At 58.1% G+C, this 87,909-nt stretch carries 83 protein-coding genes and 1 tRNA gene; 34 read left to right on the top strand and 50 right to left on the bottom strand.

All coding sequences use genetic code 11. The annotated features are described in order from the left end of the window. Positions 1–182 precede the first annotated feature (182 nt). Together ACIGG6_RS13255 and sodC are read right to left on the bottom strand one after the other, a co-directional pair. A complete protein-coding gene (locus ACIGG6_RS13255; RefSeq protein WP_253504959.1) occupies positions 183–1,652 on the bottom strand; it encodes a carbon starvation CstA family protein in 1,470 nt (489 codons plus the stop codon). Positions 1,653–1,836: 184 nt separating this feature from the next. Continuing rightward, positions 1,837–2,370, bottom strand: coding sequence for a superoxide dismutase [Cu-Zn] SodC (sodC, locus tag ACIGG6_RS13250; protein WP_399844998.1), 534 nt, complete (start codon positions 2,368–2,370; stop codon positions 1,837–1,839). Between the two features lie 234 nt (positions 2,371–2,604). Between sodC and ACIGG6_RS13245 the strand changes: the two genes are divergently transcribed. The 6 genes from ACIGG6_RS13245 to ACIGG6_RS13220 all read left to right on the top strand — a co-directional run bounded on the left by ACIGG6_RS13245 (position 2,605) and on the right by ACIGG6_RS13220 (position 7,787). Beyond that, positions 2,605–3,378 carry a pseudouridine synthase gene (locus tag ACIGG6_RS13245; protein ID WP_399844996.1) on the top strand — a complete coding sequence of 258 codons (774 nt, stop codon included), beginning with the start codon at positions 2,605–2,607 and terminating at the stop codon, positions 3,376–3,378. Between the two features lie 8 nt (positions 3,379–3,386). Then, on the top strand, positions 3,387–4,235 hold the full coding sequence (gene tcdA / locus ACIGG6_RS13240; RefSeq protein WP_399844995.1) for a tRNA cyclic N6-threonylcarbamoyladenosine(37) synthase TcdA: 849 nt from the start codon (positions 3,387–3,389) through the stop codon (positions 4,233–4,235). After that, the gene (locus ACIGG6_RS13235) at positions 4,232–4,450 is read left to right on the top strand and encodes a DUF1653 domain-containing protein (protein WP_399844994.1); all 219 of its coding nucleotides are present in this window, start codon (positions 4,232–4,234) and stop codon (positions 4,448–4,450) included. Before tcdA ends, ACIGG6_RS13235 begins: the two co-directional genes overlap by 4 nt. Before the next feature lie 167 nt (positions 4,451–4,617). Then, entirely contained in the window at positions 4,618–5,526 is a 909-nt protein-coding gene (locus tag ACIGG6_RS13230; RefSeq protein WP_399844993.1) for an MBL fold metallo-hydrolase, read from the top strand. A gap of 29 nt (positions 5,527–5,555) precedes the next feature. Continuing rightward, entirely contained in the window at positions 5,556–5,984 is a 429-nt protein-coding gene (locus ACIGG6_RS13225) for a TIGR01244 family sulfur transferase (protein ID WP_399844990.1), read from the top strand. A gap of 69 nt (positions 5,985–6,053) precedes the next feature. After that, positions 6,054–7,787, top strand: coding sequence for a SulP family inorganic anion transporter (locus tag ACIGG6_RS13220; RefSeq protein WP_399844988.1), 1,734 nt, complete (start codon positions 6,054–6,056; stop codon positions 7,785–7,787). A 10-nt stretch (positions 7,788–7,797) separates the two neighbouring features. Here ACIGG6_RS13220 and zigA read toward each other — a convergent pair whose 3' ends face one another. The 4 genes from zigA to ACIGG6_RS13200 all read right to left on the bottom strand — a co-directional run bounded on the left by zigA (position 7,798) and on the right by ACIGG6_RS13200 (position 10,680). After that, positions 7,798–9,024, bottom strand: coding sequence for a zinc metallochaperone GTPase ZigA (zigA, locus tag ACIGG6_RS13215; protein WP_399844986.1), 1,227 nt, complete (start codon positions 9,022–9,024; stop codon positions 7,798–7,800). Positions 9,025–9,124: 100 nt separating this feature from the next. After that, positions 9,125–9,400 carry a TIGR03643 family protein gene (locus ACIGG6_RS13210; protein ID WP_399844984.1) on the bottom strand — a complete coding sequence of 92 codons (276 nt, stop codon included), beginning with the start codon at positions 9,398–9,400 and terminating at the stop codon, positions 9,125–9,127. A 117-nt stretch (positions 9,401–9,517) separates the two neighbouring features. Beyond that, the gene (locus ACIGG6_RS13205) at positions 9,518–10,132 is read right to left on the bottom strand and encodes a class I SAM-dependent methyltransferase (RefSeq protein WP_399844983.1); all 615 of its coding nucleotides are present in this window, start codon (positions 10,130–10,132) and stop codon (positions 9,518–9,520) included. A 185-nt stretch (positions 10,133–10,317) separates the two neighbouring features. Continuing rightward, positions 10,318–10,680: a helix-turn-helix domain-containing protein gene (locus ACIGG6_RS13200; RefSeq protein ID WP_399844981.1), complete on the bottom strand. Its 363-nt coding sequence runs from the start codon at positions 10,678–10,680 to the stop codon at positions 10,318–10,320. A 498-nt stretch (positions 10,681–11,178) separates the two neighbouring features. Between ACIGG6_RS13200 and ACIGG6_RS13195 the strand changes: the two genes are divergently transcribed. After that, positions 11,179–13,986, top strand: coding sequence for a bifunctional diguanylate cyclase/phosphodiesterase (locus ACIGG6_RS13195; protein WP_399844979.1), 2,808 nt, complete (start codon positions 11,179–11,181; stop codon positions 13,984–13,986). Positions 13,987–14,250: 264 nt separating this feature from the next. Next, positions 14,251–16,005, top strand: coding sequence for an HD domain-containing phosphohydrolase (locus tag ACIGG6_RS13190; RefSeq protein WP_399844977.1), 1,755 nt, complete (start codon positions 14,251–14,253; stop codon positions 16,003–16,005). Positions 16,006–16,114: 109 nt separating this feature from the next. Here ACIGG6_RS13190 and ACIGG6_RS13185 read toward each other — a convergent pair whose 3' ends face one another. Next, positions 16,115–17,578, bottom strand: a complete 1,464-nt coding sequence (locus ACIGG6_RS13185; RefSeq protein WP_399844974.1) for a methyl-accepting chemotaxis protein — start codon at positions 17,576–17,578, stop codon at positions 16,115–16,117. 89 nt (positions 17,579–17,667) lie between these two features. Further along, on the bottom strand, positions 17,668–17,856 hold the full coding sequence (locus ACIGG6_RS13180; RefSeq protein WP_399844973.1) for a Tar ligand binding domain-containing protein: 189 nt from the start codon (positions 17,854–17,856) through the stop codon (positions 17,668–17,670). Between the two features lie 520 nt (positions 17,857–18,376). Between ACIGG6_RS13180 and ACIGG6_RS13175 the strand changes: the two genes are divergently transcribed. The 3 genes from ACIGG6_RS13175 (at position 18,377) to ACIGG6_RS13165 (ending at position 21,499) form a co-directional block, all read left to right on the top strand. Beyond that, positions 18,377–18,889, top strand: a complete 513-nt coding sequence (locus ACIGG6_RS13175) for a CIA30 family protein (RefSeq protein ID WP_399844971.1) — start codon at positions 18,377–18,379, stop codon at positions 18,887–18,889. A gap of 97 nt (positions 18,890–18,986) precedes the next feature. Then, positions 18,987–20,753, top strand: a complete 1,767-nt coding sequence (aceK, locus tag ACIGG6_RS13170) for a bifunctional isocitrate dehydrogenase kinase/phosphatase (RefSeq protein WP_399844970.1) — start codon at positions 18,987–18,989, stop codon at positions 20,751–20,753. Between the two features lie 32 nt (positions 20,754–20,785). Then, positions 20,786–21,499: an SIR2 family NAD-dependent protein deacylase gene (locus ACIGG6_RS13165; protein WP_159341157.1), complete on the top strand. Its 714-nt coding sequence runs from the start codon at positions 20,786–20,788 to the stop codon at positions 21,497–21,499. A 185-nt stretch (positions 21,500–21,684) separates the two neighbouring features. Here ACIGG6_RS13165 and bioA read toward each other — a convergent pair whose 3' ends face one another. Genes bioA through bioB form a run of 6 tightly spaced genes read right to left on the bottom strand, consistent with a single transcriptional unit; the run spans position 21,685 to position 27,390 of the window. Then, positions 21,685–22,953, bottom strand: coding sequence for an adenosylmethionine--8-amino-7-oxononanoate transaminase (gene bioA / locus ACIGG6_RS13160; protein WP_399844968.1), 1,269 nt, complete (start codon positions 22,951–22,953; stop codon positions 21,685–21,687). Further along, positions 22,950–23,672 carry a dethiobiotin synthase gene (gene bioD, locus ACIGG6_RS13155; RefSeq protein ID WP_399844965.1) on the bottom strand — a complete coding sequence of 241 codons (723 nt, stop codon included), beginning with the start codon at positions 23,670–23,672 and terminating at the stop codon, positions 22,950–22,952. The genes bioA and bioD overlap by 4 nt, the downstream gene beginning before the upstream one ends. After that, positions 23,669–24,454, bottom strand: coding sequence for a methyltransferase domain-containing protein (locus tag ACIGG6_RS13150; RefSeq protein ID WP_399844963.1), 786 nt, complete (start codon positions 24,452–24,454; stop codon positions 23,669–23,671). The genes bioD and ACIGG6_RS13150 overlap by 4 nt, the downstream gene beginning before the upstream one ends. After that, positions 24,451–25,173 carry an alpha/beta fold hydrolase gene (locus tag ACIGG6_RS13145; protein ID WP_399844960.1) on the bottom strand — a complete coding sequence of 241 codons (723 nt, stop codon included), beginning with the start codon at positions 25,171–25,173 and terminating at the stop codon, positions 24,451–24,453. The genes ACIGG6_RS13150 and ACIGG6_RS13145 overlap by 4 nt, the downstream gene beginning before the upstream one ends. Further along, entirely contained in the window at positions 25,170–26,315 is a 1,146-nt protein-coding gene (bioF, locus tag ACIGG6_RS13140) for an 8-amino-7-oxononanoate synthase (protein WP_399844959.1), read from the bottom strand. Before bioF ends, ACIGG6_RS13145 begins: the two co-directional genes overlap by 4 nt. Then, entirely contained in the window at positions 26,302–27,390 is a 1,089-nt protein-coding gene (gene bioB, locus ACIGG6_RS13135; RefSeq protein ID WP_399844957.1) for a biotin synthase BioB, read from the bottom strand. Before bioB ends, bioF begins: the two co-directional genes overlap by 14 nt. Positions 27,391–27,561: 171 nt before the next feature. Between bioB and ACIGG6_RS13130 the strand changes: the two genes are divergently transcribed. Continuing rightward, entirely contained in the window at positions 27,562–28,323 is a 762-nt protein-coding gene (locus tag ACIGG6_RS13130) for a tRNA-uridine aminocarboxypropyltransferase (protein WP_399844956.1), read from the top strand. Positions 28,324–28,328: 5 nt separating this feature from the next. Here the strand turns inward: ACIGG6_RS13130 and ACIGG6_RS13125 are convergent, their stop codons facing one another. The 8 genes from ACIGG6_RS13125 to def all read right to left on the bottom strand — a co-directional run bounded on the left by ACIGG6_RS13125 (position 28,329) and on the right by def (position 36,721). Then, positions 28,329–29,234, bottom strand: a complete 906-nt coding sequence (locus ACIGG6_RS13125) for a DMT family transporter (RefSeq protein WP_399844954.1) — start codon at positions 29,232–29,234, stop codon at positions 28,329–28,331. Further along, positions 29,231–30,484, bottom strand: coding sequence for a TraB/GumN family protein (locus ACIGG6_RS13120; protein WP_253502139.1), 1,254 nt, complete (start codon positions 30,482–30,484; stop codon positions 29,231–29,233). Before ACIGG6_RS13120 ends, ACIGG6_RS13125 begins: the two co-directional genes overlap by 4 nt. Positions 30,485–30,523: 39 nt before the next feature. Continuing rightward, positions 30,524–31,972 (bottom strand): TrkH family potassium uptake protein, encoded by a 1,449-nt coding sequence (locus ACIGG6_RS13115; protein WP_253502142.1) that lies wholly within the window; start codon positions 31,970–31,972, stop codon positions 30,524–30,526. Positions 31,973–32,004: 32 nt separating this feature from the next. After that, positions 32,005–33,378, bottom strand: coding sequence for a Trk system potassium transporter TrkA (gene trkA / locus ACIGG6_RS13110; RefSeq protein ID WP_399844951.1), 1,374 nt, complete (start codon positions 33,376–33,378; stop codon positions 32,005–32,007). A 112-nt stretch (positions 33,379–33,490) separates the two neighbouring features. Further along, the gene (locus ACIGG6_RS13105) at positions 33,491–33,697 is read right to left on the bottom strand and encodes a dodecin (protein ID WP_399844949.1); all 207 of its coding nucleotides are present in this window, start codon (positions 33,695–33,697) and stop codon (positions 33,491–33,493) included. Between the two features lie 49 nt (positions 33,698–33,746). Further along, positions 33,747–35,081: a 16S rRNA (cytosine(967)-C(5))-methyltransferase RsmB gene (rsmB, locus tag ACIGG6_RS13100; RefSeq protein ID WP_399844948.1), complete on the bottom strand. Its 1,335-nt coding sequence runs from the start codon at positions 35,079–35,081 to the stop codon at positions 33,747–33,749. After that, the gene (fmt, locus tag ACIGG6_RS13095) at positions 35,078–36,058 is read right to left on the bottom strand and encodes a methionyl-tRNA formyltransferase (protein WP_399844946.1); all 981 of its coding nucleotides are present in this window, start codon (positions 36,056–36,058) and stop codon (positions 35,078–35,080) included. Before fmt ends, rsmB begins: the two co-directional genes overlap by 4 nt. A gap of 150 nt (positions 36,059–36,208) precedes the next feature. Continuing rightward, a complete protein-coding gene (gene def / locus ACIGG6_RS13090; protein WP_399844945.1) occupies positions 36,209–36,721 on the bottom strand; it encodes a peptide deformylase in 513 nt (170 codons plus the stop codon). A gap of 174 nt (positions 36,722–36,895) precedes the next feature. On the opposite strand from def, the gene ACIGG6_RS13085 reads away from it, so the two are divergent. The 5 genes from ACIGG6_RS13085 to aroE all read left to right on the top strand — a co-directional run bounded on the left by ACIGG6_RS13085 (position 36,896) and on the right by aroE (position 41,567). Then, a complete protein-coding gene (locus ACIGG6_RS13085; RefSeq protein WP_399844943.1) occupies positions 36,896–37,942 on the top strand; it encodes a LysM peptidoglycan-binding domain-containing protein in 1,047 nt (348 codons plus the stop codon). A gap of 35 nt (positions 37,943–37,977) precedes the next feature. Next, positions 37,978–39,099 (top strand): DNA-processing protein DprA, encoded by a 1,122-nt coding sequence (gene dprA / locus ACIGG6_RS13080; protein ID WP_253502156.1) that lies wholly within the window; start codon positions 37,978–37,980, stop codon positions 39,097–39,099. Positions 39,100–39,147: 48 nt separating this feature from the next. After that, on the top strand, positions 39,148–39,705 hold the full coding sequence (locus ACIGG6_RS13075) for an L-threonylcarbamoyladenylate synthase (RefSeq protein WP_399844942.1): 558 nt from the start codon (positions 39,148–39,150) through the stop codon (positions 39,703–39,705). A gap of 101 nt (positions 39,706–39,806) precedes the next feature. Continuing rightward, complete coding sequence (gene hemF / locus ACIGG6_RS13070) at positions 39,807–40,739, top strand: oxygen-dependent coproporphyrinogen oxidase (protein ID WP_399844939.1); 933 nt, start codon at positions 39,807–39,809, stop codon at positions 40,737–40,739. Positions 40,740–40,748: 9 nt separating this feature from the next. Then, positions 40,749–41,567, top strand: a complete 819-nt coding sequence (gene aroE, locus ACIGG6_RS13065; protein WP_399844936.1) for a shikimate dehydrogenase — start codon at positions 40,749–40,751, stop codon at positions 41,565–41,567. 66 nt (positions 41,568–41,633) lie between these two features. Here aroE and ACIGG6_RS13060 read toward each other — a convergent pair whose 3' ends face one another. Further along, a complete protein-coding gene (locus ACIGG6_RS13060; protein WP_044628936.1) occupies positions 41,634–41,891 on the bottom strand; it encodes a hypothetical protein in 258 nt (85 codons plus the stop codon). 18 nt (positions 41,892–41,909) lie between these two features. Beyond that, positions 41,910–42,713: a M48 family metallopeptidase gene (locus tag ACIGG6_RS13055; protein WP_399844933.1), complete on the bottom strand. Its 804-nt coding sequence runs from the start codon at positions 42,711–42,713 to the stop codon at positions 41,910–41,912. Positions 42,714–42,810: 97 nt separating this feature from the next. Here ACIGG6_RS13055 and ACIGG6_RS13050 point away from each other — a divergent pair, with 97 nt between their 5' ends. After that, positions 42,811–43,683, top strand: coding sequence for an ATP-binding protein (locus tag ACIGG6_RS13050; protein ID WP_399844930.1), 873 nt, complete (start codon positions 42,811–42,813; stop codon positions 43,681–43,683). Between the two features lie 15 nt (positions 43,684–43,698). On the opposite strand, the gene ACIGG6_RS13045 is transcribed toward ACIGG6_RS13050, so the two are convergent. The 15 genes from ACIGG6_RS13045 to trmJ form a co-directional block, all read right to left on the bottom strand. Next, positions 43,699–44,313 (bottom strand): hypothetical protein, encoded by a 615-nt coding sequence (locus tag ACIGG6_RS13045; protein ID WP_253502170.1) that lies wholly within the window; start codon positions 44,311–44,313, stop codon positions 43,699–43,701. Positions 44,314–44,487: 174 nt separating this feature from the next. After that, positions 44,488–45,891: a ribosome biogenesis GTPase Der gene (gene der / locus ACIGG6_RS13040; protein ID WP_172415906.1), complete on the bottom strand. Its 1,404-nt coding sequence runs from the start codon at positions 45,889–45,891 to the stop codon at positions 44,488–44,490. Further along, positions 45,888–47,069, bottom strand: coding sequence for an outer membrane protein assembly factor BamB (gene bamB / locus ACIGG6_RS13035; protein ID WP_399844928.1), 1,182 nt, complete (start codon positions 47,067–47,069; stop codon positions 45,888–45,890). Before bamB ends, der begins: the two co-directional genes overlap by 4 nt. Then, positions 47,069–47,728: a YfgM family protein gene (locus ACIGG6_RS13030; RefSeq protein ID WP_399844926.1), complete on the bottom strand. Its 660-nt coding sequence runs from the start codon at positions 47,726–47,728 to the stop codon at positions 47,069–47,071. The genes bamB and ACIGG6_RS13030 overlap by 1 nt, the downstream gene beginning before the upstream one ends. Before the next feature lie 80 nt (positions 47,729–47,808). Then, positions 47,809–49,116 carry a histidine--tRNA ligase gene (gene hisS, locus ACIGG6_RS13025; protein ID WP_399844923.1) on the bottom strand — a complete coding sequence of 436 codons (1,308 nt, stop codon included), beginning with the start codon at positions 49,114–49,116 and terminating at the stop codon, positions 47,809–47,811. A 69-nt stretch (positions 49,117–49,185) separates the two neighbouring features. Next, positions 49,186–50,301: a flavodoxin-dependent (E)-4-hydroxy-3-methylbut-2-enyl-diphosphate synthase gene (ispG, locus tag ACIGG6_RS13020; protein WP_399844921.1), complete on the bottom strand. Its 1,116-nt coding sequence runs from the start codon at positions 50,299–50,301 to the stop codon at positions 49,186–49,188. Positions 50,302–50,309: 8 nt separating this feature from the next. Then, the gene (locus tag ACIGG6_RS13015; RefSeq protein ID WP_399844919.1) at positions 50,310–51,293 is read right to left on the bottom strand and encodes a RodZ domain-containing protein; all 984 of its coding nucleotides are present in this window, start codon (positions 51,291–51,293) and stop codon (positions 50,310–50,312) included. A gap of 40 nt (positions 51,294–51,333) precedes the next feature. After that, entirely contained in the window at positions 51,334–52,068 is a 735-nt protein-coding gene (pilW, locus tag ACIGG6_RS13010) for a type IV pilus biogenesis/stability protein PilW (protein ID WP_399844918.1), read from the bottom strand. Between the two features lie 118 nt (positions 52,069–52,186). After that, positions 52,187–53,371 (bottom strand): 23S rRNA (adenine(2503)-C(2))-methyltransferase RlmN, encoded by a 1,185-nt coding sequence (rlmN, locus tag ACIGG6_RS13005; RefSeq protein WP_083025235.1) that lies wholly within the window; start codon positions 53,369–53,371, stop codon positions 52,187–52,189. An 82-nt stretch (positions 53,372–53,453) separates the two neighbouring features. After that, a complete protein-coding gene (gene ndk, locus ACIGG6_RS13000) occupies positions 53,454–53,879 on the bottom strand; it encodes a nucleoside-diphosphate kinase (protein ID WP_399844915.1) in 426 nt (141 codons plus the stop codon). A gap of 177 nt (positions 53,880–54,056) precedes the next feature. Continuing rightward, entirely contained in the window at positions 54,057–54,383 is a 327-nt protein-coding gene (locus ACIGG6_RS12995) for a HesB/IscA family protein (RefSeq protein WP_058579867.1), read from the bottom strand. Between the two features lie 54 nt (positions 54,384–54,437). Next, complete coding sequence (locus tag ACIGG6_RS12990) at positions 54,438–55,613, bottom strand: aminotransferase class V-fold PLP-dependent enzyme (RefSeq protein ID WP_399845001.1); 1,176 nt, start codon at positions 55,611–55,613, stop codon at positions 54,438–54,440. A gap of 25 nt (positions 55,614–55,638) precedes the next feature. Next, positions 55,639–56,106, bottom strand: a complete 468-nt coding sequence (locus tag ACIGG6_RS12985; protein ID WP_253502209.1) for a Fe-S cluster assembly transcription factor — start codon at positions 56,104–56,106, stop codon at positions 55,639–55,641. Positions 56,107–56,183: 77 nt separating this feature from the next. Continuing rightward, positions 56,184–57,047, bottom strand: a complete 864-nt coding sequence (gene cysE / locus ACIGG6_RS12980) for a serine O-acetyltransferase (RefSeq protein WP_083025239.1) — start codon at positions 57,045–57,047, stop codon at positions 56,184–56,186. 164 nt (positions 57,048–57,211) lie between these two features. Then, entirely contained in the window at positions 57,212–57,991 is a 780-nt protein-coding gene (gene trmJ, locus ACIGG6_RS12975; protein WP_399844912.1) for a tRNA (cytosine(32)/uridine(32)-2'-O)-methyltransferase TrmJ, read from the bottom strand. A gap of 140 nt (positions 57,992–58,131) precedes the next feature. Here trmJ and ACIGG6_RS12970 point away from each other — a divergent pair, with 140 nt between their 5' ends. Then, complete coding sequence (locus tag ACIGG6_RS12970) at positions 58,132–58,926, top strand: inositol monophosphatase family protein (RefSeq protein WP_399844910.1); 795 nt, start codon at positions 58,132–58,134, stop codon at positions 58,924–58,926. An 83-nt stretch (positions 58,927–59,009) separates the two neighbouring features. Here the strand turns inward: ACIGG6_RS12970 and secF are convergent, their stop codons facing one another. The 5 genes from secF to queA all read right to left on the bottom strand — a co-directional run bounded on the left by secF (position 59,010) and on the right by queA (position 64,591). Continuing rightward, positions 59,010–59,936, bottom strand: coding sequence for a protein translocase subunit SecF (secF, locus tag ACIGG6_RS12965; protein WP_253502215.1), 927 nt, complete (start codon positions 59,934–59,936; stop codon positions 59,010–59,012). Between the two features lie 49 nt (positions 59,937–59,985). Beyond that, on the bottom strand, positions 59,986–61,839 hold the full coding sequence (gene secD, locus ACIGG6_RS12960; RefSeq protein WP_399844906.1) for a protein translocase subunit SecD: 1,854 nt from the start codon (positions 61,837–61,839) through the stop codon (positions 59,986–59,988). A 134-nt stretch (positions 61,840–61,973) separates the two neighbouring features. Beyond that, complete coding sequence (gene yajC / locus ACIGG6_RS12955; protein ID WP_188637668.1) at positions 61,974–62,300, bottom strand: preprotein translocase subunit YajC; 327 nt, start codon at positions 62,298–62,300, stop codon at positions 61,974–61,976. A gap of 77 nt (positions 62,301–62,377) precedes the next feature. Further along, entirely contained in the window at positions 62,378–63,505 is a 1,128-nt protein-coding gene (gene tgt, locus ACIGG6_RS12950; RefSeq protein ID WP_451923652.1) for a tRNA guanosine(34) transglycosylase Tgt, read from the bottom strand. Between the two features lie 54 nt (positions 63,506–63,559). Then, a complete protein-coding gene (queA, locus tag ACIGG6_RS12945; protein WP_399844903.1) occupies positions 63,560–64,591 on the bottom strand; it encodes a tRNA preQ1(34) S-adenosylmethionine ribosyltransferase-isomerase QueA in 1,032 nt (343 codons plus the stop codon). Positions 64,592–64,705: 114 nt separating this feature from the next. Between queA and ACIGG6_RS12940 the strand changes: the two genes are divergently transcribed. The 8 genes from ACIGG6_RS12940 (at position 64,706) to ACIGG6_RS12905 (ending at position 70,770) form a co-directional block, all read left to right on the top strand. Beyond that, positions 64,706–64,792, top strand: a tRNA-Leu gene (locus tag ACIGG6_RS12940). A 208-nt stretch (positions 64,793–65,000) separates the two neighbouring features. Then, positions 65,001–65,357: a RidA family protein gene (locus ACIGG6_RS12935; protein WP_054641705.1), complete on the top strand. Its 357-nt coding sequence runs from the start codon at positions 65,001–65,003 to the stop codon at positions 65,355–65,357. Between the two features lie 114 nt (positions 65,358–65,471). Continuing rightward, on the top strand, positions 65,472–66,239 hold the full coding sequence (locus ACIGG6_RS12930; protein ID WP_399844902.1) for an AraC family transcriptional regulator: 768 nt from the start codon (positions 65,472–65,474) through the stop codon (positions 66,237–66,239). A gap of 116 nt (positions 66,240–66,355) precedes the next feature. Continuing rightward, positions 66,356–66,712, top strand: coding sequence for a RidA family protein (locus tag ACIGG6_RS12925; RefSeq protein ID WP_399844900.1), 357 nt, complete (start codon positions 66,356–66,358; stop codon positions 66,710–66,712). 1 nt (position 66,713) lies between these two features. Next, positions 66,714–67,661: an ornithine cyclodeaminase family protein gene (locus ACIGG6_RS12920; RefSeq protein ID WP_399844898.1), complete on the top strand. Its 948-nt coding sequence runs from the start codon at positions 66,714–66,716 to the stop codon at positions 67,659–67,661. Between the two features lie 21 nt (positions 67,662–67,682). Continuing rightward, positions 67,683–68,714, top strand: a complete 1,032-nt coding sequence (locus ACIGG6_RS12915) for a histone deacetylase family protein (protein ID WP_399844897.1) — start codon at positions 67,683–67,685, stop codon at positions 68,712–68,714. After that, positions 68,711–69,817 (top strand): class II histone deacetylase, encoded by a 1,107-nt coding sequence (locus ACIGG6_RS12910; RefSeq protein WP_399844896.1) that lies wholly within the window; start codon positions 68,711–68,713, stop codon positions 69,815–69,817. The genes ACIGG6_RS12915 and ACIGG6_RS12910 overlap by 4 nt, the downstream gene beginning before the upstream one ends. After that, positions 69,814–70,770, top strand: a complete 957-nt coding sequence (locus ACIGG6_RS12905) for a branched-chain amino acid transaminase (RefSeq protein WP_399844894.1) — start codon at positions 69,814–69,816, stop codon at positions 70,768–70,770. The genes ACIGG6_RS12910 and ACIGG6_RS12905 overlap by 4 nt, the downstream gene beginning before the upstream one ends. Before the next feature lie 39 nt (positions 70,771–70,809). Here ACIGG6_RS12905 and ACIGG6_RS12900 read toward each other — a convergent pair whose 3' ends face one another. The 6 genes from ACIGG6_RS12900 to ACIGG6_RS12875 all read right to left on the bottom strand — a co-directional run bounded on the left by ACIGG6_RS12900 (position 70,810) and on the right by ACIGG6_RS12875 (position 78,495). Further along, complete coding sequence (locus tag ACIGG6_RS12900; RefSeq protein WP_399844892.1) at positions 70,810–71,934, bottom strand: pyridoxal phosphate-dependent aminotransferase; 1,125 nt, start codon at positions 71,932–71,934, stop codon at positions 70,810–70,812. Positions 71,935–71,960: 26 nt separating this feature from the next. After that, positions 71,961–73,343, bottom strand: coding sequence for an FAD-binding oxidoreductase (locus ACIGG6_RS12895; protein WP_399844890.1), 1,383 nt, complete (start codon positions 73,341–73,343; stop codon positions 71,961–71,963). A gap of 49 nt (positions 73,344–73,392) precedes the next feature. Continuing rightward, positions 73,393–75,024, bottom strand: a complete 1,632-nt coding sequence (locus ACIGG6_RS12890; RefSeq protein ID WP_399844888.1) for an ABC transporter ATP-binding protein — start codon at positions 75,022–75,024, stop codon at positions 73,393–73,395. Positions 75,025–75,051: 27 nt separating this feature from the next. Further along, a complete protein-coding gene (locus tag ACIGG6_RS12885; RefSeq protein WP_253504435.1) occupies positions 75,052–75,885 on the bottom strand; it encodes an ABC transporter permease in 834 nt (277 codons plus the stop codon). Then, positions 75,882–76,862, bottom strand: a complete 981-nt coding sequence (locus ACIGG6_RS12880) for an ABC transporter permease (protein ID WP_399844886.1) — start codon at positions 76,860–76,862, stop codon at positions 75,882–75,884. Before ACIGG6_RS12880 ends, ACIGG6_RS12885 begins: the two co-directional genes overlap by 4 nt. 76 nt (positions 76,863–76,938) lie before the next feature. Then, positions 76,939–78,495, bottom strand: coding sequence for an ABC transporter substrate-binding protein (locus ACIGG6_RS12875; protein WP_399844884.1), 1,557 nt, complete (start codon positions 78,493–78,495; stop codon positions 76,939–76,941). A gap of 214 nt (positions 78,496–78,709) precedes the next feature. Here ACIGG6_RS12875 and ACIGG6_RS12870 point away from each other — a divergent pair, with 214 nt between their 5' ends. The 7 genes from ACIGG6_RS12870 to ACIGG6_RS12840 all read left to right on the top strand — a co-directional run bounded on the left by ACIGG6_RS12870 (position 78,710) and on the right by ACIGG6_RS12840 (position 87,858). Further along, complete coding sequence (locus ACIGG6_RS12870; protein WP_399844883.1) at positions 78,710–79,420, top strand: GntR family transcriptional regulator; 711 nt, start codon at positions 78,710–78,712, stop codon at positions 79,418–79,420. Continuing rightward, on the top strand, positions 79,398–80,420 hold the full coding sequence (locus ACIGG6_RS12865) for a histone deacetylase family protein (RefSeq protein WP_399844881.1): 1,023 nt from the start codon (positions 79,398–79,400) through the stop codon (positions 80,418–80,420). Before ACIGG6_RS12870 ends, ACIGG6_RS12865 begins: the two co-directional genes overlap by 23 nt. A 104-nt stretch (positions 80,421–80,524) precedes the next feature. Then, positions 80,525–84,190 carry an ATP-binding protein gene (locus ACIGG6_RS12860; protein ID WP_399844879.1) on the top strand — a complete coding sequence of 1,222 codons (3,666 nt, stop codon included), beginning with the start codon at positions 80,525–80,527 and terminating at the stop codon, positions 84,188–84,190. Then, positions 84,187–84,822: a condensin complex protein MksE gene (locus ACIGG6_RS12855; RefSeq protein WP_290953214.1), complete on the top strand. Its 636-nt coding sequence runs from the start codon at positions 84,187–84,189 to the stop codon at positions 84,820–84,822. The genes ACIGG6_RS12860 and ACIGG6_RS12855 overlap by 4 nt, the downstream gene beginning before the upstream one ends. After that, a complete protein-coding gene (locus ACIGG6_RS12850; RefSeq protein ID WP_399844878.1) occupies positions 84,819–86,063 on the top strand; it encodes a hypothetical protein in 1,245 nt (414 codons plus the stop codon). Before ACIGG6_RS12855 ends, ACIGG6_RS12850 begins: the two co-directional genes overlap by 4 nt. Next, on the top strand, positions 86,060–86,929 hold the full coding sequence (locus tag ACIGG6_RS12845) for a DUF7281 domain-containing protein (protein WP_399844877.1): 870 nt from the start codon (positions 86,060–86,062) through the stop codon (positions 86,927–86,929). The genes ACIGG6_RS12850 and ACIGG6_RS12845 overlap by 4 nt, the downstream gene beginning before the upstream one ends. 200 nt (positions 86,930–87,129) lie before the next feature. After that, positions 87,130–87,858, top strand: a complete 729-nt coding sequence (locus tag ACIGG6_RS12840; protein WP_399844876.1) for a hypothetical protein — start codon at positions 87,130–87,132, stop codon at positions 87,856–87,858. Positions 87,859–87,909: the final 51 nt, after the last annotated feature.

The raw sequence follows: 87,909 nt of genomic DNA, 5'->3' as shown, positions 1-87,909 counted from the left end.
GTGACCATCTCCAGTTCGTGCTGTTGGGGGGAAGGGTCTTTGAGCATATCGGCCACCACTAAAAACGATACGCTTATCAAAGCAAAACCCTGGCCGAAGGGCCAGGGCTTTGTCAGCAGTCTGACGGGCAGCCCCTTGGGGCTGCCCGTTTTGCGTTTCAATGCAAAGTGTTGACCTGATATTTACCGATTGCTAGTGGCCAGCGTAGCGTCTTGATCCAGCGCACCAGGCACCGGCTCATCCACGCTAAAGGTGGCGCGGCTGAGGCGGCGTACGCGCTTCATAAATAGCGCAATACAGATCAGCGTGCCGAGTGCGGCCACGATATAGCTGGTTTGTAGCGGCAGGTTAAAGCCAATCGGCGCGTAAGCGAGGTAGGTGAAGGTTGCCATGGTCATAAACACCGCAGGAATCGAGGTGATCAGGTAGGGCTTGCGCGATAGCACCAGATACATCGTGCCGGTCCAGAGCGCAATCACGGCGGTAGTTTGGTTGGCCCAGGAGAAGTAGCGCCACAGCAGCGTGAAGTCCATATGGGTGAGCGCGTAAGACGCCACAAACAGCGGCAGCGCAATCAGGATGCGCTTAACGATAGGCTTCTGCTCTACTTTTAAATAGTCGGCAATAATCATCCGAGCGCTGCGGAAGGCGGTATCGCCGGAGGTGATGGGCAGCACAATGACACCCAGCACGGCCAGGGTGCCACCAACGGCGCCCAGCATGGTGGTAGAGACTTCGCTCACAACAGCGGCAGGGCCGCCTGCTGCCAATACATCGGAAAGCGACTGTTCACCTTGGAACAGGCTCATGGCTGCCGCTGCCCAAATCATGGCAATCACGCCTTCGGCGATCATCATGCCGTAGAAGATTTTGCGTCCGTTGGTTTCGTTTTCAGTAGTGCGCGAAATGATTGGCGTCTGTGTGGCGTGGAAGCCGGACAGCGCACCGCAGGAGATGGTCAGGAACAGCAGCGGGAAGATCGGTGCGTTATCCGGGTGCATGTTCTGGAACGAGAGCTCCGGGATAGGCGCGCCGGTTACCACCAAACCAATGCCGATGCCAGCGGCGCTGAACAGCAACAGCGCGCCGAAGTAGGGGTAAATACGCCCAATCACTTTATCAATCGGCAGCAGCGTGGCAATCAGGTAGTAGGCAAAAATCGCCAGGATGATAAGCGTCAGCGACAGCGATGTCATGTTAGCGAGCAGGGCCGCCGGAGAGGTAACGAACACGGTGCCGACCAATAGCAGCAGCAAAATCGCAAAGCCATTCACCACGTGCTTCATCGTTTTGCCCAGGAATTTGCCCGCCAACTGGGGCAGGTGAGCGCCGTGGTTACGGATGGAGATCATGCCGGTTAGGTAGTCGTGAACCGCGCCTGCAAAAATACAGCCAATCACGATCCACACAAACGCCACCGGACCATAGAGAGCACCCAGGATAGGGCCGAAAATCGGGCCTACACCGGCAATGTTAAGCAACTGGATAAGCGAGTTGCGCGTGGTGTTCATCGGCACATAGTCGATGTCGTCGCGCATACTGAACGCCGGTGTTTGACGCTTACGGTCAGCGACAAACACGCGCTCGACAAACTTGCCGTAGGTAAAGTAACCCACGACTAATAACACTATCGAGAGAATGAACGTAATCATGTAAAGCACTCAACTGGTCAGGGAGGGTGTCAAGCGGACAGCCATGCAGCAAGCCGCGCTTATTTAGCCGGGGTGAATGTACAGAGACGTACCGGTTAGTGCTTTACGACTTTAGTGGCTGATTAACAAAGAAAAACGGGCAACCGTTTGGCTGCCCGAAGTGAAAATGCCATCAAATTGAGGATTAAGAGGAGATAACGCCGCAAGCCATGCGGGCGCCGCCACCGCCCAGGTGGGGTTCATCAGCGTGGGTGTCGCCACCGGCGTGAATCATTAGGCTGCGGCCCGGCATGTTTTCCATGCTCAAGCGTGGGGCTAGTACCGGCAGGTTGGCTTCACCATCCTCATTCACGGTCAGCACCGGTAGGTCGCCCAAGTGGCCTTCACCGTAAGGCCCCTGGTGGGTGCCGGTCTCGTCAGGATCGTAGTGTCCGCCAGCGGAAAGCGCGGCGGTCATCTCGCCGCTGTCGTTCTCGGCGGGCTCACAGCTGGCGTTTTGGTGAACGTGAAAGCCATAAACGCCTGGTTCCAGGCCGGTTAACGAAGGGGTGAGCAGCACGCCATGCTCGGTATGCTCAACGGCCACCGTACCGATAGACTCCTCCACACCGTCTGCGCTGACCTTATGCATTTCAACATTAAGCGGTTCATTGGCCTGTACCGTGGTGGCCAGCAGCACACCCGCCGCGATACCGGTAAGGGGTAGTGAATAGCGCATAATAATTGCTCCTTTCCTTATCCGTGGAAGCCCTCACAAAGGGCACTCTGTAACAGTAGTTGGCCTACCGTCACTCTGCCAATGGCGAAGAAATCCCGCCTAGCGTGCTGGCAACGGATGACATCGGCGCGCCAAGCCGCGACAATAGCCCGCTATTCCACATCTCTGTTTTATGCGCCTGTTTTACGCCCCTGTTTCATGTCCAAATGCTCTGCCTATGTATCAAGGAGTTCCATGCAGCCACTTAACATCCTTTATCAGGATGAGCATCTTGTAGCGGTGCATAAGCCGTCAGGCCTGTTAGTGCACCGCTCAGCGCTGGCGCGTGGGGAAACCGAGTTCCTGCTTCAGCGCCTGCGCGACCAGCTCGGCAAACGGGTCTACCCGGTGCACCGGCTGGACCGGCCTACCTCCGGCGTGATGGTGTTTGGCCTCTCCTCCGAGGCCGCCGCCCTGCTGAGCGAAAGGTTTAGCGAACGCCAGGTAGAGAAGCGCTACCTAGCGGTGGTGCGGGGCAAAGCGCCGGAGCAGGAGCGGTTGGATTACCCGTTACGGGAGGAGGACGGCACGCGCCCCAAGGCAGAAATGCCCGCCATGCCCGCGATGACCGATATTCGCCGCTTGGATAGCGTAGAGCTGCCGGTACGGGTAGACCGCTACCCGGTGGCGCGCTACTCGCTGGTGGAAGCACGGCCGCTGACCGGGCGACGGCACCAAATTCGCCGCCACTTATCCCGCCGTGGCTACCCGATCATTGGCGACGCCAAGCACGGCAAAAGTATCCATAACCGCTTTTTTGCCGAGCAGCTGGCCGCCCCGCGGCTGCTGCTTGCCGCGACCTATTTAGCGTTTGATCACCCGCTGCTGGATAAGCGCATTCAGCTCAGCTGCGCCGTGGATGAGACGATGAAAAATCTGTTCGAGCAGTTTGGCTGGCAGGGGCATTTACCTCTAGATAGCGTGCGAACGCCGCCCATTGCCACGCCTTCTGCCCTGCAAGCACTGTGAGCCTGCCCATGTCATTGAATGAATCCACGACGTCTTCTAGCGATTATGACTTCCGCTTTGGCGGTATTCGGCGCCTTTACGGCCAGCGTGCGGCGCAGGCATTTCGCCGTGCCCATGTGGTGGTGGTCGGGGTCGGCGGCGTGGGCAGCTGGACGGTCGAAGCGCTCGCCCGCTCGGGCATCGGCAAGCTTACGCTGATTGATCTGGACGACGTGTGTGTCTCTAACGTCAACCGCCAGCTCCACGCGCTGGATGGCACGATTGGCCAGCCTAAAGTAGACGTGCTGGCCGAGCGCTGTCGCCTGATTGCCCCTGAGATCGAGATTGTCGCGGATACCGCCTTCGTCACGCCCACCAACCTGGCCGAGCGCATTCCTGAGGATGCCGACCACGTGGTGGATGCCATTGATAGCGTGATTGCCAAAGCGGCGCTAATCGCCTGGTGCAAGCGGCGCAAAATGCCGATTACCGTGACCGGCGCGGCGGGCGGGCAGACCGACCCGACGCGCATTCAAGTGGCGGATTTGACCCGCACCGAGCACGACCCGCTGCTCTCCAAAGTGCGCTCGCGGCTGCGTCGCGATTACGGCTTCTCCCGCAACCCCAAGCGGCGTTTCTCGGTGGAGTGCGTCTACTCCGACGAGCAGCTGGTCTACCCCAGTGCCGACGGCGAAGTGTGCCTGCAAAAGCCCGGCAGCAACGAGACTACACGGCTGGACTGCGCTTCCGGCTTTGGCGCGGCGACGTTTCTCACCGGCACTTTTGGCTTCGTGGCCGCCTCCAAAGTGCTGGAGCGCCTCGACAAAAAAGCGAATCAGCCCGCCGCCACTCAAGCCATTCAAGAGGAAAACGAATGACCACTCCCGTTCCCGGTATTTACCGCCACTACAAAGGCAGCCTGTACGAAGTGGTGGGCACCGCCCAGCACAGCGAAAGCGAAGAGCCGCTAGTGGTCTACCGCGCGCTCTACGGCGGCTACGGCCTCTGGGTGCGCCCGCTAGCGATGTTCATGGAGAGCGTGACGAAAGAGGGGAGCACCCAGCCGCGCTTTGCGTTGGAGAAGGCGTTTTAGCCCGTATCGATTGCGCCACTAGTGCTCTTATGGATTGCCGCCCCCTGTTTTCAGGGAGGCGGCATTTTTGTAGTTGTGATTGCTTATATTCCATAATTAGCTATCTTTATAACAATAATTGGCGCGTAGGCGTCAAGCATACATACTCACGTATCTAGGAGATAAGCATGAAGACCTTCGCCCTATCTCAAAGCACCGGTGCGGGGTCACCCGACGTGGCGGGCTTTTTTGATCCGCGCACCTTTAGCGTTCAATACATCGTCAGCGACCCCGCTACCAAACAGTGCGCGATTATTGACCCGGTGCTGGATTTCGACGAGAAATCTGGCGCAACGGCGACTTTCTGCGCTGATGCGTTGCTGACATATGTAGAGGAAGAGGGGCTAACGGTGGCGTGGATTCTGGATACGCACCCCCACGCGGACCACTTTTCAGCAGCCCAGTACTTAAAAGAAAAAACCGGCGCGCCGACGGCGATTGGCCAGTACGTCACCCAAGTGCAGGCCCTGTGGAAAGAGATTTATCACTGGCCGGAGATGCCCACCGATGGCCGCCAGTGGGTCACGCTGTTTGTCGAGGGCGACACGTTTGCCATCGGTGAACTCAGCGCTCGCGTGCTGCACTCGCCTGGTCATACGCTGGCTTCTATCACCTACGTAATCGGTGATGCCGCCTTTGTGCATGACACCCTTTTTCAGCCTGATTTTGGGACGGCGCGAGCCGATTTTCCCGGTGGGGATGCCAAATCTCTATGGAACTCCATCCAGCAGATTCTCGCGCTACCGGGCAATACACGGCTGTTCACTGGCCACGACTATATGCCCGACGACCGTGAGCCGCAGTGGGAGAGCAGCGTCAATGAGCAGCGAGCCAACAACCCGCACTTGGTAGGCAAAAGCGAGGAGGAGTACATCGCACTGCGCCACAAGCGGGATAGCGAGCTGCCCATGCCCAAGCTGATTTTGCACGCGCTGCAGGTGAATATCCGCGGTGGTCGTCTTCCAGAGCCTGAAGCCAACGGCAAGCGCTATCTGAAAATCCCCCTGGATGCCCTGGAAGGTGCGGCCTGGGATTGATGCTATCCAAACCAATAGGAGGTGTGGTCATGCAAACGAAGCCATTGGAGCCAGGCGTTGAGATCACCTCAGCGCTGACGGTGGATGAGTTGGAGGAGGTAAAAGCGCGTGGTTTTCACGCGGTGGTGTGTAACCGCATCGAAGGTGAGAGCGAGGACTTTCCAGACGAGGCGCGCTACCGCGAAAAAGCCGAGCAGCTTGGCCTTGCCTGGGTGCATATCCCCGTGAAGCCAGGCGAGTACAGCGAAGCTGATATCCGCGCCTTTGCTGAAGCGCTCCAACAGCTGCCGCGCCCTCTCTTGGCGTTTTGCCGCTCAGGTAAGCGGGCCACGCACCTGTGGGCCTACGCCAAGCGTCAGCACGAGCAGTGCGAATTGGCGGAGCTGTTTACGGCGGCCCATGCGGCAGGGGTTGACTTGGAAGACCAGCGCCAAGGTCTTGAACGGAGTGCCGAATAAAAATCGAAGATGAGTGAAACCCTACTACGAAGGCCCCGTATCAGCAGGTACCTATTATGAGACTGCATCATGATCATTGAGCGCTGGGTGCCGCTAATCGGCTGGTTGCGAACCTATCACCGGGGCTTGCTCACGCGGGATGTACTTGCCGCGGTGATCGTCACGCTGATGCTGGTGCCGCAAGCGCTGGCCTACGCCATGCTGGCAGGGTTGCCGCCGGAAATGGGGCTCTATGCCAGCATGCTGCCGCTGGTGCTGTACGCCATCTTTGGCACCAGCGCGAGTTTGGCGGTAGGGCCGGTGGCGGTGGCAGCACTCATGACGGCCTCGGCGCTGAGCAGTTTTGCCGTGCCGGGTAGCCCGGAATATATCGGTGCGGCACTGGTGCTGGCCGCCCTCTCTGGGCTGATTCTTATCGCGATGGGCGTGCTTCGGCTGGGCTTTTTAGTCAACTTTCTCAGCCATCCGGTGATCTCCGGGTTTGTGACCGCCTCGGGAATGTTGATCGCGATCAGCCAGTTGAAGCACATTTTTGGGGTCGAAGCATCCGGCCATAACGTGGTGGAACTGCTGAGAGCGCTATTGGGTCAGTGGCAGCAGGTGAATGTCATAACGCTGCTGATTGGCCTTGGCGTTTGGGCGTATCTATGGGTGTGTCGCAAGCGCCTGAATGGTTGGCTGACCAAGCTGGGAATGCCAGCTAGTTGGGCAGGGTTAATGGTCAAAGCTGCGCCTATTTCGGCCGTGGTAGTGACCACGCTGTTCGCCTGGGGCTTCCAACTAGAGCAGCGCGGGGTCGATGTGGTGGGCTTTGTGCCCAGTGGCCTGCCTGCTATTACGCTGCCGAGCTTGCATCAATCGCTGTGGCTCGGCCTGCTGCCGGCGGCGCTGCTGATCAGTTTGGTAGGGTTTGTAGAGTCGGTGTCCGTGGCGCAGACCCTGGCCGCCAAGCGCCGCCAGCGTATCGACCCCAACCAAGAGCTAATTGCGCTCGGCATGGCCAACCTTGGCGCTGGCGTTAGTAGTGGCTCGCCGGTGTCGGGCGGTTTTTCGCGCTCGGTGGTGAATTTTGAAGCCGGGGCAGCGACGCCGCTGGCGGGGGCTTTTACCGCGCTTGGGATTGTGTTGGCGACGCTGCTACTCACTGACTTACTGGTCTTTTTACCCACCGCCACGCTGGCCGCCACGATTATCGTGGCCGTGGGGACGTTGATTGATTTGCCTGCGGTAAAGCGAACCTGGCAATACTCCCGAAGCGACGGGGTGGCGATGGTCGCTACTTTGCTGCTGACGCTTCTTCATAGCGTGGAAGTGGGCATTATCAGCGGGGTGGTGCTCTCGCTTGGGTTACACCTTTACCGCACCAGCCAGCCCCATAGTGCGGTGGTAGGGCGGGTGCCGGGCACCGAGCATTTCCGTAACGTGAAGCGCCATCAGGTAGAAACCGACGAGCATGTCGCCATGCTGCGCATCGATGAAAGCCTCTATTTTGCCAACGCCCGCTATCTCGAAGATACCGTCATGGCGCTGGCCGCCCGCTCGCCGTCGATCAAGCACATTGTGCTCACCTGTCAGGCAGTGAATGTCATCGATGCTTCGGCCCTGGAGAGCCTGGAGGCGATCAACGGTCGGCTGAAAGACGCCGGTGCCATGCTCCACTTGGCCGAGGTGAAAGGGCCGGTGATGGATCGCCTAACGCACACGGCGTTTTACCACGAGCTCACCGGCCAAGTGTTCTTTACCACCTATGACGCTTGGCAAGCGTTGGCGCATCCGGCCAGTGCTGAGGTGGTGTCGGTGTGAAGTGGTGCTTTTACTCCCAGGCCGGGAACGGATCGGGCAACTGCTGCCATGTCTCCATCCCTTCTAATAGTTCGGCCTCGCTGAGTAAACAGTCGTCCAGCGCTTCACGCATTTTGGTCTCATCTAGGTTCTGGCCGATAAACACCAGTTCTTGGCGCATATCGCCAAACGGCTCTTGCCACTTCTCCATAATGAATTGGCGATACTCTGGGTCCTCAGGCCAGTCGGCTTCAGGAATGGCTTTCCAGAACACGCCCGCCGGGCCGTGATGGGCAATGCCACCTGCCTGGCTCCACTGGCCCGCATAGCGAGGGCGAGTCGCCAGCCAGAAGAAGCCTTTCGAGCGCAGCAGGCCTTTGCCAAACCATTCGGCGTTTAACAAGTCGTGAAACTTTTGAGGGTGAAAAGGGCGGCGAGCGTGGTAGGCGAAGCTGCCAATGCCGTACTCTTCGGTTTCGGGTATGTGTTCGCCACGTAGCTCTTTCAGCCAGCCTGGCGCTTGCTGAGCACGTTCAAAGTTGAATTTTCCGGTATCCAGCACTTTCTCCAACGATACGCCGCCTTGGCGAATGGGTACTAGCTCTGCCTCGGGGTTGAGCGAACGTAGAATCGCTTTGAGGGCGTCCAGCTCTTTTTCAGTGATCAAATCGGTCTTGCTAATTAGCAGGACATCACAAAACTCAATTTGGTCGACCAATAAGTCAGCAACATTGCGCTCATCCTCTTCGCTCAGGCTTTCTCTTACTTCTTCAAGGCTTTTCGCTTCCTGGTACTGTGTGAGGAAGTTAGCGCCATCCACCACCGTCACTAGGGTGTCTAGCCGAGCGACTTGGGAAAGGCTCTGACCGCTTTCATCTTCAAAGGTGAAGGTTTCGGCCACGGGAAGTGGTTCGGATACACCGGTAGACTCGATCACGAGATAATCAAACTTGCCCTCACGAGCGAGCTGGCCGACCTCAATCAGGAGATCTTCACGTAGAGTGCAGCAAATGCAGCCATTGCTCATCTCTATGAGGCGTTCCTCACTGCGGTTGAGTGCTATATCGCTGTCCAGCATCGACTCGCCAGGACCGCCTCGTACTAACGCACCGTCAATGTTCACTTCGCTCATATCGTTAACGATCACCGCCACCCGGCGGCCTTCACGGTTCGCCAGGATATGATTGAGCACGGTGGTTTTACCGGCACCTAAAAAGCCGGAAAGCACCGTCACGGGTAGGGGAGGGAACGCAGACATAATAATAGCACCTTCAGGCAAGAGTGTTATGTGATAATATAACAATAAAGGGGCGGTGAAAATATGTCTCTGCCGGGATAGAGAGTGATCAGGTGTGTGCTCAGCGTTTGTATTGGGTAGGACAGTAGCCGCGTATGATATCAGGCGAGCGAAGCGCTCTATGTTTGGTGGTGCGGCCTGTCACTCGCTGTCGCCACAAGCGAAATGACCCTGGTTTAAGCTGATAGCGCATGATGTCTATGACCTCTGGTTCACCTAGACCAAACTGCCTTTCGATGGCGTCAAAAGGCGTGCGATCTTCCCAGGCCATTTCGATGACCCGTGACTGTTCATCCTCAGGTAGACAGCGAAAGCGTTTTATAACGGCGTTGGGCATAGAGGCACCTGGACAGTTAGTGAGTATAGAGAAGTGTCGCCTATATAACTCTACCACTATCATACATGGCAGAGATAGCTGTGGAGGGTGTGTGGCACTATCTGCAATGAGACGTCGCTACTTAGCCGCCAGCAGTGCGCGAAATAGCCCATTCATGAGTACAGGTTCATCGTGGCGAATGCGGAAGCCCGCCTGTTGTAATAGTGGTGTTGCTTGGCGAGTAATATCGGTAGCGAGAAATGAGGTCAGCACATTTAAGGTTCGGCGGCTCAGGCCAGCAGCTTGAGCGTCTGGCTGAAATTTATCCATGACGCATAGCTGCCCACCGGGTTTGAGAACGCGATAGGCCTCAGCGAGCCCCAGCTCAGGGTTTGGCATCACCGCCAAAATAAAGTGCATGACGACGACATCAAAGTGTTCATCTGGATACTCTAACGTGGTGGCATCCATGACTCGGCAGGAGACATCGCGTTGATAGCGCTCGGCCCGTGCGCGGGCACGTTTGACCATGGCAGGGGTTAGATCAGTAAGATGTATCTCCAGCTCATGAGGTAGAAAGTGTAGATCTAAGCCTGTGCCAGCACCTACCAATAAAACTCGCATGCCGGGTTCCCAGTCTACTTGGCCAAGTGCCACACGGCGTGGCTTGCGCAGGGCTCGCGATACCACGACATCATACAGAGGGGCATAGACACTATAGCGAAGGCGATTCCAGGTGGTAGTGTTTAGCATAGGCCCTCACGATAGCGGGAGTGATAAAGCAATAGTGGCGTAATGGTATGTACCTATAGCATGAACCGCCAAGAACCACCAAGATACTACAAGTGGCGGCACAGCTGTGGTTAGGGTGGTGGTGATAGGGGCTTTGCTGTAGAGGAGAAACGTGCGGCAAATAGAAGAGAAAGGCACCCGACGAGCTACTCCTCTGCCGAGGAATTTTGATGGAAACGCGTCGCTAAGCTTTCAAGGATATCAAGAATTAGTTGCCGATCTTGGTACGTTAAAGGCGCTAATAGCATTTTTATTCTTTTAGTTTGATCGTCCACATGAACGCTTGCTTGACCTAATAACTCCCCTGCATCGCAATTGAATATCTCGGCTAATTCAAATAAGCGTATGGTGTTAGGGATGACCCGACCGCGTTCAATTCTTGAAACGGCTTCATTGCCAACCCCTAATCGTTCAGCGACTTCTTCCTGGTTCAATTGGCTGCGTATTCGCTGTTTGGCGATAGCCCGGCCGATGTTACTAGCTAGCCGTTCCTGTTCAATTTTATTCACACTATCCTCCATGTAGACCTGAATGGTTGGGTAACGACCTATTGACATGAAGGACTATTTAGGTTGAATATCGCCCTGAAAGGTTGAGGATGTGATCCCTGTGCTGTTTTTTTGTCCTTGGCTGGCTGGATGAACAAAAAAGCATGGCTAAATATAATTAAATCAATCATTTAAAATAAATTTGTTGGCAGTTCCGTAAAGGTTTAGATAGTGAATTTTATCTGTTGATAAAGTTATATCGCGGCGACTGTGGCTCAATAATTAACGCGTTGTGGTTAGCATCATTAATCCGGGCGCTGAAGAACGTCCGTGGGAGTGATGGCTAATGCAAAGTTATAGAAGCAAGAGCAGGGAGGGTTGATGCAAGACGTTTTGCTTTGTCGTGCTAACGACAATCGCTGCATGGCTCAAGGATGATCACATAGCGGTCAATTCGGCTTTGAAAGCGTTTGGCTTGCCAGCGTGGCTCACTCATCAAAACCGAAGGCGCTTATTATCATGTCTCCCACGATGGCACCAGAAATTTTCCGACAACTTGCAAGTGGTTTATCAAGTATCAATAAGGGTGGTTTTTTCCACCATTTAGCCCAGTCACTGGCCGCTCTACTCAAAGTTGATCATGCGCTGGTGGCAAGCATTGATGCTGATCGGCGCTTGGCAACGCCGCTTGCTATGTGGTCACAGGGTGAATTCATTGATGCGTCTCCTTATATATTGAAAAACACCCCCTGTGAGCAGGTTGAGCAATCCTCCTGTTTTCATATCCTTGAAAAAGTACGTACCCATTTTCCTGGGGATGTGCGCTTGGCAAGGTTGTCGGTTGAGGGGTATTTGGAGGTTCCTATGGCGGATGCTTTAGGCAACTGCCAAGGAATCATCGTATTAATGCACTCCCGCCCCTTAGCGCTACCAAGATATGCAAATGAAGTCATGCAAATTGTTGCTTCGCTTGCTGGCCTGGAGCTATCGCGCCAATTGATTGGAGAGCAGGCGAATGAGCGAATTGCGAATAAGCAACGCGCCTTGAGGCTACTCAGTAGAGGGAATGACGCGCGTCTTCATGCGAGTGATGAAACAGCGCTACTCCATGCTGCCTGCCGAGTGGCGGTAGAAGTAGGAGGCTATACTGCTGCGTGGGTTAGCCAAATAGAGCCTTATGTTGAAAAAGAGAGCGTTGGAGCGGTTCAGGCGTGTGTCGATGTTGAAGGTGATGCTCTCGGCTGGCTAAGCCCCAAACAACTGCTCATCGCAGGCTACAGCCGCGAGATGGTGAGTCAAGCATTAGAGCGTCAAACCCCCGTTATTTTTACTCGACAAAGCAGCACAGGGTCGCCAGGTATTGATGACACACTGTCTGCCTTAGGCGTCAATGGGCTAATTGTTCTGCCCCTTATCTATCGCGGCCAGTCGCTTGGAGTATTCAGCTTTTATCAGGCAGATGATCTAGCCATTACCTCAAGAGAGGTACGCTTGCTCAGCGAGCTAGCTGACGATATTGCTTTTGGTATTGACAGTTTACGCCATCGAAAGGCGGAGCATCGTATCCAACATGCAGTAACACAAGTGGCAACGGCGGTTTCTGCTCAGCACGGACAAGCGTTTTTAACTCAGCTAACCGATCATATGGCCAATGCTCTGGCGGCTGAAGTAGGGTTTATCTCTACTTTAGATGAGCATAATCCCAATATCGCTAACGTGCTGTCCATTTTTGTCAATGGTCAGCGTCAGCCTACCTTTAGCTATCATCTGGCAGGCGTTCCCTGCCAAGATGTACTTACAAAACGTGAATGCGTTGTACATGAAGGTGCTGGTCTTTGCTTGCCCGTAGAAAGCGATGGCGCGCTGGATTGGGTGAACACTTATGTTGGCCGTCGCTTGGACGATGCCAAGGGTAATCCTATTGGAATTATTGGCGTTATGTTTAAAACGCCTCTATTTGACACGCAAATTGTACGCACAGTCCTGCAGATTTTTGCGGCGCGTGCGGCTGGGGAACTTGGGCGCCAAAAAGATGAAGCACGCATTCGTCAGCTAGCGTTTTGTGATGCGGGCACGCAGTTGCCCAATCGCGCCGATTTTATGCAGCACTTAGAAGAGCGCGTGACAGACGTGGCTGCCATACCATTTGCATTACTGCTATTGGATCTTAATCATTTTAAAGAGATTAATGACACTGCAGGACATGATATAGGCGACCTAGTATTAAAAGAGGTGGCTAGGCGCTTCCGCGATGCACTACCCCGAAGCGACTATCTCGCACGCCTCGGTGGGGATGAGTTCGTGGTGGTATGCCAGGAAACACGCGATGAAGGCAGCGCATTACTCACGGCTGAGCGGCTATGGACGAGTTTAAATAAACCAATTGTTATAGAGCAGCACTCCGCAGAGCTGTCTGTCAGCGTTGGTGTGTCACTCTATCCAGCGCATGGACTGACAGTTCATGCGCTATTAAAACACGCCGATATTGCCATGTACCAAGCGAAACGGCATAAGTTAGTAACGCGCACTTTTGAGCCTTGGATGGGGCAGGCGGTAGCCGAGCAGCTGCATATCGCCAAGCGACTGGCGATTGCGTTAGCGAATCGATCGCTTTACCTGCACTTTCAACCCCAAGTAGATATGCGCACAGGTGAGCTGATTGGTGCCGAAGCCCTATGCCGCTGGTGGGATGAGGAGCTGGGAGAGGTGTCTCCGGGACAGTTTATCCCGCTTGCCGAAGAGCGCGGGATGATAGTGGCGTTAGGCACTTGCGTGATTGATGAGGCATGCCGGCAGCTAGGGGATTGGCAATGCCAAGGGCTTGTGCTGAAAGGGCAGCTGGCGATTAATATTGCCGCTGACCAGTTCGACGATAATGATTTAGTCTCAACGCTGCTAACTAGCTGTCGGCTAAATGGCGTGGCGCCTGAAGCTCTTAGTGTCGAAATTACCGAAAGTGGCATCATGACTCATCCAGAGGATGCCATTGCGACGACAGAGATATTGAGAAGCCACGGCATGGGGCTATCGATAGATGATTTTGGCACTGGCTACTCATCGCTTGCCTACCTGAAGCGCTTTTCGGCAGACAAAATTAAAATTGACATTTCGTTTATTCGCGACATGCTGACCAGCGACAATGATCGCACAATCGTAGCCACCATTATTGCCATGGCGAATACATTGGGCTTACAAACCATTGCCGAAGGTATCGAGTGCAAGGCGCAAAGTGAAGCATTATTAGCTATGGGCTGCACCCAAGCACAAGGCTACTATTATGACCGGCCACTTACCGCCGAGCAGTTTGCTCAGCGCTGGCTAATGTAGCAGCATTAGTTCAATTTTTGCGATTCCTTGTGTGTACTCTATTTACGCAGTCTTATATCTGTCATAAATAATTGTAACCTATTGTTATTTTTATGGCGGTTTTTAGATAATGGTTATCAATATGTTTAAAACCTTATAGCTTTTAAAATTTTCCTTGGGAAAGTTGAAGGAGAGCTAGGATTTATAGCTAGCTAAGTATTAAACTATAGAGGCAGCCTCCTCTGCGCTCTGACCTCAAAAAAATACTTAAAAAAAGGTGTTTTTATGCCTAATTCTTCTGCTCCCCTGCGCAATCCTTCGGCACAAGTTGTACAATCGTTCTTGAAAAGCCAGTATGTGCTTTGTATTTATGCAAAAGATATGCCTTATGCATTACAAGCTGAAGTAGTCGATCTTGATGTCGAGAGTGGCTTGCTGACACTAAATTTAGAGTACTATGGGCAAAGTATCGATAATTATTTAAATAATGGACTGATAAATTTTGACATTGAAGCTTTGCATCCGCTTGATGGAACAATAAAAAACTCAGCGTTAGCGCGCGATATCTACAGTATCAGCAATGTCGCTGCTAAGGTGCTTAAAGTGGATAGTGGCACTTATCGCTTAGAATGCCAGTTACCTAACTCTGTATTTTTGATGGAACAGCGAGGTGCTGTACGCATACCTTTTATATTAGGGATGCGAGCTAGAGTAAGTGTTGAAGTGTTTGCTAGTGGCTTAGTGGTTGCTGGCAATTTGAGGAATCTTTCCGTCGGTGGCTGTTTAGTAGATGTAGCTATTGAAGATGCTGTTCCGTTGATAGTAGGACAGCAAGTGCCAGGAGTGACTATTGAGTTTCCTAGCGGTGCGAGTTTTTTTACGGAAGGAATTGTGCGGCATATGCGACCCTTTGGTAATCATGGATATGCTGCATTAGGAATAGAGTTTTCTAATCTCGAACCACATCAAGCCGAAGAGCTCTACTATTTTGTTAATGAAGTAGAAAGGGAAGCCGCCTTTCGGTCGGGCGCTAATGGCCGTTTCACTGACCACTCTCCACTTTTCGTGCCTGGTGCAAGAGAGAAAAAAATGCTACAGCGGGAAGAGAAAGATCAAAAAAATCGCCAGCGGCAATCTCCTATGCAGCGCGGTATTCTAGAGTTAGCACACCAACTGCAATATGCTTTGATGTATATCAAAAGCCGGAATCACTTTCCCGAACAAGTGATATATGACTGTGCGGACTCTATCCTCTATCTCGTTCGTGAGGATCGTAAAGCGCTGCTATATGCACTTACTTTCCTTCACAATGAGCCAGAGTGGGTTAGGCATGCTGTGCGTGTTGCCGCGCAAATGGCAGATATTATGCTTATTCGCGATGCTCACTCTACCCAAGTACGAGAGGTGATGGTAGGCACGCTATTGCACACCATGGGTAAGCCTTTGTTAGTGAGCGAGGAACTGCCATCGCTTAAGTCTAATATGACACCTCGACAGAAAACGTTACTAAAGCAGCATCCAAATGTTTTATGGGATAAACTTGTATCATTGAACTGGAAACCTAGCCCAGTATGTAAAGATATACTATTAAATGCCAATGAGCGATTAGATGGCTCGGGTTACCCCTCGGGATTGAAAGGCCCTCAATTATCTGAAAACGTGATTTTACTGTCAGTAATAAAAATAATTAATAAGCTTACCTATGAACGTAATGGAATAAAGCCACGTACCCCTCTTGATGCTTATCGTTTAGTAAGTGATAGCTATCAGAGCTATGATAAGGCAACATTGGTTGAATTTATTCAGTGTTATGGACTTTATCCTATCGGGAGTCTGGCTAAGTTTTCCGGTGGTTTTTTGGCTTGGATTATTGATATTGACAGTAAAGGAATGCCAGTTAAGGTGAACGTAGTGAAGAATCTTGCCTTTATGGATACCAATATTGATAGCATTTTGGATGCAGGGGACTTTTCCCAGATAGGAAGGTTAGAAGGCGTTGTTGATCCTAATGATTATGGTGTAAAATTTCTTAAGTTATGATTTCTAAACCGCCCTGGCTATTCAGGGCGGTTTTTTAGGTAATTCATTGTAGTCTGGATAATATTGCCTCAGAGGCAATATTATTGTTTATAAGTAACCAGTTGGCTCATTAAAACTCCTCCCAGCTCGGCTCTTCGCTATGTTTTACCAGTGTGTGGCCAAGACTGTGCTTTTGGACAGGCAGTGAGTGAGCAGCCGTAAAGGGCTTGGGTGCTGTGGTGGGCTGCGCTACATTTAATTTGAACGTGGCGATTAAATCTGCGAGGCGGTTCGCTTCATCTTGCAGAGAAGCCGCTGCGGTACTGGTTTCTGAAACTAAAGAGACGTTCTGCTGAGTCGCAGAGTCCATTTGCGTAATAGCCGTCGTTACCTGGTTGATACCGCTTTCTTGCTCATTAACCGCCAAGGCGATCTCTCTCATTAGCTCGGAGACTTGTTGCACTGCCGCGACAGTGCTTTCCATACCTTCACCGCTAAGCTCTGACTGCCGAGTGCCCTCTTTAATACGTGTAGCGATGCCATCAATAATACTGCGAATTTGCCCGGATGATTCGGACGTTTTCGTGGCCAGTTTACGAACTTCTCCCGCGACGACCGCAAAACCCCGGCCATGTTCGCCAGCACGGGCAGCCTCAACGGAAGCGTTCAGAGCCAGAATATTGGTTTGAAACGCAATGCTTTCAATCACCTGGATAATATCTTGGACGCGCTGAGAGTGCTCCTCCATATCTTTCATGAGTGCGGTGGTTTGCTCTACCTCTTTGCGTGCATCACTGGCTTTTGATGAAGCAGTAGAGGTTAATCCGCTGGCAGTGCTGGCGGTTTGGTTATTATGGCTAACCGTTGAGGACATCTCCTCCATGCTAGAGGCGGTTTCTTGCAATGCGCTGGCCTGCTCTTCGGTACGAGAAGCTAGGTCTTCGCTGCCGCTAGCGATTTCACGGGCGCTGTGAGCCACCATTTGGCTCGTTTGGTTTAGCGTTACCATCATATCGGTAAGCTTAATCTGCATCGCTTGCATGGCTTGATACAGCTTACCGATTTCGTTGCGACCTTCATCTTCAATATGGCTGGTCAGGTCCCCTTGTGAAATATTCTCGCAGATGGTGACTGCACGGCTAAGCGGCGACACAATGAATCGGCGTAAACCAATCTGTAGGCCTACCATTAGGAGTAACGAAATCAGCAAAACGGCAGCAACTGTCCAAATAATACGCTGATTGGCTGCTTGAGCTTCAGCCTGCATGTCATCTGCCAGGCTTTCTGCAAAGCGAGCAAACTCACGAGCAGCGTCGGTAAGTGGGCCTGCTTCTGCATCAAGGCGCTGCTCTTGCATAGCAATTTGTGTGGGATCGCCCTCAGCCATCGCTTGCTGAAGCGCTGGCGTTACCAATTCTTCAAAGCGGGTAATGACTTCTATGTAGTACGGGTAGCGCTCCTGCCCTTCGGTGACATCGTAGGAGTGTAGCTCTTCAAAGCGCTTTATAGTCCGCTCTAAGCTACGCTGGGCTTGCACCAGGGAAGTATCTGTATCGGGGTTATTTTCGCTGCTGTAGTCAACAAATCTGGCCATGCGCAGCCGCAACTCCATGAGGTTTACTTCCATGCGGTTTGCTGCGGCCACCTGCTCGGCGCTAAGTTCAGCGAGCTCATTAATATCACTTACTCCATGAGGTTTACTTCCATGCGGTTTGCTGCGGCCACCTGCTCGGCGCTAAGTTCAGCGAGCTCATTAATATCACTTAAGCTGTTTCGTGCAGATGAAATGGCGAGAGTCCCAATGGCTAACACCATCACAATAAGCAGCACCATGGCGGCAGTTAGACTATTTTGGATGCGAATGTTTTTCATGTATTCCCCTCGTTAGCAAAGATATAAGGTTACTAGGGCAGTAACTCAACAGGTGATGGAGGCAACCTGCTAAAGCGGAGGCTGGTCATGCTATTTTTATAATTTATTGAAGCACGCCGGTCATCACGCATAGCAAGATAGCAATGATTAATAATAGTTTTTTTCATTGCTTATGATTTAGGATTGTAACGCTACCGTTGGCTAATGTCTTTCCATCATCATTCTTTTTTATGACATCAATCAGAAAAAAAATTTGATTATTCTAGTGAATAACATAGAATTTTTCGTTTTTGTTACGTGGTTTTTATTTACAAAATTTTGTTTTGCGTGATGAGCTGTTTCAAAACGTGCATTTTTAATGCTGGCTAATATTGTCGTTTAACAAAAGATATTATATTTATTTGGCTTGTATAGTATTTGTTGAGGGAAGATCGCTAAACTGCTGTTTAGTCTTCACTATTAACTATCTCTGATTTAGTGATCGGAGGGTGTCAAAGACTGGCGAAGGTAGGGAGCTTTGATGACGCTTAATTTCACCGATACAAGCATGGCCGAGGCAGAGCAGCGGCGCTGGTACGCCGTGGACGATGGTGTGATGGGCGGCGTGTCCCAAAGCGGCTTTCGCGTGGACGCTGGCGCTGGCTGCTTTTATGGCGAGGTGTCACTGGAAAACGGCGGCGGCTTTGCCTCGGTGCGCCGTGAACCCAACGGCTTTGAGCCGACCCTAGCACACAGCCAAGGAGTTACGCTTCGCGTGCGCGGCGATGGTCGCACCTATCAGCTACGGCTCAAAAGCAGCGCGCTGGACGAAGCAAGCGCCTATCGCATCGCCTTCACACCTACGGCTCATCAGTGGGAAACGCATCAATTCACCTGGGCACAGTTCGAGGCGGTGCGCCGGGGCACGCTGCTTTCCAGCGCACCGCCTCTCGACCCGGATTCTATTCACCAGCTCGGTTTCTTGATTGCCGACCGCACTGCCGGGCCGTTTCGCCTGGAGATAGCCTCCATTGCGCCGTATTCACAAGGCTGACACTGACAGGGCTGACAGTTACAGGACTAAGGTCGTCTCGTATGTAGTGTGCCGTTCACGGAATCTGAGAAGCTCTTTTTCGACGTGAGCCAGCGTGATGAAACACTCCCCCGCGTATCGCCTAGCGGCCACTGTGCTGCACGGTTTCGATGAGTACCGTGCGCGTTTCAAGCAGATCACCTCAGATGCCAGCCGCCGTTTTCGCGACGCCGCCTGGCGTGAAGCGCAGCAGGCCTCCGCCGCGCGGATCAACCTGTACGGTGAAAAAGTCGAGGAGACGCTCGACCGATTGCAGCCCGCCTTTGCCCAGGAGGTGCTGGCCCACTGTGAGACGTGGCGGGAAGCGCGGGGGCACTACGCTCAGTTGATCAGCCAGCGGCTGGATTACGAGCTGGCGGAAACCTTCTTTAATTCGCTGTTCTGCTCGGTGTTTCAGCATCGCCATATCCGCAACGACTGGATGTTTGTGTACAGCTCCCGGGAAGATGCCGCGCACCGTTCGGGCATCGAGCTGTGCCGCAGGCATTACGTCAACGGCGACTGGGCGGGGGCACTCGCTTGGGCGCTGAGTGAAGCCCCGTTTGAGTCCCCCTTTGCCAGTTTGGAACGCGATAGCCAGCTCGGCGCTAGCCTGCTGGAAGCCCAGCTTCCCGCCGCGATTTGGCAGGCGGAGGATGCCCAGGTGGAGCTGCTCAACAGTGTGTTCTACCGCAATAAAGGCGCGTACCTCGTTGGGCGTATGTTAGGCGGCGGCGAGCAGGTGCCGCTGGTGCTGCCCGTTCTGCATGGCGAAGGGTATGGCGAGCAGCAGGGCGGCGACCCCTGCCTGCATTTGGATACGGTCCTCACCGAAACCGATGAAGTGTCGATCATCTTCTCGTTCACCCGCGCCTATTTTCAGGTAGAGGTGCCGGTGCCGGGGGAGTTCGTCGCCTACCTAAAACAGCTCATGCCCCACAAGCCTGAGGGCGAGCTGTACGCCGCCATTGGCTTTTTCAAACACGGCAAAACCGAATTTTTCCGCGCGCTGAACCAGCAGGTGGCTAAACGCGAAGAGCAGTTTATGATCGCGCCGGGGGTGCGGGGCATGGTGATGGCGGTGTTTGTGCTGCCGAGCTTTCGCACCGTGTTCAAGATTATTAAGGATAAGTTCGACCCTGCCAAAGAGGTCACCCACGCCATCGTGCGGGAGAAGTACCGGCTGGTAAAACGCCACGACCGGGTGGGGCGGATGGCCGATACCCAGGAGTTCTCCAACTTTATCGTCCGCCAGGACCACTTCGAGCCGGAGTGTTTGGCCCACCTGCTAGAGGTCGCGCCCTCCACGGTGTCGCTGAAAGAGGATAAAGTGATCATTAAGCACTGTTACACCGAGCGAATGATGACGCCGCTGAATATCTATCTGGAGCAGTGCAGCGCCGATGAGCGAGTGATGGTGCTAAAAGATTACGGCAACGCCATCAAGCAGATGGCGGCGGCGAATATTTTTCCTGGCGATATGCTGCTGAAGAATTTTGGCGTCACTCGCCACGGGCGGGTGATTTTCTACGACTACGACGAGGTGAGCTATCTCACCGAGTGTCGCTTCCGCCATATTTCCAAATCCCAGGGGTACGACAGCTACATGGATGGCGGGGCTAGTTTATCTATTGGCCCCAACGATATCTTCCCCGAAGAGTTTGGCCCGTTTATGTTTGCCAACCCGGAACTGCGCGCACTGTTCACAGAGCAGCACCCGGAGCTGTTCGACCCGGACTACTGGCTAGCGCTACAGCGGGCAATTCTTGATGGGCGGGTGATTGACGTTTACCCGTATCGCAACAAGCAGCGGTTCGCGGGCACCGTGGGGCAACTGGTACATTAGGCGTTTACTGGACGACGTAAGCCGAGGATAGCATGACTTCAGCCCCGCACTTGGTGGTATTTACCGGCTCGGGAATCAGCGCGGAGAGCGGCATTCAAACCTTCCGCGCCAGCGATGGCCTCTGGGAGGATCACCCGGTGGAAGAGGTCGCCACGCCGCAAGGGTGGCGGCAAGACCCGGAGCGGGTGCTGGCGTTCTATAACCAGCGCCGGGAGCAGATTCGCCGTGCGAAGCCCAACGCCGCCCATAAAGCGCTGGCGGCGCTGGAGCAGGATGGCTTTCAGGTCAGCGTGATTACCCAGAATATCGACGACCTGCACGAGCGGGCAGGCTCGCGCCACGTGCTGCACCTGCACGGCGAGATTTTGAAGGCGCGCTCATCGGTGGATGCACGGCTGCGCTACCCGCTGTTAAAGGGGGGTATTGCCCTGGGCGATGTGTGCGATAAGGGCAGCCAGCTGCGCCCCGACGTGGTGTGGTTTGGCGAGGCGGTGCCGCTGTTCGAAGAGGCCTGCGAGCTAGTGAGCCAGGCGGATTTCCTGCTTGTGGTCGGCACCTCGCTGGCGGTGATGCCCGCCGCATCGCTGCTCACTTATATCGATTACGACACCCCTTGTGCGCTGGTGGACCCCGACGCCGATGAGCTTAGCCCCCCCGGCGTGCTGGCGATCAATACCACGGCGGGGGAAGGTGTGCCAGCGCTGGTTAACCAGTGGCGTAAGCAGGGGAATTTGATCTTACCTTGATTTAACGACTGGGGAGGTTCGCTTAACCCTAGGCGGGGGCGCTGTGAACCCCTCCATGGGCGCTACTTTCGCCATCTGACCGCCATGGATGGCGGGAATGCCGGTATTGTTGGGAACATTGGCCGGCCCTGGCGAAAGACCCCCACTACGGGTTGTTCGAACCGGCCGATAGCACACTAGAGGCGCTACTCTAAAAACCACGCTTTCATTACCCCGGTAATCTGGGTGAGCTCGGCATCTGTCGCGATATAGGCGGGCATGGTGTAAAGCCAGCGGCCAATGGGGCGCAGCCACACGCCCCGCGCTCGGGCAAACGCGGCAACGCCTTTCAGCGCCTCGCTGCTGTATGCTTCGATCACCGCCGTTGCGCCTAATACGCGCACGTCCGCTACGGCCGGATGTGCGCGCAGCGCTACGTCTTCTAATAGCTCGCGCTGTAACGTTTGGCTGAGCGCGGCAATTTTCTCCAGGTAGTGCTCCTCCTCGAACACCTTCAGGCTCTCCAGCGCCACGCGGCAGGCCAGCGGGTTGCCCATAAAGGTGGGGCCGTGCATGAAAGCGTGGTGCTCACTGTCGCCAATAAATGCCCCGTGAACCCGGTCGTTAGCCAGCGTGGCCGCATGGCCCAAGTAGCCGCCGGTCAGGCCTTTGGAGAGCACCATGATGTCTGGCGTGACGCCCGCGTGGTCGGCGGCAAACAGCTTGCCGGTGCGGCCAAAGCCGGTGGCGACTTCATCAAAAATCAGCAGCACGCCAAACTCATCGCACAGCGCCCGTGCGCCGCGCAGGTAGTGAGGCGAGGTCATGTTCAGCCCGCCCGCCGCTTGCAGCAGCGGCTCCATCAGGAGCGCAGCAATCTCATGGTGGTGGCGCGCTAGCACCTCCCGCAGCGCGGCGAGGTCCCGCTCTACCTGCTGCGGTGTCGCGTCGAAGGAGGCCGTGGGGGCTGGGGCAAAGTGGTGCTGGGGCAGCAGGCTGGCGAACAGACTGTGCATGCCCTCTTCGGGGTCGCACACCGCCATGCAGCCGGTGGTGTCGCCGTGGTACGCCTTCATGAGCGAGAGCATTTTGCGCTTACCGGGGTGGCCGCTCAGCACCTGATACTGCAGCGCCATCTTCATGGCCACTTCCATACCCACCGAGCCGCTATCGGAGAAGAACACATGGTTCAGCCCCGGCGGGGTAATGCGCACCAGCGCCCTTGCCAGCTGGTCGGCGGGGTCGTGGGTCAGGCCGCCCAGCATCACATGGCAAAGCTCCCCAGCCTGCTCGCGAATGGCGGCGACGAGGCGCGGATGGCCGTAGCCGTGAATCATGCACCACCAGGAGCAGGTGGCATCCAGCAGGCGCTCGCCGCTTTCCAGCGTAAAGTAACTGCCGCTGCCGCTGACTACCTTGGGCGCAGGCGTTTGGGTTTTGAGATGGGCGTAGGGGTGCCAAACGGGGGAGTTCATGGCGTCGCCTCCTGGGTGGCGAGGGGGAGCAGCGCATCAAGGGAGAGGTAGCGCTGCGCGGTGGCCGCATCCGCCGTGGTCAAATGAGGAATGATGCCCAAGCAAGGGGCGGGCAGGGCGCGTTTTAGCAGCGCCACATTGGCTGCAAAGCGCGGGCTGTCGTCGGCAAAGGCGGGGTCCACCACGCTGCCTACCCAGCCCGCCAGCGTGAAGCCATCGGCGGCGATGGCCTCGGCGGTGAGCCTTGCATGGTTCAGGCAACCCAGCTTCAGCCCAACCACCAGAATCACCGGCAGCCCGAGCGCGCAGGGCAGGTCGGAAAAGTCCTCCGCCTCGTTCAACGGCACTCGCCAGCCGCCTGCGCCTTCGATTAGCGTCAGATCCCGTGGCGTGCTGGTTAACGTCTCGCTGAGCGCCTGAGTAACCCTTGCCACGTTAAGCACCGCACCTGCTTCCAGAGCGGCAAGATGCGGCGCAATGGCGGGGGCAAAGGCCCAGGGGTTCACCGTTGGATACTCCACCGGCGGGAAGCTTTGCGCCTGTAGCGCCAGGGCGTCGCGGTTGCGTAGGCCGCTGGGCGTGGCCTCGCTGCCGGAGGCAATCGGTTTTAACCCCAGCGTGGTGAGCTGGCGCTGGCGGGCGGCGCCCAGCAGCGCGCTAGTGACCAGGGTTTTGCCCGCGTCGGTGTCGGTACCGGTGACGAAATAGCTGTTATTCATATTGCGCTTTCCAGTTGTAGCGTCAGGCAGTGGTAGCTCACCGGCAGCCCCTGTGGCGTGCGTAGCGACTCATAGCGGGCCTGGGCGGTGGCAAGCGCTTGGCGGTTCAGCCGAGCGTTGGGTCTGGCCACTTGGGCTCCCACGCCTTTGATGGAGGCCATCACGGCATTCAGGTCGGGGTAGAAAAAACGCCGTTGATCGCAGGCGTGCTGGGTGAGGCGCAGGCCGCTTTGTTGAATGGCCCGCTGTACGGCGCTGGCATCCGGCGTTTGCAACAGGGCCTCGGGGCGCTGCCAGGCGGTGGCGACTTCGCTCAGCGTGCCGGGCAGTAGCGTGGTGATGCGCGCCTGCCCGTCAGGGGCGAGCACCCGCGCCAACTCCTGCATCACCGCGCCGATATCCGGGCACCACTGAATCGCCAGGTTAGAGAACACGAGATCCACGCTTGCGTCGTCCAGCGGCAGCGCGGCGGCATCTCCCTGTTGCCAGCGTATGGCATCGCCATATTGCGCCTGGGCGTGGGCGAGCATACCCGGCGCCAGGTCAAGCCCGGTGATGGTGGCGTTTGGGTAGTGGGTCGTCAGCCGCTGGGTCCAGTAGCCGGTGCCGCAGCCAAGGTCGAGCACGTGCTGGGCACTCTCCGGCAGCGTTTGCCAGAGCGTTTCGCCAATGTCGCGCTGGGCGCTAGCGAGATCATCGTAGCGTGGTGCCGCCCGTGAAAAAGCCCGAGCGACACGCTCCTGCCAGCGGGGCAGTGGAAGCGAGGTGACCGGTGTGTTCATCGCGGCTCCTGTAGCGCGCGCGTGGCCTGCTCGGCCAGCCGTGCCGCCAGTGGGGCGGGTTGGGAGAGCATGGGGCAGTGCCCTGCGGCTTCCAGCCGAAGCGCTTGCTGGCGCGTGCTGCTTGGTAGCAGCGGGTCGTGAGCGCCTGCCAATCGGCGGATAGGGCAGGGAGGGCTGGCAAGCAGTGCCCGGTTATCCAGCGTTTCAAGCCACATGAGCCCTTGCGCGAGCGTGTCGGTATCGGCGTGGGGAGCCTCACCTAACTGGGCTCGTAGCTGGCGGTGGGCCTCGCGGGCATTGAGTTCGCCCTGGGCCTGCCAGCGCAGAAAGTGCCGCCACGTGGCAACAGGGTCTCGGTGGAAGGCGCGCTGAAAGCTGGCAAGCTCGTCACTCCTCACACCGCCCTCATTCTTCGCGTCACTACAAAAACGGCTGCCTGCGCCCAGCAGCAGCAGGGCCTTGGGCAGCGGCAGGTAATCAAGCAGCGCTGTGGCCAGCAGCCCACCCAGTGACCAGCCCACCCAGGCGGCATCGCTGGGTAGCTCGGGTGCCATCCGTTCGGCGAGCGCTTCAATGTGTGTGGGGGTAGGTAGCGCAGGAGATTCGCCGTAGCCGGGCCACTCCACTGCGCTGGGTTCGACATTGCCGGGCCAGTACTCCGAAAGCGTCTGCCATATACGGCGGTCGACGCCCCAGCCCGAGAGTAGGATGAGCTTCATCGCTGCTCCTCGTTCAGGCAGGCAGTGGCCACCTCCAGTAGCCGATCGATATCCCGTTGAGTATGGCGGGCGTTTAACGTGATACGCAGGCGCGCCTCGCCGTTGGGCACCGTGGGCGGTCGAATCGCCCCTACCTGGATAGCGTGCTCATCGAACGTGGCCGCCCATGCCAGGGTGCGCTGCTCGCTTCCCAGCAGCAGCGGTTGAATCGGCGTGTGGGAGTGGCCGAGGGGCAGCCCCAAGAGGGCTGCCTGCTGGCGGAAGTAGTCAATATGGCGAGCGAGCCGTTGGCGGTGCTCCGGCTCCCGCTGCACGATGGCAAGCGCTTCTAGCGTGGCGGCAGCTATCGCGGGCGGTTGGGCGGTGGTGTACACATAGCTGCGGGAAAACTGAATCAGGTGCTCGATGAGCGCAGCGTCGCCCGCCACAAACGCGCCTGAGGTGCCCAGCGCTTTGCCCAAGGTGCCGACCAAGATCGGCACGTCCTGGCTATCACATCCCTCCACGCAGCCTGCGCCGCTCTCCCCGAGCACGCCGAGCCCGTGGGCATCGTCGATCATCAGCCAGGCGCCGTGCTTCTGGCTGATGTTGGCAAGTTCGCCGACGTCAGCGATATCGCCATCCATACTAAACACGCCGTCGCTCACCACCAGCTTATGGGTGGCCGTGCTGCGCGCAAGCAAACGCTGTAAGTCGTGGACATCCCGATGGTGGTAGCGCCGGGAGCGGGCGCCGCTCAGCGCGCCACCATCAAGCAGCGAGGCATGGTTAAATCGGTCCTGAAATATCGCGGTGTTCGAATCCGCTAGCGCCTGCAGTACGCCCAGGTTTGCCATATAGCCCGTGGAGAACAGTAGCGCTCTTTCGCGTCCGGTCCACTCCGCCAGCGCTTCTTCCAAGGCATCGTGAATGCCCAGGTGCCCGCTGACTAAGTGAGACGCCCCTGCCCCTGCGCCAAAGCGTTTCGCGCCTTCGGCCTGGGCCGCCTGAACCCGTGGGTCTTGGGCAAGGCCCAGATAGTCGTTGCCTGCAAAGTCGAGTGCCCCATGGGCAGAGACGCGGCGGTTGCGCCAGCGCTGCTGGCGCTCGCGCTCATCGCGGGCTACCGCTAAGCGCTGGTGCCACACCTCAGACACTGGCATCCACCGCCAGCGCCGCAGCGAGCTCTGCCTGGGCGTTACGCTGCGCCTGTTGGGCCAGCCGCTCGGCGCGCTGTGTATCGTCTTCGCAGGTATCGCGGCGCTCGGGATGCAGGCCCAGCTTGGCAAACAGCGCACGGTCGCGCTCTGCCTGGGGGTTACTGGTGGTCAGCAGCTTGTCGCCGTAGAAAATGGAGTTGGCACCGGCCAAGAAGGCGAGCGCTTGGGTGGATTCGCTCATCTGCTCGCGGCCCGCCGAGAGGCGCACATGGCTTTGGGGCATCATGATGCGCGCCACGGCAATGGCGCGGATGAATTCCAGCGGGTCTAAATCCTCCACGTTCTCCAGTGGCGTTCCCGGCACTTTGACCAGCATGTTGATAGGCACGGATTCGGGGTGCGGAGAGAGCTTAGCCAGCTGCTGCAGCAGCGCGCTGCGATCCTGCGCGCCTTCGCCCATGCCCAAAATACCGCCAGAGCACACTTTCATACCGGCGTCGCGCACGGTGGCTAGGGTCTCTAAGCGGTCGCTGTAGGTGCGGGTGGTGATGATTTCGCCGTAGTAATCGGGGGAGGTGTCGAGGTTGTGGTTGTAGTAGTCCAGCCCGGCCGCCGCCAGCCGGGTGGCCTGCTCACCGTCGACCATACCCAGCGTCATGCAGGTCTCAAGCCCCAGCGCTTTCACTTGGCGCACCATCTCTTCCACCACCACTAAATCTTTATCCCGTGGGCTGCGCCACGCGGCCCCCATGCAGAAGCGGCTAGCGCCAGCCTCTTTGGCCGCCTGGGCCTGGGCCACTACCTTCTCGATTTCTAGCAGCTTCTCTTTTTCCAACTGGGTGTTGTAGTGGCCCGACTGCGGACAGTACTTGCAGTCTTCTGGGCAGGCCCCGGTTTTAATCGACAGCAGAGTAGACACCTGCACCGCGTTGGCATCGAAATGTGCCCGGTGCACCTGCTGGGCTTGAAACAGCAGGTCGTTAAAGGGCAGCGCAAACAGCGCGTTGATCTCGTCAAGCGTCCAGTCGTGGCGCGGCGCGGCATCCGCCGCGTGAGAAGCAGTCGAGGTAGCGGTCACGGGTAAACCTATATTCTTTTGAAAGTTGACAGGACTCTAGCGGGGCTGTGCTGAGGATGTCAACTTTTTGAAGAATGTTGGTTTACCATGGTGCTTGACTGTAGGGAGTATTCGTCAGGATGTATGGCCTGCTTTATACTCTGCGCCCTTTGACGACCCACTGGAGCGCAGATGCCTGACGCGACCTCGCTGCCCCCCGAGCACTATGCATTGACCGACCGCGACCCGGCCACCGGGCATCCGCGCCCGCCTCGGCGTGAATTCAAAGCGCGGGGCAGCTTCGTCAAACGCTGCGAAGGCTGCAACTTGCCCGAGCTGAACTGCCTCTGCCCGTATCAGGTCAAGGCGGAGAGCGACACTCAGGTATGGCTGTTGACCCACTCCATCGAGCACTACAAACCGACCAACACCGGGCGTTTGATTGGCGACGTGCTCACCAATACCCGCGTGTTTACCTGGTATCGCACCGCGCCGGACGACACGCTGGCGGCGCTGCTGGAAGACCCGCGCTACGCGCCGTTCGTGATTTTCCCGGACGACCAGCCGGATTACGCCGACCGCGTGGTGGATATTGACGCGGTGCATGCCGCCAAGCAGCAGGCGCGCATACCGGTATTCATCATTTTGGATGGCACGTGGCGTCAGGCGCGGCGCATGTTCCGCAAAAGCCCTTACCTGGATGTACTGCCGGTACTGCCGCTGCGCACCGAGCGGGAGACCCGCTACCGGCTGCGCAAGCCCGCCTCGAAAGCGCATCTGTGCACCGCCGAGGTGGCCATTGAGCTGCTGCGCCAAAGCGGTGATGAAACAGCGGCAAGCGTGCTGGATGACTACTTTGACGTGTTCAACGATAGCTATGCGGAAAGTCGCTACTATCGCAAGATTGCCGAGCCCACCCCTGCTATGCAGCGGCTGTTAGACAGGCAACAGTAGGAGCATTAAGGGGTTTGGCCTGGCAGCCAGCGTAACAGTACTTTGCGCACCCAGTACCAGCGGTTAATCAGCAGCGCGGCGAAAATCAGGCTGCAGCCCAGCAACTGAAGTAGAGTCATGGTTTCGCTAAACCACCACGCTGCCAGCAGCGCAGTCCATACTGCTTCTAACATCAAAATGACCGCTGCATGGCTTGGCGTGGTCATGCTCTGAGCTTTAATCTGCAAGAAGAAGCGCAGTGAACTCGCCAGCAGGACGCTGGCCATAAACCAGCCGAGAATCGATGTGTTCATGGTCAGCGGTTGGTGCTCCACCACCAGCGATAGCCCTGTCAGCACCACGCCAACAGAAATAAGCTGAAGCGTGGTGAGGGATAAGGCCGGAACGTTACGCACCACGCGGGTATTGACGTTGATCAGCAGTGCAAAACAGAGGGCGGCGCAGGCCATCAGCAACTGGCTGGCTTCGATATTAAAGCCTGCATTGAGCGATAGTAGGGCAAACCCGAGCAGCGCCACGGGTAGCGCGACCCAAGTGGAGCGAGGTGGGCGGTCGCCAAACAGCATTCGTGCCACTACAGGCACCAGGAGAATCCCCAGGCTGTTGATAAAGGCACTCTCGCCCAGATGGTCGGAGTAGTTAAGCCCCAGTACCCAAAAGGCGATCGCCGCGCTGAACAAAACGCCCACCAGCAGGCCGCGGCGCACCCGGCGTGCCGGCATACGCTTTAGGGTAGGCCAGGCAAACCCTAGCAGGATCAGCCCGGCTAATAAAAAGCGTGTGCCGATAAACAGCAAAGGCGGCATGCCTGCTAGTGCTTCTTTGGAAAAGATCCAACCGCCTGCGGCTAATACAGTGACTAGCAGGAGCAGCGCATCGGCTTGCCAGGGTGCCTGTCTAATCGTGTTCATACCGCATTGCCACCAAACAGAGCGCCGGCAATTCTAAAACCAGCTACCCAGGTGCCCACCGCCGAACCCAGCGTGGCGAGAATAAATACCAGCAGGGTGCGAGAGACGCGGTTTTTCCACCAGCCCTTCAGCTGCGTCACATCATGGCGCAGAGTGGAGAAGTCGCGCACCTTGGGCTTGCGCATATACAGCTCGACCCCCGCCGCTACAAAGCCTGCTCCAATGGTGGGGTTAAGTGATGTAAGCGGTGCAGCGAAGAAGGTGGCAATCACCGTGACCGGGTGAGCAAGCGCTGCAATCGTCGCACCGCCAGACAGGATGCCGTTGATCAAAAACCACTCGATGACCAACTGCCAGCCAAGGTCGGTATTGCGTGAAAAGCCCACCACAAATCCGGTAATGACCAGGGCGGTAATCAGCCAAGGGGCGGCTTTCCACAGTTTGGAGGGCGGCGGCGAGGCTTCAAGCGATTCGCGCTCGACTTTGGGGTTTTCCGGCAGCGGCGCTTCTAAGTGCTCACTGGTGCCTTTCAAGTGCCCGGCACCCAATACCAACAGTACATTTTGGTAGCGCCCTGGCGGCGCTTCTTCCGCCAAGCGTAGCGCCATGTAGCGGTCACGCTCACGAATTAAGGGCGTATAGAGCGCTTCCGATTCAGCGGCAAACTCGCTGAAGGTGGCCTCCAACATGTCGCCCTCTTTGAGCTTTTCGATGTCCTCTTTGGAGACATCCTGGCGAGAAAGCACGCTGCCAATCAGCCCTGAGAAGAGCGAGAAGCGCTGCCACCAAGGCACGTTGCGATAAATGCGTTTCAAAGTGATGCCGACATCTCGGTCTACCAGCAGTAGCGGCAGGTTGCGCGTACGGCACTCTTCAACGGCTGCACGCATCTCAGCCCCCGGCTGAATACCGGACTGCTCGGCGATCCGTTGCTGAAAGGCTCCGAGCGCCAGGCTCGCCGCCACCATGCCCGCTTTGCCTTGCTTGAACACCTGAAACAAGTCCTGCTCGCCCATGGCGTCTGGGTTGTCCATGCTGTGGTGACGGGCGTCACACAGCTCAATGGCGACGGCATCGAAGTGACCGCTGTCGATCAGTTGGCGAACGTCGTTGGCGCTCTCGGCAGAGACGTGGGCGGTGCCTAGCAGGGTGTAGTACGTGCCGCCCACCTGAATGGTTTTCAGCGGGCCGCTGGTAGCTGGGAGGGAACTGCTTTCCTGGGCCAGCGGTGTTGCATCATCTTGATTCATTAAAAAGTCTCAACAAAAAAAGTAACGAGTGATGCGCGTTTAACGGCGCCAAAAAGCCGGGGTAAACAGCACCAGTACCGTAAAAATTTCCAAGCGGCCCAGCAGCATGGCAAGCACTAAAATCCATTTGGCGAGGCTGGGCAGATCGCCATAGTGGCTGCTGGCTTCTCCTAAGGCGGGGCCAAGATTGTTCAGCGCCGAGCCTACGGAGGACCACGCCGTTACCTGATCGACTCCCGTCGCCATCACGCCCACCAGCATCAAAAAGAACAGCATCACATAGGCAGAGAAAAATCCCCACACGGCCTGGGCGATGCTATCGGGAACGCTCACTTTGCCGACTTTAACGGCAATCACGGCATTGGGGTGAATGAGCCGCATGACTTCGCGCATGCCCTGTTTCAAGATCAGGATAATACGGATGACCTTCATCCCCCCGGCGGTAGAGCCGGAGCATCCGCCGACAAAAGCGGCCACAAACAGCAGAAACGGTAGTGCGCCCGGCCACCCGGAAAAGTCCGCCACGGCGAAGCCTGCGGTGGTGGCCACTGAGACGACTTCAAACAGCGCATGGCGCAGCCCAACGATGTCATCGTAGGTATCGGTGAGCCACAGGGTAATCACGGTAATCGTGGTGAGCCCGGCTAAAAACAGCATAAGAAAGCGCGCTTCCGGGTCTTGGAAGTAGTGCAGTAAGCGCTTTTCTCGCCAGGCAATAAAGTGCAGGCTAAAGCTGAAGGCAGAGATCAGCATAAAGCTAATGCAAATAAGTTCGATGGCGGCGCTATTAAAGTAGCCAATGCTGGCATCGTGGGTTGAAAAGCCGCCGATGGCGACGGTGGAGAAGCTGTGCCCCAGCGCATCAAACCAACTCATCCCCGCCAGCATATAGGCCACCATGCAAGCAAACGTGAGCGTTGCGTAGATATACCAGAGCGCTTTAGCGGTTTCGGTAATTCGTGGGGTTAGCTTGGAGTCTTTCAATGGCCCAGGAATTTCGGTGCGGTAAAGGGCCATCCCCCCGACGCCCAGGGTGGGCAAAATGGCCACGGCCAGTACCACGATCCCCATACCGCCTAGCCACTGTAGCTGCTGGCGATAGTAGAGTACCGATTCCGGTAAAAAATCGATGCCGGTAATCACCGTGGCGCCGGTGGTCGTCAGGCCGGAAAACGACTCAAACACCGCATCGGTAATGCTCAGTGAGCCTTCGCCAAACAGCATGAGCGGCAGCGAACCAAATAGGGCCAGTACCGTCCAGAACATCGCGGCGATAATAAAGCCGTCACGGATACGCAGCTCTTTATGGGCACGGCGATTGGGTAAGTAGAGCAAGAGCCCGGTGATGACGGTAATCGCAATACCGCTCATAAAGGCGTGCCAAACGCCGTCGCGAAACCAAAGTGACATCAGCATAGGTGGCAGCATGGTGAGGCTGAAGAGCATCAGTAGCAGCCCTAAAATACGTAGAATGACCCGCAAACTCATAGTAGTGGTTGTCTCATACGCTGGCCGGCTCCTTAGAAAAACGTTAATCCGACCTGGAACAGGCGCTCAACGTCGCGAATACGCCGCTTATCGATCACAAACAGAATGATATGGTCGCCGCTGTCCACCAGCACGTCGCCATGGGCGATAATGACCTCTTTGCCCCGCACAATGGCGCCGATGGTGGTGCCGTCGGGTAGGTCGATCTCGCGGATGGTACGGCCCACCACCTTGGACGACTGCTTATCGCCATGGGCAATCGCTTCGATGGCCTCCGCCGCGCCCCGGCGCAGCGAGTGCACGTTGACGATATCGCCTCGGCGCACATGGGTCAGCAGGCTGCCGATGGTGGCCTGCTGAGGGGAAATGGCGATATCAATGTCGCCGCCCTGGACTAAATCGACGTAGGCAGCGTTGTTGATCAGCGTGAGTACTTTCTTTGCCCCCAGCCGCTTGGCCAACAGCGACGACATGATGTTCACTTCGTCGTCATTGGTCAGCGCGCAGAAGATATCGCAATCCTCGATGTTCTCCTCTTCCAGCAGCCGTTTGCTGGTGGCGCTGCCGTGGAGCACCACGGTGCGGTCCAGCCGCTCGGAGAGCGTGGTGCAGCGCTCCAGGCTGTGCTCGATAATCTTCACCTGATGGCTGTGCTCCAAGTGCTCCGCCAGCCGTTCGCCGATATTGCCGCCCCCAGCAATCACTACCCGACGGAAGTCCCGCTCCACCTTGCGGAGCTCGCTCATCACGGCGCGGATATCTCGCCGGGCCGCCAGGAAGAACACCTCGTCGTCGGCCTCAATCACCGTGTCGCCCCGGGGAATAATCGGCCGGTTGCGGCGATAAATCGCCGCCACGCGGGTTTCCACGTTAGGCATGTGCTTGCCCAAAAACGCCAAATCCTGGCCCACCAGCGGGCCGCCGTAGAAGGCCTTCACCGCCACCAGCTGCACCAAACCACCGGCAAACTCCAGCACCTGCAGCGCGCCGGGGTGTTCGATCAAGCGGCGCACGTGGTCGGTGACTACCTGTTCGGGGCTGATCAGCACGTCGATGGGGATCGCTTCGTGGGCAAACAGGCCCTTACGAGTGAGGTAGGCGGTGGAGCGCACCCGGGCAATTTTGGTAGGGGTGCGAAACAGCGTATGGGCCACCTGGCAGGCGATCATATTGATCTCGTCGGTGTTGGTCACCGCGATCAGCATGTCGGCGTCTTCGCAGCCCGCCTGGCGTAGCACAATGGGGTAGGAGCCCGCGCCGGTCACCGTGCGGATATCCAGCTTGGTGTGCAGTTCGCGCAGTTTTGCGCCGTCGGTATCGACGACGGTGATGTCGTTCTCCTCGCGGGCAAGGTGCTCCGCTAGGGTGCCGCCGACCTGGCCGGCGCCAAGAATGATGATTTTCATTGCTGAGCATCGGTTCCGTTATAAGCGCCAGCGCGTTTCCGGCTTGCGGTGTGCGCTGCAATAAAGACGGCGGCCAGTGTAAACCAGCCGCCGTCGAAAAGCAGGTAGGGAATTACTCCAGAGTGAAGCCGACTTTGACGGTCACTTGCCAGTGGGCCACGCGGCCATGTTCAATATGGCCTCGGGTGTCGGTGACTTCGAGCCAGCGCATGTTTTGAACGCTTTCGGAGGCTTTCGCCAGGGCGTTCTGCACGGCTTCCTCAATCCCTTTTTCGGATGAACCGGTTAGCTCAATGTGCTTATAGGTGTGATGACTCATGCTATCTCCTTGCTTGTCATTAAAGAATGGCTTAGAGCGATATCATCGTCTAGGCCGTCCGCTTCTCTAGTCTGGCATAAAAAAAGCCATCGTGACTGCTTTGCGCGGGAAACAGCTGGCGTCCCTGACCGCTCTGCTCTCCCCAGGCCACATCGTGGGGCGTGGTGGCGTTGGCATCCGGTGTGCGTGCCAGAAACGCATCGATTTGTGCCGCGTTCTCTTCGGGCAGCACTGAGCAAGTGGCGTAGAGCAGCGTGCCGCCAGGACGCAGTAGCGGCCAGAGGTTATCCAGCAGTTGGCGCTGCAGTTTAGCGAGCTGACGAATATCCTCTTTACGGCGTAGCGCTTTGATATCCGGGTGGCGACGAATCACGCCCGTGCCCGAGCAGGGGGCGTCCAGCAAAATGGCGTCAAACGGTGTGCCGCCCCACCAGTCGCGGGTAGTGGCGTCGGCGTGCTTTAGCTCGGCGCTCAGCCCTAAGCGGCTGAGCGTATCGTCCACCCGCGCCAGCCGCTGGTTGTCGTTATCAATAGCGGTGAGTGCAATATCAAACTGCTCTAACAGATGGGCGGTTTTGCCGCCAGGCGCGCAGCAAGCATCCAATACGTGAGCACCGGGGCGTGGGGCGAGCGCCGGGCCAAGCAGCGCTGCAGAGAGCTGCGCCGCTTCATCCTGCACGCTGACGTGGCCCTGCTCAAAACCGGGCAGTATGGCAACGTCGCAGGGCGTTGTTAGCGTAATGCCGTCTGGAGCGTGACAACAGAGATGCCCGTCTAAGCCTTGCTCGGTCAGCTGCTGGAGATACGCTTCACGGTCGTTATAGTGCTGGTTGACGCGTAGGGTCATCGGTCCTGGCTCGTTATTGGCCTGGGCAATGGCACGCCACTGTTCAGGCCAGGCGTGGCGCAGGGCGTCCAGCAGCCAGGGCGGATGCTCCAGGGCAACGTTTTCGTCACGATCAACGACTTCTTGCAGCGCGTCGGCTTCACGCTGCAGGCGTCGCAGGCAGCCGTTCAATACTCGGGTGGCCCACTCTTTGCCAAGCAGGCGTGCTGCCCCGGCGGTTTCTCCTACCGCTGCGTGGGCAGGAATGCGCATATAAAGCAGCTGATAAATACCTACCAGCAGCAGAGCGTGGATATCGGCATCGCGCTTTTTAAATGGCTGTTTGAGGAGTTGGCTAGCCAGTGCTTCTAGGCGTGGAAGGCGGCGGCAGGTGCCGTAGCAGAGCTCTTTCAGCAGGCCACGGTCTCGGGCCACTACGCTATGTTCATCCAAGCTGGCCAGCGACCCTTTATCAGTGAGAACCGGGACGAGGCTACGGGCGGCGGCTGCGCGGACATCTAGGCCGCTGCCGCCTTTGGCTGGGCGTTGCTGGCTCATTGGCTAGCTCCTTGCGGGGTTTGCCCAAGGCGAACGCCGACGGTGAGTGAGGTTTGGCGGGCGTTTAATAAGTCGCGTACCGCCATCGCTTTGCCGCCGGGTAGCTGGGCACGGCTGACACACAGCACTTCTTGCCCTTGCTCTCCGCAGGCAATACGCAGGTGATCATCGCCATGTTCCAGCAGCGTGCCGGGGGGCGATGACGGCTGCTCACCTTGCTCGACGCTGGCCATGAGTAGGCGCAGGCGGTCGTTACCCAGCGTACACCAGGCCACCGGCCACGGGTTGAAGGCGCGGATTTTGCGTGCCAGCTGTTCGGCGGGCTGAGTAAAGTCTAGCTCGGCCTCGGCTTTGCTGAGCTTGGCGGCGTAGGTCACGCCCTCTTCCAGCTGAGGCGTTGCCTCCAGGCTGTCGCTGTCCAGCTGGTCCAGCACGTTCACCAGTGCATTGGCACCTTGAATGGCCAGCCGGTCGTGGAGGTCGCCACCGGTGGTGCGGGAGGTAATTGGGGTACGCACTTCGTACAGCATGGCGCCGGTATCCAGCCCCGCATCCATTTGCATGATGGTAACGCCGGAGGCGCTGTCGCCCGCTTCGATAGCACGCTGAATCGGCGCCGCACCGCGCCAGCGGGGCAGCAGCGAGGCGTGCACGTTAATGCAGCCTAGGCGCGGCGTGTCCAGCACCGCTTGGGGCAGCAGGAGCCCATAGGCGACGACGACCATCACATCGGCGTTCAATGCCGCCAGTTCGGCTTGAGCATCGGCGTCTTTGAGACTGGCGGGTTGGTACACCGGCAGCCCGTGCTCTTGAGCCAGCTGTTTGACGGGGCTGGGAGTGAGCTTGCGACCACGCCCAGCAGGGCGGTCGGGCTGGGTGTAAACCGCCACCACTTCGTGCTCACTGTCGAGAACGGCGGCAAGGCTGGAAGCGGCGAAGTCTGGCGTGCCAGCAAAAACAACGCGTAACGGTGACATGGTGGTGAGCCCTTAAGTGACGAGAGGATGACGAAAGAAAGATGCCGTGTATGAAACGCATAAAGGCCGAGAGGCAGCGCTGTTGTTACAGGCGAGTGCCTGTTGGGGCAGCGTGTCAGCTCGGCCAGTGGCCATGTTGCAAAACGCGGGTTAGGCGTCGTTCATCAGCTTGTGGCGCTTTTGCATTTTTTTCATCACCCGGTCGCGTTTAAGCGGAGATAGGTAATCCACAAACAGTACGCCTTCCAGGTGGTCGTACTCATGTTGAATGCAATGGGCCAGCAGGCCATCCGCTTCCAGCTCGTAAGGCTCACCGTTGCGGTCCAGCGCATTTAGCTTCACTTTCAGGTAGCGCGGCACTTCAGCGTAGTACTCAGGGATCGACAAACAGCCCTCAGAGAGCGGCTCTTTGGCCTCGCCAATGGGCTCGTAGCGCGGGTTAATCAGCACCAGCGGCTGGGAGTTATCGTCGCTGACATCCATCACCACTACGCGGCGATGCACATCAATTTGCGTTGCCGCAAGGCCGATGCCGCGCGCGTCGTACATGGTCTCCAACATATCGTCGACGAGCTGGCGGACCTCGTCGTCAACGGTTTCCACCGGTACCGCCTTGGTGCGCAGGCGCTCGTCGGGGAATTCGAGAATAGGAAGTTTGGCCATGGCGTTACAATCACCGTTATGCTGAGTCTTTAAGATGAGCAGGCTGCCACCTGTGTCGGCGAGCCTAACTACTTTACTATTGACCACTATATCATGCTGATAGCGTTCCTGGGCACGCGCGACACCGTGCAGCCCCTTAAACCGCTTCACCAACGACTGCCCGGGGAGAATCGGATGGTGGCTCTAAAGCCTCTTTATTATAGCGTCTTTGGCGTGCTCTTAATGTGGGTGCTGTCGGTCAGCCAGCCAGCCTTAGCCGTGGAAGGGCTGCGCAACGATGCGCCACAGCGCTACGAAGTAGTGCCTGGCGACACGCTATGGGATATCTCCGCCCGTTATTTACGCTCGCCCTGGCAGTGGCCTTCGCTATGGCAGGCGAATCCGCAAGTTCGTAACCCGCACCTTATCTACCCTGGCGATGTGCTGGTATTGGGGACATGCCAAGGCCAACCGTGCCTTTCTGTGGAGCGGGGCCAAGGGGTCGTAAAGCTCTCGCCGCAGATGCGTACAGTGCCTAAACGAGAGGCGATTACTCCTATTCCGATGGAGGTGGTGCGCGCCTTTCTACGGGAGCATCGCGTGGTGGAGCCAGGAGAGAGCCCGCAGGAGCTTGCGTATGTGGTGGGCGGCGATAACCAGCGCTTGATTAGCGGCGCAGGCGATACCCTGTACGTGCGTGGCAACGTACCCGCCAGAACGCGCCTGGGCATCTACCGTCCAGGCGAGCCCTATGTATCAGCCAATGGCGCACTGTTGGGCGATGAGTTGATCAATATTGGCGAGGCGCGCTACCTGGGCAGCGAGGGCGATATTGCTCGCATCGAAGTGCTTAGCGCCTACCAAGAAGTGCGTAATAACGACATCCTGCTGCCTCTGGAAGATCGTGAGCTAAGCGATGCCTTTGTTCCCCGCGCACCGTTGAATAACGTGTCGGGCCAGATTGTTGCGGTACCGGGCGGAGTACGATTTATTGGGCGGCTGCAAGTGGTGGCACTGGACCTGGGAACGCAAGACGGCCTACAACCGGGCCATGTATTGCGCGTAGACCAGCAAGGGGAGTTGGTAACTGACCCACGTACCCAAGAACTGCTGCGGTTGCCCAATACCGAGGCAGGATTGGTGATGGTGTTCAGGCCCTATAACCATATGAGTTACGCCTTGGTCATGCAGGCCTCAAGGGTGCTGGCAGTGGGAGATAGTGTACGCACGCCGACGCGCTAAAGGTGTGCATCAAGATTTGATATAAGGGGAACTCTATGGACGCTAAGGAGTGGCTGGCGGTAAATGCTTTGCCCGGTATGGGCGCTGCGCGGATTGCGCAAATGGTGGCGCGCAAGCCTCAATGGCCACAAGGGTGGCTAGCGACTTTGCCCAGCAATGCCGCCAATGCCCTGCGATTGTGGCTGGCGCAGCCAGAACGCAGCCCGCTGCAACAAACGGTCAATGACACCCTCTCCTGGTTACAAGAAGGCCCCAACCGCCATCTGCTTCACCGCGACCATCCTGCATGGCCAGACCTTTTAAACCAACTTCCTGACCCGCCAGCAGTACTATGGGCCCAGGGCGATCTTCGCGCGTTAGAGGCCCCAGGCCTTGCCATGGTAGGTACTCGTCGCCCAACGTCGGAAGGGAGTGGACATGCCCAGGCGTTTGCACGGGAGCTGGCCAACCGAGGCTGGTGCATTGTCAGCGGGATGGCGCTGGGTGTGGATGGGGTGGCTCAGCGTGCGGCACTCGCCGCAGGTGGAAGCTCCATTGCCGTGCTTGGCTGTGGTATTGATGTCATCTACCCCGCCCGCCATCGGGATTTGTATGAACAGCTCAGTACGCTACCCGGCGGCTTGCTGCTCTCTGAGCATCCACCAGGCACCGTGGCCCGTCCGGCCTTTTTCCCCCGGCGCAACCGAATTGTAACGGGCCTTTCGCTAGGCACCTTAGTGGTTGAAGCAACCGAGAAGAGTGGCTCGCTCGTCAGCGCCCGCCTCGCCCTAGAGCAGGGTCGCGAGCTGTTTGCGCTGCCGGGTTCGCTGCACAATGTCCAGGCTCGTGGCTGCCTGCAGCTGTTGCGTAGCGGCGCCACCCTGGTGCGCCATGTGGACGATATTCTCGAAGAGTTACAGCATTGGGTGTCGCGCTTTATGCCTGCGCCGCTAGCAGTTGCAGCCGATGAACCGTTGGCTCATCAACCGAGTGTTGAAGTACCGTCGGCGGATAATCTGTTAAACGCCTTAGGCCCATCGCCTACCCCCATTGATGTGTTGGTGCAGAGCACCGGTATCTCGGTCAGCGAGTGCCAGCAGCGGCTATTGATGCTGGAGCTGGATGGCAAAGTGACGCAGCAGGCGGGTGGTTGGGTGCGGCTGGCAGCGCCATGGTAAGATGCAAGCTCAATTTTGTGATTGGCTGAGAGCTTATCAGGAGCGTCTATGAAACCGGCAGTTGACGTGAAGGCGGCGGTGAGCGCACTGCGCGCGGGCGGCGTCATTGCATGCCCCACGGAAGCGGTGTGGGGGCTAAGCTGCGCCCCCGACAATGACGAAGCGCTAGCGCATTTAATGCGTATCAAAGCGCGCGACCCTGCCAAGGGCGTGATTCTGGTGGCGGCGAGTATCGAGCAATTTCAGCCCTGGTTGAACCAGTTGCCGTTGGAACTCCATGCGCCGTTGGCGGCCAGTTGGCCAGGCCCGAATACTTGGCTGGTGCCGGACAATGGTCGCAGCCACGGCTTGGTGCGTGGTGCCCACCAAAGCGTCGCCCTGCGGGTGACCGACCATCCGCTGATGAAAGCACTGTGCGAAGCCTTTGGCGGGCCGCTCGTCTCCACTTCCGCTAACCGTGCAGGCGATCCGCCCGCTATGAGCGCGGAAGAAGTCGCCACGATCTTTGGCGATGACGTAGCCGCCATCGTGGCAGGTGAGTTGGGTGGCAATGCCAAGCCCAGCACCATTAGGGATTTGGTGTCCGGCAAAGTGATGCGCGCTTAGTATCCAGCGCGTTTCTAATCGTCACTGCCTAAGCACGACCTACTATTTATTACTGACTATTTACTACCGACAAATCACGACCCACCCCTTCAGGAGTTACCGTGGCCCACGAGCACCTAGACGACGTTAAAGCGTACCTTCTCGACCTTCAGGAGCGGCTCTGTGCAGGCCTTGCCGCTGCTGATGGCCGTGCCGCGTTCAAAGAGGATAGCTGGCAGCGTGAAGAGGGCGGCGGGGGGCGCTCGCGGGTGATGGAGTCGGGCGCTATTTTCGAAAAAGGCGGCGTCAATTTTTCCCATGTCCACGGTGCGCAGCTGCCGCCGTCTGCGACTGCTGCCCGGCCCGAGCTGGTCGGGCGCAGCTTCCACGCGGTGGGAGTCTCCTGGGTGATGCATCCTGAAAACCCCAATGTGCCCACAAGCCACGGCAACGTTCGCTTCTTTATTGCCGAAAAAGAGGGCGAGCCGCCGGTGTGGTGGTTTGGTGGCGGTTTTGACCTAACCCCCTACTATCCGGTGTTTGAAGATGTGGTGCACTGGCACCAAGTGGCCCGCGAGGCCTGCGCCCCCTTTGGTGAGGGTGTTTACGAGCGCTACAAAACGTGGTGCGACGACTACTTCTATCTGAAGCACCGCGAGGAGACCCGCGGCGTCGGCGGACTCTTTTTTGATGACTTGAACGAAGGCAGCTTTGAAGAGTGCTTCGCGTTTCAGCGCGCGGTGGGTGATAGCTTTCTGGATGCTTACCTCCCCATTGTCGAGCGCCGCAAGCAGGACGCCTGGGGCGAACGCGAGCGTGACTTCCAGCTTTACCGCCGCGGCCGCTACGTGGAGTTCAACCTGGTGTGGGACCGTGGCACGCTGTTTGGCCTGCAAAGCGGCGGGCGCACGGAGTCCATTCTGATGTCCATGCCGCCGCTGGCCCGCTGGGAGTACGCCTTTACTCCGGAGCCTGGCAGCCGCGAAGCAGCGCTGCACGACTACTTGGTACCACGCGATTGGCTGGCTGAGGCTGCCCAGCAGAGCAACGCCTAAGGAGCTTCGATGACTGACCGCTACTGTGTGTTTGGTAACCCAATCAAACACTCTAAATCGCCGCTGATCCACGGTGAGTTTGCCAGCCAGACTCATCAGGCCATGAGTTACACCGCCGAGCTGGCGCCGGTAGAGGGGTTTGCCGACGCATGGCGGGCGTTTATCGCCGATGGTGGCCGTGGTGCCAACGTGACCGTTCCCTTCAAAGGCGATGCCTTTGCGCTTTGCGATACCCTGAGCCACCGCGCCAAGCGCGCCCAGGCGGTGAATACGCTGATTGTGGGCGGTAACGGGCGTACCTATGGCGATACCACCGACGGTATCGGGTTAGTGCGGGATTTGGCCTATCATCGCGTCCCCCTGACGGGTAAGCGTGTGCTGGTCATCGGCGCAGGCGGCGCGGTGCGTGGCGTATTGGAACCGCTGCTGGCGGAGCAGCCCAGTGAGGTCGTTATCGTCAACCGCACGGCGGAGAAAGCCGAGCAGTTGGCCCAAGCGTTTGCCGACTTGGGCAATATCCAGGGCGGCGGTTTTGCATCCATCGACGGGCAGTTTGATCTGGTGATTAACGGCACCAGTGCCAGCCTATCAGGCGCGCTGCCGCCGCTGCCGGAGACGCTGTTTGCCGAAGGTGCCTGGGCCTACGATATGATGTACGGTTCAGAGCCGACGGTGTTTCTACAGTGGGCGGGGCCGCGAGGCGCCAAACTGCTGGATGGTTTAGGGATGCTGGTTGAGCAAGCCGCCGAGTCGTTTTTTCTATGGCGCAACGTGCGGCCTGAAACGGCCAGCGTGCGCACGCTGCTGCGGCAATCGCTCAACTATTAGCCGGTAGGGGGATAGGCGATAGTTGAAGCAATGGGGGCGAACGCCCCCATTCAGGTTGTGCTCGGGCTAACGCGGTTTGGTATAAAACCCCACCATACACATCACTAACCCCACCACCGAGAGCAGCATGCCGCCGTTTACCAGCAGCGGCGAGCGCTGCAGCCACGACACAAAAGGTTGTGGCGTATCGTAGCAAGCCCCTTCCAGATAGTTCCAGTAGCCGCCCTCAAGCTGGCAGGCGCGAACGTCCCCCAGCTCCCAAAAATAGACGCCCAGCAGTACTAAAATCGGCAGGACTAACAGCAGTAAACCCAATCGAATCATTGAAACCTCTAAGTGCTGCTATGGGCGCGGGCAGTTTGGCGTACGACCATTGCTGCGGGCTTGCTCATAGAGGGCCACGGCTTGATCCATGTTGCCTTGCAGGCCTTGAATGCGCTGGCCCTGATCAGGGTGGGTAGACATCCACTCGGGGGGCGCGCCGCCACCTGTGGCTGCCTGCATGTTCTCCCACAGGGTGACGCTTTCACGTGGGTTGAAGCCTGCTTGGGCCATGAGGTCTAGGCCAATCACATCGGCCTCGCTCTCATGGGCGCGGGAGAATGGTAGTACGATGCCGTACTGAGCGCCCATGCCGAGTACCCCCATCAGCTGCTGGCCACCGGCGGACTGCATGCCGGAGGTGCTGGAGAGTACCGATAGGCCTAATGATGTGGCGCTCTCGGTTGAGGCGCGCTCATTGGCGTGGTTGGCCAGCACGTGACCAATCTCATGACCAATCACAGAGGCTAATTGGTCCTGGGTTGTGGCAATATCCAGCATGCCCGTGTTCACACCCATGTAGCCGCCAGGAAGGGCAAAGGCGTTGGGCTGCTCGGATTCAAACACCCGGATTTGCCAGTCTAACTGCTGCTGCTCGGCAGGCAGTTCCGACACAATGGCATCCGCAATACACTGCACATAACGATGGCTTGCCTGACCCGCTGTGGGCAGTTCCTGCTGATATTGGGTAAACGCCTGACGGCCCATCTCGTTCAGCTCGCTATCAGAGAGCAGCAATAGCTGCGAACGGCCGGTGGGGGAGGTCGTACAGGCGGCGATTGAGGCGCAGAGCGCCGTAACCGCTAATGGGCGAAGCCAACGCATAGACAGTTTCCTTATAGACGAGTGGGGATCCTTGCACACAAGATAACCACTGACAGTGGTAAATCAACCCTTATCATAACGCACTCTGAGGATGACGATGGATGCTGAATTAAGCCAGCGCCTAGCGCGGTTACTCGATCATGTTGACCACTGGCTGCCGCCAGCGCCCACGCCGGTTGAGTGGGACACCCATGTAGCGGCCATCTGGCAGCGCCACCCACTGGGCGGGCGGTTAGTGCCGGTACCCCCGAGAGACACCATGACGCTGGACGACCTGCTGGGTATTGAACGCCAAAAGCTGGCGTTGGTTGATAACACCCGCGCCTTTTTGCAGGGGCTGCCAGCTAACCATGCGCTGCTCTGGGGTTCCCGTGGCAGTGGTAAGTCGTCAGTGGTACGCGCGCTGCTGAACTCGCTGGCCAGTGAAGGCCTGCGGTTGATCCAGGTCGATCGCCATGACCTGGCAAGCCTCCCGCTGCTGGTGGAACAACTGCGTCATCAGCCGCACCGCTTTGTGGTGTATTGCGACGACTTGTCGTTCGAAGGCAACGACGATGCCTATAAAGCGCTTAAGAGCGTGCTGGATGGCGCGCTGACCGGGCCGCCGGACAACGTACTGCTCTATGCCACCTCCAACCGTCGCCACCTGCTGCCGGAGTCGATGGATGACAACAGCGGTTCACGACTGGTAGGCGAAGAGCTGCATCACGGCGATGCGGTGGAAGAGAAAATCTCGCTGTCAGACCGTTTCGGCCTGTGGCTCGGCTTCCATCCGTTTAGCCAAGCGACCTATCTTGAAGTATGCGAACACTGGGTGGGGCGTATTGGCGGGAAGCAGGATTGGGATGATGCGGCTCGGGCGGAGGCGGTTCGTTTTGCCACGCTGCGCGGCGGGCGTAGCGGCCGGACGGCGTGGCAGTTTGCGGCCCAGTACGTGGGCCGCAAACGCCTTCATGAGCGCGGTGAGTAGCGCGCTTGGCAAGACTTAGCGTTGGGGGATGAGCTGCCCGTCGGCGCCCACGTTCAAGCGAATGGTCGGGGTGAGCAGGCCAGAGGGCAGTGTCATGCCCAGGCCGCGTAAATCCCCTGGGGTGATGGCCAGCTCACTGCCTGCAGGCAGCTCCCCTTGGCTGGCGAGTTGGCTCGCCAGCTCCAGCATCGGCGTCATTTTCTGGTGGTCGGCGGCCAGCACATCAAAGGCCACCGGCAGGCGGAGATTGGCGTCTTCCCCAGACGTGAGGGTAACGTTCTGCTCATAATTGCCTTGCACTGGGTCTACGCCGGGCATGTCCAGCGTCCAGCGAAAGCCAGACATCTCCACTGGAGGCATGCCAGCGGGCAGGCCAAGCCCCATCGCCAAGGTGGCTTGCACCGGCAAGCTGCCAGCACCCAGGCTAGAGGCCAGCAAGCTCGATAGATCGCTGGTGTCCAATCCAGCATTGACGCTGTAAGGGCCAATGCGTACGTCCTCAATCCCCAGCGATGTGACCGCCAGACGAAACGCAAACAACCCTGTTTGAGGCAACGCCAAGCAGCCGGTTAGCAGGCTCGCCAGCAGCAGTAAAACCAAACCGCGTCCGCGACGAAAAGCGTAGTGCATGTACGTCCCTCCTAAGAAGGGCAAGAGTGATAGAGCAAGTATCTACTGGGCAGGTGCCGAAAAGCGCCGCTATTTGAGAGCGGGCGGGAGTGTCTGTCAAGCAGATTTGCGGTTGGAGAGGGTAATAAAAACGCCCGCTGAATCGTCAGCGGGCGTTGAGCAGAGGAGCATCGCTTAGCGGCGGCTTTTGCGCGCCTCTTTGGTGCGATTAAGCTCGCGCTTCTTGGCTTTCTCTTTATCGCTGGCGCCCGCCATATGGTCGAACGGGTTATCGCCCGAGCGGAACTCGAAGCGCATCGGCGTACCGCGCACCTTCAACACTTTACGGAAGGTGTTGGTCAGGTAGCGACGATAAGCCTCAGGCAGCGATGCCGTCTGGTTGCCGTGTACCACGATAATCGGCGGGTTGCTGCCACCCTGGTGAGCCATACGCAGCTTGATGCGGCGTCCATTCACCATGGGAGGTGGATGCTGGCTGACTGCATCCTGCAGCAGCGTGGTGAGACGGTTGGTCGACCAGTGCGCGTTGGCGGCGTTAAACGCCCGCTCAATGGAGGGGTACAAGTCGCCCACTGCGGTGCCATGCAGTGCTGAAATAAAGTGCAGCTCGGCGTAGTCGGCAAAGCCCAGACGGCGCTTGATATCGGCGCGCATCTTCTCTTTGGCTTCGCTCTCCAGCCCGTCCCACTTGTTCACGGCCAGCACCAGCGCACGGCCGGTGGTGAGTACGTAGTCCAGCAGGTGCAGGTCCTGCTCAACCAAGCCGCTGCGGGCGTCCAATACCATGACCGCCACGTGGCTCTCTTTGATCGCATCCAGCGTTTTGATGATCGAGAACTTTTCGGCGATTTCACGCACGTTCTTACGCCGCCGAATGCCGGCGGTGTCGATCAGCACGTACGGCTTGCCGTTGCGCTCGAAAGGGATTTCGATAGCGTCGCGGGTGGTGCCCGCTTCATCGAACACTACCACGCGCTCTTCACCGAGCAGGCGGTTGACCAGCGTGGATTTACCCACGTTCGGGCGGCCAATCACGCCAATGCGAATGCCTTTGCTGCCTGTGTCGGCAGGAATGCTGGCATCCCGTTCGGGGAAGGGTTCAAGCACCGTATCAATCAGCAGCGATACGTTGCGGCCATGAGCGGCGGCAATCGGCCACGGGTCGCCCAGGCCCAGTTTCCAGAAATCGGCCATGGCCGAGTGCTCTTCCAGGCCGTCGGTCTTGTTGACCACCAGCCAGGTCTTCTTCTGGTTGACGCGCAGGTGGTTGGCAATCGCTTCGTCGGCGACGTTCAACCCGGCGCGGGCATCGACCAGGAACAGCACGATATCGGCTTCGTCTATGGCCGCGAGGGACTGCTCGGCCATCGCGGCATCGATGCCTTCTTCGTCACCGCTGATACCGCCGGTATCGATGACGGTGTACGCCTTTCCACCCAGCATGCCGTTACCGTATTTACGGTCACGGGTCAGGCCAGGAAAGTCTGCCACCAGCGCATCGCGCGAGCGGGTCAGACGGTTAAACAGCGTCGATTTGCCCACATTGGGGCGACCGACTAATGCAATGACGGGTGTCATGGAGTTACTTCCAGGGTTTCCAGGCGACCATTGTTGGCCTGGACATGAATGGTGCTGCCTTCAGTCACCGGGCGCACGCTAATGCCCGAATCATCGATACGGGTGCGGCCGACCAGGTTGCCTTCGCGGGCGTCGATGAGGTGGACATAACCCTCAAAATCACCCACGACGATGCGGCCATCGGCAAAGGCGGGGGCGGTGAGCCAGCGATCTTCCAGGTCATCGTTACGCCAGACCTCTTGGCCGCTGTTGGCGTCCAAGGCAACGATGTGGCTGTCGTCGCTGACCACAAATAAGAAGTCGCCAACCAGAATCGGCGTGTGGCGGCTGGAGAGGTTGGTTTCCCACAGCACACCGCCACGGGTCGCTTCCAGCGCAACCACACGGCCGTTGTAGCTAGTCACGAACAGGCGGCCATCGGGGCTAAGTACTGGCTGGCCAGACAGGTCCACTAGGCGCTCAACGTCGCTGCGTCCGCGCGGCGTGGCAATTTGCATATCCCACAGGGCCTGGCCGCTTCGGTTATCCAGTGTAGCGAGGCGGCCGTTGGCCAAGCCCACGAAGGTGACCGGGTCGATGACCATCGGCGTTCCGGTGCCGCGCAGCGTTAAAGCAGGCTGAGAGCTGGTATAGACCCAGCGCTCTTCGCCGCTGGCGCGGTCCAGAGCGGTAATTTGGCCGTCCACGCTCTGAACCAGCAGTAGCTGCTGGTTGGCTTGCGGAGCTGCCAGTACTTCGCTGGTGACCCGCGAACGCCAGGCAACGCTACCGTCGCGCTGGTCGAGGGCGATCACTTCACCGTTGCGGGTGCCCAAGTACACCTGGCCTGCAATCGCGTTCAGCGCACTAGAAATAGGGGTATCCAGCTCGACTTCCCACTCACGCTCGCCGCTGTTGGCATTGAACGCGGCCACTAGACCGTTGGTGTCTGCTGCAAAGACCGTATCGCCTTCACGGGATGGGGCGATGGGGTAGCGAGCGGGGCCAAAGCCATCGCCAACGCGGCGATCCCAAACGCTGTCCAGCGAAGAGGTTTCATCAAAGCTGCGCAGCTCTTTGGGCGTGAACGCTGGCTCACCTTTGCTGGCACAGCCAGCCAATAGCGCCAGCGCCATGGCGCCGAGCGTGGTGCGCATCAGATGTTTAGAAAAAAGCGGTTTTGACAGGCTAGTCGTCATCACTGTGTCGCCTCCTCGGCGCCGAGATCGTCAAGCTTGAACTGCACGCCGTAAAGCGGCTGGTTCTGCGTTTGGGCGATAGACTGCGCGGTTTGCCATGCATCGCGAGCCTGCTCTGGCTGGTTCTGAGCCAGGAAAGCATCGCCTCGCACGTTGGCTTGTTGAGCGGCCAGAGCATCGGAAATAGGCTGATCAAGAAGCGCTAGCGCGGCTTCCGGGTTGCCTTCAGCCACCTCAATACGCGCTAGGCGCAGCCATGCCAGGCTTTGCACATAGCGGCGTGAGGAGTTGCTGGCCACGTCCTGCAGTGCCTGCTTGGCCGCCGCAAGGTCGTCTTGCTGTACTGCGAGACGGGCCTCCAACAGCTGTGCCAGTTCGGCATACAGGGTGTTGCTGTAGTCGTCGGTAAGCTCATCAATCAGCGTTTGTGCCGCACTTAACTGATCCCCTTCCAAGGTGGTGCCAGCGGTCATGTTGATGAGCTGCTGGTAACGGGCAGAAGCTGCCTCTGACTTACCCTCTTGGTAGTTCTGCCATGCGTTCCAACCAAAGACGCCCGCCGCAGCGAGAACGGCACCGGCAATCAGCGAGGTCCCGTTCTCTTTCCACCAGCGTTTGACGACTTCTAGCTGCTCTTCTTCGCTTCTCAGCTCCGCCACGGGCGGCCTCCTGTTCCATGAGTCAGCCGCATATGCGGCTAACGAGTATTCAGCTGCCCAGGCAGAGCCGGGCAGTTACGTTAATGAGACGATACGTTTGGCAGTAACTCGCGAAGCGTCTCGGCCAGCGCTGCCTGGGCGACCTGCTGCTGCTCACGATCATCGCGGAGAAATTTCAACGTGGCGGTTTGGTTGGCAAGCTCGTCCTCACCCAGCAGAATCGCCACCGGTGCAGCGCTCTTATCCGCCTTTTTCATTCGGCTTTTAAAGCTTCCGCCGCCGCAGTGTAGCTGTAGGCGTAGAGAAGGCAGCGCACTGCGCAGTTGCTCAGCCAGGGTGAGGGCGGCCACGGTGGCACTGTCATCCATCGGCACTAGATAAGCGTCGCAGCCGCCTAGGGCCTCATCAGGTACCAAGTTGAGCGTTTCCAGCAGTAGTACCAGGCGCTCAATACCCATGGCAAAGCCCACCGCGGGCGTGGGCTTGCCACCGAGCTGCTCGACCAAACCATCGTAGCGGCCACCGGCACATACGGTGCCTTGGCTACCTAGAGCAGTGGTGGTCCACTCAAATACGGTGCGGCAGTAGTAGTCCAGGCCGCGCACCAAGCGCGGGTTGACCACGTACGGAATACCGGCGGCATCCAGCATCGCTTTGAGCTGCTCGAAATGCGCGCGGGACTCGTCGTCCAGGTGATCCATCAACTGCGGGGCCGCGTTGAGCATCTCGGCCATATCCGGATTTTTGGAATCCAGAATGCGCAGCGGATTGCTGGTTAAGCGTCGTTTGGAGTCTTCATCGAGAACATCTTGGTGCTGCTCAAAGTAGGCCACCAGTTTGTCGCGGTAGGCGGCCCGCGCTTCAGCGGAACCCAAGGAGTTCAGCTCAAGGGTCACGTGCTCCATTAAACCAAGCTCTTGCCACAGCCGTGCCGAGAGCAGAATAACCTCGGCGTCGATGTCCGGCCCATCAAAGCCGTATGTCTCTACGCCGACCTGGTGGAACTGACGATAGCGCCCTTTTTGGGGACGTTCGTGGCGGAACATCGGCCCTTGGTACCAAAGCCGCTGGGTTTGGTTATGCAGCAAGCCGTGTTCCATTGCCGCCCGCACGCAGCTGGCGGTGCCTTCAGGGCGCAGCGTCAGGCTGTCACCGTTGCGGTCGTCGAAGGTGTACATCTCTTTCTCGACGATATCGGTGACTTCGCCAATCGAGCGGGCAAACAGCGCGGTTTGCTCCACGATTGGCGTGCGAATTTCATCGAAGCCGTAGCGGTGCATCAATTGGCGTACTTTGCCCTCAAAAAATTGCCAGCGAGGGCTGTCGCTGGGCAATAGGTCGTTCATACCACGGATGGCTTGAATCTTTTTAGCGGCGGACTTGCTCAATGAAAACTCCTTTTAGGGGCGGCAGCGCAGAAGGCGAGAGGTACACCGCCTCTGCCAGCGAGGTAGGCGTTAAACGCTGCGCGCAATCGTATTCTCTTGCTGCTGCTCTTTTTGGCGCACTTTATCGCGGATCAGCTTTTCCAGATCGTCCACCAGATGATCGTTGCGCAGCTTACTCGCCGGTTTGCCATCGATGTAGACCAAGTTGGCTGGTGAGCCGCCGGTTAGGCCGATATCGGTCTCTTTAGCTTCGCCGGGGCCGTTGACCACACAGCCAATCACCGAGACATCCAGCGGCGTCATCACATCTTCCAGGCGCTCTTCAAGCTGGTTCATGGTGCTGATGACGTCAAAGTTCTGCCGCGAGCAGCTGGGGCAGGCGATAAAGTTAATGCCCTTGGCGCGCAGCTTCAGGCTCTTGAGCATATCGAACCCGACCTTGATCTCTTCCACCGGGTCGGCAGCCAGCGAGACGCGGATGGTGTCGCCGATACCGTCCATCAACAGCATGCCTAGGCCAATGGAGGACTTCACTGTGCCCGAACGCAGGCCGCCTGCTTCGGTGATACCCAGGTGCAGCGGCTGCTCGATGCGGGTGGCAAGGTCGCGATAAGCGGCCACCGCCATAAACACATCAGACGCTTTCACGCTGACTTTAAACTCCTGGAAATCGAGGCGGTCCAGGTGGTCAATATGGCGCATGGCGGACTCGACCAGTGCCGCAGGCGTGGGCTCGCCGTACTTCTTCTGCAGATCTTTTTCCAGCGATCCGGCGTTCACCCCGATACGGATTGGAATGCCGTGGTCGCGGGCGGCGCTTACCACAGCGCGTACGCGATCTTCCCGGCCAATATTGCCGGGATTGATGCGCAGACAGTCAACGCCTAGCTCAGCGACGCGCAGGGCGATTTTGTAATCGAAATGAATGTCGGCAACGAGTGGGACGGCTACGCGCTGTTTGATTTTGCCGAAGGCTTCAGCGGCGTCCATATCCGGCACGGAGACGCGGACGATATCCGCGCCCGCTTTTTCCAACTGTTGGATCTGGCCGACGGTGGCGTCCACATCCAGCGTGTTGGTGTTGGTCATGCTCTGTACGGAAATCGGCGCATCGCCGCCCACGGCCACATTGCCAACATGAATTTGGCGTGACAGACGGCGTTTAATCGGAGAAGGGGCGTGCATAAGACGGGTCACTCTCCCAGGGTAAAGCGGGCAACATTATTGGCACCGGCGCGCTCGGCAAGGTTGACGAGCTCACCTTGGTAGCGCAGTTCTACACCGGTGGCGTTGCCGACGGTTAAACGAAAAGGCGGCTCGCCCTCAACGCTCGCGGTGGTGCCGGGGGTTTGTAGGCCGACAAACACACGCTGGTTGTTGGCATCGAAAATCTCTGTCCAGGACTGCTCGTTAAACGTCAGCTCCAGCAAGTTGGGGTTAGCAGCGGGGGCGGCATCGGCCACCTCTTCAGCAGGCGCCTCAGCTACATCGGTCGCTGCGTCGGCGTCAACCGCTGGGGCCGCGGGTTCGTCGCTAGTGGCAGCGGTTGGCTCATCGTTGTCAGCAGCGGGCGCACTGCTATCGCTAATATCGCTGTCGGCGGGCTCGTCGCTGACCACATCGTTAGTCAACTCCTCCGTTGCGGCGGGCTCAGGTGTGACCACCGGAGTAGGCTCGGGAGCTGGCTCGGGTTCGCTGATGGGCGCTTCGTTCTCTTCCATAGCGGGTGAGGCGCCGATGCTCGGCGGCTCGCTGCCACCTCTGCTTTGCCACCAAGCAACCGTCACGGCAATCAGCCCGGCAATCACCAGCAGAGTGACTAACTTAAAGAGCCATGCGCCTACTTTGGATGGCGGCTTAGTCACGGTAACCGGGGCCACCTTGCGTTCGGCATCACTGGTGCCGTGGCGAACCTGGTAAGCCTCAAGCACCACACGTTCGTCCATGCCTAAATATTTGGCATAGGCGCGCAAGTAGCCGCGACGATACGCAGCGACGGGAATCTCTTCGTAATTATCGCGCTCTAGGCCATCCACCACGGCAGGGCGCAGGTTAAGTGCTCGGGCGGCATCCGTCAGCGGGACGCCCAGCGATTCGCGTTGACGAGAAAGCAACTCACCGGGGGTTGCTGTGCTGTGGGCCGTAGTAACGCTATCTTGTAACTGTGTGTCGCTCATAGCTGAGCATCCTTCAATAATGTGGTGATCAGGGCGGCAATCAGTTGTTTAGCAAGCGCTGGTAGTCGGCAGCCGCGGCGTCGTCACCGCGGGCGAGGGCGACATCAATCGCCAGTTCCAGTGCCGCTGGGTCTGGGCCGGCTAACTGCAGATAGTTCTGCAGCGGTGCCCAGGCCTGATCATAATTGCCCTGTGAAACTTCCAGTTCGGCTAACATTAAATACCCGCGTGGGTTGCGCGGGTCGATATTTTGCGCGCGTTGCAAACGTTCGCGCGCTTTATCAAATTCGTCTATTGCCAAATAGCACTGCCCCAGGTTGGTAAATAGCTGGGCACGATTGGCGTACTGGGCATCCTGAGATGCTATTTCTAACTGTTCGCAGGCCTGTGAAAACTGCGCCTGCTGATACAAAAACGCGGCGTAGTTGTTACGCGCGCGAGTAAACGAGGGCGCTGCATTCAACGCCTGCTGGAAGTAGCGGTTGGCAAGATCGCTCTCTCCCTGCTGTTGATAGACCAGCGCGAGCGCCTGAAGTGCCTCAGGGTGGCGCGGGTCCAGTTCAAGAGCACGATCAAGGGCATTCAACGCGCGGGGCAGGTTATCACGCTCTAGGTAGGCGACGCCAAGCTGGGTGTAGGCTTCTGCCGCGTCGGGGTTGGCGTCGTCACTGATCCCTTGGCCAGAGGTGGCGCAGCCCGCCAGCAGCAGGCTGCCAGCAAGCACGGACAGCATGGGCATCCTAAAAAGGGTAATGCGCCTGCGGTGACCGATCATCTACGCCCTCTTGAGTCGAAACTATTGAGCCAGTGCTGCAAGGTGGGTGCTTTGTAAGCACCCGGCAAAAGCGTGTCCATCAAAGCGCTGTGTCAGGTGGATGTCAAGACAGCAGCGATTAGTCAGCGTCAAGCTGAACGGACTGAATATAGCGTGCGCTACGCTTGGTACGGTCTTTTACGCGGCCCACTAGCTGACCACAGGCGGCATCAATATCGTCGCCACGGGTCATGCGCACGGTAGCGTTGTACTCTAAGTCGTACAGCCACTGTTGGAAGCGCATCACTTGGTTACGCGATGGCTTCTCGTAACCTGAGTTCGGGAAAGGGTTAAACGGAATCAGGTTGATTTTACACGGCAGCTCTTTGAGCAAAGCGGCCAGCTGTTCGGCGTGCTCTTGCTGATCGTTGACGTCTTTGATCAGCGTGTACTCAATCGTGACCTGACGGTTATCAGGGCACTTGGCCAGATAACGGTGGCAGGCATCCAGCAGCGCACGAATATTGTACTTACGGTTGATCGGTACTAGCTCGTTGCGCAGCTCATCGGTGGAGGCGTGCAGCGAGATAGCAAGGCTCACATCCATTTCATCGCCCAGCTTGTCAATCATCGGTACAACACCCGATGTAGAGAGCGTGACGCGGCGCTTGGAGAGCCCATAACCGTTATCGTCGAGCATCAGCTTCATGGCGGGCACGACGTTATCGAAATTGAGCAGCGGTTCGCCCATACCCATCATGACCACGTTGGTCACCGGGCGATTGGCGGTATCACGGCGCGGGCCAACACTGCGTTGGGCAACCCACACCTGGCCGATAATCTCGGCGGCGGTTAAGTTACGCTGGAAGCCCTGTTTACCGGTAGAGCAGAAGCTACAGTCCAGCGAACAACCCACTTGGGAAGAGACACACAGCGTGCGCCGCTTACCGTTTTCAGCGGGAATCAGCACCGTTTCTACGTAGCTGCCATCCTCAACCTCTAACACCCATTTACGGGTGCCGTCGCTGGAAGTACCTTCGTAGACAACGCCCGGGCCGCGAATTTCAGCGACTTGGGAGAGCTTGTCGCGCAGCGGTTTCGACAGGTTGGTCATCGCCGTGAAGTCGTCGATGCCTTCCTGGTGAATCCACTTCATCACCTGAGTGGCGCGGAATTTCTTTTCGCCAATTGACAAAAAGAAAGCTTCCATCTGCTCGCGGGAAAGCCCCAGCAGGTTCTGGCGTGCCGGTGCCGCTTGTTGGGCAGTCGCGCGGTCAGGAGTCGTGTTGGGGGCAGGCGTATGTTGAGCTACGGTGGTGGTCATGGCGGTCAGCGTTCAGAAAGAGGCGGGGGCAAAGCCCCCGCGAAAATGGCCGGCAACGAAGGTTGAAACGGCGGCGCTTGGTTTAGCGCGGGCAGATTTCGTCGTTACCGAAGAAGTAGCTAATTTCGCGCTCAGCGCTTTCCGGAGAATCAGAGCCATGGACAGCGTTGGCGTCGATTGTTTCCGCAAAGTCAGCGCGAATGGTGCCCGGAGCGGCTTCTTTCGGGTTGGTAGCACCCATCAGCTCACGGTTTTTAGCGATGGCGCCTTCGCCTTCCAGCACTTGTACAACTACCGGGCCAGAGGTCATGAAGCCAACTAGGTCTTTGAAGAAGGGACGCTCTTTGTGCTCAGCGTAGAAACCGCCCGCTTTCTCTTCAGAGAGGTGCATCATTTTAGCGGCTACGACGTTCAGGCCCGCTTTTTCAAAGCGTGCAATGATGTCGCCAATGGCATTTTTAGCAACGGCATCGGGCTTGATGATGGAAAGAGTACGTTCAGTCGCCATGCAGAAATCTCCTTAAAAGGGATAAAGCAGAAATTGCCGCCCCGGAAAGCCGGGGCGGCGCAGGAAAAAGTGGTCGGCTAGGGCCGTATGTTGCATCGGCTGCCGAGTGGCCGCGATTATAGCGCCTCCCGGGGGGTATGAATACCGGTGATATGCGCAACAGCCACGGCGGATAGCTTAGACTGTGAAGCTTTCACCGCAGCCGCACTGGTCTTTTACATTGGGGTTGTTGAAGCGGAAAAAGCGATTCAAGCCTTCGTTGACGTAATCCACTTCGCTGCCGTCTAGCATCTCGACGGCATCAGGAGCCACGTAGACGCTTGCGCCGTGATCTTCGAAACGCACATCGTCATCCTGTGCTTCATCGGCAAAATCAAGCACATAGCTGTAGCCGGAACAGCCGCTGGGTTTAACGGATACCCGCAGGCCTAGACCCTGGCCGCGCTCGTCGAGCACACGCTGAATTTGTTCAGCTGCAGCGGGCGTAATGTTTAGTGTTGCCATGGAGCGTTCTCCTTTAAGAAGTCGTTAGAAGTGCGTCAGGAGAGCGTCAGCCGCCTAACGTGCGGTCGCACGTAAGCCGCTCACCGCGTGGCGCAGTAGGGTTAATGCGTGGTCGATATCGGCCTCTTGGGTAAAGCGCCCAAAGCTAATACGCAGCGATGAGAGCGCGAGCCGACGGGGCGTACCAATGCCCAGTAGTACATAAGACGGGTCAACGCTTGCCGAGTTGCAGGCAGAGCCGGTAGACACGGCCACATCCCGAAGCGCCATCAGCAGTGCCTCGCCATCCACGCCTTCAAAAGCCAAGTTCAAGATGTTGGGAACGGCGTTCTCCAGTGGGGAGTTGGGGATGATGCCTTCCAGGTTTGATAAGCCGCTTAGAAAGCGTTCGCGTAGCGCCGCAATATGGGCCTGATCCGCGTCCTGCTGCTGTTGCATGACGTTAAACGCTTCACCCATACCGGCAATCTGATGAGTAGGCAGCGTACCTGAGCGCATGCCGCGCTCGTGGCCGCCACCATGAATGAGTGCCTCGACGCGAATATCCGGGTGGCGTTTCACATACAGAGCGCCGACCCCTTTAGGCCCGTAGGCTTTGTGGCCTGATAGCGACATCAAATCAATATGCTGAGCGACCACGTCGAGCGGAATACGCCCCACCGCCTGGGCGGCATCGGTGTGGAACGCCGCCCCGAACTCATGGGTGACTTCCGCTAGGGCGGCAATATCATGAATGCTGCCTAACTCATTATTCACCGCCATTAGCGATACCAGTGCCGTGTCGTCGCGCATGGCGGCACGCAGTTGCTCAGGGGTGATGCGTCCATCGTGCCCTGGGGTTAGCCAGGTGATCTCGAAGCCTTCGCTCTCCAGTGCCTTGGCGGTGTCTACCACCGCTTTATGCTCAATGCTGGAAGTGACAAGGTGCATGCCACGTTCGCGGTTAGCACGCATAAAGCCAATCAGCGCTAGGTTATTGGCTTCGGTGGCGCCACTGGTCCAGACGATTTCACGCGGATCAGCGCCGATCATATCGGCCACTTGGCGGCGCGCCTGTTCCACCACCTGCTCGGCCTGCCAGCCCAGCATATGGCTGCGGGAAGCGGGGTTGGCGAACAGCTGGTCTACCGTGAGGTAGCGCTGCATAACCTCAGCCACACGGCCATCGACCGGCGTCGTGGCGGCATAATCGAGATAAATGGGCAGCGAGGGAGTGGAGGTCATCGTCATAGATTCCAGCGTGCAGTAAATACCTTCAAAGGGAAGACGCGAGGATGCCAGCATCGACCCGCTGTTTTTGCCGGGTAGCGATGCGGATCACATCAGGGCGCTGTATCAACTGCGCCAGCGTAATATCGTCGAGAAAACTGCGAATTTGCCCGGATAGCTCGCACCATAAATGGTGCGTTAAACAGGTGTCGCCCTGCTGGCAGTCGGATAGCCCCTGGCAGCGGGTCGCGTCGACGGTTTCGTTGACTGCATCAATCACCAGAGAGACGCTGATCTCCTCGGGTGCTTTGGCCAGTAGGTAACCGCCACCCGGCCCGCGCACGCTGCTAACTAGCCCCGCCCGGCGCAGCCTTGCGAAGAGTTGCTCCAGGTAAGAGAGCGAGATCTCCTGTCGCTGGGAGATATCTCCCAGGCTGGTAGGGCCGCTGGGGGCGTTAAGCGCCAAATCCAGCATGGCCGTAACGGCGTAACGGCCTTTTGTCGTCAAGCGCATAGCAGGTACCTCGTCGCTGAGCTTTCAGCGCGCTGGCAGCAAATGTTGCGCCATTATGGAAATCCTGAGTGCTTTGGTCAACTATTGCGCGTGGTGCTGCTTTCCGGTGATGGGCTGCTGCGCTCCTGGGCAGTATGACCAAGGCCAGGGCAGCCGGTATCGTTTTCATCCAGAATATCGGCAAAGTCCTCATCTCGCAGAGCCGGTAACTGGCCATCGCGGTAGTTGGCATCGAGCTTGCGAAGCGTTGAGCACATGCGCTCGATACGCTCGTCCACGGCGTGCATGTGATCAAGCATGGCCTGCATCGAGCGCGCCACCGGGTCTGGCATGTCTTGGCTGACGCCATAGGCATCGAAACCAAACTTCTGGCAGATGGCTTCCCGGCGGGCCGGGTCGATATCCAGCGCCTCTTCCACATCCGGGTCGGCGCGTTTGACGATTTTGCCGGGGATGCCGACCACCGTTGCTCCCGCTGGCACCTCTTTTGTAACTACCGCGTTAGAGCCAATTTTGGCACCTGCGCCCACGGTAAACGGCCCTAGTATCTTGGCGCCGGCACCAACAATCACACCATCTTCCAGCGTAGGGTGACGTTTGCCTTTGTTCCAACTGGTGCCACCCAGCGTCACGCCTTGGTAGAGCGTGACGTTATCGCCCACCTGTGCGGTTTCACCAATCACCACGCCCATGCCATGGTCGATAAAAAAGCGCCGCCCAATGGTTGCACCTGGGTGGATTTCAATGCCGGTCAGCCAGCGGGAGAAGGTCGATAGCGTCCGTGCCAGCCACTTAAAGTTCTTTTTCCACAGCCAGTGGCCGCAGCGGTGTAGCAGCAGGGCGTGTAGGCCGGGATAGTTGGTCAGCACCTCAAGAAAATTACGTGCCGCCGGGTCGCGGTCAAATACGCTATTGATGTCTTCACGCAGGCGTTGAAACATGGGTGATCCTTGGGCGTTAAGGGAGGCAGCAGCAATACAGTATTGGAATATGGTGAGTGCAAAGCGGCAGTCAAAAAGGCGATGTTGGGGCGCGTTGTTGTAACTTCAAGTTTAGGCCATTGCCGCTTTGCTGGCGCCTCTTGTGATTAGTACGCCGTTATGTGCTATGCGGATTTGTCGGCGTTCTCTTGGTTCACACTACCGGTTCCACTCTTTTTAGCGGATTTTTCAGTCGCCGAGAGAATGCCGCGCAGAATGTTCATCTCCATCTTTTCAGGCCGTGCCCGTAAATAGAGGCGTCGCAAGCGTGCCATGAGCTGGCGCGGCTGGGCAGGGTCGTGAAACTCGATGGCGATCAGCGTGCGCTCTAGGTGCTCGAAGTAACGCTCGAGCTCTTCGTGGGTCGCCCGCTCGTCGTTGTCATCCGCCACCTGGGGGGCATCGGCCTGGCTAAGCCATGCCATGCGGCACTCATACGCCACCACTTGCACCGCGGCGGCAAGGTTGAGCGAGCTAAAATCAGCGTTGGTCGGAATATGCACATGGGCATGGCAGCGCTGCAGCTCGGCGTTGGTTAAGCCGCTGTCTTCACGGCCAAACACCAGCGCCACACGGGCATTTTCTGGCTGGCATTCGCCGGGTAGGCGCTCGGCAAGTTCCCGAGGCGATATCATCGGCCAGGGCAGCGTGCGCGAGCGGGCGCTGGCGCCAACAGCCAGCGTGCAATCGGCCACGGCTTCTTCAAGTGTGGCGTGCACTGTAGCTTGGTGAAGTAGATGGTCGGCACCTGAGGCGCGAGAAATACTGTCTTGAGTGATGACGTCGCAGCGAGGAGCGACCAGGGCTAAATCAGCTAAGCCCATGTTGTGCATGGCGCGTGCCACGCCGCCAATGTTGCCAGGGTGGCTGGTGCCAATTAAAACAATTCGGATGCGCTCAAGCATAGTAGGCCCGGTTCATGTGCGTAAAACGCGCAGTTTAGCATGAGTCGATGGCATGCCCGAGGGGCCTCTGTTAGAATTGCCCGCCAAAAGGCGTATTGCGCCTGAACCGTTCTTTAACATCACTGTGACAAGGCCCGATCATGAATCCGATGGTCCAATTTACGCTGCGCGCCGCGCGTGGCGCCGTTGAGCACTTTTTACGCGTTCGCGAACGTATCGAAAACGCCCATGAAGAATTTAACCTCGACCGCTTGCTGGAAGACACAGCGCGTAAAGCCGAGGCGACCATCATTCAACAACTGCAGCGCGGCTACCCTCTGCACGGCTTCTCTGGCCGCTATACGCCCTATAAAGCGGGTGAAGGCGAAGGTGAAGATACCGTATGGAAAATTGAACCGCTGCATGGCTACTCTAATTTAGCAGTAGCAGGTAAGGGCTTTGCACTCTCAGTGGTGTGTCTCGTTAAAGGTCGCCCCGAACACGCGGTGGTGATCTCTCCCTTTGGTGATGACGAATATATCGCCAGTCGCGGCCGCGGCGCTCAGCACAACGACAAGCGCATGCGGGTTAGCAAACCAACCGCTATTCCTGCCACACGCATGGCGATGAGCCTGCCAGAAACCTGGCTGCGCCCGAGCCATCTGCCTGCTTACTTAACCATTACCCAGCAGCTCGCGCCGCAGGTAGAAACCCTGGTAGCGACCGGCAGCGGCCTGCTGGATATGTGCGAGCTGGCCGCAGGCCGTGTAGACAGCGTCTTTGTGCTGGGCCTAGAAGAGCAGGATATGCAGGTAGGTACGCTGCTGCTAAAAGAAGCGGGCGCTCTGATGGGTACCCCGGATGGCAAGCCGACCGTGAATGCCGAAAGCCAACTGATGGCCGCTGGCCCGCGTCTTTATAAAGCGCTGATTAAGCAGCTGGCGCCGAACTTCTAAGAAGAGCGCGTTAGGCGTGAAGATATGAAAAGGCCCTGCCGGTTGATTCCGGCAGGGCCTTTTCGTTGGCTGCTATAACGCGTTTAGGGCAGCTCTTCTTCCTCTTCATCCACTTCTTTCTTGGTGGGAATCAGGTCTTCCCGAGAGAGTTTCAGCGGAATCAACAGGGCACCGGAGATATAGATAGACGAGAACGTACCCACCACGATACCCACCAGTAGGGCGATCGCGAAGTTCTCGATCATATCGCCACCGAGCAGCAGCAGCGCTAGCAGTACCAGCACGGTTGTGCCTGAGGTAGCTAATGTGCGCGACAACGTAGCGTTAATCGCCTCGTTGAAAATCTGCGGCATATCGTCGATACGCGAGGTTCGGATCGTCTCGCGAATACGGTCATAGACCACGATGGTGTCGTTCAGCGAGTAGCCGATGACCGCCAGAATGGCTGCCAGCACCGTTAGGTCGAAGTCGAGCTGGAACAGCGCGAACACGCCTACGACGATGATCACGTCGTGCAGCAGGGCAAGCAGGGCGCCAAGGGCGAACTTGTACTGGAAGCGGAAAGCTACGTAAAGCATCACCACGCCCAGCGCGACGAGCAGGCCTAAGCCGCTCTGGTCACGCAGCTGGTCGCCGACCTGGGCGCCCACGAACTCGGCGCGCACTAAGTTGACACTATCGCCATTGGCACGCAGCAGATTGACAACCTCGTTACCCACGTCGCCATCAAACGCTTGCTGCAGGCGAATCAGCACTTCCGTGGAAGCACCAAAGGTTTGTACCGAGACATCTTGGAAACCGCTGTTTTCCAGCAGCTGACGAATGGCATCCAGCGACGGCGCGGCACCGTAGCGCACCTCCACCAGGGTGCCGCCGGTAAAGTCCAGGCCCAGATTGAGCTGCTGAAATAGAACGGCGCCAATAGAGACAATCAGCATCACGGCAGAGACGACAAACGCGAGGTTACGTCGTCCCATAAAGTCGATGCGCAGTTGTGATAGGGGTTTCATTACCACCTCTTAAATTCTGTGCTGAGCGCGTGTTGAGATCCCATCGAGATTAGATCCACAGCTTTTTGACGGGCTTGCCACCATAGGTCAGGTTGACCATGGCGCGCGTCACCAGCAGCGCAGTGAACAACGATGTCAGGATGCCGATTGAAAGCGTGACGGCAAAGCCCTTCACCGGGCCGGTGCCAATCGAGAACAGAATCACCGCCACCAGCAGCGTGGTGATGTTGGCATCCACAATCGAGGTGAACGCCCGCTCATAACCCGCGTAAATGGCTTGCTGAATCGACATGCCGTTGCGCAGTTCTTCGCGTATCCGCTCAAAGATAAGCACGTTGGCGTCCACCGCCATGCCCAGCGTCAACACGATACCGGCAATACCGGGTAGCGTGAGCGTGGCGCCCAGCATCGACATCACGGCGACTAGCAGCGTGAGGTTGAGCGCCAGGGCGATGTTGGCAAAAACGCCGAACACCTTGTAGCGCACCAGCATAAACAGCACGACTAGCAGCAGGCCGATCTGCACCGATAGCAGGCCGCGCTCGATGTTTTCAGCGCCTAGGCTTGGTCCAATGGTGCGCTCTTGCACGAAGTAAATCGGCGCTGCTAGCGAACCGGAACGCAGTAGCAGGGCAAGCTCGGCGGCTTCAGTGGGGGAATCAAGGCCGGTGATGCGGAAGCTGTTACCCAGCGCACTTTGAATCGTCGCCAAGCTGATCAGGCCGCGCTCGGTATACGGTTCGCGAACAATGGTCTCTTCGCCCGTTTCCGGATCGACTTCGATGCGGTCTTCGCTCTTATGCTCGATAAACAGCACCGCCATGTTGCGGCCAATGTTGGTGCGCGTTGCGCGGTTCATCAGCGTGCCGCCGGTGCCATCCAGGTTGATGTTGACCTGGGGGCGACCGTTTTCGTCGAAGCTGTTGCTGGCGCTGGAGACGCTGTCACCAGTAATGATCACATCCCGCATCAGCTCCGCTGAGCGGGCCGGGTCGTTACGAAACTCGAAGCGTTCGGTTTCGGCATCCGGCGTATCGTTGCGCGCTTCTAGACGAAACTCGAGGTTGGCCGTCGCGCCCACGATCCGCTTGGCGGCCACGGTGTCCTGTACGCCGGGTAGCTCGACCACGATTTGGCTCGGCCCTTGGCGCTGTACCATGGGCTCGGCCACGCCCAGCTCGTTCACGCGGTTGCGCAGCGTGGTCAAGTTCTGGTTGATGGCGTAGTCCTGGATTTCGTTGACCGTGACATCGCTCAGCGTCATGACAAGGCTTGAAGCACGGCCATCCCCTTCGCTGGTGTACTCGAAGTTCGGGAAGTCGCGGCTGATCAAGCGGCGGGCGGTATCGCGGTCTTCAGTACTGGCGAAGTCGATTGACAGCGAGCGCTCGTCAATGGCCGTGTTGCGGTAGCGAATGCGCTCACTGCGCAGCAGTTCGCGCATGGCGCTGGCGTTCACCTCAAGGCGCTGGGTCAGCGCGGCGTCCATATCCACTTCCAGTAGGAAGTGAACGCCACCGCGTAAATCAAGGCCCAGCGTCATCGGGGAAGCAGAAAAAGCTTGCAGCCAGCCAGGTGTCGCATCGGCAAGGTTGAGCGCCACGGTCGCGTTGGGGCCAAGCACCTCGGCGGCAATATCCCGCGCGTCGAGCTGGTCATCGTCGCTTTGCAGACGAATCAGCCATTGACCATTGTTCTCTTCAACGGCTTTGACGGCGATATCGCGCTCGCTGAGCGCTTCTTCAACGCGGGTAATTTGCCGTTCATCCAGGGCGTTGCCTTGGGCATCGCTAACCTGAATAGCGGGATCTGCGGGGAATAGATTGGGAAGCGAGTAGATAAGGCCAGCCACCAGGACGACCAGTATCAGCAGATACTTCCACAGGGGGTAACGGTTGAGCATGCAAGCCCTGCCTTCAATTACAAACGGAATCGCTGTGCACAGACAGGCTGGGCACAGCAACGTTCACCATCGACGCTACCATGTCACCCCTGCCGGGGTGGCTGGCACTGGGTCGGCAGGGGGGAGTGCAAGCGTTAGATGGACTTAATGGTGCCTTTAGGCAGTACGGCAGCAACGGCGTTCTTCTGCACGTTCACTTCGGTACCTTCAGAGACTTCCAGGGTCAGGAACTCATCGCTGACTTTGGATACGCGGCCAACCAGGCCACCACCGATCACGACTTCATCGCCTTTGGCGAGACCAGACACCAGCTGTTTGTGCTGCTTGGCACGCTTAGCTTGCGGACGCCACAGCAGGAAGTAGAAAATCAGTACGAAACCGACCAACATGACAATTTGCGCGATGCCACCGCCAGCAGCGGCTTCTTGGGCATGGGCTGGTGAGATGAAGAAATCCAGCATTGCAGGGAACTCCTGGGTTAGAACACTCAATGGGTGAACGGATTAAGCCACTCGCCTCAGCCAGTGGCTTTTATTGTTTAGGTGTCAGATTCTGCAAGGGGAGGCACAGGGAGGCCGCGCCTTGCGTAGAAGCTTTCCACAAAGGTCGTCAATGTACCCGCTTCGATTGCCGCGCGCAAATCAGCCATCACACGCTGGTAGTAGCGCAAGTTATGGATGGTATTGAGCATGGAACCTAGCATTTCATTACAGCGATCAAGGTGGTGCAGATAGCCACGAGAGAAATTCTGGCAGGTATGGCAATCACACTCTTCATCCAGGGGGCGCGTGTCAAAGCGGTGCTTGGCGTTACGGATCTTAACGGTGCCATCTGACGTGAACAGGTGGCCGTTGCGAGCATTACGCGTGGGCATCACGCAGTCAAACATATCCACACCGCGGCGAACGCCTTCAACGAGGTCTTCCGGCTTGCCCACACCCATTAGGTAACGCGGGGTGTCGTCCGGCATCCAGGTGGGCAGATAATCCAGTACCTTGATCATCTCCTCTTTGGGTTCGCCAACCGAGAGGCCGCCAATGGCTAAGCCGTCGAAGCCGATCTCAAGTAGCCCCTTGAGCGAGCGCTCACGCAGCACAGGGTGCATGCCGCCCTGAATGATCCCGAACAGTGCCGAGGGGGAATCGCAATGGGCATCGCGAGAGCGTTTGGCCCAGCGCAGCGACAGCTCCATGGATTTTTCGGCTTCTTCGAACGTGGCCGGGTAGGGCGTGCACTCGTCAAAGATCATCACCACGTCAGAGCCCAGCGAGCGCTGAACCGCCATGGACTCTTCCGGCCCCATAAACACTTTGCTGCCGTCCACCGGCGAGCGGAAATGCACGCCCTGCTCGGTGATCTTGCGCATTTCACCGAGCGAGAACACCTGGAAGCCGCCGGAGTCGGTCAGGATCGGTTTATCCCACTGGGCGAAGTCGTGCAGGTCGCCGTGGGCTTCAATGACATCCGTGCCGGGGCGCAGCCAAAGGTGGAACGTATTACCCAGGATGATCTCTGCGCCAATCTCTTTGACCGACTCAGGCGTCATGCCTTTTACCGTGCCGTAGGTGCCTACGGGCATAAAGGCAGGGGTTTCCACAGTACCGCGGGGAAAGTGCAGGCGGCCTCGGCGCGCGCGGCCGTCTTCGGCTAGGCGCTCAAAGCGCATAAAGCATTCGTTTCGCATCACAATAACTCGTTAATCAATCGGTAAACGCGGCGGTTAGCGGGTCAGCAGCATGGCGTCGCCATAGCTAAAGAAGGCGTAGCGCTCTTCTACTGCCGTACGGTAGGCCTGCATGATGTGCTCATACCCCGCGAACGCTGATACCAGCATCAATAGGGTGGATTCGGGCAGGTGGAAGTTGGTGATCAGTGCATCCACACAGCGCCACTCGTAGCCTGGGTAGATAAAGATATCGGTGTCGCCGCTGAACGGGGCAATCTTGCCGTCGCCGCTTTTCATGCAGGCGCTCTCCAGGCAGCGGACGCTGGTGGTGCCCACTGCTACTACGCGTTTGCCAGCGGCCTGGGTATCGCGGATCTGCTGGCAGGTGGCTTCGGTCACCTCAATCCATTCGCTGTGCATGTGGTGCTCAAGGATGTTATCCACCCGCACCGGCTGGAAGGTTCCTGCGCCAACATGCAGCGTCACAAAAGCGCTATTGATGCCTTTTTCGGCCAGGGCATCCAGCAGCGGCTGGTCGAAGTGAAGCCCGGCAGTCGGTGCTGCAACGGCACCATCGCGGCGGGCGTAGACGGTTTGATAGCGCTCGCGGTCGCTCAGCTCGTCTTCCCGGGTGATATAGGGCGGCAGCGGCATATGACCGTGCTTTTCCAGCAGCGCGATCATTGGCGTATCGCCTAAAAAGCGCAGTTCAAACAGCGCATCGCGGCGGCCTTCGACCACGGCGTGGATATCGCCCTCGAAAATCAGCTCGGTGCCCGGCTTGGGCGATTTGCTTGAGCGGATATGCGCCAGCCCCCGGTGGCTATCCAGCGGGCGCTCCAGCAGCATTTCCACCTTGCCGCCGCTGGCCTTATGGCCATGCAGGCGGGCGGGAATCACGCGGGTATCGTTAAACACCAGCAGGTCGCCCGGCTCAAGTAGGTCCAGCAGGTCAGGAAAGCGGCGATGAGCCAGCGAGCCGCTTTGGCCATCCACACACAGTAAACGGCAATCACTGCGCTGCTCGGACGGATAGCGGGCAATTAGCTCATCGGGTAGCTCGAAATGGAAGTCCGCACGCTGCATGTGAATAAGCTCTTTTCAGTGGTCAAACAAGCCGCCTAGGATAGCGCTTTAGGTAGATAAAGTCAGTCGATGAGATTGACCTGAGTGGTTATCTCCGTATAATGCGCATCCATTGCCGGTGTGGCGGAATTGGTAGACGCAGCGGATTCAAAATCCGCCGCCTTTACGGGTGTGCCAGTTCGAGTCTGGCCACCGGCACCAAATTCAAGGGCTTAGCGTTTTATCGCTAGGCCCTTTTTTGTGCCCGTTGTTTGATGATTCACGCTAATAAAACGTTTTAGTGAAGATGTCAGTGAGTCAAAAATTCCAAATTTCAGCCCATTAGGGCCTAGTGCTAAACGCTTTTTATGGTAAATATGCGGGGTTGTTATAAACGAAAGAAAAAACCTACCTTCGCTGGAGATACCCCATGGGCGTGACCTATCACGAAAGCAATGCACGTATGAGCCAAGTGGCTGTTCATAACGGAACGGTCTACCTCGCGGGCCAAGTACCGGCAGATGCCACGGTGGGCATGCGTGGCCAAACCGAGCAGGTGTTGGCGCGCATCGATGAGCTGCTGGCGCAGGCGGGCACCTCTAAAGAGCACCTGATCTCTGCTCAGGTGTGGGTGACCGATATGGCCGAGTTTGCGGAAATGAACGAAGTGTGGGAAGCCTGGGTGGTGCCGGGTCGTCCGCCGGTACGCGCGGCGCTAGAAGCCAAGCTGGCCAAGCCCGAGTGGAAAGTGGAAATTATGGTGATCGCAGCCCTGCCTGACGCATAAGGGTAGTGGCCTGTTGTAGGGTGCGTTAATGCAACGTTAACGCACCCTCGATTTTAAGCGGGGCATCGCCGTATAGTGAAGGCCCTTGTTGAGAATCAACCCAATGGTAAGTTCATGGCCCAGTTTGAGCTGCATAGCCGCAATTTGGCCCCAGAGCAGGTGGCGCACTCCCACAATTTCCACCAGCTAATCCTGGCGACGTGTGGCGTTACCGAGCTTGCCATGGAAGGCCAGGGGGAGCGGGTCACCGCTCGCCGTGGCTGTTTGATCCCTTCGTCGCGCCATCACGAGTATCAGGGCGATGGCAGCAACCGTACGCTGGTGCTGGATATCCCCGTGCAGCACTTAGCCACGCTGGAAAAGGGCAGTGAGATTGAGCGCTTATTCGATAAGCCGCGTTTCTTTACCGTTCCGCCTGCCTTAAATCAGCTTACCCATGCGCTCGCTCATCAGCTTGATCAGTGCCCAGCACTGCAAAATGAAATCGCCGTGCTGCTGCTGCGGGCGCTCTATATGTACCTAAACGATGCGCCAAAACAGACGGCCGACCAGCTCGGAGTTCGGTGTATCAGCGAACGGCTCGATCTAGAACGTTTGGATGCTTGGCTAGATCAGCATTTGGCGGATGAAATACGGGTGGAGCAGTTAGCCGCGCTGTGTGCGTTAAGCCCTGGGCACTTTCATAGCTGCTTTCGCGAGTTAACTGGCGTGACGCCGCTGGCTTATGTACAGCGCAGGCGGTTAGAGCATGCGCGCACGCTGGTTCGCCATAGCGCGCTGAGTCTTGGCCACATTGCCATGCTGGTGGGCTTTCGCGACCAAGGCAGCTTCTCCCGCGCCTATCGTCGTTACTTTGAGATTTCCCCCTCTTCTGATAGATAACGCCTGAACACGCTGCCTGCCTGACTTGCGGGCAAATTTGCCAGAGTTTCGGGCAAGCACACCCTTTTGCATCGTCGTAGTCTCAAGAGGATCCCCACCTTCCTTGGAGAGACCCCATGGGCGTGACCTATCAAGACAGCAATACTCGCATGAGCCAAGTGGCGATTCATAACGGCACGGTATACCTCGCAGGCCAAGTGCCAACGGATACCACCGCCGATATGCGTGGGCAAACCGAGCAAGTGCTTGCACGTATCGACCAACTGCTGGTGCAAGCGGGGACATCCAAAGAGCACCTAATTTCTGCCCAAGTGTGGGTCACCAGCATGGCTGAGTTCGACCAAATGAACCAAGCTTGGGATGCCTGGGTAGTGCTTGGCCGCCCGCCAGTGCGCGCCGCGCTTGAAGCCAAGCTGGCTAAGCCTGAGTGGAAAGTCGAAATCATGGTCATCGCCGCAGTTCCGGAGGCATGATATGCAGGTCGTCTCAGCAGTGGAAGTAGCAAAGTATCTTGCTTGGCAAGGGTTGATCGAACGCTTACGGCATACCTTTGTGAACGGCGTGGAATCTCCGCCGCGTCATCACCATGCTATGCACCGGCCAGATGGTGAAGCCACCATGCTGCTGATGCCCGCCTGGGAAGCCGCTGGCTATATCGGCGTCAAAATGGTCAACGTTTTTCCGCAAAACGCCGAACACGGTATTCCCGCTATTTCTGGGCTTTACCTGCTTAGCGAAGGCAAGCACGGCCAGCCGCTGGCCTGTATCGATGGCAGTGAATTAACCCGCCGCCGCACCGCCGCTGCCTCCGCTCTAGCCGCCCAGGCGTTAGCCAATAAAGACGCCGAAACGCTGTTGGTCGTGGGCACAGGCAAGCTGGCCCCTATGGTAATTGAAGCCCACGCTAGCGTGCGGCCGATCAAGCGGGTACTGATCTGGGGACGTAACCCCAGCAAGGCAACGGAGATTGCTGAGGAGTACGCAAGCCGTTTTGATACCCAAGTAGTAGAAGCATTACCCGCCGCCGTGGCGGAGGCAGATATTGTCAGTTGCGTGACGCTCTCTACCCAGCCGATCATTAAAGGCGAATGGCTGACGCCAGGAACACACCTGGATTTAATTGGCGCGTTTCGGCCGCAGATGCGGGAAACCGACGCAGAGTGCTTACGCCGCTCACAAGTATTTGTGGATACCTACGCCGGGGCAAAAGGCGAAGCGGGAGATATTCTGCAGGCCATAGATGAAGGCGCTTTCCAATTTGATGACATCCAAGCCGAGCTTGCCGAAGTGCTGACAGGCACCAAGCCTGGGCGCTCGGATAAAGATACCATCACGCTATTTAAATCGGTGGGCGCTTCGCTGGAAGATTTAGCCGCTGCTATTGAAATATGGGAGTCACTGCCTGAATCTGCTGTTTCATAGTTTCGCTAAGGACTGCGACCCATGAAGTGCTTTTATCATCCTGATCAGGCGATGCATGCGCCGCCTACCTTCCTGCTACGTGGCCAGCCCGTCGCATCGCCGGAAGGCCCGGTGCGTGCCGAGCTACTGACGCAGGGGTTAGCAAAGGCTGGCTTAGTGCTCACTGCGCCAGTTGAGTCAGACTCCCCCAAGCTGCGTAAGCGCTTAGAGCAAATTCATACGCCGCATTACCTGACGTTCTTGGAAACAATCTATGCCCGCTGGCAGGCGCTGCCCAATGCCGCCGAGTTCGTGGCACCCAACATTCACCCCTGCGGCGGAGGCCACCACTACCCCCGCCACCCGATTGGGCAAGCGGGCTGGCACCTGCACGATATGGCCTGCCCGCTCAGCGCGACCAGTTTTCAAGGCGCGCTGGCCTCGGCCGCCACTGCTGAGGCGGCAGCAGAAGCGGTGCTAGACGGAGAACCGGTGGCCTATGCGCTGTGCCGCCCGCCAGGCCACCATGCTGGGCCGGAGCGCGCAGGCGGCTTTTGCCTGCTGAACAACTCTGCGCTGGCGGCTACCGTGCTGCGCGAACGCTTTGCCAAGGTAGCGATTATTGATGTGGACCTGCACCACGGTAACGGCACACAGGATATCTTCTACGCCAGAAATGATGTATGGACTGGCTCGCTACACGCCGACCCCAGCGATTTTTATCCGTTTTTCTGGGGCGGTGCCGATGAAGAGGGTAGCGATGAAGGCGTGGGTTGCAACGTGAATCTCCCCCTGCCGGTGGGCAGCGATGGCGAGGTCTATTTAGATGCGCTGGCGATCCTGATCGACCATCTGCAGCGCTATGAGCCGGATGCCGTGGTGGTCGCGCTGGGGTTAGACGCCCATAAGGATGACCCGCTAGCGGGCCTTAATGTGGAAACCGAGGCGTTTATCGAGGTGGGCAAACGCTTAAAAGCGCTCTCGCTACCCATGGTGATTGTGCAGGAAGGCGGCTATCCCACCGAGCATTTAAGCGCCAACCTAGCGGCCTTTATGCAGGGGTTTAACGAATGAGCAGCACTGGCTTTTACTGGCACGAACGCTGCTTTTGGCACGACCAAGGGGCCATTGGCGTTTTTTCCGCGCCGGGGGAGTTCTTGCAGCCCCAAGCCGCCTCCGAAAGCCCAGAGAGCAAGCGGCGGCTGAAGAATATTCTGGAAGTCAGCGGGCTGATTGACGAGCTTCACGTGGTGAAACCGCCTGCTGCAACGCTCTCTGACCTGTTGCGTTTTCATACCTCGCGTTACCTGGATGAACTGCAAGCAGGGGATAAAGCGAGGGGCGGCAATGGCGGCGACTGCGCGCCCTATATGCCGGGCAGTTGGGCGGCGGCAACCCACTCAGCAGGGCTGGCCCTCGCCGCCGTTGAGGCCGTGGCGCGGGGTGAGGTCAGCAATGCCTATGCGCTATGCCGCCCGCCGGGCCACCATGCCGAAGCCGATCAAGGCCGAGGGTTCTGCCTGTTGGGCAATATCCCCGTCGCGGTGATGCGTGCCCGCGCCCTAGGTCAAGCCAAACGGGTGGCGATACTCGATTGGGACGTACACCACGGTAACGGCCAGCAGGCGGCGTTTTATCACGACCCCGATGTTTTCACCGTTTCCATGCACCAAGCGGCCAACTACCCGCTGGAAACCGGTGGTTTCGACGAGCAGGGCGAAGGGGCCGGGTTAGGCGCTAACCTTAACCTGCCGCTACCCCCAGGCTGTGGCCTGGGAGCCTACGCGTATGCCATGGAAACGTTGGTGCTGCCTGCCCTGGAAGCCTTCAAGCCTGACCTCATCGTGGTGGCCTGTGGCTATGACGCCTGCGCCAAAGACCCGCTAGGCAAGATGCTGCTCAATAGCCAGGCCTTCGCCACCATGACAGCCCAAGTAAAGGCAGTGGCAGAGCGCTGCTGCGGTGGCAAGTTGGTGGTGGTGCATGAAGGCGGCTACTCCGAAGGCTACGTGCCGCTCTGCGGTCATGCGGTGATCCAAGCCCTTGCGGGCAGCAAGACCGCCGTATTCGATCCACAAAACGACGAAATTGCCGCCTGGGGCTACCAATCGCTACAGCCGCACCAGCAGGCGTTAATCGATGGCTGGCACCAACAGTGGGAGCAAACAACTCGATGACACCACTCTATGATCGTGACGGCTGGATTTGGCAGGATGGCCAATGGCTCGCTTGGCGGGACGCCAAAGTGCATGTGTTCACCCATACGCTGCACTACGGCATGGGCTGCTTTGAGGGTGTGCGTGCCTACGCGGGGCCGCAAGGCCCGCAGCTGTTTCGGGTGGCGGAGCATACGCGTAGGCTAGTGGAAAGCGCCCACGCCCTGGATATTCCGCTACCGTTTAGCGAAGCCGAACTGATTGATGCCCAGCGCGGAAGCCTGACTAAAAACGGTTTAAGCAGCGCTTATTTAAAGCCCACCGTTTTTCTAGGCGCGGAAGGCCTGGGGCTGCGGGCCCAAGGGCTGACCACCCATGTGATGATTGCCGCCTGGGATTTAGGACCCTACATTTCCCCTCACGCGGCGTCCCACGGCCTGCGCGCTTTAACCTCTTCCTGGGCGCGCCACCACGTCAATATCAGCCTATGCCGCGCTAAAACCAGCGGCCACTACGTGAACTCGATGCTGGCGCTCAATACGGCGGTAAAAGCGGGCTTTGATGAAACCATCATGCTCGACCCAGAGGGCTATGTGGCCGAGGCTTCGGCGGCGAACGTCTTTTTGCTGCGCGATGGCGTGCTGCACACCCCGGAAGTAACCTCCTGCCTGCAGGGCATCACCCGCGATAGCGTCATTCACCTGGCTCGCGATGTGTTAGGCATCGAGGTGAAAGAGCGGCGTATTACCCGCGATGAGCTCTACACGGCCGATGAAGCCTTTTTAACCGGCACCGCCGCTGAAATTCTGCCGCTGAGGGAGCTAGACGGCCGCAGAATTGGCAGCCGTGCCGGGGCACCGCCGCCCAGTGAGCCAATTGCGGCTAATAGCGTGACGGCTCAACTGCAGCACCTTTATCGCAAAGCGGTGCGCGGCGAGCTAGAGGCTTACCAGCACTGGCTAACCCCGGCATAACCTTGTAATAGACTTGAAATAGACCCGGGGCAAGCGGCGCTAGCCGTGCTGCTGAATCGCTTTTTCCAGCGCGGCCAACCTGCCGGGCTCCAGCGCTGCTTCCACTGCTGTAATACGGATCACATTAGCTAGCTCAGGGTGGGCGAGGCGGGCCACCAATACGCCTTCGGCCAGCAGCTCCTGGTGAACCGCCGCTGCCAATTCCGCGCTGGAGAGCCGAATGCCGATGAAATTCGTCGCGCTGGGGAGCACGTCGGCACCCAGGCCGATAAAGTGCAGCGCCAGCTGTTCGCGGCGGGCTTTCACCGCTTCAATGTGCTGCTGTACTTCCTCCGGGTGATCGAGCACGACTTCAGCAGCAGCCTGAGTGAACGACGACACCGCGTAGTGAATACGCACCTTCATCAACATTGCCAGCACATCAGGTTCGGCAATCGCGTAGCCAATCCGCATTCCGGCCAGGCCGTGAGCTTTGGAGAGGGTGCGCAGGCGAATCACCCCCGGAAGCGCCTGGCCGAGAAACTCGCTTCCCGCGTCATCACGAAAATCCCCGTAGGCTTCATCCAGCAGCAGCCAGCACGCCTCCGGCAGCGCCTCGCGCAGCTTAAGAATCGCACTATCGCTATGCAGGTGGCCGCTGGGGTTATCGGGGTTCGCCAAGTACACCAACCGCGCCTCTTCTTGATGAGCCGCTGCCGCCAGCGCTTCTAGATCCGGGGCGAGTACGCCGGGCGCTTCATGGTAGCTGGGCTCAACCAAGCGGCAGCCCTGTCCTAACGCAAAGTAACCAAAGGTAGGGTAGGTGCCTGCCGTGCTCACCACCGCATCGCCCGCCGTGCAGGTAGTGCGCAGCGCCAGAGCGATCAAGCTATCGGCACCGGCATCCACCAGCAGGTGCTCCAGGGGAATATTCTGCTGTGCACTCAAGCGTTGGCGCACCCCCAGCGCCTCGGCATCGCCATAGCAGTAAACGTGCTGCGCCACCGCATCGCCAAAGTGTTCCCGCAGGGCGCGGTGGGGCATATCCAGCCCCTCGTTAGAACCCAGCCGATGGGGAATCTCCCGGCTTAGCCGACGCTCCAACACTTTAATGCCAGGGAAAGGGTTCACGGGCCCTTCGCCAGTGAGGTGGTCAGGGTAGCGGGGCGTTTTATGAGAGGACATGGCCAAATCCTAAATATAAGAAGTGTTTAGCGTAAGATTTTACCGCGATTCAGCAGACGGTGCGGGTCCAGTGCGTGCTTTAATGTCTGCATCAATTCCATTTCAGCCGCTGAACGGCAGGTGCTCAGCCAGGGGCGTTTCTCCAGGCCAATACCGTGTTCGGCCGAGATCGAGCCGCCTAACGTTGCCAGCGGTTGATAGACCATGGCTTCCACCTCGCGACGTACCGACACCTCGGCACTCCCGGCGCTGACGGAAATATGCAGGTTGCCATCGCCTAGGTGGCCAAACACGACCAGCCGCGCATCGGGCCAGCGCTGGGTCAGCTGGGCCTCCAGCTTATCGGTGTAGCGCTGCATTTCGGCAATCGGCAGGCTAACATCGAAGGTGAATAATGGCGCCAGCCCTTGGATGAGTCCCTCAATATCCTCACGAATGGCCCATAAACCATCGCGCTGGGTACTGGATTGTGCAATCACCGCATCGACAATGAGTTCCTGCGCTAAGGCGCTCTCTAGCGCTTCACGAAATTGGGTAGCATTGCGTTCGGCATCACTGCCCAAAGATTCGATAATGACATAGAAAGGGTGCTCGGTAGCAATCGGCGGGTTGTGGCGGCCCAGCGTTTCGGTGAGCAGTCGGTAGTGGTTTTGCCACATGACCTCGAAGGCGCCGAGGCTTCCTCCCAGTGCTTTGCCCATTTGGCTGAGTAGCCCGGTTAAAGCCTCAAACGAAGGACAGGCCACCATTGCCGTTTGTTCGCTGGGGGTCGGTGGCTGCAGGCGCAGCACTGCGCGGGTCACAATCCCCAGGGTGCCTTCGCTACCGATAAACAGCTGCTTCAAATCGAAACCGGCGTTGTTTTTCAGCATGTGGTTCATGGAGCTGACCACGCGGCCATCGGCCATGACCGCTTCTAACCCCAACACCTGCTGGCGCATCATGCCGTAGCGAATCACCCTAACGCCGCCGGCGTTGGTGGCGATATTGCCACCAATCGTGCAGCTGCCTCGAGCGCCCAAATCCAGCGGGAACTGCAGCCCCACCCCTCTGGCGGCATCCTGAACCCGTTGCAGCGGTGCCCCTGCCTGCACGGTGAGCGTCCCGCCCACGTGGTCTATTTCTTCAATGGCGGTCATGCGCTCAAGCGAGATCACTAGCTCATCGGGGCTAGCCTCTGCGCCGTGCACTAGCCCGGTTAATCCGCCGTGGGTCACCACCGGCTGCTGCAACTCATAGCAGGCGCGCATCACTTTGGAAAGTTGCTCGGTATCCGCCGGGCGAACAATCGCCCCGGCTTGGCAGGGGGCGCCGGTCATCCAATCCACGCGTCGGCTGTACACATCGTCGCCGGTCAATACATGGGCCGGGCCAACAATAGCGCGCAGCGCCTCCAGGGTTATTTGCATGTATTTTCCTTAGCTTGTCTTTCTCATTTTGTCTTGCCCATTCGATAAATTACGCTGTCGCCGCTACGGGGGCTTCGCGGCCGGGAATGGCCTTGAGCAGATCCTGGGTGTAAGCCTCTTGTGGAGCGAGGAAAATCTGCTCAGCGCTGCCTTGCTCAACAATGCGACCGTGCTGCATGACCACTATGCGGTCGCAGATATGCGCGGCGACACGCAAGTCATGGGTAATGAATAGCAGCGAGAGTGAAAGGCGCTGCTTTAACTCCTCCAGTAGCTCCAGCACCTGGGCCTGAATCGACACATCCAACGCCGAGACGGCTTCGTCTGCGACGATCAGCTCGGGGTTGAGCGCTAATGCCCTGGCAATGCCGATGCGCTGACGCTGACCGCCAGAAAATTCGTGAGGAAAGCGCTCCACGGCGCTGGAACCCAAGCCCACCATGTCGAGCAGCTCGCCCGCCTGCTTGAGCGCCGCGGCTTTGGGCGTGCCGTTGGCAATGGGCCCCTGAGCAATCGCCATTCCCACTTTGGTGCGTGGGTTGAGCGAGGCGTAGGGGTCTTGGAATATCATCTGCACCCGGTGGCGTTCCCGGCGCAGCGCATCGCCTTTGAGCTGGGAAAGATTTACCCCATCGAGCAGCAGCTCGCCGCTATCGGGGTGCTCTAAACGCACCACGCAGCGCCCGAGGGTGGATTTTCCAGAGCCGGACTCACCGACAATACCTACCGTTTCACCCCGGGCCAGAGTGAGCGAAACATCATCAAGGGCATGCACTTCACGGGAGGGCTTGAGCCAACCGCCCCGAGAACGAAACACTTTGCTCAGCTGCTTGATCTCCAGCAGCGGGGCGACCTGGCTGGTTTCTCGGTGGGGCGGCACCGCATTGCTGGGAATCGCGGCAATCAACGCTTGGGTGTAGGCGTTCTGAGGATTTTCGAGTACCGGTTTGGCGTCGCCTAGTTCGACAATCTTGCCGTGGCGCATGACGCAAACGCGATTGGCGATTTCAGCCACCACGCCAAAGTCGTGGGTGATAAACATCACGGCCATGCCACGCCGCTGCTGCAAGTCGCGGATCAGTTCCAGAATCTGCGCCTGGGTGGTGACATCTAGCGCCGTAGTGGGCTCATCGGCAATCAGCAAAATGGGCTCCAACGCCAGCGCCATGGCGATCATGACCCGCTGGCGCTGGCCGCCGGAAAGCTCAAACGGGTAGGCGCGAATGGCCTTCTCCGGCTGGGGGATTCCCACTTCGATTAACAGCTCCAGCGCGCGGGCCTGGCGCTCTTTAGGGGTGAGCTGGCCGTGAGCCTCGAACACCTCGGCAATTTGCGCGCCTACCCGCATCAGCGGATTCAGGGCGGTCATTGGCTCCTGGAAGATCATGCCGATTTTTAGCCCGCGCAGGGCGCGGTGCTGCTTTTCTGACAGGGCAAGTAGATCCTGCCCTTCAAAGAGTATCTCGCCCTGGGTGGCGTGTACGCCCTTGGGCAGTAGCCCCATTACGGCGTTGGCGGCCATCGATTTACCGGAGCCGGACTCGCCCACCACGCACATGATTTCGCCGCGCTTCACCTCGTAGCTCACGTCCTCCACTGCTAGGGCACGATCCGCCCCTTTGGGGAGCGCAATATTGAGGTCGCGAATGCTGAGGACGGTTTCTGTCGATGCTTCATTCATAACAGGCACTCCAGCCATAATAAACGCCTAGCGCTCGCGTGATAGTTTGGGGTTCAAAGCGTCGTCTAACCCTTCACCCACCAGATTTAACGCCAGTACGGTGAGCAGAATTGCTACCCCTGGGAAGAAGCTTAGCCACCACGCCTGGCGAATCACCGTGCGCGCCGCGCCGATCATATAGCCCCAGGACATCACGTTCGGGTCGCCCAAGCCGAGAAACGACAGCGCCGACTCCAGCAAAATCGCGGTGGCGACCATGAGTGATGCCAGCACGATAATCGGCGACAGCGTATTGGGCAGAATCTGGCGCAGGATAATCGTGGTGTTGGACTGACCGACCAAACGAGCGGCTTCGACATACTCGCGGTGGCGCAGCGACATAAACTCGGCGCGCACTAAGCGGGCCACCGGCGGCCAACTGACAATCGCAATCGCCAGCACGATGGAGGTAATGCTGGGCTGCATAATCGCCACCAGCACTATCGCCAGCGCGAAGTTGGGGATGGTCTGGAAGAACTCGGTAAAGCGCATCAATATGTCGTCAATGATGCCACCGTAGTAGCCTGCAATGGCCCCCAAGGGAACGCCAATCAGCAGCGCCACGCTGGTGGATACCAGCCCAATCAACAGCGACACCCAGGCGCCGTGCATTAAGCCAGAGGCCACATTGCGGCCCATGGTGTCGGTGCCCAGGGGAAAGCCATCTTGCGAGAGCGGCGGCAAAAAGGGCCGCTGCACCATGCGCCAGGGCGATTCGGGAAACAGCAGCGGCGCCAGTATGGCCATGGCGATAATCAGCAGCAGGATGATCAGCCCGATGAGGGCGCCACGGTTTTGCGCGAAGCGTGCGAAAAAGCTCATGCGGCCCCCTTCTTGATGCGTGGATCAGCAAGGCTGTACACCAGATCGGTGATGATATTGAAGACGATGACCAGCGCCGCCGAGAAGAAGAAAATACCCAGCAGCAGGTTGTAGTCGCGCTGCTGCAGCGCTTCGAACATCAGCCGCCCGATGCCGGGCCAGGCAAACACGGTCTCGGTCAGTATTGCCCCGCCGACCATCTGCCCCGCCTGCAGGCCCGCTAACGTGATGATCGGAAGCAGGGCGTTACGCAACACATGGCGGCGCTGAATAATACTCGGCTTCAAGCCCTTGGCGTGGGCGGTTTTGACGTAATCCTGCTGAGCGGCATCCAGCATTGATGTGCGCGTCATGCGGGTATAAATTGCCATAAAGAACAGCGCTAAAGTGGTCGCCGGGAGCACCAAGTGCTGGGCAACATCGAGCACCAGCGCAAACCCCGTATGACCCGCCCCCACGGTGTAAAGCCCGTAGGCGGGCAGCCAGCCCAGGTAAACGGAAAAGACCACCACCGACATCAGTGCGACCCAGAACAGCGGCGTGGCGTAGAACACCAGCGCCAGCGCCATGATCAGTGAGCCAGAGGGCTTCTTGACCCGCGCGGCGGCCATGGAGCCTGCCACAATGCCCAGTACCAGCGAGAGCACAAAGGCAGTGCCGGTGAGCAGTAGGGTGGCGGGCAGGCGATCCATAATCAGATCAAACACCGGCACGCCCAGTCGGTAGGAGTAGCCGAAATCGAGCATGGCGATACCCGACACGTAATGCCACAGCTGTACATACATCGGCTGGTCGAGCCCAAAGCGCTCGCGCAACTGATCGAGAAACTCCTGATCCGCGGCACCTGCTTCGCCGGCCAGAATGGCGGCCGGGTCACCGGGGGCCAGCTGAATTAGCAGGAAGTTAAAAATAACGATTAAAAACAGCACAATCACGGCCTTGAGAAGCCGCATTAAGATGAGGCGCGCGTAAACCATAAGTCGTTTCCTGACGAATACCTTCAAGGTGTGGCTAGAAAACCCAGGCAGCAGGGGCTACCTGGGTGGCTTTGGTTTAGCGATCTAGCCAAGCATCCTTAAAGCCGTCGTTGACCCCCACGCCGGAGGTGACGAGGTTTTTCACATCACAGCGGTACAGGGTCGGGAAGCCCAGCTCCATCAGCCAGCCAACGGGCACGTCTTCATGGAGGATTTCCTGTACTTCGCGGTAAAGTTTTTCGCGCTCTTCGTCGGGGAATGCCGTGGCGGCCTCGTTGAAGAGTTCATCGACACGCTCGTTTTCGTAGCCCTCTACGTTATTCCAAGGTGAGCCCTTGGCAATGTTGTCGGAAAGGTAGGTGCGTGAAATACCCAGCGCCGGGTCGCCGTACTGGTAAAGATAGGTAAATGCCAGGTCGTAATCCCAATCGCCCAGGCGCTGGTTCCAGCCGCCCACATCGGTGGCCTGGGTCTCGACATTGATGCCTACTTCGCGCAAGTTCTGCTGCACGGCTTCGGCCCAGCGGGTCCAGGTTTCGCCGTAGGGCAGCGGCAGAATCGTGATCTCTTCACCGTCGTAGCCCATTTCATCCAGCAACTCGCGGGCGCGGTCTGGGTTGTAGTCGTAGGGTTCTAGGTCATCATTCTGGAAGCGCGCATTGGAGCCAAAGGCGGAGAGCGGCACATTGCCTAGACCGTTCCAAAGGACATCTTTGGCGAACTCGCGATCCATGGCGTACATCACTGCTTGACGGAAGCGCTTGTCAGCGGTGGGACCTTCGCGGTTGTTCATCCACAGCATGGCAAAGGGGCTGAAATATTCGTGACCCTCTTCGGTCATGCAGACGTTATCCATCTCGGCTAGGCGAGGAATGTCGAAGTTCTCGACAGTACCGCTGGGCAGTACGTCAATGGTCTCGTTCTCAAACGCCACCGCACGGGAAGCACCGTCAGGAATGATGTGCCAGTTCACGCCATCCAGGTAGGGCAGCCCCTCTTCGTAATACTCATCGTTCTTGACCAATTCAATCACCGTGCCGCGCTCCCAGTTGGAGAACTTGAACGGGCCGGTGCCGATGGGGTGATCGTTGTGCTCGTTATTACGGAAATCGGTACCTGCATAAAGATGCTCAGGCACCATGGTAAAGGTGCCTGCTTCGAAGGAGATCAGGAACGGGCCGAAGGGCTGCTTCAGCGTAAATACAACGGTGTGATCGTCGGTGGCTTCGATACTCTCCACGTGCTGCAGCACGGCGCGGGCGCTGGGGTTCAACTCACGGTGGAAAACATCGGCGGAGAACACCACATCTTCAGCGGTGAAGGGTTCTCCATCGTGCCAGGTAACGTTCTCTCTCAGGTGGAAGGTGTAGGTGCGCCCATCCTCACTGACTTCCCACGACTCCGCTAGCTGTGGCATGGGTTCAAGATCGGTGGAATAGCGCAACAGGCCTTCGTAGATATTGCCCGCGACGGTGCGGGTGGGGGCGTTCTGAATCATGCCCAGCACTAGGCCAGGTGGCTCTGGCTGAATAATCGTATTAATGGTGCCGCCCTGTTGGGGCTCTTCTGCCATGGCGGCGGTGGAAATAGCAAGCGCTGCAGCGGAAATGGCCAAGGCCAGTGGTGTCTTCATGTTTCCTGCTCCTCAATTATTAGCACGTAATGGGTTTACGTAGTCGTTAGGCGAGCGAGGCGTGACGCGTTAGACCTAGTTTGTGATGTTTGTTGGAGGTCTATTTTGACCATAGCAGTGGTTGGTTAAACTGTCGACAGTCGTCAATCGGCCGTCGACAAAGAGCTTGTTTTTGTCATACTGAGGCCTATATAGATTATCAAGAGTGCCCTTTATGGCCCCTCCGCTAGCAGCGCCCAATACCTTCATTCAGCAACATAACCTTGTTGAGCAGGTGGCCGATTACTTAACTCAAGCGATTATTCAGCAACACTTTTTACCGGGGGAGCGGCTCTCAGAAGTTCAGCTCTCAAAAGACCTGGGAGTGAGCCGTGCACCTGTGCGTGAGGCGGCGCGTCTGTTGGAAAGTCGTGGTTTATTAATCTCAAAACCACGACGCGGGTTTTTCGTCCGCGCGTTGAATGCCGTTGAACTCGAAGATGTCTTTGATCTTCGTCTATGCCTGGAGCGACATGCTATTCAGCGTTTATCCGAGCGTTACAGTAGCGAGGCAGAGCGTGCGTTAAGGCAACAAGTGGAAGTGTTATGTGAGGCAGCGGCCAGCAACGATGGCACGCGCCGCATTGAGGAAGATCTACAGTTTCACCGCCTAATGCTGCACTACGCGGGCAATGATCGCCTGCTGCGTGCCTTCGATAACCTGACCCATGAACTACGGCTTTGCATTACGCTCATCACTAAAACACACGAGGCACCTGACACCATCGCCACTAGCCATTTCAAACTGCTGGATGCACTTGCCAGTGGCCAAGCGGACACGTGCCGTGAAGCCATTGATTACCATATCGGCGTTGCCCGTGATTTTGTGGTGAAAGGGGTGAGTGATACCGGAGACCACCGCCATGAAGACGTTCTTTCACGCTGACCAAGCGCTGCACAAGCCGCAAACCTACTTCTCCCGCGGTAAAATGCGCACGCCCCAGGAAGTGCCGGAGCGTGCTATGCACTTGCTGGCAGCGGCCAAAAGGCTGGGCTTTGAGATTCAGAGCCCTGTGGATTATGGCGTGGGTCCGATAAGGGCAGTGCACTCGCTGCCCTATCTACGTTTTCTAGAAAGTGCCCATCGGCGCTGGCATGCCCAAGGCGAAGACTGGGGGGAGGAGGTGATATCCAATATCTTCGTGCGCTCCCCTAATGCTCTGCGTGGTATCTTGGCCGAAGCCGCGCGCTACTTAGCAGATGGCAGTGCTCCGGTGGGGCAGCATACCTGGCAGTCGGCTTATTGGTCGGCGCAGAGTGCCGTGGCGGGTGCAGAGGCGTTGCTGGCTGGGGAGCGTTTTGCCTACGCTTTATCGCGACCCCCGGGCCATCACGCGGGCATCGATTCTGCCGGTGGCTTCTGCTTTCTCAACAATGCTGCCATTGCTGCACAGCATCTCACCTCGCGCTACCCGCGTATCGTCGTGCTCGATCCGGATATGCACCACGGCCAAGGCATTCAAGAAATTTTCTACCAGCGCGACGATGTGCTGTATATCTCTATCCACGGCGATACCACCAACTTCTACCCGGCAGTATCCGGCTTTGAAGAGGAGCGTGGGCAAGGCGCGGGGCTGGGCTACAACCTCAACCTGCCGATGCCCCACGGTTCAGAAGAAGCGGTGTTCTTTGACCGTTTAGAGCAAGCCTGCCAAGCCATTCGCCTGTTCGAGCCGGATGCCATTGTTCTGGCACTGGGTTTCGATATTTACGAGCGCGACCCCCAAGCCAAAGTAGCTGTTTCTACTGCGGGATTTGCAGAACTTGGCCGCAAGGTAGCGAGCTTGAATGTACCCACGATGGTAGTTCAAGAAGGCGGCTACTACCTGGAAGGGCTGGAAGCCAATGCGGTGAGCTTTTTTGATGGGCTGCTCATACGCGAATGATCGTGGCCGTTTGATTCCCACTGCTGCACCGAGAAGAGTAAGACAAGCGCTGGAGGTGTCTGGCAAGATAGCGTTTTCGGACGTTAAACGATCAAGGACACGGCATGGCCCACCTGCTACGCATCGTGATGATTCACGGCCACTTAAACGGGGTGGTCGAACTCAGTGTGGACGGTCACACCAATATTTGCGGCACCAACGCCTCCGGTAAAACCACGCTACAGCGCTTGGTGCCGGTGTTCTACGGCGAATTACCCAATAAGGTCGTGCCCAAAACGCGCATGAAGTTCGATGCGTTCTACCTGCCTCACCGCAACAGCTACCTGGTATATGAATACCGCCGCGAAGCGGGCAACATCTGCCAGGCGGTGCTCACCCGTAAACAAGAAGGCGGGGTGGAGTATCGCTTTGTCGGCGCGCCCTACCAGCCGGAAGACTATCTGGTAGAGAGCGAGGCGGGCGTAGCGGCGCTGGACTACACCCAGTGGGCCAGCGGCTTGCGGCGTAACGGCACGCCGGTCTCTCCCAAACTGGGCGCGACCTCTGAATTTCGCTCGGTGATTCAAAACGACTTTACCCAACTGCACGGCAACAGCCGCGACGGCCTCAAGCTGCGTCAGATCGCGTCGCAGTTCAGCCTAGTGAAGCCCGAGCGGCGCATCCGCCATATCGAAAAGCTGGTCTCGGCGGTGCATGCCAAAGAGGGCAAGATGGACACCCTCAAAACCATGCTGGAGGCGATTTTCGAAGAGGATGGCGTCGAGCTGCCGGTAACTCGAATTCGCAACACCAAGGCGCGGGAGTGGATCGCCCAGATGCGCCAATCCATGCGTCTGGAACCGCTGCAGGCCTCTCTCGCCCGGCTCGCCGGTATTGATCGTGAACTCGCCGACCTGGATGCCACGCTGTGGCAACTGAAGCCCCAGCTAGAAGAAGACCGCCAGAAAGCAGAGCGGCAAATGGCCGATGTAGATGCCGAGCTTGCCCGCCATCACCGCGAGTTCCAGCAGCGGGAGAGCGACTATAATGAGGCGCGGGACGCGCTAAACGACCGCCACAGCGAAGTGGTCAGCGATTTGCAGCAGACCCAGCGCCGCCTGAATGATCTACAAACCCAGTACGAGCAATACGCCGAGGCGGATATGCCCGCCCTGGAGCGCGACATCAACGCGCTGCCCCAGTGGCGGGAACAGCGTGACCAGCTGCGCACCCACCTAAACGTGATGCAGGACGCGGTAAAAGAGAGCCAAGCTCGCCTGGATGGTCGGCTGCGCGAATTGTCTGAGGCGCTGGCCCGCCAGACCCGTGAATCCCAGGAACTGATCGACGCCCTGGTCGAAGAGAAAGCCTTGCGCCGGGAGCAGCAGTGGGAATCCGAACAGCAGCTCAACGAACGCTACCAGCAGGAGCGCCAACGCCTGGAAGGCGAGTATCAGGCGCAGTTGGAACTCGGCGTTGAGCAACTCGCCGAACTGAAAGCGCAACTCTCGCTCTCGACCCAGACCGCCGAAGAGGCTTCCGAGGCGGAGCTTGCCCAGGCGCGCCTGGATCAGGCCCAGCAGGAGCGCAACGCCTCGGCCGCTACTCTGGATGGCCTGCGCCGGGAGTTTGAAAGCCGCAAACGCGAGCGGGACAGCGCCGAACAGCAGTTGGTGCAACTTCGACAGCAGTTAGAGCGCGCCGAGCAGCGCTGCTTTGCGCTCTATCAGCAGCGCGACCCGGAGCAGGGCAGCCTGCGACACTTCCTGCGCTACCATCGCCCCGGCTGGGAGCAGCAGTTAGGCAAGGTGATTGCGCCGGAGCTGCTGGAGCGGCGTGACCTCGCCCCGCAACTGGCAGAAGGCGCGAGCGATGATCTGTTCGGGCTGGCGCTGGATCTTTCCGCCATTGCCCTGCCAGATTACGCCCAGGATGAAGCCAGCCTGCTGGCCGCCATCGAAGAAGCGGACACCGCCAAGCGCCGGGTGCAGACCGAGAGCCAAGCCGCCGAAAAATCGCTCAAACAGCATAACGAGCGAGTGCAGCAGGCCGATGAAGCCCAGGATCAGGGCCGCATGGCCCACAAGCGCGCCGAGCAGGAAGTCGAGTTTGCAATAGAGGCCCGCCGCCAGCAGCAGGAGCGGCACACCAAGCGCCAGCAGGAGCGCCGCACTGCTCATCAAACAGCGCTAGCCAGCCAGGAGCAGGCGCAAAAGGAGCTGCGCGAAGAGAAGCAGCAGGCGCTCGCCGCCCTCAGCGAGACCCATCAAAGCCAGCTATTGGAGCTCAAGGCCGACGGACAGAGCCAGGTAGATAGCCTGGATGCCCAGCTGCGCCAGTATAAGCAGCAGCTTACCGACGCCAACACCGAACACCAGCGCCAGCGCGCGGAACTGGAAGAAGCCTTTAGCCAGGAACTGGCCGAGCAGGGCGTCGACCCCGCCAAGCTAAAAGATACCAAGGAGCGGCTGGCCAGCCAGGATGAACGCATCCGCGTCACCGCTGCCCGCCAGGATGAGCTGACCGAGTACACCCGCTTTATGCGCGTCGAGTGGGGCCAGCACAAGCCGCAGCTGGTCGCGCAAGAAGCCGAGCTGGAGCAGGCCGAACAGCAGCTTCAGCGCGATAAAGAGCGTCTGAAAAACGACTTCCAGGCCGCACGCAAAACCCACCAAAGCACGGTCAGCACGCTGAAAACCCAGCGGGAGAGCGAAGTCGCCTGCCTGGAAGCCTTAAAGCCGCTACTCACCCAGCTGGAAACCTTGGCCATTGAACCCGACGGCCAAGCGCCCGGTACGCCACTGGGCGATGTGGACGAGCGTATCGAGCGCGCCCGCCAAGCGCTGGGCAATCGCCACCAGCTCATCGAGCAGCTGCGCCGTGGCTGCCTGGAAGTCGAAAGCCAACTGATCAAGGACGCCAGCAGCGGCTTTGCCGAAGCGCTGGAGAGCGAACGCAGCAAGCTGCAAAGCGACAACCCGCGCTTACAGCTGCCGCTACTGCGCGATATGCTCAAACTGCTCGAAGATCAACAGCAGCAGCTGATTCAGGAAGGCCGCAACCTAAGCGACGACCTGGATAAGTTCTTCACCGTGTTCCGCGATTTGAACCGGCGCATCAGCGCCCAAAGCCGCCGGCTTTCTGAAGAAGTTGCCGACGACCTGCGCTTGGAAGGCATTACCAAAGCCGAAGTGCGCATCCAGTCCACCATTGATGAGCTGGGCTTCTGGGAGCCACTAAAGCTGTTTGCCCAGCGCTATAAAGAGTGGCGGGAATCTGGCCAGACGCTGCCCAGTGACGACTACCTCAATGCCCTGGCGGACGTGGTCGATTTGCTGCGCAGTGACCAGCAGTACAGCTTCGAAAGCCTGCTGCGCCTGGAGCTGCACCTGAACGAAGGCGGCACCGATCTGGTGATCAAGAACGACCGCCAGCTGCTGGAATCCTCAAGCCACGGCATGGCGTATTTGATTCTGTGTAAGTTCCTGCTCGCCTTTACCCGCCTGCTGCGCGGCGATGCGGACATCGCCATCCACTGGCCCATCGATGAGATCGGCACCCTGGCGTACCACAACGTCGAAAAACTGTTCGACGCCTGCGACAGCAACCGCATTCATATCGTCGGTGCGTTTCCCAACCCCGAATCCGATGTGCTGCTGCTGTTCGCCAATCGCTATCTGATCGATCGCGATGAGGCCAACCCCAACAAGCGGGTGTTAAAACGCATCGAGCCACGGCTAAGCCGCCTGGCCGAACGGCTCCAGGAACGTCAGCAGGAGGTGACGGTATGATCGAACATGGCCCACTGCTAGAGCGCCTGCTGGCCGGGGAATTTGTCTGCCCGATCAGCGATGAGAGCGGCTATCGCCATCTCACCAATGAAGAGACCCGGGAAGAGATCGATACCTACCTGCGGCCGCTTAACCGCCGCCTGGCCAGCAATGAAGATGGCAGCGTTTACTTTCTGGCCTGGCGTCAGCTCAACGACAACGCCCGGGATCAGCTTTCCCGCCAGCTCGGCGATACCCTCAATAGCCTGCTGCCGCTGCTGGAGTGGCTGCAGCTGGTTCAAGAAGCGCTGGGCCGCGATACCCTGGCCGCCCCCGGCGATGTGCTCAAACCGGCGGAGTTCAGCGCCAAGTGCGAAGACAACCAAAGCCTGCGCGAACGCCTGGAGCGCCTGGCTACCGACAGCTTTTTTGGCTCGCAAAGTGACCAGCTCGATGCCCAGGTAAAGCAGGTTTTCAAGCGCCTGAAAGAGCACGGCTACCTGCTCCAGCCCCATTCAGAGCGGCAGGTGTTCGTGGTCACCGGCAAGATCGACTACTTGGTGGATCTGGTGCGCTTTATTCGCGATGAAGAGAACCTGCCCATCGAATCCGGTAGCGAGGAGGGCTCCGGTTCCCAGGAGGCCCTGCTGTGAGTTCGAACGGAGAACACGCTCTGGAAAGCCGCCTGCTGAAAACCGGCAGCGAACGGCTGGCGCTGCTGGGCAAGCATTCTGAAGCGTTGATGCAGGCCTACACCCGCGATGAAGTGCCGCTGGAATCGCTCAGCGATAGCGCCCTGCGCAAGCTGCTGGCGGCGCGCATCCTATGGCGACCGGATGAGCAGAGCGGCGTTAAGCTGGCGCCTAAGGTGCGTGAGCTGATCGCCGAGATGCTCGCCGATGAGACCCGCCGCCATGTGAATGCCGATGTAGCGGAAACCCTGGAGCTGATTCGCGCCCTGGTACACAGCTACCGGGAAGCGCGCAGCCGCGGCGAACACTGGCGGCTGGAGCAGCAGCTGATGCGCCTGCGCCAGGAAGTCGACGACCTGAACGGGCGCTTCGCCGATGCCATCGACAGCTTATGGCAGCGGCTGAATAGCGATTTTGGTTTCGTCAGCCAGCTCAACGACAAGATCCGCGAAAACGACCGCGCCCAGAAGCAGATCGCGAGGCTGCTGGACGGCCTGGCGCTGATCGACTTCGACGAGCTGATCGAGCTGGTGGGCAGCGATGGCAGCCTGCGCAAGCTATTGATCAGCCAGCTACAGCAGCAGTTAAGCCATCACTACACCAGCCTGCGCGAAGTACAGCGGCGCTTGATCGAACTGATGGCGCGCTTTCGCAAGCAGCAGGCGCGCAGCCGCCTGATCAGCGGCATGGCCGCCTTTATGCGCGAACACCCCGGCTTTGTGCCGGGCAACTACGCCCGCCGCAGCGAGGTGCCAGGGCTGGTCAATCAAGCCGCACCGCTAAGCGCCGCCGCCGCCCCGGCGCTGGATCGCAACCTGGAGTGCCGTTTACTCGCCGAGCTGCTGCACCAGCTCCCCCAACCGCGCCACACCACGCAAACCGTTGAAGCAGCACCTCCCGCCCAAACTCAAGAAGCCAGCCTCGCCGCCGCCCGTCAGCAGGCGCTCAAGCAGGATGTGGAGCACTTCTATTTGAGCGTGATCGACCAGCCCCAGGCGGAGCCGGTCAGCGCCCTTGCGTACCTGCACGCAAGCTCGCTGGAATGGCCGGATGAGATCTGGCTCTTCCAGGTGATTTCCGAATACCAGGGCCTACCGCGCAGCGACCAGAAGGCGTTTCGGCTCAAACAGCAGGAGAGCCAAGCCAGCCAATTCAATCACCTGTGCCTGATCCACGATGTAGAACTGCAGCTGGCCGTATGAACCTACCCAGCCGCGCACGCAATGGCCTTAACGGCGTCGCCCGCGAACTTCTCCGCCAGCCCTCGGTGGAGAAGCCCCGCCGCCAGTGGGTAGACGACGTAGTGGCCTGGTGCCACCAGCACGACATTGACCTGGCCACGCGAATCAACGGTAAAACGCTGCGCTTTGACGCCGCCTTGCTGGCGCAGATTAATGACGTATTAGAGAGCGCCCGAATAGCGCCGCTAGGCCGCTCGCTTAGCGGCCTGCCCAGCAGCGCCCAGGCCAAAGAGGGCGTGGAAGAAGACAAAGCAACCCGCGAAAGCCCCCGTTCCCGGCGCGTACTCGTCAGCTTCCCATCGCAGCCAGCAACCGGGCTTGCCAACGAGCCACGGGCTATTCGTGATGTGGATGTGTATGCGCTAAAGCTAAGCGCGTTCAGCGCCCTAATCCAGGTCGAAAACCTGGATAGCTTCTATGAGTTCTCACCAGAATTACCAGCACTAAGCGGCTACATTAACCCGCTGGTAGTCTATCGTGGTGACAGCCACTACGGCGGCGGCTTTGCCTTACTCGCTGAGGCTTGGCACAAAACCCGCCGAACACATATCTACGCCGGTGACTTCGATGTTAAAGGCGTCACGCTAGCGCTCGATAGCAACGCTACCCACTTACTCCTGCCCGACATTGAATGGCTCACCCAAAATGCCACGCCGCTGCACGTGCCTGCTGAGCAGTTTTCTTATCAACGACGGCTGCGCAAACATCTTACCGCGCTGCCGCCAGCCCATCCCTTGCGTGAGTACCTAATGTTGTTGCTAGAAAAGCAGAAAGGGCTGAAGCAGCAGTGGTTTGGTGGGGAGGTGGTTTGTGTGGGGCTTAGCTAGAGTTGGGCGGAACAAAACAAGAAAGCAAACTAATTTTGGCTATACCGCCGAAATTTACTTTGCAGAAAGAGTAATCAATGGGATAGAGTCATTTGAATGGCTACATAACCCCAATCAATGCGCCTGCACGTTCATTGAGGTTATGTAGCGGGGCGTATAATCACAGTTAGAAGCCACAGAAATTACGGAGTAATCATCAAGTGCCGATATTCGATATTTCAGGGGATAAGCTATCTGCCGTAGAGCAGAAGAACTTCGCCCTGGAAAAGGACTTGCAAACGCTGATTGAGAAGAACCTCGAAACCGTTTTCAATTGCCGGTTTGTTGCCAGCGAATTTTCAACGGGTGCCCAGCACGCCGGTCGAATTGATAGCCTGGCTTTGTCTGAAGAAGATAATCCCGTCATTATCGAATATAAGAAAGTCGAGTCATCTGAGCTTATCAACCAGAGCCTCTTCTATCTGCACTGGATTCAAGATCACAAAGGTGATTTCGAGATTGCGGTACAAAAGCGGCTTGGTAGTAGTGTCAAGGTTGATTGGTCAGATGTCAGGGTAATCTGTATAGCTCCCAACTATAAAAAGTATGATTTGCATGCCGTGCAAGTAATGGGTGCAAATATCGAGTTGTGGAAATATCGCTTGTTCTCCAACGACTCAATATATCTTGAGGAGGTTTTTCACTCTTCAAAGTCGGCGGCGTCCTCTGTCGCAACCATACCAACAGAGAACGGATACAAAAATCCAGTTATGGTCGAGGCAGGTAAGAAAGCAGCCCTAACTCGAGCTACTGCGACCTATACATTTGATGAAAGACTTGACGGCAAAAGTGAAGATATTCGAGAGTTAACTGCAACGATCCGTGAGTTCATCCTCGGCTTGGATGTGAATCGCCCCAGGTTTCATAGACACCTCCAGGCCTTATACTAAAGGTATCTAGGAGGATCCATGAGCCGTCCCCGTTACACTGAAGAATTCAAA

It is taken from the genome of Vreelandella lionensis (assembly GCF_044543515.1).
Lineage (GTDB): Bacteria > Pseudomonadota > Gammaproteobacteria > Pseudomonadales > Halomonadaceae > Vreelandella > Vreelandella lionensis.
This window is presented reverse-complemented; position numbering and strand designations above follow the sequence as displayed.

Excerpts from the sequence above, each read along its gene's own strand:
- ACIGG6_RS13255 (WP_253504959.1), bottom strand. The coding sequence starts at position 1,652 with ATGATTACGTTCATTCTCTCGATAGTGTTATTAGTCGTGGGTTACTTT.
- sodC (WP_399844998.1), bottom strand. The coding sequence starts at position 2,370 with ATGCGCTATTCACTACCCCTTACCGGTATCGCGGCGGGTGTGCTGCTG.
- ACIGG6_RS13245 (WP_399844996.1), top strand. The coding sequence starts at position 2,605 with ATGCAGCCACTTAACATCCTTTATCAGGATGAGCATCTTGTAGCGGTG.
- tcdA (WP_399844995.1), top strand. The coding sequence starts at position 3,387 with ATGTCATTGAATGAATCCACGACGTCTTCTAGCGATTATGACTTCCGC.
- ACIGG6_RS13235 (WP_399844994.1), top strand. The coding sequence starts at position 4,232 with ATGACCACTCCCGTTCCCGGTATTTACCGCCACTACAAAGGCAGCCTG.
- ACIGG6_RS13230 (WP_399844993.1), top strand. The coding sequence starts at position 4,618 with ATGAAGACCTTCGCCCTATCTCAAAGCACCGGTGCGGGGTCACCCGAC.
- ACIGG6_RS13225 (WP_399844990.1), top strand. The coding sequence starts at position 5,556 with ATGCAAACGAAGCCATTGGAGCCAGGCGTTGAGATCACCTCAGCGCTG.
- ACIGG6_RS13220 (WP_399844988.1), top strand. The coding sequence starts at position 6,054 with ATGATCATTGAGCGCTGGGTGCCGCTAATCGGCTGGTTGCGAACCTAT.
- zigA (WP_399844986.1), bottom strand. The coding sequence starts at position 9,024 with ATGTCTGCGTTCCCTCCCCTACCCGTGACGGTGCTTTCCGGCTTTTTA.
- ACIGG6_RS13210 (WP_399844984.1), bottom strand. The coding sequence starts at position 9,400 with ATGCCCAACGCCGTTATAAAACGCTTTCGCTGTCTACCTGAGGATGAA.
- ACIGG6_RS13205 (WP_399844983.1), bottom strand. The coding sequence starts at position 10,132 with ATGCTAAACACTACCACCTGGAATCGCCTTCGCTATAGTGTCTATGCC.
- ACIGG6_RS13195 (WP_399844979.1), top strand. The coding sequence starts at position 11,179 with ATGTCTCCCACGATGGCACCAGAAATTTTCCGACAACTTGCAAGTGGT.
- ACIGG6_RS13190 (WP_399844977.1), top strand. The coding sequence starts at position 14,251 with ATGCCTAATTCTTCTGCTCCCCTGCGCAATCCTTCGGCACAAGTTGTA.
- ACIGG6_RS13185 (WP_399844974.1), bottom strand. The coding sequence starts at position 17,578 with ATGGCCAGATTTGTTGACTACAGCAGCGAAAATAACCCCGATACAGAT.
- ACIGG6_RS13180 (WP_399844973.1), bottom strand. The coding sequence starts at position 17,856 with ATGAAAAACATTCGCATCCAAAATAGTCTAACTGCCGCCATGGTGCTG.
- ACIGG6_RS13175 (WP_399844971.1), top strand. The coding sequence starts at position 18,377 with ATGACGCTTAATTTCACCGATACAAGCATGGCCGAGGCAGAGCAGCGG.
- aceK (WP_399844970.1), top strand. The coding sequence starts at position 18,987 with ATGAAACACTCCCCCGCGTATCGCCTAGCGGCCACTGTGCTGCACGGT.
- ACIGG6_RS13165 (WP_159341157.1), top strand. The coding sequence starts at position 20,786 with ATGACTTCAGCCCCGCACTTGGTGGTATTTACCGGCTCGGGAATCAGC.
- bioA (WP_399844968.1), bottom strand. The coding sequence starts at position 22,953 with ATGAACTCCCCCGTTTGGCACCCCTACGCCCATCTCAAAACCCAAACG.
- bioD (WP_399844965.1), bottom strand. The coding sequence starts at position 23,672 with ATGAATAACAGCTATTTCGTCACCGGTACCGACACCGACGCGGGCAAA.
- ACIGG6_RS13150 (WP_399844963.1), bottom strand. The coding sequence starts at position 24,454 with ATGAACACACCGGTCACCTCGCTTCCACTGCCCCGCTGGCAGGAGCGT.
- ACIGG6_RS13145 (WP_399844960.1), bottom strand. The coding sequence starts at position 25,173 with ATGAAGCTCATCCTACTCTCGGGCTGGGGCGTCGACCGCCGTATATGG.
- bioF (WP_399844959.1), bottom strand. The coding sequence starts at position 26,315 with ATGCCAGTGTCTGAGGTGTGGCACCAGCGCTTAGCGGTAGCCCGCGAT.
- ACIGG6_RS13130 (WP_399844956.1), top strand. The coding sequence starts at position 27,562 with ATGCCTGACGCGACCTCGCTGCCCCCCGAGCACTATGCATTGACCGAC.
- ACIGG6_RS13125 (WP_399844954.1), bottom strand. The coding sequence starts at position 29,234 with ATGAACACGATTAGACAGGCACCCTGGCAAGCCGATGCGCTGCTCCTG.
- ACIGG6_RS13120 (WP_253502139.1), bottom strand. The coding sequence starts at position 30,484 with ATGAATCAAGATGATGCAACACCGCTGGCCCAGGAAAGCAGTTCCCTC.
- ACIGG6_RS13115 (WP_253502142.1), bottom strand. The coding sequence starts at position 31,972 with ATGAGTTTGCGGGTCATTCTACGTATTTTAGGGCTGCTACTGATGCTC.
- trkA (WP_399844951.1), bottom strand. The coding sequence starts at position 33,378 with ATGAAAATCATCATTCTTGGCGCCGGCCAGGTCGGCGGCACCCTAGCG.
- ACIGG6_RS13105 (WP_399844949.1), bottom strand. The coding sequence starts at position 33,697 with ATGAGTCATCACACCTATAAGCACATTGAGCTAACCGGTTCATCCGAA.
- rsmB (WP_399844948.1), bottom strand. The coding sequence starts at position 35,081 with ATGAGCCAGCAACGCCCAGCCAAAGGCGGCAGCGGCCTAGATGTCCGC.
- fmt (WP_399844946.1), bottom strand. The coding sequence starts at position 36,058 with ATGTCACCGTTACGCGTTGTTTTTGCTGGCACGCCAGACTTCGCCGCT.
- def (WP_399844945.1), bottom strand. The coding sequence starts at position 36,721 with ATGGCCAAACTTCCTATTCTCGAATTCCCCGACGAGCGCCTGCGCACC.
- ACIGG6_RS13085 (WP_399844943.1), top strand. The coding sequence starts at position 36,896 with ATGGTGGCTCTAAAGCCTCTTTATTATAGCGTCTTTGGCGTGCTCTTA.
- dprA (WP_253502156.1), top strand. The coding sequence starts at position 37,978 with ATGGACGCTAAGGAGTGGCTGGCGGTAAATGCTTTGCCCGGTATGGGC.
- ACIGG6_RS13075 (WP_399844942.1), top strand. The coding sequence starts at position 39,148 with ATGAAACCGGCAGTTGACGTGAAGGCGGCGGTGAGCGCACTGCGCGCG.
- aroE (WP_399844936.1), top strand. The coding sequence starts at position 40,749 with ATGACTGACCGCTACTGTGTGTTTGGTAACCCAATCAAACACTCTAAA.
- ACIGG6_RS13060 (WP_044628936.1), bottom strand. The coding sequence starts at position 41,891 with ATGATTCGATTGGGTTTACTGCTGTTAGTCCTGCCGATTTTAGTACTG.
- ACIGG6_RS13055 (WP_399844933.1), bottom strand. The coding sequence starts at position 42,713 with ATGCGTTGGCTTCGCCCATTAGCGGTTACGGCGCTCTGCGCCTCAATC.
- ACIGG6_RS13050 (WP_399844930.1), top strand. The coding sequence starts at position 42,811 with ATGGATGCTGAATTAAGCCAGCGCCTAGCGCGGTTACTCGATCATGTT.
- ACIGG6_RS13045 (WP_253502170.1), bottom strand. The coding sequence starts at position 44,313 with ATGCACTACGCTTTTCGTCGCGGACGCGGTTTGGTTTTACTGCTGCTG.
- der (WP_172415906.1), bottom strand. The coding sequence starts at position 45,891 with ATGACACCCGTCATTGCATTAGTCGGTCGCCCCAATGTGGGCAAATCG.
- bamB (WP_399844928.1), bottom strand. The coding sequence starts at position 47,069 with ATGACGACTAGCCTGTCAAAACCGCTTTTTTCTAAACATCTGATGCGC.
- ispG (WP_399844921.1), bottom strand. The coding sequence starts at position 50,301 with ATGCACGCCCCTTCTCCGATTAAACGCCGTCTGTCACGCCAAATTCAT.
- ACIGG6_RS13015 (WP_399844919.1), bottom strand. The coding sequence starts at position 51,293 with ATGAGCGACACACAGTTACAAGATAGCGTTACTACGGCCCACAGCACA.
- pilW (WP_399844918.1), bottom strand. The coding sequence starts at position 52,068 with ATGATCGGTCACCGCAGGCGCATTACCCTTTTTAGGATGCCCATGCTG.
- rlmN (WP_083025235.1), bottom strand. The coding sequence starts at position 53,371 with ATGACCACCACCGTAGCTCAACATACGCCTGCCCCCAACACGACTCCT.
- ndk (WP_399844915.1), bottom strand. The coding sequence starts at position 53,879 with ATGGCGACTGAACGTACTCTTTCCATCATCAAGCCCGATGCCGTTGCT.
- ACIGG6_RS12995 (WP_058579867.1), bottom strand. The coding sequence starts at position 54,383 with ATGGCAACACTAAACATTACGCCCGCTGCAGCTGAACAAATTCAGCGT.
- ACIGG6_RS12990 (WP_399845001.1), bottom strand. The coding sequence starts at position 55,613 with ATGACGATGACCTCCACTCCCTCGCTGCCCATTTATCTCGATTATGCC.
- ACIGG6_RS12985 (WP_253502209.1), bottom strand. The coding sequence starts at position 56,106 with ATGCGCTTGACGACAAAAGGCCGTTACGCCGTTACGGCCATGCTGGAT.
- cysE (WP_083025239.1), bottom strand. The coding sequence starts at position 57,047 with ATGTTTCAACGCCTGCGTGAAGACATCAATAGCGTATTTGACCGCGAC.
- trmJ (WP_399844912.1), bottom strand. The coding sequence starts at position 57,991 with ATGCTTGAGCGCATCCGAATTGTTTTAATTGGCACCAGCCACCCTGGC.
- ACIGG6_RS12970 (WP_399844910.1), top strand. The coding sequence starts at position 58,132 with ATGAATCCGATGGTCCAATTTACGCTGCGCGCCGCGCGTGGCGCCGTT.
- secF (WP_253502215.1), bottom strand. The coding sequence starts at position 59,936 with ATGAAACCCCTATCACAACTGCGCATCGACTTTATGGGACGACGTAAC.
- secD (WP_399844906.1), bottom strand. The coding sequence starts at position 61,839 with ATGCTCAACCGTTACCCCCTGTGGAAGTATCTGCTGATACTGGTCGTC.
- yajC (WP_188637668.1), bottom strand. The coding sequence starts at position 62,300 with ATGCTGGATTTCTTCATCTCACCAGCCCATGCCCAAGAAGCCGCTGCT.
- tgt (WP_451923652.1), bottom strand. The coding sequence starts at position 63,505 with ATGCGCTTTGAGCGCCTAGCCGAAGACGGCCGCGCGCGCCGAGGCCGC.
- queA (WP_399844903.1), bottom strand. The coding sequence starts at position 64,591 with ATGCAGCGTGCGGACTTCCATTTCGAGCTACCCGATGAGCTAATTGCC.
- ACIGG6_RS12935 (WP_054641705.1), top strand. The coding sequence starts at position 65,001 with ATGGGCGTGACCTATCACGAAAGCAATGCACGTATGAGCCAAGTGGCT.
- ACIGG6_RS12930 (WP_399844902.1), top strand. The coding sequence starts at position 65,472 with ATGGCCCAGTTTGAGCTGCATAGCCGCAATTTGGCCCCAGAGCAGGTG.
- ACIGG6_RS12925 (WP_399844900.1), top strand. The coding sequence starts at position 66,356 with ATGGGCGTGACCTATCAAGACAGCAATACTCGCATGAGCCAAGTGGCG.
- ACIGG6_RS12920 (WP_399844898.1), top strand. The coding sequence starts at position 66,714 with ATGCAGGTCGTCTCAGCAGTGGAAGTAGCAAAGTATCTTGCTTGGCAA.
- ACIGG6_RS12915 (WP_399844897.1), top strand. The coding sequence starts at position 67,683 with ATGAAGTGCTTTTATCATCCTGATCAGGCGATGCATGCGCCGCCTACC.
- ACIGG6_RS12910 (WP_399844896.1), top strand. The coding sequence starts at position 68,711 with ATGAGCAGCACTGGCTTTTACTGGCACGAACGCTGCTTTTGGCACGAC.
- ACIGG6_RS12905 (WP_399844894.1), top strand. The coding sequence starts at position 69,814 with ATGACACCACTCTATGATCGTGACGGCTGGATTTGGCAGGATGGCCAA.
- ACIGG6_RS12900 (WP_399844892.1), bottom strand. The coding sequence starts at position 71,934 with ATGTCCTCTCATAAAACGCCCCGCTACCCTGACCACCTCACTGGCGAA.
- ACIGG6_RS12895 (WP_399844890.1), bottom strand. The coding sequence starts at position 73,343 with ATGCAAATAACCCTGGAGGCGCTGCGCGCTATTGTTGGCCCGGCCCAT.
- ACIGG6_RS12890 (WP_399844888.1), bottom strand. The coding sequence starts at position 75,024 with ATGAATGAAGCATCGACAGAAACCGTCCTCAGCATTCGCGACCTCAAT.
- ACIGG6_RS12885 (WP_253504435.1), bottom strand. The coding sequence starts at position 75,885 with ATGAGCTTTTTCGCACGCTTCGCGCAAAACCGTGGCGCCCTCATCGGG.
- ACIGG6_RS12880 (WP_399844886.1), bottom strand. The coding sequence starts at position 76,862 with ATGGTTTACGCGCGCCTCATCTTAATGCGGCTTCTCAAGGCCGTGATT.
- ACIGG6_RS12875 (WP_399844884.1), bottom strand. The coding sequence starts at position 78,495 with ATGAAGACACCACTGGCCTTGGCCATTTCCGCTGCAGCGCTTGCTATT.
- ACIGG6_RS12870 (WP_399844883.1), top strand. The coding sequence starts at position 78,710 with ATGGCCCCTCCGCTAGCAGCGCCCAATACCTTCATTCAGCAACATAAC.
- ACIGG6_RS12865 (WP_399844881.1), top strand. The coding sequence starts at position 79,398 with ATGAAGACGTTCTTTCACGCTGACCAAGCGCTGCACAAGCCGCAAACC.
- ACIGG6_RS12860 (WP_399844879.1), top strand. The coding sequence starts at position 80,525 with ATGGCCCACCTGCTACGCATCGTGATGATTCACGGCCACTTAAACGGG.
- ACIGG6_RS12855 (WP_290953214.1), top strand. The coding sequence starts at position 84,187 with ATGATCGAACATGGCCCACTGCTAGAGCGCCTGCTGGCCGGGGAATTT.
- ACIGG6_RS12845 (WP_399844877.1), top strand. The coding sequence starts at position 86,060 with ATGAACCTACCCAGCCGCGCACGCAATGGCCTTAACGGCGTCGCCCGC.